General features: G+C 59.4%; 116 protein-coding genes, 2 tRNA genes and 1 pseudogene (1 of these 119 only partly in view). 34 read left to right on the top strand and 85 right to left on the bottom strand.

Features of this window, described 5'->3' with window-relative positions; all coding sequences use genetic code 11:
* Nucleotides 1-215 precede the first annotated feature (215 nt).
* Nucleotides 216-653 carry a hypothetical protein gene (locus AC1RT6_RS04660; protein WP_139372864.1) on the top strand — a complete coding sequence of 146 codons (438 nt, stop codon included), beginning with the start codon at nt 216-218 and terminating at the stop codon, nt 651-653.
* Between the two features lie 292 nt (nt 654-945).
* On the opposite strand, the gene AC1RT6_RS04665 is transcribed toward AC1RT6_RS04660, so the two are convergent.
* The gene (locus tag AC1RT6_RS04665; protein ID WP_244553465.1) at nt 946-1,365 is read right to left on the bottom strand and encodes a PRC-barrel domain-containing protein; all 420 of its coding nucleotides are present in this window, start codon (nt 1,363-1,365) and stop codon (nt 946-948) included.
* 364 nt (nt 1,366-1,729) lie between these two features.
* On the opposite strand from AC1RT6_RS04665, the gene AC1RT6_RS04670 reads away from it, so the two are divergent.
* A complete protein-coding gene (locus AC1RT6_RS04670; protein ID WP_079446531.1) occupies nt 1,730-1,996 on the top strand; it encodes a BolA/IbaG family iron-sulfur metabolism protein in 267 nt (88 codons plus the stop codon).
* A gap of 353 nt (nt 1,997-2,349) precedes the next feature.
* Here the strand turns inward: AC1RT6_RS04670 and AC1RT6_RS04675 are convergent, their stop codons facing one another.
* The 4 genes from AC1RT6_RS04675 to AC1RT6_RS04690 form a co-directional block, all read right to left on the bottom strand.
* Nucleotides 2,350-3,090, bottom strand: a complete 741-nt coding sequence (locus AC1RT6_RS04675; protein ID WP_079446530.1) for a carbonic anhydrase family protein — start codon at nt 3,088-3,090, stop codon at nt 2,350-2,352.
* A 38-nt stretch (nt 3,091-3,128) separates the two neighbouring features.
* Nucleotides 3,129-3,389 carry a hypothetical protein gene (locus AC1RT6_RS04680; RefSeq protein WP_079446529.1) on the bottom strand — a complete coding sequence of 87 codons (261 nt, stop codon included), beginning with the start codon at nt 3,387-3,389 and terminating at the stop codon, nt 3,129-3,131.
* A 321-nt stretch (nt 3,390-3,710) separates the two neighbouring features.
* Nucleotides 3,711-4,016, bottom strand: a complete 306-nt coding sequence (locus AC1RT6_RS04685; protein ID WP_079446577.1) for a hypothetical protein — start codon at nt 4,014-4,016, stop codon at nt 3,711-3,713.
* Nucleotides 4,017-4,514: 498 nt separating this feature from the next.
* Nucleotides 4,515-4,604: transfer RNA gene (locus AC1RT6_RS04690), tRNA-Ser, on the bottom strand.
* 353 nt (nt 4,605-4,957) lie between these two features.
* Here AC1RT6_RS04690 and AC1RT6_RS04695 point away from each other — a divergent pair.
* The 8 genes from AC1RT6_RS04695 to metG all read left to right on the top strand — a co-directional run bounded on the left by AC1RT6_RS04695 (nt 4,958) and on the right by metG (nt 12,483).
* A complete protein-coding gene (locus tag AC1RT6_RS04695) occupies nt 4,958-5,161 on the top strand; it encodes a cold-shock protein (RefSeq protein WP_079446424.1) in 204 nt (67 codons plus the stop codon).
* A 98-nt stretch (nt 5,162-5,259) separates the two neighbouring features.
* Complete coding sequence (gene hmuQ / locus AC1RT6_RS04700; protein WP_079446416.1) at nt 5,260-5,592, top strand: heme-degrading protein HmuQ; 333 nt, start codon at nt 5,260-5,262, stop codon at nt 5,590-5,592.
* A 352-nt stretch (nt 5,593-5,944) separates the two neighbouring features.
* Nucleotides 5,945-6,208 carry a PilZ domain-containing protein gene (locus tag AC1RT6_RS04705; protein ID WP_079446415.1) on the top strand — a complete coding sequence of 88 codons (264 nt, stop codon included), beginning with the start codon at nt 5,945-5,947 and terminating at the stop codon, nt 6,206-6,208.
* Between the two features lie 182 nt (nt 6,209-6,390).
* The gene (locus tag AC1RT6_RS04710) at nt 6,391-7,323 is read left to right on the top strand and encodes a septal ring lytic transglycosylase RlpA family protein (RefSeq protein WP_079446423.1); all 933 of its coding nucleotides are present in this window, start codon (nt 6,391-6,393) and stop codon (nt 7,321-7,323) included.
* A 124-nt stretch (nt 7,324-7,447) separates the two neighbouring features.
* Complete coding sequence (locus AC1RT6_RS04715) at nt 7,448-8,689, top strand: D-alanyl-D-alanine carboxypeptidase family protein (protein WP_079446414.1); 1,242 nt, start codon at nt 7,448-7,450, stop codon at nt 8,687-8,689.
* Nucleotides 8,689-9,363: a dTMP kinase gene (tmk, locus tag AC1RT6_RS04720; protein WP_079446413.1), complete on the top strand. Its 675-nt coding sequence runs from the start codon at nt 8,689-8,691 to the stop codon at nt 9,361-9,363. The genes AC1RT6_RS04715 and tmk overlap by 1 nt, the downstream gene beginning before the upstream one ends.
* Nucleotides 9,360-10,400: a DNA polymerase III subunit delta' gene (locus tag AC1RT6_RS04725; RefSeq protein WP_079446412.1), complete on the top strand. Its 1,041-nt coding sequence runs from the start codon at nt 9,360-9,362 to the stop codon at nt 10,398-10,400. Before tmk ends, AC1RT6_RS04725 begins: the two co-directional genes overlap by 4 nt.
* Before the next feature lie 52 nt (nt 10,401-10,452).
* Nucleotides 10,453-12,483, top strand: a complete 2,031-nt coding sequence (metG, locus tag AC1RT6_RS04730) for a methionine--tRNA ligase (protein ID WP_079446411.1) — start codon at nt 10,453-10,455, stop codon at nt 12,481-12,483.
* A gap of 237 nt (nt 12,484-12,720) precedes the next feature.
* Here the strand turns inward: metG and AC1RT6_RS04735 are convergent, their stop codons facing one another.
* Entirely contained in the window at nt 12,721-13,044 is a 324-nt protein-coding gene (locus AC1RT6_RS04735) for a hypothetical protein (RefSeq protein ID WP_139372856.1), read from the bottom strand.
* Nucleotides 13,045-13,506: 462 nt separating this feature from the next.
* Here AC1RT6_RS04735 and AC1RT6_RS04740 point away from each other — a divergent pair, with 462 nt between their 5' ends.
* From AC1RT6_RS04740 to AC1RT6_RS04755, 4 genes are all read left to right on the top strand, one after another.
* Entirely contained in the window at nt 13,507-14,946 is a 1,440-nt protein-coding gene (locus tag AC1RT6_RS04740; RefSeq protein ID WP_244553447.1) for a porin, read from the top strand.
* A gap of 628 nt (nt 14,947-15,574) precedes the next feature.
* The gene (locus AC1RT6_RS04745) at nt 15,575-15,847 is read left to right on the top strand and encodes a hypothetical protein (protein WP_079446408.1); all 273 of its coding nucleotides are present in this window, start codon (nt 15,575-15,577) and stop codon (nt 15,845-15,847) included.
* 414 nt (nt 15,848-16,261) lie between these two features.
* Nucleotides 16,262-17,053 (top strand): TatD family hydrolase, encoded by a 792-nt coding sequence (locus tag AC1RT6_RS04750; protein WP_079446407.1) that lies wholly within the window; start codon nt 16,262-16,264, stop codon nt 17,051-17,053.
* The gene (locus AC1RT6_RS04755) at nt 17,050-17,853 is read left to right on the top strand and encodes an MBL fold metallo-hydrolase (RefSeq protein WP_079446406.1); all 804 of its coding nucleotides are present in this window, start codon (nt 17,050-17,052) and stop codon (nt 17,851-17,853) included. Before AC1RT6_RS04750 ends, AC1RT6_RS04755 begins: the two co-directional genes overlap by 4 nt.
* Before the next feature lie 49 nt (nt 17,854-17,902).
* Here AC1RT6_RS04755 and AC1RT6_RS04760 read toward each other — a convergent pair whose 3' ends face one another.
* Both AC1RT6_RS04760 and AC1RT6_RS04765 read right to left on the bottom strand, forming a co-directional pair.
* Entirely contained in the window at nt 17,903-18,544 is a 642-nt protein-coding gene (locus AC1RT6_RS04760; protein WP_472789552.1) for a cation efflux transmembrane domain-containing protein, read from the bottom strand.
* A gap of 436 nt (nt 18,545-18,980) precedes the next feature.
* A complete protein-coding gene (locus AC1RT6_RS04765; RefSeq protein ID WP_079446404.1) occupies nt 18,981-19,628 on the bottom strand; it encodes a TetR/AcrR family transcriptional regulator in 648 nt (215 codons plus the stop codon).
* Nucleotides 19,629-20,020: 392 nt separating this feature from the next.
* Here AC1RT6_RS04765 and AC1RT6_RS04770 point away from each other — a divergent pair, with 392 nt between their 5' ends.
* The gene (locus AC1RT6_RS04770; RefSeq protein WP_079446403.1) at nt 20,021-20,365 is read left to right on the top strand and encodes a carboxymuconolactone decarboxylase family protein; all 345 of its coding nucleotides are present in this window, start codon (nt 20,021-20,023) and stop codon (nt 20,363-20,365) included.
* 145 nt (nt 20,366-20,510) lie between these two features.
* Here AC1RT6_RS04770 and queC read toward each other — a convergent pair whose 3' ends face one another.
* On the bottom strand, nt 20,511-21,227 hold the full coding sequence (gene queC, locus AC1RT6_RS04775; RefSeq protein WP_079446402.1) for a 7-cyano-7-deazaguanine synthase QueC: 717 nt from the start codon (nt 21,225-21,227) through the stop codon (nt 20,511-20,513).
* 134 nt (nt 21,228-21,361) lie between these two features.
* Here queC and mazG point away from each other — a divergent pair, with 134 nt between their 5' ends.
* The gene (mazG, locus tag AC1RT6_RS04780) at nt 21,362-22,210 is read left to right on the top strand and encodes a nucleoside triphosphate pyrophosphohydrolase (protein WP_079446401.1); all 849 of its coding nucleotides are present in this window, start codon (nt 21,362-21,364) and stop codon (nt 22,208-22,210) included.
* Nucleotides 22,211-22,282: 72 nt separating this feature from the next.
* Here mazG and AC1RT6_RS04785 read toward each other — a convergent pair whose 3' ends face one another.
* The 9 genes from AC1RT6_RS04785 to dusB all read right to left on the bottom strand — a co-directional run bounded on the left by AC1RT6_RS04785 (nt 22,283) and on the right by dusB (nt 34,171).
* Complete coding sequence (locus AC1RT6_RS04785) at nt 22,283-23,719, bottom strand: NAD-dependent succinate-semialdehyde dehydrogenase (RefSeq protein ID WP_079446400.1); 1,437 nt, start codon at nt 23,717-23,719, stop codon at nt 22,283-22,285.
* Nucleotides 23,720-23,920: 201 nt separating this feature from the next.
* Nucleotides 23,921-25,255 (bottom strand): GTPase HflX, encoded by a 1,335-nt coding sequence (gene hflX, locus AC1RT6_RS04790; protein ID WP_087881131.1) that lies wholly within the window; start codon nt 25,253-25,255, stop codon nt 23,921-23,923.
* A gap of 68 nt (nt 25,256-25,323) precedes the next feature.
* On the bottom strand, nt 25,324-25,572 hold the full coding sequence (gene hfq, locus AC1RT6_RS04795; RefSeq protein WP_079446421.1) for an RNA chaperone Hfq: 249 nt from the start codon (nt 25,570-25,572) through the stop codon (nt 25,324-25,326).
* A gap of 180 nt (nt 25,573-25,752) precedes the next feature.
* Nucleotides 25,753-26,610 (bottom strand): D-amino-acid transaminase, encoded by an 858-nt coding sequence (locus AC1RT6_RS04800; RefSeq protein WP_079446398.1) that lies wholly within the window; start codon nt 26,608-26,610, stop codon nt 25,753-25,755.
* A 22-nt stretch (nt 26,611-26,632) separates the two neighbouring features.
* Complete coding sequence (gene ntrX, locus AC1RT6_RS04805; protein WP_079446397.1) at nt 26,633-28,003, bottom strand: nitrogen assimilation response regulator NtrX; 1,371 nt, start codon at nt 28,001-28,003, stop codon at nt 26,633-26,635.
* A 17-nt stretch (nt 28,004-28,020) separates the two neighbouring features.
* Complete coding sequence (locus tag AC1RT6_RS04810; RefSeq protein WP_079446396.1) at nt 28,021-30,321, bottom strand: sensor histidine kinase NtrY-like; 2,301 nt, start codon at nt 30,319-30,321, stop codon at nt 28,021-28,023.
* A gap of 181 nt (nt 30,322-30,502) precedes the next feature.
* Nucleotides 30,503-31,942 carry a nitrogen regulation protein NR(I) gene (gene ntrC, locus AC1RT6_RS04815; protein WP_079446420.1) on the bottom strand — a complete coding sequence of 480 codons (1,440 nt, stop codon included), beginning with the start codon at nt 31,940-31,942 and terminating at the stop codon, nt 30,503-30,505.
* 7 nt (nt 31,943-31,949) lie between these two features.
* On the bottom strand, nt 31,950-33,125 hold the full coding sequence (locus AC1RT6_RS04820; protein ID WP_079446395.1) for a two-component system sensor histidine kinase NtrB: 1,176 nt from the start codon (nt 33,123-33,125) through the stop codon (nt 31,950-31,952).
* A complete protein-coding gene (gene dusB / locus AC1RT6_RS04825) occupies nt 33,122-34,171 on the bottom strand; it encodes a tRNA dihydrouridine synthase DusB (protein WP_079446394.1) in 1,050 nt (349 codons plus the stop codon). The genes AC1RT6_RS04820 and dusB overlap by 4 nt, the downstream gene beginning before the upstream one ends.
* A gap of 191 nt (nt 34,172-34,362) precedes the next feature.
* Between dusB and AC1RT6_RS04830 the strand changes: the two genes are divergently transcribed.
* Together AC1RT6_RS04830 and AC1RT6_RS04835 are read left to right on the top strand one after the other, a co-directional pair.
* The gene (locus tag AC1RT6_RS04830) at nt 34,363-35,559 is read left to right on the top strand and encodes a bifunctional 2-C-methyl-D-erythritol 4-phosphate cytidylyltransferase/2-C-methyl-D-erythritol 2,4-cyclodiphosphate synthase (protein ID WP_079446393.1); all 1,197 of its coding nucleotides are present in this window, start codon (nt 34,363-34,365) and stop codon (nt 35,557-35,559) included.
* Between the two features lies 1 nt (nt 35,560).
* Complete coding sequence (locus AC1RT6_RS04835; protein ID WP_079446392.1) at nt 35,561-36,187, top strand: CinA family protein; 627 nt, start codon at nt 35,561-35,563, stop codon at nt 36,185-36,187.
* A gap of 12 nt (nt 36,188-36,199) precedes the next feature.
* Here the strand turns inward: AC1RT6_RS04835 and AC1RT6_RS04840 are convergent, their stop codons facing one another.
* Both AC1RT6_RS04840 and lipA read right to left on the bottom strand, forming a co-directional pair.
* Nucleotides 36,200-36,667 carry a type II toxin-antitoxin system RatA family toxin gene (locus AC1RT6_RS04840; protein WP_079446391.1) on the bottom strand — a complete coding sequence of 156 codons (468 nt, stop codon included), beginning with the start codon at nt 36,665-36,667 and terminating at the stop codon, nt 36,200-36,202.
* Nucleotides 36,668-36,678: 11 nt separating this feature from the next.
* A complete protein-coding gene (lipA, locus tag AC1RT6_RS04845; protein WP_079446419.1) occupies nt 36,679-37,638 on the bottom strand; it encodes a lipoyl synthase in 960 nt (319 codons plus the stop codon).
* 126 nt (nt 37,639-37,764) lie between these two features.
* On the opposite strand from lipA, the gene AC1RT6_RS04850 reads away from it, so the two are divergent.
* Nucleotides 37,765-38,388 (top strand): DNA-3-methyladenine glycosylase, encoded by a 624-nt coding sequence (locus AC1RT6_RS04850; protein WP_079446390.1) that lies wholly within the window; start codon nt 37,765-37,767, stop codon nt 38,386-38,388.
* Here AC1RT6_RS04850 and AC1RT6_RS04855 read toward each other — a convergent pair.
* From AC1RT6_RS04855 to AC1RT6_RS04870, 4 genes are all read right to left on the bottom strand, one after another.
* Nucleotides 38,369-39,289: an MFS transporter gene (locus tag AC1RT6_RS04855; protein WP_472789546.1), complete on the bottom strand. Its 921-nt coding sequence runs from the start codon at nt 39,287-39,289 to the stop codon at nt 38,369-38,371. The two genes, AC1RT6_RS04850 and AC1RT6_RS04855, sit on opposite strands and share 20 nt — an antisense overlap.
* 243 nt (nt 39,290-39,532) lie before the next feature.
* Complete coding sequence (locus AC1RT6_RS04860; protein WP_472789544.1) at nt 39,533-42,391, bottom strand: valine--tRNA ligase; 2,859 nt, start codon at nt 42,389-42,391, stop codon at nt 39,533-39,535.
* Nucleotides 42,392-42,704: 313 nt separating this feature from the next.
* On the bottom strand, nt 42,705-43,361 hold the full coding sequence (locus AC1RT6_RS04865; protein ID WP_079446387.1) for a PopZ family protein: 657 nt from the start codon (nt 43,359-43,361) through the stop codon (nt 42,705-42,707).
* Between the two features lie 287 nt (nt 43,362-43,648).
* Entirely contained in the window at nt 43,649-45,058 is a 1,410-nt protein-coding gene (locus AC1RT6_RS04870; protein WP_079446386.1) for a TolC family outer membrane protein, read from the bottom strand.
* Between the two features lie 515 nt (nt 45,059-45,573).
* Here AC1RT6_RS04870 and rpmG point away from each other — a divergent pair.
* Nucleotides 45,574-45,741 (top strand): 50S ribosomal protein L33, encoded by a 168-nt coding sequence (gene rpmG, locus AC1RT6_RS04875; protein ID WP_007603295.1) that lies wholly within the window; start codon nt 45,574-45,576, stop codon nt 45,739-45,741.
* A 309-nt stretch (nt 45,742-46,050) separates the two neighbouring features.
* Here rpmG and AC1RT6_RS04880 read toward each other — a convergent pair whose 3' ends face one another.
* Both AC1RT6_RS04880 and AC1RT6_RS04885 read right to left on the bottom strand, forming a co-directional pair.
* On the bottom strand, nt 46,051-47,424 hold the full coding sequence (locus AC1RT6_RS04880) for a PleD family two-component system response regulator (protein ID WP_079446385.1): 1,374 nt from the start codon (nt 47,422-47,424) through the stop codon (nt 46,051-46,053).
* 10 nt (nt 47,425-47,434) lie between these two features.
* Nucleotides 47,435-47,800 carry a response regulator gene (locus AC1RT6_RS04885; RefSeq protein WP_011314701.1) on the bottom strand — a complete coding sequence of 122 codons (366 nt, stop codon included), beginning with the start codon at nt 47,798-47,800 and terminating at the stop codon, nt 47,435-47,437.
* A 228-nt stretch (nt 47,801-48,028) separates the two neighbouring features.
* On the opposite strand from AC1RT6_RS04885, the gene AC1RT6_RS04890 reads away from it, so the two are divergent.
* Nucleotides 48,029-48,331 carry a DUF3572 domain-containing protein gene (locus tag AC1RT6_RS04890; RefSeq protein WP_079446384.1) on the top strand — a complete coding sequence of 101 codons (303 nt, stop codon included), beginning with the start codon at nt 48,029-48,031 and terminating at the stop codon, nt 48,329-48,331.
* On the top strand, nt 48,328-49,620 hold the full coding sequence (locus tag AC1RT6_RS04895) for a DNA polymerase IV (RefSeq protein WP_079446383.1): 1,293 nt from the start codon (nt 48,328-48,330) through the stop codon (nt 49,618-49,620). The genes AC1RT6_RS04890 and AC1RT6_RS04895 overlap by 4 nt, the downstream gene beginning before the upstream one ends.
* 87 nt (nt 49,621-49,707) lie before the next feature.
* Here AC1RT6_RS04895 and AC1RT6_RS04900 read toward each other — a convergent pair whose 3' ends face one another.
* Nucleotides 49,708-50,595: a cell envelope integrity EipB family protein gene (locus AC1RT6_RS04900; protein WP_079446382.1), complete on the bottom strand. Its 888-nt coding sequence runs from the start codon at nt 50,593-50,595 to the stop codon at nt 49,708-49,710.
* Nucleotides 50,596-50,816: 221 nt separating this feature from the next.
* Here AC1RT6_RS04900 and AC1RT6_RS04905 point away from each other — a divergent pair, with 221 nt between their 5' ends.
* From AC1RT6_RS04905 to AC1RT6_RS04915, 3 genes are all read left to right on the top strand, one after another.
* On the top strand, nt 50,817-51,284 hold the full coding sequence (locus tag AC1RT6_RS04905) for a RidA family protein (RefSeq protein ID WP_079446381.1): 468 nt from the start codon (nt 50,817-50,819) through the stop codon (nt 51,282-51,284).
* Nucleotides 51,285-51,289: 5 nt separating this feature from the next.
* Nucleotides 51,290-52,042: a glycerophosphodiester phosphodiesterase family protein gene (locus tag AC1RT6_RS04910; RefSeq protein ID WP_079446380.1), complete on the top strand. Its 753-nt coding sequence runs from the start codon at nt 51,290-51,292 to the stop codon at nt 52,040-52,042.
* Nucleotides 52,043-52,199: 157 nt separating this feature from the next.
* Nucleotides 52,200-53,444 carry a GNAT family N-acetyltransferase gene (locus tag AC1RT6_RS04915; RefSeq protein ID WP_173815942.1) on the top strand — a complete coding sequence of 415 codons (1,245 nt, stop codon included), beginning with the start codon at nt 52,200-52,202 and terminating at the stop codon, nt 53,442-53,444.
* Nucleotides 53,445-53,511: 67 nt separating this feature from the next.
* On the opposite strand, the gene tsaA is transcribed toward AC1RT6_RS04915, so the two are convergent.
* From tsaA to rplM, 4 genes are all read right to left on the bottom strand, one after another.
* Nucleotides 53,512-54,003, bottom strand: coding sequence for a tRNA (N6-threonylcarbamoyladenosine(37)-N6)-methyltransferase TrmO (tsaA, locus tag AC1RT6_RS04920; RefSeq protein ID WP_079446378.1), 492 nt, complete (start codon nt 54,001-54,003; stop codon nt 53,512-53,514).
* A gap of 130 nt (nt 54,004-54,133) precedes the next feature.
* Nucleotides 54,134-55,147 carry a lytic transglycosylase domain-containing protein gene (locus tag AC1RT6_RS04925; RefSeq protein WP_079446377.1) on the bottom strand — a complete coding sequence of 338 codons (1,014 nt, stop codon included), beginning with the start codon at nt 55,145-55,147 and terminating at the stop codon, nt 54,134-54,136.
* 138 nt (nt 55,148-55,285) lie between these two features.
* Entirely contained in the window at nt 55,286-55,762 is a 477-nt protein-coding gene (gene rpsI, locus AC1RT6_RS04930; RefSeq protein ID WP_079446376.1) for a 30S ribosomal protein S9, read from the bottom strand.
* 2 nt (nt 55,763-55,764) lie between these two features.
* Entirely contained in the window at nt 55,765-56,229 is a 465-nt protein-coding gene (gene rplM / locus AC1RT6_RS04935; RefSeq protein ID WP_079446375.1) for a 50S ribosomal protein L13, read from the bottom strand.
* Between the two features lie 497 nt (nt 56,230-56,726).
* On the opposite strand from rplM, the gene AC1RT6_RS04940 reads away from it, so the two are divergent.
* A complete protein-coding gene (locus AC1RT6_RS04940; RefSeq protein WP_493029188.1) occupies nt 56,727-58,004 on the top strand; it encodes an O-acetylhomoserine aminocarboxypropyltransferase in 1,278 nt (425 codons plus the stop codon).
* 83 nt (nt 58,005-58,087) lie between these two features.
* Here the strand turns inward: AC1RT6_RS04940 and AC1RT6_RS04945 are convergent, their stop codons facing one another.
* Together AC1RT6_RS04945 and AC1RT6_RS04950 are read right to left on the bottom strand one after the other, a co-directional pair.
* On the bottom strand, nt 58,088-59,344 hold the full coding sequence (locus tag AC1RT6_RS04945) for an MFS transporter (RefSeq protein WP_079446373.1): 1,257 nt from the start codon (nt 59,342-59,344) through the stop codon (nt 58,088-58,090).
* Between the two features lie 287 nt (nt 59,345-59,631).
* Nucleotides 59,632-60,714 carry a COX15/CtaA family protein gene (locus AC1RT6_RS04950; protein ID WP_079446372.1) on the bottom strand — a complete coding sequence of 361 codons (1,083 nt, stop codon included), beginning with the start codon at nt 60,712-60,714 and terminating at the stop codon, nt 59,632-59,634.
* A gap of 96 nt (nt 60,715-60,810) precedes the next feature.
* On the opposite strand from AC1RT6_RS04950, the gene AC1RT6_RS04955 reads away from it, so the two are divergent.
* Nucleotides 60,811-61,017 carry a DUF2842 domain-containing protein gene (locus tag AC1RT6_RS04955; RefSeq protein ID WP_079446371.1) on the top strand — a complete coding sequence of 69 codons (207 nt, stop codon included), beginning with the start codon at nt 60,811-60,813 and terminating at the stop codon, nt 61,015-61,017.
* Nucleotides 61,018-61,210: 193 nt separating this feature from the next.
* Entirely contained in the window at nt 61,211-62,404 is a 1,194-nt protein-coding gene (locus AC1RT6_RS04960) for a GNAT family N-acetyltransferase (RefSeq protein ID WP_309774021.1), read from the top strand.
* A 22-nt stretch (nt 62,405-62,426) separates the two neighbouring features.
* Here AC1RT6_RS04960 and AC1RT6_RS04965 read toward each other — a convergent pair whose 3' ends face one another.
* Complete coding sequence (locus AC1RT6_RS04965) at nt 62,427-64,592, bottom strand: GumC family protein (RefSeq protein ID WP_079446369.1); 2,166 nt, start codon at nt 64,590-64,592, stop codon at nt 62,427-62,429.
* Between the two features lie 247 nt (nt 64,593-64,839).
* Here AC1RT6_RS04965 and AC1RT6_RS04970 point away from each other — a divergent pair, with 247 nt between their 5' ends.
* The 4 genes from AC1RT6_RS04970 to AC1RT6_RS04985 all read left to right on the top strand — a co-directional run bounded on the left by AC1RT6_RS04970 (nt 64,840) and on the right by AC1RT6_RS04985 (nt 69,531).
* Complete coding sequence (locus AC1RT6_RS04970; protein ID WP_079446368.1) at nt 64,840-65,454, top strand: polysaccharide biosynthesis/export family protein; 615 nt, start codon at nt 64,840-64,842, stop codon at nt 65,452-65,454.
* 3 nt (nt 65,455-65,457) lie between these two features.
* A complete protein-coding gene (locus AC1RT6_RS04975; RefSeq protein ID WP_493029191.1) occupies nt 65,458-66,591 on the top strand; it encodes a glycosyltransferase in 1,134 nt (377 codons plus the stop codon).
* Nucleotides 66,592-66,699: 108 nt separating this feature from the next.
* A complete protein-coding gene (locus AC1RT6_RS04980; RefSeq protein ID WP_079446366.1) occupies nt 66,700-68,232 on the top strand; it encodes an undecaprenyl-phosphate glucose phosphotransferase in 1,533 nt (510 codons plus the stop codon).
* Nucleotides 68,233-68,265: 33 nt separating this feature from the next.
* On the top strand, nt 68,266-69,531 hold the full coding sequence (locus AC1RT6_RS04985; RefSeq protein ID WP_079446365.1) for an O-antigen ligase family protein: 1,266 nt from the start codon (nt 68,266-68,268) through the stop codon (nt 69,529-69,531).
* Nucleotides 69,532-69,923: 392 nt separating this feature from the next.
* Here the strand turns inward: AC1RT6_RS04985 and AC1RT6_RS04990 are convergent, their stop codons facing one another.
* From AC1RT6_RS04990 to AC1RT6_RS05025, 8 genes are all read right to left on the bottom strand, one after another.
* On the bottom strand, nt 69,924-71,105 hold the full coding sequence (locus AC1RT6_RS04990) for a saccharopine dehydrogenase family protein (protein WP_079446418.1): 1,182 nt from the start codon (nt 71,103-71,105) through the stop codon (nt 69,924-69,926).
* A gap of 156 nt (nt 71,106-71,261) precedes the next feature.
* Nucleotides 71,262-71,339, bottom strand: a tRNA-Pro gene (locus AC1RT6_RS04995).
* Between the two features lie 81 nt (nt 71,340-71,420).
* The gene (locus tag AC1RT6_RS05000; protein ID WP_079446364.1) at nt 71,421-72,017 is read right to left on the bottom strand and encodes a MerR family transcriptional regulator; all 597 of its coding nucleotides are present in this window, start codon (nt 72,015-72,017) and stop codon (nt 71,421-71,423) included.
* Nucleotides 72,018-72,055: 38 nt separating this feature from the next.
* Complete coding sequence (locus AC1RT6_RS05005; RefSeq protein WP_079446363.1) at nt 72,056-72,376, bottom strand: integration host factor subunit alpha; 321 nt, start codon at nt 72,374-72,376, stop codon at nt 72,056-72,058.
* 128 nt (nt 72,377-72,504) lie between these two features.
* Nucleotides 72,505-73,482, bottom strand: a complete 978-nt coding sequence (locus tag AC1RT6_RS05010) for a beta-ketoacyl-ACP synthase III (protein WP_079446362.1) — start codon at nt 73,480-73,482, stop codon at nt 72,505-72,507.
* Nucleotides 73,479-74,540, bottom strand: a complete 1,062-nt coding sequence (gene plsX, locus AC1RT6_RS05015; RefSeq protein WP_079446361.1) for a phosphate acyltransferase PlsX — start codon at nt 74,538-74,540, stop codon at nt 73,479-73,481. Before plsX ends, AC1RT6_RS05010 begins: the two co-directional genes overlap by 4 nt.
* Nucleotides 74,541-74,782: 242 nt before the next feature.
* Nucleotides 74,783-75,346 (bottom strand): YceD family protein, encoded by a 564-nt coding sequence (locus AC1RT6_RS05020; RefSeq protein WP_244553446.1) that lies wholly within the window; start codon nt 75,344-75,346, stop codon nt 74,783-74,785.
* A gap of 34 nt (nt 75,347-75,380) precedes the next feature.
* Nucleotides 75,381-75,920, bottom strand: coding sequence for a ubiquinol-cytochrome C chaperone family protein (locus AC1RT6_RS05025; RefSeq protein WP_079446359.1), 540 nt, complete (start codon nt 75,918-75,920; stop codon nt 75,381-75,383).
* A gap of 105 nt (nt 75,921-76,025) precedes the next feature.
* Here AC1RT6_RS05025 and AC1RT6_RS05030 point away from each other — a divergent pair, with 105 nt between their 5' ends.
* Nucleotides 76,026-76,499 carry an outer membrane protein assembly factor BamE gene (locus AC1RT6_RS05030; RefSeq protein WP_079446358.1) on the top strand — a complete coding sequence of 158 codons (474 nt, stop codon included), beginning with the start codon at nt 76,026-76,028 and terminating at the stop codon, nt 76,497-76,499.
* Between the two features lie 45 nt (nt 76,500-76,544).
* On the opposite strand, the gene AC1RT6_RS05035 is transcribed toward AC1RT6_RS05030, so the two are convergent.
* From AC1RT6_RS05035 to AC1RT6_RS05245, 43 genes and pseudogenes are all read right to left on the bottom strand, one after another.
* On the bottom strand, nt 76,545-77,972 hold the full coding sequence (locus tag AC1RT6_RS05035; RefSeq protein WP_079446357.1) for a DUF1254 domain-containing protein: 1,428 nt from the start codon (nt 77,970-77,972) through the stop codon (nt 76,545-76,547).
* A 203-nt stretch (nt 77,973-78,175) separates the two neighbouring features.
* Nucleotides 78,176-79,708 carry an acyl-CoA carboxylase subunit beta gene (locus tag AC1RT6_RS05040; protein WP_079446356.1) on the bottom strand — a complete coding sequence of 511 codons (1,533 nt, stop codon included), beginning with the start codon at nt 79,706-79,708 and terminating at the stop codon, nt 78,176-78,178.
* Nucleotides 79,709-79,806: 98 nt separating this feature from the next.
* Nucleotides 79,807-80,076, bottom strand: coding sequence for an EscU/YscU/HrcU family type III secretion system export apparatus switch protein (locus tag AC1RT6_RS05045; RefSeq protein WP_079446355.1), 270 nt, complete (start codon nt 80,074-80,076; stop codon nt 79,807-79,809).
* Nucleotides 80,073-81,737, bottom strand: coding sequence for a flagellar hook-length control protein FliK (gene fliK / locus AC1RT6_RS05050; RefSeq protein ID WP_472789522.1), 1,665 nt, complete (start codon nt 81,735-81,737; stop codon nt 80,073-80,075). The genes AC1RT6_RS05045 and fliK overlap by 4 nt, the downstream gene beginning before the upstream one ends.
* Before the next feature lie 48 nt (nt 81,738-81,785).
* The gene (locus tag AC1RT6_RS05055) at nt 81,786-82,571 is read right to left on the bottom strand and encodes an ATP12 family chaperone protein (RefSeq protein ID WP_079446353.1); all 786 of its coding nucleotides are present in this window, start codon (nt 82,569-82,571) and stop codon (nt 81,786-81,788) included.
* 50 nt (nt 82,572-82,621) lie between these two features.
* Nucleotides 82,622-83,875: an RluA family pseudouridine synthase gene (locus AC1RT6_RS05060; RefSeq protein ID WP_472789520.1), complete on the bottom strand. Its 1,254-nt coding sequence runs from the start codon at nt 83,873-83,875 to the stop codon at nt 82,622-82,624.
* Between the two features lie 180 nt (nt 83,876-84,055).
* Nucleotides 84,056-84,793 (bottom strand): tetratricopeptide repeat protein, encoded by a 738-nt coding sequence (locus AC1RT6_RS05065; protein WP_079446351.1) that lies wholly within the window; start codon nt 84,791-84,793, stop codon nt 84,056-84,058.
* Between the two features lie 68 nt (nt 84,794-84,861).
* Entirely contained in the window at nt 84,862-86,193 is a 1,332-nt protein-coding gene (locus AC1RT6_RS05070; RefSeq protein ID WP_079446350.1) for a replication-associated recombination protein A, read from the bottom strand.
* The gene (locus tag AC1RT6_RS05075; protein WP_079446349.1) at nt 86,190-87,584 is read right to left on the bottom strand and encodes a DegQ family serine endoprotease; all 1,395 of its coding nucleotides are present in this window, start codon (nt 87,582-87,584) and stop codon (nt 86,190-86,192) included. Before AC1RT6_RS05075 ends, AC1RT6_RS05070 begins: the two co-directional genes overlap by 4 nt.
* 364 nt (nt 87,585-87,948) lie before the next feature.
* Entirely contained in the window at nt 87,949-88,362 is a 414-nt protein-coding gene (gene rplQ, locus AC1RT6_RS05080; RefSeq protein WP_079446348.1) for a 50S ribosomal protein L17, read from the bottom strand.
* A gap of 116 nt (nt 88,363-88,478) precedes the next feature.
* The gene (locus AC1RT6_RS05085; RefSeq protein ID WP_079446347.1) at nt 88,479-89,510 is read right to left on the bottom strand and encodes a DNA-directed RNA polymerase subunit alpha; all 1,032 of its coding nucleotides are present in this window, start codon (nt 89,508-89,510) and stop codon (nt 88,479-88,481) included.
* Between the two features lie 94 nt (nt 89,511-89,604).
* Nucleotides 89,605-89,994 carry a 30S ribosomal protein S11 gene (gene rpsK, locus AC1RT6_RS05090; protein WP_006021048.1) on the bottom strand — a complete coding sequence of 130 codons (390 nt, stop codon included), beginning with the start codon at nt 89,992-89,994 and terminating at the stop codon, nt 89,605-89,607.
* A gap of 108 nt (nt 89,995-90,102) precedes the next feature.
* Nucleotides 90,103-90,471, bottom strand: a complete 369-nt coding sequence (rpsM, locus tag AC1RT6_RS05095) for a 30S ribosomal protein S13 (RefSeq protein ID WP_079446346.1) — start codon at nt 90,469-90,471, stop codon at nt 90,103-90,105.
* A 353-nt stretch (nt 90,472-90,824) separates the two neighbouring features.
* Nucleotides 90,825-91,409 (bottom strand): annotated as a pseudogene (locus AC1RT6_RS05100) (adenylate kinase); the annotation flags it as partial.
* Nucleotides 91,410-91,746: 337 nt separating this feature from the next.
* Nucleotides 91,747-93,078: a preprotein translocase subunit SecY gene (gene secY, locus AC1RT6_RS05105; RefSeq protein WP_079446344.1), complete on the bottom strand. Its 1,332-nt coding sequence runs from the start codon at nt 93,076-93,078 to the stop codon at nt 91,747-91,749.
* Nucleotides 93,079-93,194: 116 nt separating this feature from the next.
* A complete protein-coding gene (rplO, locus tag AC1RT6_RS05110) occupies nt 93,195-93,680 on the bottom strand; it encodes a 50S ribosomal protein L15 (protein ID WP_079446343.1) in 486 nt (161 codons plus the stop codon).
* A 120-nt stretch (nt 93,681-93,800) separates the two neighbouring features.
* Nucleotides 93,801-93,995: a 50S ribosomal protein L30 gene (gene rpmD, locus AC1RT6_RS05115; protein WP_079446342.1), complete on the bottom strand. Its 195-nt coding sequence runs from the start codon at nt 93,993-93,995 to the stop codon at nt 93,801-93,803.
* Nucleotides 93,996-94,073: 78 nt separating this feature from the next.
* The gene (gene rpsE / locus AC1RT6_RS05120) at nt 94,074-94,649 is read right to left on the bottom strand and encodes a 30S ribosomal protein S5 (protein ID WP_079446341.1); all 576 of its coding nucleotides are present in this window, start codon (nt 94,647-94,649) and stop codon (nt 94,074-94,076) included.
* A 111-nt stretch (nt 94,650-94,760) separates the two neighbouring features.
* The gene (gene rplR, locus AC1RT6_RS05125; RefSeq protein WP_079446340.1) at nt 94,761-95,123 is read right to left on the bottom strand and encodes a 50S ribosomal protein L18; all 363 of its coding nucleotides are present in this window, start codon (nt 95,121-95,123) and stop codon (nt 94,761-94,763) included.
* An 11-nt stretch (nt 95,124-95,134) separates the two neighbouring features.
* Nucleotides 95,135-95,668, bottom strand: coding sequence for a 50S ribosomal protein L6 (gene rplF, locus AC1RT6_RS05130; protein ID WP_079446339.1), 534 nt, complete (start codon nt 95,666-95,668; stop codon nt 95,135-95,137).
* Between the two features lie 15 nt (nt 95,669-95,683).
* Nucleotides 95,684-96,082, bottom strand: coding sequence for a 30S ribosomal protein S8 (gene rpsH, locus AC1RT6_RS05135; protein WP_079446338.1), 399 nt, complete (start codon nt 96,080-96,082; stop codon nt 95,684-95,686).
* Nucleotides 96,083-96,095: 13 nt separating this feature from the next.
* The gene (rpsN, locus tag AC1RT6_RS05140; protein WP_079446337.1) at nt 96,096-96,401 is read right to left on the bottom strand and encodes a 30S ribosomal protein S14; all 306 of its coding nucleotides are present in this window, start codon (nt 96,399-96,401) and stop codon (nt 96,096-96,098) included.
* A 43-nt stretch (nt 96,402-96,444) separates the two neighbouring features.
* A complete protein-coding gene (gene rplE / locus AC1RT6_RS05145) occupies nt 96,445-97,002 on the bottom strand; it encodes a 50S ribosomal protein L5 (protein WP_079446336.1) in 558 nt (185 codons plus the stop codon).
* Entirely contained in the window at nt 96,995-97,309 is a 315-nt protein-coding gene (gene rplX, locus AC1RT6_RS05150; RefSeq protein WP_079446335.1) for a 50S ribosomal protein L24, read from the bottom strand. Before rplX ends, rplE begins: the two co-directional genes overlap by 8 nt.
* Entirely contained in the window at nt 97,309-97,677 is a 369-nt protein-coding gene (rplN, locus tag AC1RT6_RS05155) for a 50S ribosomal protein L14 (protein ID WP_009797128.1), read from the bottom strand. The genes rplX and rplN overlap by 1 nt, the downstream gene beginning before the upstream one ends.
* A gap of 39 nt (nt 97,678-97,716) precedes the next feature.
* Nucleotides 97,717-97,965, bottom strand: coding sequence for a 30S ribosomal protein S17 (gene rpsQ / locus AC1RT6_RS05160; RefSeq protein WP_009797129.1), 249 nt, complete (start codon nt 97,963-97,965; stop codon nt 97,717-97,719).
* Between the two features lie 10 nt (nt 97,966-97,975).
* A complete protein-coding gene (rpmC, locus tag AC1RT6_RS05165) occupies nt 97,976-98,182 on the bottom strand; it encodes a 50S ribosomal protein L29 (protein WP_079446334.1) in 207 nt (68 codons plus the stop codon).
* A 5-nt stretch (nt 98,183-98,187) separates the two neighbouring features.
* Nucleotides 98,188-98,601, bottom strand: coding sequence for a 50S ribosomal protein L16 (gene rplP, locus AC1RT6_RS05170; RefSeq protein WP_079446333.1), 414 nt, complete (start codon nt 98,599-98,601; stop codon nt 98,188-98,190).
* Nucleotides 98,602-98,628: 27 nt separating this feature from the next.
* Nucleotides 98,629-99,324 (bottom strand): 30S ribosomal protein S3, encoded by a 696-nt coding sequence (gene rpsC / locus AC1RT6_RS05175; protein WP_009797132.1) that lies wholly within the window; start codon nt 99,322-99,324, stop codon nt 98,629-98,631.
* A gap of 19 nt (nt 99,325-99,343) precedes the next feature.
* The gene (gene rplV, locus AC1RT6_RS05180) at nt 99,344-99,730 is read right to left on the bottom strand and encodes a 50S ribosomal protein L22 (protein WP_079446332.1); all 387 of its coding nucleotides are present in this window, start codon (nt 99,728-99,730) and stop codon (nt 99,344-99,346) included.
* A gap of 9 nt (nt 99,731-99,739) precedes the next feature.
* Nucleotides 99,740-100,018, bottom strand: coding sequence for a 30S ribosomal protein S19 (gene rpsS, locus AC1RT6_RS05185; protein WP_079446331.1), 279 nt, complete (start codon nt 100,016-100,018; stop codon nt 99,740-99,742).
* A gap of 15 nt (nt 100,019-100,033) precedes the next feature.
* The gene (gene rplB / locus AC1RT6_RS05190; RefSeq protein ID WP_079446330.1) at nt 100,034-100,867 is read right to left on the bottom strand and encodes a 50S ribosomal protein L2; all 834 of its coding nucleotides are present in this window, start codon (nt 100,865-100,867) and stop codon (nt 100,034-100,036) included.
* Between the two features lie 28 nt (nt 100,868-100,895).
* Nucleotides 100,896-101,192: a 50S ribosomal protein L23 gene (locus AC1RT6_RS05195; RefSeq protein WP_079446329.1), complete on the bottom strand. Its 297-nt coding sequence runs from the start codon at nt 101,190-101,192 to the stop codon at nt 100,896-100,898.
* A complete protein-coding gene (rplD, locus tag AC1RT6_RS05200) occupies nt 101,189-101,809 on the bottom strand; it encodes a 50S ribosomal protein L4 (protein ID WP_079446328.1) in 621 nt (206 codons plus the stop codon). The genes AC1RT6_RS05195 and rplD overlap by 4 nt, the downstream gene beginning before the upstream one ends.
* A 1-nt stretch (nt 101,810) precedes the next feature.
* Nucleotides 101,811-102,551 (bottom strand): 50S ribosomal protein L3, encoded by a 741-nt coding sequence (rplC, locus tag AC1RT6_RS05205; protein WP_079446327.1) that lies wholly within the window; start codon nt 102,549-102,551, stop codon nt 101,811-101,813.
* A gap of 103 nt (nt 102,552-102,654) precedes the next feature.
* Nucleotides 102,655-102,963 carry a 30S ribosomal protein S10 gene (rpsJ, locus tag AC1RT6_RS05210; RefSeq protein ID WP_002712302.1) on the bottom strand — a complete coding sequence of 103 codons (309 nt, stop codon included), beginning with the start codon at nt 102,961-102,963 and terminating at the stop codon, nt 102,655-102,657.
* A 102-nt stretch (nt 102,964-103,065) separates the two neighbouring features.
* On the bottom strand, nt 103,066-104,256 hold the full coding sequence (gene tuf, locus AC1RT6_RS05215) for an elongation factor Tu (RefSeq protein WP_425909092.1): 1,191 nt from the start codon (nt 104,254-104,256) through the stop codon (nt 103,066-103,068).
* 39 nt (nt 104,257-104,295) lie between these two features.
* Entirely contained in the window at nt 104,296-106,368 is a 2,073-nt protein-coding gene (fusA, locus tag AC1RT6_RS05220) for an elongation factor G (RefSeq protein WP_079446325.1), read from the bottom strand.
* Between the two features lie 32 nt (nt 106,369-106,400).
* Nucleotides 106,401-106,871, bottom strand: a complete 471-nt coding sequence (rpsG, locus tag AC1RT6_RS05225; protein ID WP_079446324.1) for a 30S ribosomal protein S7 — start codon at nt 106,869-106,871, stop codon at nt 106,401-106,403.
* 15 nt (nt 106,872-106,886) lie between these two features.
* Nucleotides 106,887-107,258, bottom strand: coding sequence for a 30S ribosomal protein S12 (gene rpsL, locus AC1RT6_RS05230; RefSeq protein ID WP_009797142.1), 372 nt, complete (start codon nt 107,256-107,258; stop codon nt 106,887-106,889).
* A 1,184-nt stretch (nt 107,259-108,442) separates the two neighbouring features.
* Nucleotides 108,443-108,688 (bottom strand): hypothetical protein, encoded by a 246-nt coding sequence (locus AC1RT6_RS05235; RefSeq protein WP_079446322.1) that lies wholly within the window; start codon nt 108,686-108,688, stop codon nt 108,443-108,445.
* Nucleotides 108,689-108,772: 84 nt separating this feature from the next.
* Nucleotides 108,773-109,483, bottom strand: a complete 711-nt coding sequence (locus AC1RT6_RS05240; protein WP_079446321.1) for a Crp/Fnr family transcriptional regulator — start codon at nt 109,481-109,483, stop codon at nt 108,773-108,775.
* Between the two features lie 155 nt (nt 109,484-109,638).
* Nucleotides 109,639-110,757 carry a GNAT family N-acetyltransferase gene (locus AC1RT6_RS05245; protein WP_472789506.1) on the bottom strand — a complete coding sequence of 373 codons (1,119 nt, stop codon included), beginning with the start codon at nt 110,755-110,757 and terminating at the stop codon, nt 109,639-109,641.
* 171 nt (nt 110,758-110,928) lie between these two features.
* On the opposite strand from AC1RT6_RS05245, the gene AC1RT6_RS05250 reads away from it, so the two are divergent.
* Nucleotides 110,929-111,803: the 5' portion of an FAD-dependent oxidoreductase gene (locus AC1RT6_RS05250; RefSeq protein WP_079446318.1), read on the top strand. It continues 322 nt past the right edge of the window; 875 of the gene's 1,197 nt are visible here — the first part of the coding sequence; it begins with the start codon at nt 110,929-110,931; the stop codon falls past the right edge of the window.

The raw sequence follows: 111,803 nt of genomic DNA on the forward strand, positions 1-111,803 counted from the left end.
ATGGAGCAAGCAAATAAATCTGGGACGGACGAGGTAGCCCCCGAATGCTGTTGCGCGAAACGCTCAACAGCGACCGTCGCCCAAGGTGACGGGCTATCCGCAAACGATTTGTTTCCACTGCCCTTGAACCCCTGGAGCGTTGTCACCGTCAGATGAGAAGTCTCACGTCGGTCAAGGACCGACGATCTGTCGTAAGTAGCCCCGGAGGAACGAAGATGATCAGACGTAGTCTCGTTACAGCAGCACTCTTGATTTTCGCCTCGGCCACCGCGCTGGCACAGCCCATGACCAAGCCGGACCCAGGGGCGACGATACGCTCCGAACCGCCGCCGACCTCCGCCGGACAAGCTGTCGGCAGTTGCAACAGCAAGGGAGACAAACCCAACAGCAATTTCAGTTGCGCCCGGCTCAAGGCGGCCTGCGAGGGTGCCGGCTATAAATATTCGCCGAGCAAGCCGGACGGTTCGTCAGGCGTCTGCACCAAACCATCACAGGCCGGCCAGCAGATGGGATTTGCCGCCGACATCGGTCCGCAGTCGGACGCTTTCTGCAACGATAAGGCCCTCTGCGCCAAGCTGAAAACGGGCTGCAATGCTAATGGCGGCACCTACAAGCGGGGCACCGGGCAGTCAGGCACCTGCACCCAGAAGTAAGGCCGGAGTATTCCGCGCTGAGCAATGACGGCCCCTGTACTTGAGTAGCCTGAATTCTCAGAACGAACTCGCAACGGAGACGTCATTTGTGCATCTCCGTTGCGTGGCGGGCGAAAGTGGCGCGTCGCGAGCGGGGAGCAGATGACAGAACCTCGCTCGTTGTGGAAAGGCACATGGAGCTCTGGTGCCGTATCAGGTCATTGCATCAGAGTTTGTAGAAGCCCTTCATTGGCTCATTGGGTGCGCGCAAAGGAGGGCTCCAAAACAAATGCTTTGGAGCCCTGATTGAGGCTTAGTACTTGAACTCAGGCATCGCCTTCAGGTTGTCTTTCGTCACGTTCAGGACGGCCCGGTCTGGATACCATTCTCTCTTAGTCTCAGACGTTTTTCCTGATGATGTCTTTCCTGCCTCGTTGGAAAACTTCAAGCTGTTCATGGCGACCAGTACATAGTGCTTTCCCATTCCCAGGAAGCCGCCAGCTTCGATAACGACGCCTTTCACCTGCCCTTGCTCAGTGATGATCACATCAGAAATCTCACCGATCTTGTCGTTAGCTTCATTGTAGACGTTCACACCTGACATCTTAGATGCGCTCCAGTCGCCGGCAGCTGCAATAGGAGCTGCGGCTTGCGAAGGCGTGTGCGCAGGTGTCTGGGCGAACGACGCAGTCGACATCACGAGAAGTGCAAGTGCAGTAGCGAATGTTTTCAAGGTGGCCTCCATTTGTAGACCTTGGAAACAGCGAACGTGCACATTCGTTCCAGGGGTCACTTATTACTGGTTGCGTCTACCGCATCGGGGAGAATTGAGCAGGACTGCGAAAGCCCAGCATACGCTCCGACCAGGCAGTGGCTGCGCCAACGTCCAGATTGGTACAGAGCCCGGCAAGCAGGAACCAAGCTCCTGTCATTGACGGGACGGAATTCTGCGACCAGCGGGGACAGTCGCCGGGAAGGCAGCGCGGTTGACGGGCAATTTATCGGGGGCTACGGACATCATCCGAGATAGATACGTCGTGAGAGCTCCAGAGTTTCATTGGCGCAGATCGCGACATTTGCCATATAAAAGGAGCACTATGTCATCCCACCCAACCGACTTTCAGGGTTCCGTCATCGACGCGGTGCGCGAGGCCATCGAGCAGCAGATTCAAAATTCACGGGCCACAGTCAACGGCGGCGGGGGACACTTCAGCATCGAAGTGACGTCGCCCGTGTTCGCCGGCATGAGCAAGCTCGAGAGCCAGCGGTTGGTATATAGCGCAATCGCCCACCTGATGCAGGGTGACATGCCGCCGGTGCACGCTGTCGACAGTCTGAAAACTCAAACGCCAGCTGCGTCTTGAGCCGGATTTCAAGCATGATCCGACCGTCGCGATCGTAGTTGAGCGGAAGATTCTGACCCTTCGCGGCACACGCGTGAAACTTCGCGCGAGCTGCCCGGAGGCGAGATCGAGTTCACAATGAAGCGGCTGCTCAGTACAAACCCGCCGGCGAGGGGGATCACCGGCGGGTCAGGGCAGAAGCGCGAACGGATGGCTAATCCGTCCGAAGAACCAATGCGGGGCGTGAGGTCAGAGTTCCACAAAAAAGCGTCGCCTCGCGCGCATGCGCCAGTAAGCATCCGGTTAAAATATTCCAGCAATCTTGAAATGTGATCGGTATCCTATCGAGCCGATCCGGTTTTCTGAGCCGGAGATCATGGAAGAAATTCCACCGCGCCAGTTTTGAGATTGTACATTGCTCCCGCAATCTTAATGGCGCCGCTGGATTCAAGACCGACGAGGACGGGACTTTGCTTCCGAATATTAGCGATGGTCATACCGACATTCGTCCGAGCGACAGCGTCCACGAAATCGTAATTTTTAGCGGACCGTTCACCCGTGTAAGACGTGGCTTGCACGGCTGGCTTGATCTTGGCGAGAAGTCCAGTCAGGTTTCCTAATTCGACGTTGTCGATGGCCCCTTTGATCGCGCCGCAGGATGTATGGCCCATCACAAGCACGACTTTAGCTCCAGCAACTTTGCAAGCGAATTCCAGGCTTCCAAGGATGTTGGCAGATTCTATGTTGCCGGCCACTCGAGCATTGAAGATATCGCCGATGCCGAGATCCATGATCACCTCGGCTGGCGCGCGCGAGTCGATACAGCTGAGCAGGGTTGCTTTTGGATATTGTCCCTCCGCGCTAGATTCCTGCTCTCGCAGGTAGTTGCGATCCTTCCTTTCGCCGCTGCGAAACCGAGCATTTCCATTCTTCATCGCTTCAATGATTTGTTGAGGCGTAAAGTTATCGCGCTGCTGCTGTGTCAGGGAAGCGGCAAAAGTATTTTTTGTCAGGAGCATACCACCACCGAGGGCGGTCGCCGCGCCAGCAAATTTGAGGAAGCCGCGGCGTCCCCAGCAATGACAGTCTTTGGAATGACCTAACGTCTCGTGCATCAAAATCTCCTGGTTCAGCGCGAACCTACGCAATTCATCTAGCCGGGGCCCATGATACCAACGGCGAGTTCCAGCCACACGACAAAGAATGTGGCTACGATCGCGAGGCCGCCGGCGATGCGATAGCGAGCGCGGTTTGTCAGGGCCGTCATCGCCTCGAAGGCGAGACACGCTGCGATCAGCATGCCGCCGAATATGACGAAATCAGCGGTATCCCACCTCACTTCATTGGTGATCTGCATGGCCGCGGCGGGCACCAGCAATACCACCGCGGCGACAAACCAAACCAGATGTCTCATTTGGGGTTCTTCGCCTTCAACCCGATCTCTACAAGGCGGCGGACGGCCTCGGAGCGGCCGGGTCGATCTTTCTGATGGGCCGCCCAAGCATCGACCTTCTCAACGAACTCGTCTGATAGCCGAAATGCGCGCGCCGGATTCTTGCCTGTAGCCGGCCGCCCCGGTCTGCATCGATTGGTGCTTATGGTCCAGAGTCATCTTAACAGCGTCACGGAGCGCCGCCGCCAGGCCGAAAGGACTAGCCACCGACTTACTAATCCATAAGACAAAAAAAGCCCGCCGGCTAACCCCGGCGGGCTTCCCTTGTCGCTAAATCTTCTACTAGCGGCGATAACCTCGGTGGTATCCGTAACCCCGGCGGTATCCGTAACCCCCGTGGTACCCGTAACCTCTGTGCGCGTAACCATAGCGGCGGACACCGCCACCATAGCCGTAGCCACGATATCCGTAGCCGTATCCTCGGTAGACGGGCGCCGTGCGGATACAACCGTTGGGGCCGCAAGCCACGACAACATTCTCGACGTTTGAAGCGGGAGAAAGTGGAGCGACCGGCATTGCAGATGCGCTTCCCGCCGCCGCAAGGCCGAAGAGTGCCGTCAATCCAACAATTGCAAATTTAAGCTTCATGGTCTCCTCCTGTGGCATTCCGATCTTCACACAAAGTAGGAGGTTTAATGTGAACCCGGGATGAGCAACCCGGCCTCACTTAAATCATAAACAGTGCGCTGGGGAGGAGCTCAGTCGCTAAAGCCCGCCGGTCTCGACCGGCGAGTTATCGATCGTCACTCTCAAACAGCGCATCAATGCGTGCGCATCGCGTCGTATGCGTGAGCAATGAATACGACGGCGCTGACCAAAAGCAGTGCGGCGACTGCGGCTTCCAACATGACGGCTTCCCATTATCGTTTTGGGGAGACGTAGCCGCTCAACGTTTCAGATAGACTTCATGAGACCAGGAAATTGGTTTCATTCCTAAGCCGGCAAGACGCTCGTTGGGTTTGACCAACCGGACCAATGTTTTCCCTTGGATGGATGTGCCGGCGTCGTCGGCATTCTTCTCAGTCCAAGTCACTTGTTATGTCATGAGAAGAAATACGACATAACAAATTGATTTTATTGATGATATGGCGGAAGGGGTGGGATTCGAACCCACGGTGGGCTTGCACCCACGCCGGTTTTCAAGACCGGTGCCTTAAACCACTCGGCCACCCTTCCAAACGGTTGACACTGTTTAGCTATCGTCGCGAGGCCGGTTGTCGAGAAAGGCCATTTGCTATTCAACGTCTCTGGTGCGCTTGTTTATGGCGGCACGTAACGCATCGTCAACCTGCGCCACGGCGTCGGCCTCCATATTCGGCAGGACGTGCGAATAAAATCCAGCGTGATCCCGACCCTTGCTATGGCCAAGCCGTCGCTGGCGATCTTCGGATCTGCCTCTTACAGCATACTGCAGGTCTCTTCGATGGCGCCGAGCAAAGAGACTCGCCGGCTTGAGCCGGCGGTTTTCCTTGCGGCCAGCGAAGCGAGCGCTCATGATAGCTCGATCGTTCCAAAAGGGAGTTGCGGCTGTGGCGACAGGTACAGTGAAGTGGTTCAATGCGACAAAGGGTTTCGGGTTTATTCAGCCCGACAGTGGCGGTAAGGACGTGTTTGTCCATATCTCAGCCGTGGAGAAAGCGGGCCTTAGCTCACTCAACGAGGGCGCCAAAGTGAGCTACGAGGAAGTAGCGAACAGGGGAAAGACCTCAGCAGAAAACCTGCGGGTAGGCTGATCTTCTTGCCCGCCGGCGCTCGCCGGCGGGTGATTTTTCGTCGAAGGGAACGCGTTCCACACTCCCGAGACCGGTACAAATTACCAGGAGACTTTCCGATGTTCATTGCCATGAATCGCTTCCAGGTCATCAAGGGAAATGAAAAGGCTTTTGAACAAATCTGGCTCTCGCGTGACACCTATCTAGGGAGTGTGCCTGGATTCGTTGAATTTCATCTTTTGCGTGGACCTGAAGCTGAGGATCACACGCTTTATGCCTCGCACACGATCTGGAAAAGCCGCGACTCTTTCTATGCATGGACCAAATCAGAGGCGTTCCGAGCCGCTCACGCGAACGCTGGCAGCAATAAGCCACTCTATCTGGGTCATCCTCAATTGGAGGGATTCGAAACGCTCCAGACCGTGACTGGTTCTACAACTCAAAATGAGTAACCCATTGGGAGTCACTCAGCGATTCGCGGTCGACTCTGCCGATTCCTTCAGCAGAAGGTCAGCTGCTTAATAGAAGATTTTGCGAAATATATTAAATTACCGATCTTGATTTTAAGCTGCTCCCCATATTCCTCCCTTACCACCCTAAGGCGCCGCTGAACTCTTATAGAGTGTCGCGACCCGCTTCCGCGAGGAGGGCACCTGGCGCGTCCTGCACGGGGATGAGTGCGGCCCGAACATGTCGGAATTTCTTGCGATTTGTGTTTTAGCCGGCCGCATAGAGCCATCCCGCACCTTCGGATGACGATCATATTGACGCTGTAAAACAGACACGCGTGCGGACGTACAGGCAATGAATGCACCAACAGAAGACCGCCGCAAACATCCGCGCGTCGAAATCGACGAGCCGGCTTACATTTCTACAAGCGGATTAAGCATGCGGTGCCGGCTGTTGAACGTATCTTCGCAAGGAGCCGCCATCGAGGTCCCAAATCCGGCCCTTGTCCCGTCGCGTTTCCAGCTGATGACCGAAAAGGATCGGGTGATTCGATTCTGCCGGGTCATCTGGATCAAGCAGGACCGGATCGGAATTACTTTCGATCCGCCAACTGCCTAGGCGGGCTCCGGCGTCCGAGTCGCGACCTTGATTGACCACCCGTTTCGCTTCTGAAGGGCTCACCCCATTTCCGCCTTGTTTGCTCTGCGATATGTTCACGGCTTGGTATGGTTATGGACCATATCGTGCTGACCGGCGCGGTGAAGTGGGGCAGTCTGCCGGGGACCGGGTCTTGGGGACGGATGAGGAAACCAAATTCAGATCGAATTGGGCATGCTGCATGCGCTGTGGCCGTCGCGGGCGCGTGCCTGATGCTGGCCAATTGCGGTTCATCAAACAACCTCAGCCGGATCGATCCTAAGTATGGAGTTTCGAGCAGCCCTCGGGTGATCGCCTCTGGCGAGGCGGTGCCAAAAGGCGGCGGCACTTACCGGGTCGGCAAGCCCTATACAGTCGCCGGGCGCATTTACGTTCCCGAGGAAAACACCAAATATCGCGCCGAAGGGCTTGCTTCCTGGTATGGCGATAACTTCCATGGCCGTCTGACAGCCAACGGCGAGGTTTTTGACATGGCCTCGCTGTCTGCTGCGCATCCAACCCTTCCCTTACCGTGTTATGTCCGGGTGACAAACCTGGGCAACAGCAAATCCCTGGTGGTCCGCGTCAACGATCGCGGGCCGTATCACGGTAACCGGCTGATCGATGTCTCGAACAAGGCCGCCGAGTTGCTGGAGTTCAAGCAAAATGGTGTCGCCTCGGTGCGGGTCGAATACGTCGGACGCGCGCCGCTTGAAGGTTCTGATGATCGGCAATTGATGGCGACCCTGCGAACGGGTGTGCCCGCACCGTCGCCGTCCACCGTCAGGATCGCCTCGGCGCGGCCGTTTGTCCCCGAACTCGCGCCGTCAGAACGCTCAATCGGTGGCGATGTCACGACTCCGCGAGGCCGCTCTCATACGCCCGACCATACCTCGATGGACGTCGCATCGATCAACGCCGATTCCGAGATGTCTGCGTCCGGCCGCACCCCGGCGCGTCGGCAGGCCATGGAAGGACCGCGGGAGGTTTCATACGGCGAGGGCAACGTTGCAGGCCATGTCCGCCCCGTCACCGCTTATGCGCCGGTGGACCAGCGCGGACCGAGCGAGCTACTCTCGGGCCGAGGGCTCTATTAAGGGTCGCGCACCTACCGGGAAAGCTTGAAATCTGCTTTGATTTTGTCCGGCCGCGCCATAGGCGCGGCGCCATGTTGTTTGCGACCATCCCAACTGATAAAAGGATCTACTTCGGAATCGCACCATGACAACCAGATCTTCCACGCCCGACAGACGCGGGGGATTCGCCTGGCGCGGTCTGGTGGCCGCCGCCGTCCTCACGATCGGCCTCGACGGAATCGTGCTGGCTGCCAACAATAGCGTTCAGGGTGCCAAGAAGGAAGAAATCTACGAGACCAGCGCCCCGACCGCAATTTTGATCGAAGCAAAAAGCGGCAGCGTTCTTTTCGAAAAAAACGCAGACGAACTACGTGCACCGTCCAGCATGATGAAGCTGATGACGGTTGAAGTCGTGTTCAACGCCATCACGAAAGGCGAGATCAAGCTCACAGACGAGTACGTCATCAGCGAAAACACCTGGCGCAAGGGCGGGGCGCCTTCCGGCGGATCGACCATGTTCGCCGCGATCAACAGCCGCGTCGCAGTCGACGATCTTCTGCACGGGGCAATCATCCAGAGCGGCAATGACTCCTGCATGGCGCTTGCGGAGGGTATCGCCGGCAGCGAAAGCGCCTTCACAGAAAAGATGATGGCCCGAGCGCGGGAATTGGGCATGACCCGCTCCACCTTCGCGAATTCCAACGGTCTTCCACATCCCGACAACAAGATGACCGTTCGAGAGCTTGCGGCACTCGCGCGCCACATCATTTTGACCTACCCGGATTTTTACAAGCTGTTCGGCGAACGTGAATTCACCTGGAACAAAATTCGTCAGTTGAACCGCAACGCGCTTCTGACTGCGATGGACGGAGCCGACGGGCTCAAGACCGGCTACACCAAGGAGGGTGGATACGGCATGGTCGGCTCGGTGGTCCAAAACGGCACCCGGCTGATCGTTGTCGTGAACGGCCTCGAAAGCGCCGACGACCGAGCGGCCGCCGCCAAGAAGCTGCTGGAATGGGGTTTTCGAAATTTCGAAATCCGGACCCTGTTTGCTGCGGACCAGCCGGTCGGCTACGCCAAGGTATTTGGCGGTGATAGCGGCTCCGTTCAGGTCGCCACGTCAGACCCGGTTCAAATCATGGTTCAGAAGAACGGCAGCGACAAACTGCTCGCGCGCATCGTCTATACCGGGCCGGTCCGTGCGCCGGTTGCGCCGGAGCAGCCGATCGGGGTCATCAAGGTATGGCGAGGCAAGGAAGTGGCGGTCGAGATGCCGGTTCATGCCACGAAAGCCGTCGGTGTCGGCTCGACCATGCGCCGCGCGTTGGATGGAGCGATCGAGCTTGTCATTGGGATGGTGCGCTCGGGCGCCGCGAAACTCTAATGGCCGACGCCACGCCCAAAGCCGACCCGCCGCGCGGACGTTTTATTACCTTCGAAGGCGGCGAGGGGTCCGGAAAATCCACGCAGATCAAGATTCTCGTCGAACGTCTTCAGGCGGCCAAGCTGCATGCCATCGTCACGCGAGAGCCCGGAGGATCGCCGGGCGCCGAAATCATTCGACACCTCGTCCTGTCGGGCGTGGGCAAACTGCTCGGCGCTGACGCTGAAACCCTGCTGTTTGCGGCGGCGCGCGATGACCATGTTCGCACCGTCATCAGGCCTGCGCTGGAGCAGGGCATATGGGTGCTCTGCGATCGGTTTGCCGATTCGACCCGCGCCTATCAGGGTCAGCTGGGACACGTGCTACCCGGCGTGCTGAACGCGATGGAGCGGGTAACCATCGGCGATCTCAAGCCTGACTTGACGGTGATCCTCGATGTCCCCGTTGAGGTAGGTTTGCAGCGCGCAGCCGCTCGCCGTGGCAGCGGCGCGCCGGATCGCTTTGAGGCGGAGGACCTTGCTTTTCACCGGAAACTCCGTGACGCCTATCGCGAGATCGCAGCGAGCGACCCGCAACGCTGCGTGGTGATCGATGCCGACGCCGACGTCAATACCGTCGCCGCGCGAGTGTGGACGGCACTGCGCGACCGCGTGCTAACGGCGGACACCGCATGATAGCGCGCTCAGCCACCGCGGAAATGCCGGTCCCGCATCCGCGCGAAACCACCGTGCTTTTCGGTCACAGCGAGGCGGAGCGGACGTTGCTCAATGCCTATCGCGGGGGCCGTATCCCGCACGCCTGGCTGATCGGTGGCGCGCCGGGGATCGGCAAGGCGACGCTCGCCTACCGGATGGCGCGATTTGTGCTGGCGCACGGCGATCCCAGCATGTCCGATGTGCAATCAGCGGAAACGCTCAAACTGGACTCGATGCATCCGGTGGCGCGCCGCATCGCGGCCGATACGCATGGCGGGCTCCTGACGCTGGAACGAACGCCCAACGAAAAGGGCGTTATGCGCACGGTCATCAGCGTCGAGCAGACCCGGGAGACGATCGCTTTCTTCGGCTCGACCGCCACCGGGGATGGGTGGAGGGTGTGCATCGTCGATACTGTCGACGAACTCAACCCCAATGCCGCCAATGCGCTACTCAAGGTGCTCGAAGAACCGCCGCACCGGTCGCTGTTTTTCTTAATAAGCAATGCTCCGGCGCGGGTATTGGCGACGATGCAATCGCGCTGTCGCAAGCTGATGCTGCGCCCGTTGGCAGCAGACGATGTGATCCGCGCGGCCGCGGAAGCAGCGCAGATCGCGCCCGACGATACGTCCTTGCAGGAAATCGCCTACGCGACCGAAGGAAGCGTCGCGCGGGCGCTGGCGCTCCTGGGAGGCGGCGCGCTGAAGCTCCATCAACGGACGACGGCGTTGTTGAACAGCCTTCCGCAAATCGACCCGGGCGAACTCCATGCGCTCGGCGACGCCATCAGCGGCAGCGATCGCGCCTCGCTTGGCGCTTTCGTCGACAGCGTGGACCGCTGGATTGGCGAGCGACTCCACACCAGCGATGCGAACGCCGATCTTCCTCGTCTTGCACGGCTCGCGGAGGTATGGGAAAAGATCAACAACGCCGCGCGCGAGACAGAGACCTATAATCTCGAGCGAAAACCCCTGGTTTTTTCGGTGTTCGGGCTTCTCGCAGAAGCTACCCGATAAGCACTCGGCTCCTGACCGTTCTTTTTCCTGCCTGACCGATAAGGATTTTGTTGTGGCTCCCGCTAAGAAGAAACTGGCCAAGAAAGCCCGCGTGAAGGCGCACAAGTCGCGTCCCGCCGCCACTGGCCGTAACCCGACGAAGGCGCGCAGCAAGAAGGCGACTCGAAAGACCACCAAACGCAAGAAGACGAGCGCGAAGGCGACAACGAAAGCGCGCGCGCCGAAGACGGCTAAAAAGGCGGTAAAGAAGAAGACAGTCAAGAAAACGATCAGGAAGACCGCCCGGAAAACCGCAAGGAAAGCGGTTAAAAAGCAGCCGGCGACAAGAACCCCGAAAAAGGTCGCGACCAAGAAGACAGCGTCAAAAAAGGCGACGCCGAAGAAAGCCGCACCGAAGAAAGCGACGCCAGAAAAGGCCGCGCCGAAGCGATCCGTCACCACGCGTCCGGTGAAAAAGACAACGCCGCGATCGCCGAGCAAGGTTGGCGCCAAGGTCGATACGACCGCTGCATCGCTCCCCTGCAGCACGGCATCATCGCACACCAAAACGTTCTATATCACCACGGCGATCGTTTATCCGAACGGCGCGCCGCACATCGGCCACGCATACGAGGCCATTGCCACCGATGCGCTCGCGCGTTTCCAAAGGTTGGATGGTAAGGATGTGTTCTTCCTCACCGGGACCGACGAGCACGGCCAGAAAATGGTGCAGACCGCGCAGCGGGAAAACATATCGGCCCTTGAACTCGCCACGCGAAACGCCGAACTGCTTCGTAAATTGGATGAGACGCTGAACATTTCGTTCGATCGGTTCATTCGCACTTCAGAACCCGCGCACCATAGCTCGGTCCAGGAAATCTGGAGGCGCATGGCAGCGAATGGCGATATCTACCTGTCGAGCTACGCCGGCTGGTATTCGGTACGCGACGAAGCCTATTACGCGGAGGACGAGACGCTCGTCGGCGACGACAATGTGCGGCGCGGACCGCAGGGTACGCCGGTCGAGTGGGTGGAGGAAAAAAGCTATTTCTTCAAGCTGTCGGCCTATCAGGACAGGCTGCTTGCGCTGTACGAAAGCCAGCCTGACTTCATAGGTCCGGATTCTCGCCGCAACGAAGTGGTCAGCTTCGTGAAAGGCGGCCTGAAGGATTTGTCGATCTCGCGCACCAACTTCGACTGGGGCATCAAGGTGCCCGACGATCCCGAGCATGTCATGTACGTCTGGGTCGATGCGCTGACCAATTACATCACAGGCGTCGGTTTTCCAGACGAGAACGACCGCAACTGGCACTATTGGCCGGCCGACGTGCACATTATCGGCAAGGACATCATCCGCTTTCACGCCGTCTACTGGCCTGCTTTTCTGATGTCTGCGGGCATTCCCTTGCAGAAGCGGGTCTATGCTCATGGCTTCCTATTCAACCGCGGTGAGAAGATGTCGAAGTCGGTCGGCAATGTCGTCGATCCATTCAGTCTCGCCGCGCAATACGGCGTCGATCAGGTGCGCTATTTCTTCCTGCGCGAGGTGCCGTTCGGGCAGGACGGCAGTTACAATCACGAGGCGATCGTGGCGCGCATCAATGCCGACCTCGCCAATGACTTCGGCAACCTCGCGCAGCGCTCGCTGTCGATGATCGCCAAGCAGCACGGCGGCGTTCTGCCGGAGCCCGGAGACTTCAGCGACGCCGATAAGGCGATCCTCGCGCAGGCGGACGGCATGATCGCAATCACGCGCGAGGCGATGAATACGCAGCAGATTCACCAGGCGCTTAATGCAATCTGGACCGTCGTCGCCGAAGCCAACCGCTATTTTGCGGGCGAGGCGCCCTGGGTCTTGGCCAAAACCGATCCGGCGCGGCAAAGGACGGTGTTGTATGTCACCGCCGAGGTGGTGCGCCAGATCGCGATTCTGGCCCAGCCTGCGATGCCTGTCGCCTGCGCAAAGTTGCTCGATATATTAGGTATCCCGCAAGGCGAACGAAGTTTCGCGATGCTTGGTGGTCAAATCCGGATCAAACCGGGCACGGCTTTACCTGCACCGGTGCCGGTGTTTCCGCGCTATGTCGAACCGTCCGCAGCCTGAACGGTTTACGCTTATGCTGGTCGACAGTCAGCATGATGGCTATTGCACCCGAAGCCTGGACTTGTGGGTGCAATGAGACGGTTGCTAGTCAGGATGTCGCGTGATGGCGAATCACACCGTTTCATCCTTCGACATGAAGTGTGCGTACCGATGGACTAACGCTTCCGGCCTGATTTCTGATCATCTTAGCTCTTTGCGGCTACGATGAACCAGAAATCCTCGCTTCGGAGGGGCCCCTCAATCTATCCAGGGTAACCGGTCGTTATAAGTCGTAGCCGCCAAAGGGCGCGAACAAAAGGTGCCGCTACAGGCGTAGCTGTTCCGAATGCCGTCATCATAGGCCATGGTTGGGTTGCGATAAGCGGAACAGCCCCACCTGTCGCAGCGATAACCATAGGCCCCGGTGCGCCAGCCGACCCCACGCACTTCGATGGTGTTTTTAGAACTCATCGATTTCAACGTCGCCGATTGTGTGGGCATCGGCCCGGCCTGGGCGCTCATGCCAAACATAGCGATGGTTGCAGCAAAAACAGCGGTGCGAAGAGAACTCGAAGACTTCATCCTCAATCTCCCGTGCATGTGGCGGCGCATTGGCGCGGCCGGCGCCGGCTAATGAGGGCCGACGGTTCCAGGCCATGCTGATCCTGAAAATAAATCTGTACTATGTGCCATTTTGTCGCAAAACCGTCATCTTAGGCTCCCGTTACAAAACTGTCATTTTAGGTTCACATTGGTCAGCCTTATCCGATTATTGCCGCCGCAGATTTGGCTCGCCTACCGAAAACCCTCTAATCGGATGGACCAGCCGGCACTCTCTCCAGATTGATTTGGTGACGTCCTGCAACTATCCCGATGCGAAAGTGTGGGATTGGAGTGACACATTCGCCTTCTTTCTGATCCCTCGCTCTGAGGGTTTGCCATGTAACAAGGGTGTCACATGCGACTGGAATAAAGCCCGCGTTTCAGCGAGTTCCAAAGAAAGGGAGCTCGAAATGGGGGGCAGAATTGATAACGATAAAGGGATTGAGCGCAGCAATATGCAGCGTTGGCTTAACGCTCGGAGCTTCCATTTTTGCCCCGGCCGACGCCCAACAATTGGACCTGTACGTCGATACGGTTACCAAGCAGGTTTATACGGCGCCCGGTAAAAACCGGGTGAAAATGGGTACCTTTCAGCAGGTGCAGAAAGAACCAGGCCAGCAAACAAAGAAGAAGAATTCAGGTCAGCCGGCACCAAAAGATTCAAGTCAGCAGGCACAGAGAGAACCGGGGCCAAGCTTCGTCCACGAACCGCTGCCTGTAAAAGCCAAGGACGAACACTGGTACGACAGAATTCACATGCGAGGCTATACGCAAATCCGCACCGGTAGCACCGTGAGTGGAGACAATAAAGAAGTCGTCTACTGGCCTGATAAATCGGTCGGCGATAACACGAATTTCTTGATCAGGCGGGCACGTCTGATTTTCTACGGTGATGTGACCGATAATCTCTATCTGTATTTCCAGCCTGATTTTGCCAGTACGCCGTCTGGATCCACCACAGGCAATTTCGGGCAGTTAAGGGATGCCTACGCCGATATCTCCTTCGATGACAAAAAGGAATTCCGTGTCAGGCTCGGGCAATCAAAAATCCCTTTCAGTTTTGAGAACATGCAATCCAGCCAAAATCGTCTTACACTTGATCGTGCTGACGGTATCAACACGTGCTGTCGGGATGAGCGTGACATCGGCGCATTCTTCTATTGGGCCCCAGCTGAAATACGCGAGCGGTTCAGAGACCTGGTGGCGAACAATCTGAAGGGATCGGGCGACTACGGCGTGTTCGCCTTCGGCGTCTACAATGGACAGGGCGCCAACCGCGTCGAGTTAAATAACGACATGCATATGGTGGCCCGCGTCACCTACCCCTATCAATTCAGCAACGGTCAAATTTTTGAAGCAGGCGTAGAGGGTTTGCACGGGCGCTTCGTTACATCGAACGGCCCTATAAGCATCGTTACACCGAACGGCCCTGTAAACATTACTCCGGTCATGGTCGCGCCCGCGCAAGGATTTGTCGATGAGCGTGTCGCGGTGCATGCTGTCCTTTATCCGCAGCCCTTCGGGTTGCAGGCAGAATGGAATTGGGGACGGGGACCTCAGTTAAACGCCGCTCAGAGGTTGATTACGGACTCCTCGCTCAACGGTGGCTATGTCCAGGCCACATACAAATACGATGCTGGAGCTTGGGGAATCATGTTCCCGTTCGTCAAATGGCAATACTACGAGGGCGGTCAGAAATTCGAGCGCAACGCCCCGAGAAACCTCGTCAATGATTTGGAGTTTGGCGTTGAATGGCAAGTCACCAAAGCAATTGAGCTCACAGCTGAGTATCACATGATGAATCGTACCGACGTTCTGAATGCCCCTTACAACCAATTCAGGGCCGATGTCGTGAGAGTCCAGGTCCAGTGGAATTACTGATACTCTCAAAGCTTCTCATCTCGTTCGTCCGCTCGGCCGCGATCTGCCGCCGAGCGGATCAGCGTTTGCCGGACGAACGGACCTGAAGACTGCGACCCGCCGGCAGAGTCCACTGGCGGGTTCCGCATGGAGGAAGGCTCGGGAGCCCGTCGGGTCAGGCCGGAAAGACGGTTGTAGAAAGACTAATCCATTCCTGCGTGAAATCTGGCCGTCAGGAATCATAAGCAGGTCACTGCTTGGACGCTAGGGCCTCCAACTCCTTTATGCCAGCCGCTCCTAACTTGCCCGGCGCAATTGCAGCGCCGGGCTTTTTCTTTTGGGGCGAGACCGTGAGGCGATAGGCGACGAAAACTTCGGCATCACTGAATGACTCTAGCAGCTCACTACAGATCGGGCAGCGGAAATCCCAGCCTTGATTGGGCAACGATACCAGCTCTAGTCGTCCGAAGGCGGCTCCGCACTTGGTGCAAAAGACATCGGCTTGTCTCAAGGTACCCCTTTGTATGCCCGTCATGAATCAGAGGTAAACTGTCCCTATACTAGCGGGAAATCTTTGGCGTTATCCCGCTCGCCAAACGCCGGCCCGCACTTAATGTCCCGCGGGGCTTCACGCATCTAGGGTGATGAAATGAACCGGTTGCAAATGTTCGTTGAGCATAGTGTGACTGGCGGCTACAGGTCGAAACGCGCTGCATATGCGTTTGACCCCGAGAACCTGCCGCCGCCTGGCGAAAATCTGGAGTGGAAAGCGGTGTCCTCGTTTAACGCCGCTGACGAGATAATGCGGGACTCCGGTTTAAAAGACATCTTCATACTCGCGGTCGATAAGGGTTGCGCCATCGTAGAGGAAAGGGTCGAGCTCGCGCTTAACTTCGAGAATAGTCGTCAGCGGTGCAGATGACCAAAGGCATCCAGCCATTCTGACCTCTGTTCCGTCCACTCACGGCGCCGGGTCATAACCGAGTGGACGGCCTCGATCACGGGCCTCTTGGCCGGGTATGAACCAAAGTCCAAAGCCGAACGGCTGATCGAGGAGGGGCTGTTCCTTCTCCAGCACAAAAGGGCCGCACGCGACGTCGCCCGTTACCGGGCTCGCCTTTGGTAACGCTATCTACAGAATGAAATGACGATCTCGGCAGGATTCGAACCTGCAATCCGCGGAGTAGAAATCCGTTTCTCGCGCGGAATAAACGATGCAGCCCTTGACCTCGCGGCCTGTTGAAGGCACCTGTTGGCTGACTGGCGTTGTAGCCCCGTTTGTAGCCCGGCCAGAATCCCAACTGTCTCATGCCGTCTCCCGAGGGATCTGCCTGAAATGCTTGTCGACAGTCACTGCCATCTCGATTTTCCCGATTTCGCCGATGATCTCGACGGAATTGTTTCGCGCGCGGAAGCGGCGGGAGTTCGCCGCATGGTGACGATTTCGACGCGGGTGAGGGAGCAAGCGAAGCTGATCGCAATCGCGGAGCGGTTTCCGAATGTCTATTGCTCGGTCGGCACCCATCCGCATCATGCCGACGAAGAGGACGGCATTTCTATCGACGAACTCATCGCGCTAACACAACATCCAAAGGTCGTCGCGCTGGGGGAGGCGGGACTTGACTATTTCTACGAGCACGGCTCGCATGAGGCGCAGGCACGGGGATTCCGCACTCACATCGCCGCCGCGCGCGCGACCGGATTACCTCTGGTGATCCACACCCGCGAGGCGGACGAAAATTGCGGTCACATCCTCGAGGAGGAAATGACGAAGGGTGCGTTTCGAGCGGTGCTGCATTGTTACACTGGTGGCCGAGAGCTCGCAATGAAGGCGGTCGCGCTTGGATTGTATATCGGCTTCACTGGAATTTTGACCTTCAAGAAATCCGATGCGTTGCGAGCGCTCGCTGCGGAGTTGCCGGACGAGCGCATTCTCGTCGAGACTGATGCACCGTATCTTGCGCCTGGCAAGTTTCGCGGCAAACGCAACGAACCTTCTTATGTTGTGGAGACTGCGAAAGTTCTGGCAGAGGCGCGCGGCGTTTCGCTCGACAAAATTTCGCGACAGACCACCGAGAATTTTTTTCGGTTATTCTCCAAGGTGCCACACCCGGACGCAGCCGCATGACGCTGACGCTGACCATTCTCGGCTGCGGTTCGTCCGCCGGCGTGCCGCGTCCGGCATTGGGCTGGGGTGCCTGCGATCCCGCCAATCCGAAGAACCGTCGTCGCCGCTGTTCGCTGATGATGGAGCGCGCATCGAAGCAGGGGACAACGCGCGTCCTGATCGACACCTCGCCCGACCTGCGCGAGCAATTGATCGATGCCAATGTCGATCATATCGATGCGGTGTTTCTGACGCACGAACACGCCGACCAGACTCACGGAATCGATGACCTGCGCTCCGTCGTACTGCATCAGCGCCGCCGGATTCCGGTCTATCTTAATCAATCGACGTCCAAGGATATCCTGTCACGTTTTTCATACTGCTTCGTATCGCCCGAAGGCAGCGGCTATCCGCCGATCCTGGACAGCCATTCCATCGAGGCGGGCGAAAGCCAAACGATTGACGGCAAGGGTGGCGCGCTCACTCTATCGGCCTTTCTTGTGCAGCATGGCAATATCCCGGCGCTGGGCTATCGGATCGGCAACGCTGCCTATACGCCTGACGTGCATGATATTCCGCATGAAAGTTGGCAGGCGCTGGAAAACCTCAATCTGTGGATTATCGACGGCCTGCGCTACGCGCAGCATCCCAGTCATTTCAGCGTCGCGGATGCGTTGTCGTGGATCGACCGCTTCAAGCCCAGGCGTGCCGTGATCACCAACATGCACTCTGATCTGGATTATGAAGTCCTGCGGCGCGAGCTTCCAGAAAATGTCGCACCGGCCTACGACGGGATGCAGCTAGCGATCGATCCGGCCTGATGGATCGATCGGCTGAGATCTGGGACGCCAACCAATTCTGCTGAGGTGTCTACTCGGCTGCGGCCGTGCGGCCGATGCGCAATTCGGCCGCCGCCTGCCGGATCACAACTGCCGCGCCCTGCAACGCCAGCCCGGCCATGATCGAGGCCACGACAACGTCAGGCCAGCCAGCACCCGTTCCGAACACACCCAAGGCGGCCAGTAGCACGGCCAGATTTCCCACCACGTCATTTCGGGTACAAATCCAGGCTGAGCGCATATTGGCGTCACCAGCCTTGTAAGCCCACAGAAGCCCGAACGACGCCGTATTAGCTGCAAGCGCCGCGAAGCCGACCGTACCCATCGTGAACGCGCTGGGCAGCGTTCCGTGGGTCGCGTGCCAGATAACCGTTCCGACAACCCACAGCCCGAATACGCCCATGGTGACGCCCTTGGCGAGCGCAGCCGTGGCCCGATAGCGAAGTGCCATGCCGACCACGAATAAGCTTACGCCGTAGTTTGCGGCGTCGCCTAGGAAGTCCAGCGCGTCGGCCTGAAGCGATGCCGAGCCAGCCGCAAGGCCTGCCGCGACCTCGACAACAAACATGGCCGCATTGATGATGAGCACAGCCCACAGCACGCGCCTATGGGCAGCATTCTGCTTTGGCGTGCTATTCAAATTCAGCGGCGGCGCGCAACATTTATCAGCCATCTATTTGTTTTCCTTGCGCCTTCACCACGGCCATGAACGCCTTTTGTCAAGCTAAGTATCGCCCAGGAATATTCCATAATATACCTTATGCGAATTATACGACGGGCGACACACGCCTGCGTTTGCGTTTGCGTTTGATTTGTCACTGATGCTTGGGCTGATCTGGTCATTGGGTCTCCCCCTGCTTTTCCTCGACTAAATCCGTCGTGGCTCCCGTTTACGCAGACGCCCACCTGTTCCGCCGGCACCGCGCCATGTCGTATCGGTGCAGCGACATGCCGCAGGCCAATCAGGCTTGCGACTCCAAACCCTACGTCAGACCCAGACCTTGGCCGCACGTGGGTTCGCGCCAAACTTAAGCCGATGCCGAACCAGGTCATGGCTTATGGTTCAGCCGCCACTCAAACTCGCATCAAATCCGCAATCTGGTTGCAGTTTAATGAGTCGGTGAACTGTCACGGATCAGCGAAATCGCCATCAAGCGCGCTCGTTGAATCGCACCCGACTTAGGCCTAAACGCCGCAGTGACCAAACTGCCATCATAGAGGATGGAAAGTTGTTCAGCAATTTCCTTTGCTGGTTTGATCCCCGCGGAGGTAAGCATCCGTACGAACGCATCGCGCACGGCGACTTTGTGAATCCGAACCCAGCGAGGCGCGGGCAAATTTCGACCATGCTGCTCAATTGCGGCAACAACAAATGCGCAACCTCGGAAGGTCGATTTCGACGCGGCTTCCAACAGCAAGTCAAATACATCGCTGATTTTTGATTCTAACGACGTAGCCTGGATTTCTATGCTCCGCAGCCGTTCGAGAGAGGCTTTATGACGCGATTCAAGGCAAGCCTCTACGAGATCGTCTTTGCTTGGAAAGGCTGAATAGAATGAGGCTTTTGCGACACCAGCCTGATCAATCAGCTTATTGATTCCTGTTTCGTGAATTCCTTCGCTAAAGAAAAGATCGTTAGCCGTCGCGAGAACGCGCTCTCTAACACCAAGGGTTCGACGCTTTGATCTGTCGAAATGCGATCTGCCGCGGATCGCGCGAGGTGAGATTTCTGCTTTCTTACTATATCTTGTTCCCATCCGTTTATTATCGCTCCGTAATTAAGACGCCAAAGGCGAGACCTCCGCTCAAACGCCGGCGAGACTCGTCAATCGTCGTCGGACAATCGCGCGCTATGATCTATACCCGACAGATCAACGGTGACGCATACATTGCAAATCATTACTGCGCCCCGGCCAATAACTACCCCTCTTCTGTGCACCAGGCGTCCACCACCTTGTAGCCACTGAATCACGCGCAGAAACGCGGTTGACAGTAGCCGATGATTCGTTAGCATGAACAGACTTGTCTGTCTAACTTTGAAGACATTCGCACCTTGAGGAAACGAGGAGTGTGAGGAGAACCAACCTTTAAGGAGGTCTCCGTTGCCCTCGGAGAGCAGCATCAAACACTAACGAACGGGAGATAGCGTATGCTTGATTGGGCTAATGTCAGGAGCAAGTTGTCGTCACGTGTCGGTGAACTACGCAAACTTTCGCCTGACACCGTGGATGCCTATCGAATGGCCGGTGGCGCAGGTGCCAAGACCGGACATCTTGATGAAAAAACGCGCGAGCTCATTTCGCTTGCTGTCGCGGTAACGACGCGCTGTGACGGCTGCATCGCCGTTCACTCTGCGAAGGCGGTAAAAGAAGGCGCAACGCGCGAGGAGATCGCCGAGGCGCTCGGTGTTGCTGTCGCAATGAACACCGGAGCCGCTGTCGTCTTTTCCGCAAGAGTTCTCGACGCATTGGATTCGGTCGAAGGCGCGCGATAAGTCGCGCTCTCCATTGGTTTCGCGCCGTGCGCGAATGCAACTCTTCCGGCTCGGAGCTGATCGAAAGCAACTTCGAGTCGGTTTGGCGGGTGGGTCGGCCGCCGTTCTCATGCCGACCGTTTCAGTTCGGCATCGCCGGCTGTAGTTAAACGGAGCGCGCCACGTATTCGCGCCAACCTTTCGCGCGCAACCCGCATGCCGGGCAATCGCCACAGCCATAGCCCCACTCATGCCGCGCGCCGCGCTCACCAAGATAACAGGTATGTGAGTGTTCGCGAATCAGATCGACCAACCCGGCTCCGCCGAGTTCATGCGCAAGCGACCAGGTTGCGGCCTTGTCGAGCCGCATCAGCGGCGTATGCAGTTCGAACTGTCTGGCCATTCCAAGATTGAGAGCGATCCGCAAGGCTCTGATGGTTTCATCTCGACAATCGGGATAGCCGGAATAATCGGTCTCGCACATACCGCCGACGATATCCGTCACGCCGCGCCTGTAGGCCAATGCGGCGGCGAAGGTCAGGAACACCAGATTGCGGCCCGGCACGAATGTGTTGGGCAATCCACCCTCGCCCATTTCGATCGCGACGTTCCGGGTCAACGCCGTATCGGAGATCTCCGCCAGCGTCGGGATGGCAAGCGTATGACTCTCGCCGAGTTTATCCGCCCAATCCGGGCGCAGCGATTTCAGCCCCGCGAGCAGCTTGTCGCGACAGTCAAGTTCGATGGCATGGCGCTGGCCGTAGTCGAACCCCAGCGTTTCGACGCGCGCGAAACGTTGAAGCGCCCAGGCAAGGCACGTGGCGGAGTCCTGTCCACCGGAAAACAGAACCAGTGCGGTTCGAGAGGCTGGTTCGTCGATCATGGCGATGCCAATAGCATCCCTCGGTACCCCACGCCAATCGGCGGAGATTGCTTGGCCGGCTGCCTGCTTTTTGCTGGGATAAGGGTGCGGCTTCCGGCATAGAGAACGCGAAAGTCCTTCGAACCGGTGAACCGATGACCCCTTCCCGCGATATCTCACGCCTGATCGAAATCATGGAGCAATTGAGAACGCCCGGCACCGGCTGCCCGTGGGATCTTGAGCAGACGTTTGCGAGCATTGCGCCCTACACGGTCGAAGAATCCTACGAGGTCGCGGACGCGATCGCGCGCAACGATCTGATCGATCTCTGCGACGAGCTTGGTGACCTGCTGTTGCAAGTTGTCTTTCATGCGCGCATGGCCGAAGAGCAGGACGCCTTTTCATTCGGGGATGTGGTCGAAGCGATTACGCGCAAAATGATCCGACGACACCCGCATGTATTTCCCGACGGCTCAGGATACATTGCGTCATCGGACGTGAAAGGAACCTGGGAACGCATCAAGGCGGAGGAAAAAGCCGAACGTGCTGCACGTAAGCCGATGAAGGAAGCGCCGGCCTCAAGCCTGCTCACGGGCATCAAGGCCGGACAGCCTGCGTTGGCGCGCGCAATAGCCCTGCAGCAAAAGGCCTCGACCGTTGGGTTCGACTGGAACGATCCCCGTGCCGTGCTCGACAAGATCCGCGAGGAAGCGGACGAGATCGAAGCGGCGTTGGATCATGGCGACAAGTCCGATATCGCGTCTGAGACCGGCGATCTCATGTTCGCGCTGGTCAACCTCGCACGTCATGTCGATGCCGACCCTGAAATGGCGCTGCGTGGAGCCAATGCGAAATTCGAGCGGAGGTTCGCTTACATCGAACAGGCGCTCGTTGCGAGAAATCGTTCTCTTGAGGAAGCGACGCTCAAGGAAATGGACGCGCTTTGGAACGAAGCGAAAGAGCGTGAGAAAGAGGGATCTTTCCGGATTCCTATATCGTCCTGAGACCTTCGCCGCTTGCGTTTTTGCCCGCACCGCCCCACGCCACAGCAGAAGGCATCGGTCGCGGGACTGCCCTTACACACCGGTCTGACTAATGAACTTGGTGATAAGATAGGAGTCCATCGCCTCCGTTCCACCTTCCGAGCCGTAGCCGGAATCCTTGACGCCTCCGAAGGGATTTTCCGGCAGAGCCAGAGCGACATTGTTGATTCCGACCATGCCGCTCTCAATTGCAGCACCAATGGCAGTTGCTGTCCTGGTCGAACTGGTGAACGCATAGGACGCGAGGCCATATGGCAGCCGATTCGCTTCCTCAGCGGCCTCGTCGAAACTCGAGAACGGCGAAATCAGCGCCAGCGGACCGAACGGCTCCTCGTTCATGGCGCGGGCGTCCTTCGGCACATCAGTGATTACGGTCGGTTCGAAAAAATAGCCCTTGTTGCCGACACGATGACCGCCTGCCGCAAGCTTGCCGCCCTTCCCGACCGCATCTTGAACAAGGCCTTCCACTGCAGAAACGCGGCGCGAATTGGCGAGCGGTCCCATGTTTGATTCAGGGTCAAGCCCGTTGCCAACCTTGATCGCCTTGGCAGCTTCCGTGAACCTGCCGACAAAATCCTTATACACCTTGTCCTGCACAAGAAGGCGCGTCGGCGCAGTGCAGACCTGGCCGGCGTTGCGGAATTTGGCGCCCGAGATGATCTTGACCACGCTTGCAATGTCGGCATCGTCGAACACGATGGCCGGCGCGTGACCGCCAAGTTCCATGGTCGCGCGCTTCATATGCAGTCCGGCGAGCGCTGCGAGTTGCTTGCCTACCGCTGTCGAGCCTGTGAAAGATATTTTCCTGATGATCGGATGCGGGATCAGATACTCGGAGATTTCGGCAGGCACGCCGAATACGAGATTGATCACGCCATCGGGCACTCCCGCATCGACGAACGCGCGGAGCAGCTCGGCGGGAGACGCCGGCGCTTCTTCAGGCGCCTTGACGATGATCGAGCAGCCGGCGGAAAGCGCAGCCGACAACTTGCGGCAGACCTGATAGATCGGAAAATTCCATGGTGTGAAAGCCGCCACCGGACCAACCGGTTCCTTGATCGCAATCTGATAGATACCCGGCCCGCGCGCCGGAATGACGCGGCCATACGTCCGTCGAGACTCTTCTGCAAACCATTCGATGACGTCCGCCGCAACCAGCGTCTCGATTCTGGCTTCAGCAAGAATTTTGCCGTGCTCCATGGTCATCAGTGTTGCGATGCTGTCGACCCGCTCCCGCATCAAGGCTGCCGCCTTACGCATGATCTTGGCGCGCTCGAACGGCGCGACCGCTCGCCAGATCTTAAATCCTTTGTCGGCAGCGGCGAGCGCCTCGTCGAGGTCGGCACGGTTGGCATGAGCGACCGTTCCGATCTGCTCTTCGGTAGCGGGGTTGAAAACGGCGATAGTCTTGCCGGAGACGCTGGAGCGCCACCTCCCGTCGATCAGCAGCGATGTGTTCTGATAGCTCAAGGAGATCTCCTGCGGCTTTCGTGAAATTGGTGGAGCATGGAATAGTCCGCAGCTTTGCTGGTCAAGACCGATCCTGCGCGACCCTGCTTTGCGAAAAGGAATCCGGTGACGCAGCTCACAGAGTCGCGATTCAACTGCGTTGAATCAAACTCTGCTTTATTCTCTTTCAACTGAGCGGTTTCCACTTTTCGGGGCTATGCTCTAAAGCGGGCGTGGTACCGCGCCATATTTGTTGACGAGTATGTCTCGTTTTGTCTCATCGACCCTGACGGTCATATCGTAATGGCCGTCGCGCAGTTCCTTGGCGAGCACTTCGGAGTTTCGATGCAGCCAACTGATCGCCGCGCCATTCGAGGCATCGACCGAAAGGTCCAGCGTGGTTCGGGTTGCCGCAAGTTGATCCTCGATCGCCGCGAGCAGCGGCTCGACCCCCTCGCCAGTTTCGGCAGAGACGAGAAAACATGGCACATCCGTCGAGCGCCGTGCAGCTATATTTTCCAGATCTTTGCGCTGATCCGCATCGAAGCGATCGATCTTGTTCCAGACCTCGAGAACGCGCGTCGTCCCTCCGGGATCGATGCCAAGTTGATGCAGCACCGTTTCGACGTCGTGCTGCTGCGCCTCGGTATCCTCGTGCGAAATGTCACGAACATGAAGGAGAATGTCGGCCTCTATCACCTCCTCCAGCGTCGCGCGAAACGCAGCGACGAGCTGAGTTGGCAAATTGGAAATGAATCCAACGGTGTCCGATAGCATTGCCTTTGCACCGTGAGGTAACACAAGCGAGCGCAGCGTGGGATCGAGCGTCGCGAACAGCATGTCCGCTGCCTGAACATCGGCGCGCGTCAATCGATTGAACAGCGTCGATTTGCCGGCATTTGTATACCCGACGAGCGCGACCACGCGATATGGCACGCGTTGCCGCCCGGCGCGATGCAGCCGTCGCGTCGCCTGTACCTTTTTGAGTTCGCTTTCCAGTCGCGTGATGCGATCGCCGATCAGACGACGGTCGGCCTCGATCTGTGTTTCGCCGGGTCCGCCCATGAAGCCGAAGCCACCGCGCTGCCGTTCAAGATGGGTCCAGGAGCGCACCAGACGGCTACGCTGATAGTTGAGATGGGCGAGCTCAACCTGAAGCGCACCCTCTTTTGTCTTGGCGCGGCGCCCGAAGATTTCGAGAATCAAGCCCGTCCGATCCAAAACCTTTGTGCCCCAGGCTTTTTCCAGATTGCGCTGTTGAATGGGTGACAACGCACAATCCATCACCACGAGACTCGCTTCATCGGCGACGATCAAGCCCTTCAACTCTTCGACCTTGCCCTTGCCGAGATATGTGGCAGGCCTGATCTGGCTGACCGGAGCGACTATCGCTTGAACCACATGGAGGTCGATCGCCCTCGCGAGGCCGGCGGCTTCATCCAGCCGCGCGTCGGTATTGCGCAGGGTGCGTCCTGTCCGGGGCGTCTCGGCATCGCCGCCCCGCGCCCGCACATAGGGACCGATGACGATCGCTCGTCCGGTCGGCTTGTTCTGCATCGACCCCGACGGGTCGATGCTCCCCTCTAATTGTCGGGTTTCCAATCAGGAAACTTTCAAATGCATGCTCAAAGCGGAGCGTCCTCGCCACCCTCAAACAACTGAATCGGAGCACCCGGCATGATGGTCGAAATCGCGTGTTTATAGACCAGTTGCGAATGGCCATCGCGTCTAAGGAGCAGACAGAAATTATCGAACCAAGTAACAATTCCCTGTAGTTTGACTCCGTTCACCAGAAAGATCGTCAGGGGCGTTTTCGTCTTGCGAACGTGGTTGAGGAAAGTGTCCTGTAGGTTTTGTGCGCGCTCTATCGCCATTTTTGTTATCCGCAGTTTAGCTTTGTTTTTTGAGCCGGAAACAACCCTCCCGGAGCGTCCCATGGCCGCCGGCTCCCTCTGAGTTCCTCCTCATGGATCCGGCATCCTGGATTAGAGGGCAGAGCATGATGTTACGCAAGCCAGTTCGGGCCATAGGTTCGCCCGGATTTACAAAAACCATCAGGAAAATGCTGAAAAGCGGTGGAATTCTTCCCGAAGCTGCCTTGTGATACCGCCCGGCTGACCATTTCCCACCACCCGACCGTCGATCGCGACGACAGGCATGACGATCTGAGAGGCCGAAGTTACAAAGGCCTCCGCCGCCTCGCGCGCTTCCGCAGGTGTGAACGGGCGTTCTTCCAGCCTGATCTGAAGAGCCCCCATGACTTCCACGAGCACGGCCCGCGTGATGCCTGCGAGAATGCCACGGTCCACTGACCGGGTGACAGCGCGCCCGTCCTTCGTCACGATCCAGGCGTTGCTCGACGCACCTTCGGTAACGAATCCATCGCTGTCGACATACCACGCCTCATAAGCCCCCTTCTCGCGCGCTTCCTGCTTCGCCAGCACATTAGGCAGCAGCGACACCGACTTGATATCCACCCGCGGCCAACGATTTTCCGCCAGCGTGATCACCTTGATGCCGGTAGCGGCGGTTTGCTGCTTTTTTTCGTAATCGAGCGCACGGGCTGTGACGACGACGCTCGGTTTCACAGAGCTTGGCGGAAATGCATGATCACGCCGAGCGACACCACGAGTCACCTGCAGATACACTATCCCGTACGTCACGCGATTCCGCCGCACCACCTCTCGCATAATGATCGCGAGCGCCGTGATCGGCATCGGTTCGTCGATCTGCAACTCGCGCAGCGACCGCTGCAAGCGGACCATGTGCCGGGGAAAATCAACCAGCCTCGCGCCGCGCACTTCGCAGACCTCATAAACGCCGTCGGCAAACTGATAGCCGCGATCCTCGACATTGACGCAAGCATCGCGCAGATCGCAATATCGGCCGTTGACATAAGCAGTTCGCGACATGCGGCGAGTTCGCTTCAGGGTTCTAGTTGACGCCGAGCGCCTTGAGTTTGCGATGCAACGCCGAGCGCTCCATGCCGACAAACTCCGCGGTCCGAGAAATATTATTGGAGAAACGGCTGATCTGAGCGATCAGATAGTCGCGCTCGAAAACCTCGCGAGCCTCGCGCAGCGGCAAGCCCATGATGTGCTCACCATTGACGCCTGACGGCATTGCCGGAACCATGGAGCCCACATCCTGCGGCAACATATCCGCGGTGATGATAACCTCGGGACCTCCGCCGGCCAGGATCATCACGCGCTCGACGTTGTTTCGGAGCTGCCGAACATTGCCGGGCCAGACATGAGATTGCAGCACCGCCATCGCGTCATCGCCGATCTTTCGCTTCGGTAGCCCGCTTGCGGCAGAGATATGATCCATGAAAAATTCAATCAGCTCGGGAATGTCCTCGCGGCGTTCGGACAGTGCCGGAACGCGGATCGGCACCACTGATAACCGATGGTAGAGATCTTCACGGAACCGGCCTGCGGCAATCTCCTCCTCCAGATTGCGCGCTGTCGACGAGATGATGCGCACATCCACCTTGATCTTGGTCGTGCCACCAAAGCGTTGAAATGTCTGATCGACCAGAACCCGCATGATCTTGTTCTGAGTCTCGCGCGGCATATCGCCGATCTCGTCGATGAACAGCGTTCCGCCATGCGCTTCTTCCAGCGCGCCGGCCTTGCGGGGCTGTTGGCCGTCGGTCTGCTCGACGCCGAACAGTTCGGACTCCATGCGCTCCGGTGTAATCGCCGCAGCGTTAATGACGACAAACGGTCCTTCAGCACGGCTCGACTGATTGTGAAGCGTTCGCGCTGCCAGTTCCTTACCGGATCCGGACGGGCCGACGATCATGATGCGGCTGTTGGCTTTCGCCGCGCGCTCGATGGTTTGCCGAAGTTGATTCACGCATGGCGAACGTCCGACCAGCGAGCTTGCCGCTGGCGCAAGCTGCTTCAGTTCACGCACCTCGCGCTTTAGACGTGACGTTTCGAGGGCACGCGTCGCCACTAGAATCAGACGATCGGATTTGAAAGGCTTTTCAATGAAGTCATAGGCGCCGCGTTTGATGGCCGCGACTGCCGTTTCGATGTTGCCATGACCGGAGATCATGACCACCGGCATATCGGGACTGTCCTGCTTGATCATTTCGAGCAGTTGCAGCCCGTCAAGCTTACTGCCTTGCAACCAGATATCGAGAAACACCATGTGCGGACGGCGGTTTGAAACCTCCGCAAGTGCTTCATCGCTGTTACGCGCTGTTCGGGTCGTGAAACCCTCGTCTTCCAGGATACCTGCAACGAGGTCGCGAATGTCCGCCTCGTCGTCAACAATGAGAATGTCGTGTGCCATAAATTGGATCCGCCTCGTCAGTCGCCGGTAGCGACCTCAGTCTTTGTTTTTTCTTCGGTCACGTTATCGCCGTTAGTCGCTCCATCCTTGCTAATGGTTCCAACATTCGCCTGCCCTGCTACTGCAAACCGCAACCGCATCCAGGCTCCCCGCGCCTCCGGTTTTATCGCAGAAGCGTCGTTGAGTTCGAGCTTGCCGCCATGGTCTTGCAAGACGCGCCCTACAATCGCTAGACCAAGGCCGGTGCCCTTTTCGCGTGTCGTTACGTAAGGCTCCAGCAGCCGCGCGCGCGCAACTTTCGGTAAGCCAACACCATTGTCGATCACGTCAATGACGATGTCGTCTTCTTCCCGCGCCGCGATAACATCGATCCGGCCTTTTCCGAGTATCTCCGGCGGCACGGCTTCGATGGCTTCGGCTGCGTTCTTGATGATATTGGTCAGCGCCTGCGAGATCAGCCGCCGATCAAACTGCGCGCGCATCGGTTCATGCTTGATGTCGGCTTCGATATCGATCTCGGGATATCCGACACGCATCAGGAAAACTGTCTGGCGGACCGTATCAGCGACATCCTCTCCTTCCATCACAGGCTTCGGCATTCGCGCGAAACGCGAAAACTCATCGACCATCCGCCTGATATCCTCGACCTGACGCACGATCGTATCGGTGCACTGCTCGAAGATTGTCTTATCCTGGGTAATCGCCTTGCCGAATTTGCGGCGAATGCGCTCGGCCGACAGTTGGATCGGCGTCAACGGGTTCTTGATTTCATGAGCGATTCGTCGCGCCACGTCGCCCCAGGCAGACGTGCGCTGCGCGGTCACCAGCTCCGTGATATCGTCCAAAGTAATGATGTAGCTGTCACGTGATTGACTGGTTTGCTCGGCACTGACGCGCACCGAGATGTTACGCTCGCTGCCGTCTCGATTGAGCGTGAGCTGGCCCTGCACCAGCCGTTGCGTTCCTTCCCTCGCCGTCTGCATGAGTTCGCTCAGCTCGGGTACTACCTCGGACAACGGATGCCCCAGAGTTTCCGATTCGGAATGGCCGATCAGCTTCTCCGCCGACCGGTTCAGGATGCGGATGGTATTGGCGCCGTCGACGCCGATGATGCCGGCGCTGGCCGACGACAATACCGCCTCGATGAAACGCCGCCGGCTGTCGATCAAGCCGCTCGCGCTAACGAGTTCGTCGCGCTGAGTTCGCAACTCGGCCGTCATCTTGTTGAAGGTTTCACCGAGCTGCGCGAGGTCTCCTTCGGATTTCAGAACGGGTACCTGAACGTTCAGGTCGCCGGTGGACACGATGTTGGCTGCGTTCATCAGACGCCGGACGGGCGCGACGAACCGGTCGGCGAAGTTCAGGCCAAGCAATACCGACGCCATCAGAATGGTCAGCGCAATGACGGCAAACATCAGCGCGAGCGCCACCTGGATGCCGAGGCGCCGAGCCTCGATCGTGGCGTATACGGCAAGGCTTGATTCGGTCTGTTTCAATTGCGCGACGACGTAGGGGTCGAGCAGTCTTGCGACATAAAGAAAAGTGTCCTGGAAAGCGCTCAGGCGAATGACGGCGGCGACATAGTTTGCCTCTGGAATTAACGCGATCTGCGGATCGTCCTCGTTGACATTCTTGAGAAAGTCGGGGTTCGGTGTGTTGTAGGCCAGCTTGATGCCGGTTTGCGCCGATACAAGCATGTGGCCTTCTTTATCAATCAGCATCGCACCCCGAAGGTTGCGGGCATTGGCGCTCGAGGTCAGGAGCTGGAGAAATGTCTTGCGGTCCTGGTCGTATAACGGCCGCGCGTTAGAGATGTCATTGGCCATGCCGAGAATGTCGCCCCGAATCAGTTGGGCGTGTTCGTTCGCATAGGCGTGTGCGACGATCCGCGAGTTCTCAATGACCTCCTTGATCGGTCCTGAAAACAGACGGTCGAGTCCGCGATCGATCGTGATGCTGGCAACGACCGAGACCACGACCGCCGGCAGCACGGCAATGACCGAGAACAGACCGACCACCTGAACATGCAGCTTCGCGGCGGCGCGACCGCGGCGGCGTGCTTGCACGACACGCCAGACTTCGCGAGCGATAATGCCAACGAGCAGAAGGATGATGCCCGCGTCTATCAGCAGAAACGTGATAACGACTCGGTGGGTCGGCTCGATCGGCGTGAGACGAACCAAGACCACAAACGTCAGGAATGCCGATAGCAACGCCAAGCCGATCGCGACTGGCGCCAATAGCCGGCGCATGGTCCAGCCGCGCGACTCGGCGAGTGTCGGATCGTGTGATGGAACCGGCGTGTCTGCTGTGGTCATTCGCGAGAAGGTTGAGTGTTGGGGCTGGCGTCGGTCAAACCAGCGAACTGATGCAATCGTACAACAATGTTGCACAATTGGGACATTTCCGCGGCGCAAACATCGGGCGCGAACCGGCAAAACAACTGGAATCGTCAATCAAACGTGAGCAGTGGAAAACTGACTGGATAGCCCCCCGCTTCTATCCTGCGGACCGGTAGACTTGGATGTCCAGATCGCGAATTTTTTTGCGGAGCGTGTTGCGGTTCAAACCTAGAAGGTCGGCTGCCCGGATCTGGTTGCCATGGGTAGCCGTCAGCGCGGCGGTGAGAAGCGGAACCTCAATCTCCCTGAGAACACGGTGGTACAAGCCCGGCGGGGGGAGTCCATTCGGGAAGCTGGCGAAAAGCGATGACAGGTGCATTTCAACGGCGCCACTGAGACCGTTGATATTATGTCCGCCGGTTCCGGAGGCCACCGCAGGTGATGCAAGTTCGCAATCGATCACCGGGCCGGTGATGATATCTTGCGGGTAGAGCGCCGCAAGCCTGCGCGCCAGGTTTTCCAGCTCGCGGACGTTGCCGGGCCAGCGGTGCCGCTTCAAGCGCTCGAGCGCAAGCGTGTCTAGTTTCTTGGGCGGCAGCCCATCCCTTTCAGCGAGGACAAAGAAGTGCCGGATAAGATCCGGCAGATCCTCGATGCGTTCGCGGAGCGGCGGCAAGCGCAGCGGTACCACGTTAAGGCGGAAAAAAAGATCCTCGCGAAATAGCCCCTGCTGGATCAGGATACGGAGATCCTTGTTGGTTGCCGCAACGATGCGGACATCCGTCTTGATGGCGGTCCTTCCCCCGACGGTGCAATATTCACCCTGCTGAAGCACGCGGAGCAGACGTGTCTGCGCCTCCATCGGCATATCGCCGATTTCATCGAGGAAGAGGGTCCCTCCTTCTGCCTGCTCGAAACGGCCTGACGCGCGAGCGTTTGCACCTGTGAACGCGCCGCGTTCGTGGCCGAACAATTCCGACTCGATAAGGTCGCGGGGAATTGCCGCCATATTCACGGCTACGAAGGGACCGTTGCGACGCTTGCCGTAGTCGTGAAGCGCGCGCGCGACCAGTTCCTTGCCGGTGCCGGACTCGCCGGAGATCATCACGGTCAGGTCGGTCTGCATCAGCCGCGCCAGCACGCGGTAGATTTCCTGCATGGCGGGGGATCGACCGATCAACGGAAGGGAATCGCATTCGTTCTCGTCGCTGCCGGTGGCCGCGCGCTCCTTGGGCTCAGCGAGCGCGCGGCCCACGATTGCGATGAGCTCCTTGAGATCGAACGGTTTGGGGAGATATTCATATGCACCGCGCTCGGAAGCGCGGACCGCCGTCATGAAAGTGTTCTGCGCGCTCATCACAATGACCGGCAAGTTCGGCCTGATTTTCTTGATGCGCGGCAGCAGGTCGAAAGCGTTCTCGTCCGGCATCACCACGTCAGTGATGACGATATCTCCTTCGCCCTGGCTGACCCATCGCCACAGCGTTGCGGCATTGCCCGTCAGGCGCACATCATATCCAGCACGCGACAAAGCCTGATTGAGCACCGTGCGGATGGCTCCATCGTCATCGGCGATAAGTATGTTGGCTGGAGGCATTTTGTCCTCATACTGGATGGCGTGCGGCGCGTGACGACATTCCGGATGCGGTAACGTCATTGCCAAGCTGGTCTACTGGACTGGAATCGAACATCGGTAGCAGGATCCGGAAGGTGGTCTTGCGCGGCTGCGACTCGCACTCGACGATGCCACCGTGGTCCCCAACGATCTTGGCGACCAGCGCGAGGCCGAGCCCGCTCCCGGTCTGCTTGGTGGTTACGAATGGATCGAACAGGTTTGGCAGCAAATCCTCCGCTACGCCGGGACCATTGTCCTTGACGCAAAATTCCAGCGGCAGCGAAACCCGCGCTTTCTTGCCCGGGAGGGAAAGGTGCAAGCCGGGGCGGAATGCGGTCGTGAACTGGATTTCCCCCTCTTCTCCGAGATCAGAAACAGCTTCCGCAGCATTTTTGACAAGGTTCAGAAAGATCTGAACCAGCTGATCCCGGTCGGCGAGGACCGGCGGAAGCGACGGATCGTAATCCTCGATGAATCTCACCTTTCGCGCGAAGCCTGACTGCGCAAGCCGTTTAACATGATCGAGGACAGCGTGAATGTTGACGGGCCCCCACCTCATTGGCCGCTCGTCGCCGAATACCTCCATGCGATCAACCAGCGTGACAATGCGGTCCGCCTCATCGCAGATCAGGCGGGTCAGCATTCGGTCGTCCGGCGTCGCCCCCTGCTCGAGAAGCTGCGCCGCGCCGCGAATGCCGGAGAGCGGGTTCTTGATCTCGTGCGCAAGCATGGCCGCAAGCGCAATCACCGAGCGCGCCGCGCTACGATGGGTCAGCTGCCGATCCATCTTGTCAGCGATGGTGCGCTTTTGGATCATCACCACCACATGAGCGGGCCGTTCCGTGAGGGGCGCGACATGCAGGTCGACCTGACGATCCCGGCCGATCCTCGGCGTGCCGAGATCGACCTTGAACTCGTTTACAGGCGCACCGCTCTCGCGAACCTGATCGATCAGGGCCAGAAGCGGGCTGCCGAAGGGGATAAGCTGCTTCAGCGGCTCGCGTTGCAGGAACTGCTTCGACATCTCGAAGAAGGACTCTGCCGCGATGTTGGCGTCGACGATCCGACCGTCGGGCGCGACCAGCAGCACGGGGTTCGGCAGTGCGTTGAGAATAGCCTCGCCATCGCTGGGCGCGACGCGCGGGCGCTGTGCGATCGAACTCATGCCGCAGCCCTCCACGCGAAGTCCTCGAACGCATCCACCAGTGATCGCTGTACGCAGGCCGGATCATCAGCCTTCAGAATTTTCCCCCGCCACGTCTTCAAGATCGGTGTTGGTACAGCACGAAGCGCTGCCGCCGTATCGAGCGCCCAGCCGAGATGTTTTCGCGCATGACGAAGCCCTATGCGCAGGCCATAGTGCAGGAGCAGGTCGTCATAGAGCGTGCGGATATACGCCAACTGGTCCGCGAGCGGAGGATGCGGTTCTTCGATACCGGTTTCGAGCTGCCGCCCAATCTGACCAGGCATCCAGGGTCGGCCCTGCGCACCGCGCCCCACCATGACAGCATCGGCCCCCGACGCCTCCAACGCAGCGACGGCTGCATCGAACGACGTGATGTCGCCGTTGACGACGACGGGAATGCGGACCGCTTCTTTCACCGCTCGCACGGCCTGCCAATCGGCGTGCCCCTTGTAGAACTGGCAACGCGTACGGCCGTGAACCGTAATCATGTGCACGCCAGCGGATTCGGCGCGCTGCGCCAGCGAAGGCGCATTGAGCGAGCCATCGTCCCATCCGAGGCGCATTTTGAGTGTGACCGGTACTTTCACCGCACCGACCGTCGCCTCGATCAGATCGAGGGCATGATCGAGATCGCGCATCAGCGCCGAACCCGACTGACCGCCTGTCACGTGGCGAGCGGGACAACCCATGTTGATATCGATGATGTCGGCGCCGGCCGCCTCGGCGATCCGGGCGCCTTCCGCCATCCAGCCTATCTCACAGCCGGCAAGCTGAACGACGTGCGGTCCGTGACCGGTGGCTTCACAGCGGAGCACGGACATGGGCCGCCCCCGGACGAGATCGTCGCTGGCAGTCATCTCGGAAACAACGAGCCCTGCCCCCAGCGCTTCGGTAAGGCGCCGGAAGGGCCGGTCCGTGATTCCCGACATCGGCGCGAGAAGAACGCGGTTACAGATGGAAATACCTCCAACCGCGAATGGCTTGAGCCCTGATGACGGAGCAGGACCGGTCGGGCTCGTGCTCATGGTCCAACTACTCCGTCGTAGCCTTCTGACCGAAAATCAGCTTATTTATTAGGCAAAATAGATGCATGCCTATACAATAGCCAGTTTCCGGTATCTTGCAACTGCTGCAACGATTAATTCGCCACCTGCAGTTTTGCTACCTTCATGGTAAGGGCTTGCTCAAACAACCTGATTCCTTCACAGCGAGTCCAATGCTCACCTCAAAACGAACTGCCGCCATCATCGTTGCCGCTGGCCGGGGCCTGCGCGCTGGTGCTGGAGGCCCTAAACAATACCGGACAATTGGCGGACGAACCGTGATTTCGCGGGCGATGGAGGCGTTCTGCCAGCACCCCGATGTATTTGCCGTTCAGCCGGTGCTCAATCCCGATGACCTTTCCATGTTCAATCAGGCCGTCGCCGGATTCCGCTATCGCGAGCCGGCGAATGGCGGGGCCACCCGCCAAGCCTCCGTTCGCGCAGGCCTCGAGGCATTGGCAGCCGACGCACCGGACATCGTGCTGATCCATGATGCCGCCCGCCCGTTCGTAACACCGGCACTGATCACGCGCGCAATCGACGCCGCGGATAAAGCCGGCGCAGCGGTGCCCGCTATTCCCGTTACCGACACCATCAAACAGGTTGATGCATCCGGCGCGGTCAACGCGACCCCCGACCGTGCAAAGCTGCGGATCGCGCAGACGCCGCAGGCATTTCATTTCGATATGATTCTCGATGCGCATCGCCGGGCGGCGCGCGAGGGCCGCGACGATTTTACCGACGACGCCGCGCTCGCCGAGTGGGTAGGATTGACGGTTGCGACATTTGAGGGCGATGCTGCAAACATGAAACTAACGACTCCCGAAGATTTCGTGCGCGAGGAAGCGCGCCTCGCGGCATCGCTCGGCGACATCAGGACTGGCACCGGCTATGACGTGCACGCCTTCGGCGACGGCGATCACCTCATGCTGTGTGGTCTGAAGGTTCCGCACAATCGCGGTTTCCTGGCGCACTCCGATGGCGATGTCGGGTTGCACGCGCTCGTCGATGCCATTCTCGGAGCGCTCGCGGACGGCGACATTGGTTCGCATTTCCCTCCCAGCGATCCTCAGTGGAAGGGTGCGGCTTCCGATAAATTTCTGAAGTACGCTATCGACAAAGTTACCGCGCGCGGCGGCCGCATCGCCAATCTCGAAGTCACCATGATATGCCAACAGCCGAAGATCGGACCTCTGCGCGACCAGATGCGCGCTCGCATCTCGGACATCACTGGGGTCGCCATCTCGCGTATTGCTGTCAAGGCGACGACCAGCGAACGGCTCGGCTTCACCGGGCGTGAGGAAGGAATCGCGGCGACCGCCAGCGCCACTGTCCGCCTGCCGTGGAACGACAAGGGCTGGGGCACCTGACATGAGCGGCAGCGACACACGCGCCCTGTCGCGTTCGCTGCTCGACCTTTGCCGGATGCGCAAGCTTACCATCGCAACGGCCGAATCCTGCACCGGCGGACTGGTCGTCGGGGCACTGACCGAGATTCCCGGCTCCTCGGACGTCATCGATCGCGGTTTCGTCACCTATTCCAATGACGCCAAGCGCGCGATGCTTGGCGTTAAATCCATCACGCTCGACAGTTTTGGCGCTGTCAGCAAGGAAACCGCGACCGCAATGGCAGTTGGCGCGCTGGAACGCGCCGGCACCGATCTGGCCGTCGCCATCACCGGGATCGCCGGTCCCGGCGGCGCGACACCCGGCAAGCCCGTGGGCCTTGTTCATTTCGCGGCCGCAGCGCGTGACGGCCGCCTGATCCATCGCGAATTTCGCTTTGGTGCCATCGGCCGGAGTTCAGTACGGCAACGTTCGGTTGTCGAAGCCCTGCGGATGCTGATGGAATTAGCGCGCGGCCCGAAGCCGCCTGCGAAAGCCCGCCGCGAAAGCGTTAGCCGATCACGACCGCGAGCAGCGCGTACGCCGGCGCGTCGCACTTCCGAGCGGCGGCGCACCACAGGACCGGTGAAACCTTCTCCAAAGAAAACCTAAGACCGTATCGCGTCAACTCACCACCTTCGGCGAACCGTAGACAGCGTCTGCTCGTTTCTCGAATGCCGCTGCAAAGCGTTGGAATGCGGTGTCGAACATCGCGCCCATCAACATTGCCAGCATCCGGCTTTTGAACTCATACGTGATGAAAAACCCGACATCGCAGCCTTGATCCGGTTTCGGCTCAAAGGTCCAGCGATTTTCCATGTGGCTGAACGGCCCGCGCAGATATTCGACGAAAATTTTGAGGTTCGGCCTATCCAGCGTCACCCTGCTCGTAAAGGTCTCGCGCACGAGCTTGAACGACACGGTCATATCGGCGACCACGACCTCCTTACCGTCGGCCGCGGTGGTACGCTGACGCACCTTCAGCGACTGGCATAGCGGCACAAATTCCGGATAACGTTCGACGTCCGCCACCAGATCGAACATCTCGTTCGCGCTGTGACGAACGCGGCGTTTGCTTGAAAACAACGGCATCGTTGTAGCGCTTACCGCAATAACTTCGCGCGCGCGGCCCGCAGCTTTGCAAAATCCTCGCCCGCATGATGCGACGAGCGAGTCAGCGGACTCGCCGACACCATCAGAAAGCCCTTGGTGTAGGCGACGGTCTCATAATTCGAAAACTCCTCTGGCGTGACATAGCGCATCACGGCGTGATGCTTGCGGGTCGGCTGCAGATACTGTCCGATGGTGAGAAAGTCGACATCGGCCGACCGCAGATCGTCCATCACCTGCAAGACTTCATGACGCTCCTCGCCAAGCCCAACCATGATGCCTGACTTGGTGAAGATCGCCGGATCGATCTCCTTCACTCGCTGCAGCAGGCGGATCGAGTGAAAATAGCGCGCACCGGGCCGAACGGCGAGATAGCGCGACGGCACGGTTTCGAGATTGTGGTTGAAGACGTCGGGCTTCGCCGCCACGACCCTTTCCAGCGCCCCCTTCTTGCGGAGGAAATCCGGCGTCAGGATTTCGACGGTCGTGGTCGGGCAACGCTCGCGTATCGCGTGAATTGTCTCGGCAAAATGCCCTGCCCCGCCGTCGTCGAGATCGTCGCGATCAACAGATGTGACGACAACGTGGGCCAGACCAAGTTTGCGCGTCGCCTCGGCCACATATTCGGGCTCCGAAGCCTGCAACGCGACCGGCATACCCGTCTTGACGTTGCAGAAGGCGCAGGCGCGGGTGCAGGTGTCGCCCATGATCATGAAGGTGGCGTGCTTCTTGTCCCAGCACTCGCCGATGTTCGGGCAGCCGGCCTCTTCGCACACCGTGACGAGACCGTTCTCCTTGACGATTCGGCGCGTGTCCGAATAGCCGCGCGTGTTCGGCGCGCGCACACGGATCCAGTCCGGCTTCGGTGGCGACAGCGCGTCGGGCCGGTTGACCTTTTCCGGGTGCCGCGGCCGGACGGGGTCGGCGGAAACCGTATCGAGGATGACGACCATGGAATGATCCGGTTGTGCAGGAGACTTTAGGTAATCTGCGCGACGCAGGGCTGCAACCCGCTTCGCCAGATCAGTCAGATATGTAACATATCCCATTATGACCCGACCGCCCGCCTGCCTTGGAAAATGACCCCAAATCCCTCCCCATCCGACAGTCTGACGCCGCCTGCTCTCGGCAAGCCGATCAAACGCGGGTTTTTCAGTCGCAGCGTGCATGACGTAGCACCCGACCTGATCGGCGCGACCCTGCTGGTCGAAGGCATCGGGGGCATCATCGTCGAGGTGGAAGCCTATCACCACACCGAGCCAGCCGCGCATTCCCATCGAGGACCGACGCCGCGGAACATGGTGATGTTCGGCCCGCCTGGATTTGCCTATGTCTATCGCTCTTACGGCATCCACTGGTGCGTGAACTTCGTCTGCGAAATGGATGGCTCTGCCGCCGCGGTTCTGATCCGCGCGCTACAACCTACCCACGGCATTCCGGCGATGCGAACCCGGCGCGGGCTGCATGACGAGCGCCTCTTATGTTCGGGGCCAGGCAAATTATGCCAGGCGCTCGGCATATCGATCGCGCATAACGCGCTGCCGCTCGATGCGCCGCCGATTGCGGTCTTTCAGCGCACGGACGAGGTTGACGTCGTCGCCGGCGTGCGCATCGGCATTACCAAAGCCGCCGACCTGCCATGGCGATACGGACTGAAAGAATCGAAATTCCTTAGCAAGCCGTTCAAGAACGCTGGGTTCTGAAATCAATCCCCAGTGGCAGCACGATCATCGGTACGACGGCAAGACCGATCGGCACGAACGCAAAGGCGGCATTGCCGGTGATATCCCAGACCATCCCGCCGACGATGGAGACCAGCATGGCGATCCCGTAACCGATGGTGAACATTCCGGCCGAGTTGTGAGGCACGTCATCGGGAGCGACCAGCAGAACCGGTAACGTCAACACAAGAGTCAGACCCACGGCGCAGGTGAAGCCCACCAGCGCCGCCGAGCCAACGATCACCCAGAGACTTGTACTCGTCGCGACGCCGAGAACAGAAAGCAGGCCGAGCACGCCGCAAAGAATGAGCGGCCATCTTTTCCGCTCCAGGCGACTCGCCATCAGCATAAGGAGGGCCGACCCCGGCAACTGCCCGAGGTTAAGCGCCGATAGCGCAGGCCCAATCAACTCAGTATGACCAGTTTGCAGCAGCAGGCCCGGCAGAAACGCGTTAGTGCAGAAATAGAGCTGGTTGTTTGCGCTGGCGACGAGGCCGACTTTCCAGAGCAGCGGATCTCGCCAGTCCGGCATCCAGCGGCTGTGCTGAGCGGATGTATGTTCGCCGTCCGGCCGCGCAACGAAGATGATTAGTGCGATCACTGCCGCCGCGATCGACCAGAGTTCGAGACTCCCGCGCCACCCACCACCCAGCAAGAGCACGGCGACCGCTGCGAGCACGACCGGAAAGATTTCGCCGCATAGCAAACCGTTGGTGTAGACGGCTGTGGCAAAGCCAATCCTGCGAGGGACCCATTGCCGCACCAGCGGTGGAAACGCCGGTTGCATCACAGCGACGCCCGCCGCCATCAATGCTGTCGCCGCGAACAGAGTCATTGCGCCGACGGCAAAACCGCGTAGCGCCGATCCGACCGCTGCAATCATGAGGCCGACTACCAGCGCCCTGACAGCGCCAACGCGCTGCGATCAGCAGCGATCCGGGTACCGCGACAAGCGCGAACAAACTCACCGGAATGGCATTGAGAATCCCGACCTCTGTTCCTGACAGTGCAAGATCGGAAATGATAAGCGCCAGTACCGGCGGCACGGCAAGGATCGTGAGCCGCAACCCTACGCCCCCAAGCCATAGCAGACTCAAAGGGCGCAGTGATGACGGCCGAGCAGCACTCACTCAGCGGCCTTCAAACGCTCCAAAGCCTCGACAAATTTTGCCTTGCGTGCGACTGCGGCTTCCCGCTTTTCTTTTTCGTCCTCGACGATTTCTTCGGGCGCGTTCGCAACGAAATTCTGATCTGCAAGCTTGGATCCCACGCGATCGATGTCGGCGTCAGCCTTGGCGATTTCCTTCTCTAAACGCGCGCGCTGGGCGGCGACGTCGACGATGCCTTTTAACGGCAGCGCGGCAACTTCGCCGCGGATCAGCAATTGCACGGCGCCTGCCGGTGCCCGGTCTGCGAATGAGATGTCCGCAAGCCGGGACATCCGCTTGATGACATCACTCCAGCGCTGCGCCCGCACCCTGCTTTCGGCGGATGCGCCTGCGAGCACCAGCGGCGCCAGGGTTGCAGGTGGAATGTTCATCTCCGCACGGACCGAGCGAATGGCTGTGACGAGATCGACCACCCAACCGATCTCGGCTTCGGCAGCATCGTCGCGGAAATAGGGCTCCAACAGATCGGTCACCGGCTCTGGTCCAGCGAAGGGATCGGCGGCCGCGATCAGCGTCCGCCGCTTGAGGGTGAGATCTACCTTGTTTGGCCACTCCGTCAGGGTCAGCAATTGCTTCCGCGCCGAAGTTACCGTCCATAACTCCTCTGTGATGAACGGCATGAACGGATGTAAAAGCTTCAAAATTTCATCGCGGGCCCAAGCGACCATCGCGCGGGTCTCAGACTTGGCGGGGCCATCCTCGCCCAAAATTACAGGCTTTGCGAGTTCAAGATACCAATCGCAGTAGACGTTCCAGACAAAGCGGTAGATCGTGCCGGCGGCGTCATTGAAACGAGAGGATTCAATGGCCTCGGTGACCTCGCACGTCGCGCGCGCAGTCTCATGGACAATCCATCGATTGAGCGTTTCAGTTGCGGCGGCCGGATCGAACTGCGCAGGAACGACACAATCGTTCATCTCCGCGAATCGGCACGCGTTCCAAAGCTTGGTCGCGAAATTGCGATAGCCTTCGACCCTCTGCGGAGACAACTTGATATCGCGGCCCTGCACCGCCATTGCGGCGAGCGTGAAGCGCAGCGCATCCGCGCCGTATTTATCGACCAGATGCAGAGGATCAATGACGTTGCCCTTCGACTTCGACATCTTGGCGCCCTTCTCGTCGCGAACGAGCGCGTGAATGTAAACGGTCGCAAACGGGGCCTCCTTCATGAAATAGATGCCCATCATCATCATTCGGGCAATCCAGAAGAAGATGATATCGAACCCGGTGACGAGCACGCTGGTCGGATAGTAACGTTTCAACTCCGGCGTCTCATCGGGCCAGCCGAGCGTCGAGAACGGCCACAACGCCGAAGAAAACCAGGTGTCGAGCACGTCTTCGTCTCGCGTAATGAAGCCATCACGCTTTGCCGGATCGCTCGCCATTTCGGCGCCTTGCTCGACGGTGATGACACCTTGCTCAACGTAAAAGCCGAGCGCATGGCCGATCGCTTCTTCCTCCGTCTCTGCGACAAACACCTTGCCGTCCGGACCATACCAGGCCGGAATCTGATGACCCCACCAGAGCTGCCTCGAAATACACCAGGGCTGGATGTTCTCCATCCACTCGAAGTAGGTCTTCTCCCAGTTCTTCGGCACGAATGTTGTTTCGCCCGAACGAACGGCGGACATCGCGGGCCGCGCCAGTTCCTTGGCGTCAACGTACCATTGGTCAGTCAGATACGGTTCGATGACGGTGCCGGAGCGGTCACCGTGTGGTACTGTGTGCACATGAGGCTCGATCTTGTCGAGAAAACCGAACTCTTCGAGACGCGCCACGATCGCCTTGCGCGCGGCGAAACGATCCAAGCCGTCGAATTCTTCAGCCAGAATCAACGCGCCAGCCGGAAGGCCGCGCAGAAAATCCTCGTTGTTGGATAGCGTCAGCCGGCCTTCGCGATCGAGCACACTGATTTGCGGCAGGCGGTGGCGCTTTCCGACCTCGAAGTCATTAAAATCGTGGGCCGGAGTAATTTTGACGGCGCCCGTGCCCTTCGCCGGATCGGCGTAGTCGTCGCCGATGACCGGAATGATCCTGCCGACCAAAGGCAGCACGACGTTGCAATCGATCAAGTGTTCGAGCTTCTCATTGTCCGGATGCACGGCGACGGCAGTATCGCCCAACATCGTCTCCGGCCGTGTGGTGGCGACGACGACATAGGTTGAAGGATCACTCGGATCAAAGTTCTTACCCTCGACCGGATAGCGCAGATGCCACAGGCTACCCTTCACCTCGACCTGGTTCACCTCGAGATCGGAGATCGCGGTGAGAAGTTTCGGATCCCAATTAACCAGCCGCTTATCCTTGTAGATCAAGCCGGCGCGATGCAGTTCGACAAAAACCTTGGCAACCGCGCGTGACAGCCCTTCATCCATGGTGAAACGCTCACGCGACCAATCGCAGGACGCACCGAGCCGTTTCAACTGGTTTACGATAACGCCGCCACTCTCGGCCTTCCACTGCCAAACCCGCTCGAGAAACCTGGCGCGGCCCATGTCGCGGCGGCCGGGCTCCTTCCGTTCCGCCAACTGCCGCTCCACCACCATCTGAGTCGCGATGCCGGCGTGATCGGTGCCTGGCTGCCATAAAACGTCGCGGCCACGCATCCGCTCGAAGCGACACAGCACGTCCTGTAAGGTGTTGTTCAGCGCGTGCCCCATGTGCAACGAGCCGGTGACGTTCGGCGGCGGAATGACGATCGTGAACGGCTCAGCCTCGCGGCGTTCAGGCTGGCCGGCTTTGAATGCACCGGCCTCTTCCCAAACGCGGGACATTCGATTTTCAATATCAGAGGGCTGGTAGGTTTTTTCGATCATGGCAATGCAATCACCGTCGGGGCGTTTCAGGTCAATTCACGGAATATATCCTCTGACCGCTAAAAGCCCTCCAGGGCGTATCAAGTCAACAAGATCGCCGAATAAACCGGCCTCAGCGCGTATTCCGCAAAAGTGGATACCGGTTTTGCGATCGGAATACGCGCGAGTTATTGATTGAGAGCATTTTCTTACGGCTAACCGGATTCCACTTAGCCGGAAAATGCTCTGGAGCGCAGATGTGAGCTCAAGGACGTCAGGAGGGCGGGACTTTCCCCGCTCCAATGGCCGCGGCTTTCCCGGCTACGGGAATGGATTACGGACGACCGCGCGAGACCCGCTCGATTTCAGCCTTGACGATGCGTTCCACCAGCCCCGGCAGGTTGTCATCGAGCCAGGACTTCAGCATCGGGCGCAGCATCTCCTTGACGAGGTCCTCAAGGGTGCGGGCGTTATTCGTCAGCACCGTACTGGCAAGCGAGCTGAAGGCCGTTTCGACGGCGGAAACCGTCGAATGCGACAGAATTTCCGCTGCTGCGGCATTTAGACTGGACGGTCGAGCCACGGTGGCTGGATCCGGCGGCATAGCCGGAACCTGCGCAATCTCGGCGAACTCCAAATCGTCCTGAGGCTCGATCTTCTGAAAAGCGGCTTGCGTTGCATTCGGCATGGCCATCTCATCCGTCAGTTCAAACACCTCCTCAGCCTGGGCGGGCCGGACTTCCTCCTCGGCGGTTGCGACGTCGAAGTTCGCAAGCATCGCGTCAATATCGTCTTGGCTGTTGGCGCCGTCAGCGTTTGCGGAAGGTGCCGGCTTAGGGACCGAACTGACAGATCCAGGTTTTGCTACAGCTGCGTCAGCAACGACGGTCTTTCCAGCCGCCGCGGGCTTCTCATCGTCCGCTATAATGCGGCGGATCGACGCCAGAATCTCCTCCATAGAGGGCTCTTGGACCTTTGCAGGCTGCGTCATGTCCAACTCCACATCTGTCACGATCCTGGCCAGCGCATTGGCCTCAAGCGAAAAAGGATTTTTCCGGCTCCAGATGCGGCCGCCGATTTCGATCGCAACCGGATTTGTTCCCCGAGAAAGCGTTGTGAACCGGTGACAATATCAATTCTCCGCGCGAACTTCCGCGGCAAGACCGATAGATAAACGCCGACTATCGCCCGAATCGCTTCATGCCCTTGCGTCAAGGTATGGCATGGCAACAACTGATTGCAAGCAACGGACTGTGAACGCGGCCGCCGTCGGCGCGATCACTGTCCATCCGGCGTACGCATACCCACCCAACTGTCGCGAACCTGATGGTAGTGGACACTCGGATCGTACACCGTGGTGTTTAGCTTAAGCACCTGCGGCGACAGCCGACCAACGGCATTCAAAACCGCATAAGAGGCAACCACGCGATCGTGTTGAGCAGTCACCAGCGCAACGCGCGCGCTGACGAGCGTCTGTTGCGCGACCAACACGTCGAACGTGGTCCGTTGCCCGGCCTTGGCCTCTTCGCGGATGCCGTTGACCGCAATCTCGGATGCCTCAACCTGTGCCTGCGCCGACTTCACCTGCAATTTGGTCGCGACGAGCTGGCCCCACGCCTGCACTACGCTGGCGCGTGCCTGGGTGCGGACCAACTCGAGGGTGAGACGTTGTTGCGCCAGCGTTTCCTTGGACTGGCGGATCAGCGAATATTCAGCGCCACCCTGATAGATCGGCACCGATACCTGTGCGATCGCAGATGCTAGGAGCTGTTTCGGCACCGTGAGCTGCTGGTTTTGGCCCTGTTGCACATTGGCCTGAAGGATCACGCTCGGGAACAGCGCCCCCTCCGCAACCTTGACCAGCAAGTGACTGACGTCGATGCCATACATCGCTGCGGTCACATTGGGATTTTGGATAAGGCCGAGATCCACGGCACCTGCGAGCGTTGGAGGCAGGAAGCGATCGACCGGCGACCCCGGTGCCAATTGCCCCGGTTCGTTGCCGATGATGCGCTGAAAATTCGCGCGCGTGGTCGTGAGGGTGGATTCAGCGGCCATAAGCTGGGTGCGACCGGAGGCGAGTTGCGCTTCCGATTGCGCCACGTCGGTGCGGGTCACCTCGCCGACATTAAAACGATCACGCGTCTGCTTCAGCGTCTCCTCAAGCACGCGGACATTGCTGCGCTGAACTTCCACAATGGCGGAATCCCGCAGATAGTCCATATAGATGGTTGCGGCAGCGAGTAGTACGGTCTGCTCGAGAACCCTTAATCCCTCGCGCGCGGCCGAAACCTGTCCTTCCGCAGCACGGGTTCTATTTGCAGTCTGGAAACCGTCGAATAGCGTCTGTGAAGCCGTGGCGCCGACAGCGAATGGTGTCTGATTACCCTTGATCCTCCCCAGTACATTTCCCTGACCCGGCAGACCTTGGCTAAAGGTAATGTCGGTATGTTGAAAGCCGCCGCTCGTGGTTACGGCGACTTTGGGCCGATAGCCCGACAGGGCTTGGGGCACGCTCTCATCGGTAACGCGAACCGAGGCGCGCTGAGCGTTGAGTTGAGGATTGCTCTGATAGGCTCGCACTAGTGCGGACTCGATGGTATCCGCGAAAACCCGTGTCGCCACCCCCGGCCACACGGTCGCAAGAGCCAACACAGCAGCTCCGGCCACCAGTCTCACACCACCCATCCGCGAAGTTCCATTCTTCATCTTATCAGACGTTAAGGCGGAGCCTCCACGCCGGATCATCCCCTCAAGTCGCTTGTCCCCGTGCGAAACATATTCGTCGTCGGGGTACTAAGGAAACCCCTTTGGGGCCGTTTCAGCGGAAACTCTACGTCTGGGGCGTTGGAGCCACACTTGACACTTCCGATTATCTTGAAGAGCCGAACCAGCCGCAGTTGAAGCTCATATCTTCAATTCTCCTGCCTTTCATAGAATTAAATGAACAAAATCCGAGAAATACACAAAAACTGACAATACCTATGACACCGATTGAAGAGCTTAAATGTAATGGACTCACGCAGGACGGCTTTGAAAACCGTAACACCTGCCCTCGGGGAGCGAGTGTGCCCGTCGTGGACTGATTTTTACGTTACCAGCCTCGAAATCCTTGACTTTCGATGTTTCGAGTCTAGTTTGCCGGCCAAATGCAGGCCTGATGCGGGCCGGCTTTTCCGTTTCCCGACATCAAGGGTTTGCACATGGCCAAGGCGGTCACCATCAAGGTCAAGCTGGTTTCCAGTGCTGACACAGGCTTCTATTACGTAGCTAAAAAGAATTCGCGCACCATGACCGACAAGCTGGTCAAGAAAAAATACGATCCGGTCGCGCGCAAACACGTCGAATTCCGCGAAGCCAAGATCAAGTGACGATCACGTAAGATCGCTTCATCGGCGGTGAATTGAGCGGAGCTTTCGGGCTCCGTTTTGCATTGGCTTGATGCCACCTTCGGCGTCACGGCTGGCGTTGCTGCCACCGGGGCTCAGCCGAGCGCCACGCCCCCGCCCATACGCTCGTCACCTTCAAAAAGGGCGCCGCGCACATCGTGCCTCGTCACCGTCGCGCGGGTCGCGACCGATGGCCAAGACGCATTTCATAGTGCCGGAGAAGAAAGCTGCGACCGATCGTTGGTTCGACGATGCACCACACGCGGGATCAAAATCGCATTGATATAATGACTACGCCGCCTCCGCCACGACGCGGTTTCGGCCGTCATGCTTGGCGCGGTAAAGCGCGACATCGGCGCGCTTGAGAACGTCAGAGACAGGCTCCCCCTTCCGCTCCAGGGTTGATAGTCCGATTGAGATGGTCACCTTGATCCGCTTCATCCCCTTGTGGACGGAAAACGGTTCGCCAGCAATCGCGCGGCGCAGACGTTCGGCCACCATGCTCGCGACATGCAGATCGGCCTCCGGCATCACGACCACGAACTCCTCTCCGCCGTAACGGCAGGCGAGATCGATGCCTCGAATGGTTTTGCGGATTCGCAGCGCGAACTCTCGCAGAACATCGTCACCGGCATCATGACCGTAGCTATCATTGATCGACTTGAAGTAATCTATATCGAGCATCATGAGCGCTAATGACTTGCCCCGCAGCGAGGCCTGCTCGGCCAGCGTCGCCAGATGGCTTTCCATGTAACGTCGGTTGTGCAGCCCGGTCAGTCCGTCCGTGACAGCCATTTCGATCGAACTCTGCATGCTGTCACGCAGGTGACCGGTGTAGCGGCGGCGGCGAACTTGCGTGCGCGCGCGGGCAAGTAACTCATTCTTGTCGATCGGCCGCATCAAATAATCATTGATGCCAATCTCAAGACCACGCAGCAATCGTCCGTTGCCGTCGGCATCAGCAACAGCCAGAATCGGAACGTGTCGCGTCCGCTCCAGCGAGCGCGCTTGACTGCACAACCGCAAACCGTCGAAATTTTCCAGCCCGAGCGAGACGATAAGGAGATCGTAATTGCTTTCTGCGGCACGAAACAGCGCTTCGGAGGGTTCGGTTTCAATATCAACGGTGTGTTCGGCGCTCAGCATCGATGCCAACCGCTCGTACGACGAGGGGCGGTCGTCGACCAACAGGATACGCCCGCCCTTCCCGCTATCACCAACCGCCTCACGCTCCGGCGCCTGCACGCCGATTTCGAGCGAGGTCACGGCCCTCATGCGCAGTTCGTCGGTCATCATCTTCAGGCGCGTCAACGAACGGACCCTTGCGGTCAAAATCACATCCGATACCGGCTTTGTCAGGAAGTCATCGGCGCCGGCTTCGAGGCCGCGCACGCGGTCGGACGGACTGTCCAACGCCGTCACCATCACCACCGGAATAAAATGGGTTGCGGGGTTTGCCTTCAGCCGACGGCAGACCTCAAAACCGTCCATGTCAGGCATCATCACGTCGAGGAGAATGATGTCGTACTCGGCACGGGCGCAGGTCTCCAGTGCTTGCGCGCCATTAGAAGCGGTTATGACGTCGAAATATTCCGCCGACAATCGTGCTTCAAGGAGCCGGACGTTGGCGGGGATGTCGTCGACGACCAGAACACGCGCAGACACTCTTATCTCCTCAACCCACGAACCGGCGGACGGTCTCGATGAACTTGCCAACCGAAATCGGCTTCGACAGGTAAGCCTCGCAGCCGCCCTCGCGGATACGTTCCTCGTCGCCTTTCATTGCAAATGCTGTCACAGCAACAACGGGGATCGCGCGCAGTTCAGGATCGTCTTTGATCCAGCGCGTGACATCGAGACCGGACACCTGCGGCAACTGAATATCCATGAGGACCAGATCGGGACGAAGTTTGCGAACCAGATCGAGCGCCTCGAAACCGTTGCTGGTCCCGGACGTGTGGTAACCATGAGCCTCCAACAGATCGCGAAAGAGCTTCATGTTAAGCTCGTTGTCTTCCACAATCAGGACCGTCTTGGCCACCCTGGCCCTCCAGTCGACTCGGTGCTCATCCACGCTGGTGAGCGAAAACATGCCGGCACAGCAATACTTATCCGCTAACTGGAGTTAGATTTGCACTAGAATTCGCTCTAAGCTGTTAAGACGTAAGACGATCTTTATGCGAGCGGATTAGCACTTGTTTGAAGGTTTCGGGACTCGGTCATGCTGGTTCCAAAGTAGAATTGATAGGTTACGGAAAGGCAAACGGTCGTGACGACAAAGCGTGTGCAAAACCCGCGCGAAGCAGCTGAATTGGTAGCAATTCAGGCCCTTTCGTTTGTCGCGGCCGACGCCGAAATTTTAGGCCGATTTCTAGCCGAGACCGGAATTGGTCCTCAAACTCTGCGCAGCTCTGCCTCCGATCCGCACTTCCTCACCGGCGTGCTCGATTTCATGCTGCGCGATGACGCAACCGTGGAGGCATTTTCGGAGTTTTCCGGACATCATCCCACCACTATCGCAGCCGCCCGGCTGGCGCTCAGCGAATCCTTTCAGAAACGCGACGTCCCGTGACCGCAGGTCCGTCGGATGGTCCCTTATGCTTTTGCCGCGATTGTCTTGATGACCTCAGCTTTACGGCGCCCCGTTGCAGCGCGTGTGGCTCACCCCGGCTGGTGCGACATCGGACGCTACCGGCACTGGCCCTCGCCCACATCGATTGCGACGCGTTCTACGCAACGGTCGAAAAGCGGGACAACCCGGCCTTAGCAGACAAACCCGTAATCGTAGGCGGTGGTCGGCGCGGCGTGGTTCTGGCCGCCTGCTATACTGCTCGGACGTATGGCGTGCATTCTGCAATGCCGATGTTCAAGGCCCTTGCGCTTTGCCCCTTTGCGACCGTGGTTCCGCCCGACATGGCGAAGTATGTGCGGGTCGGTCGTGAGGTGCGCACCACCATGCAGGCGCTGACGCCGCTGGTAGAGCCGCTGTCGATCGACGAAGCCTTTCTCGACCTGAGCGGCACCCGGCGTGTTCACGGCATGATTCCAGCCAAGGTGCTGGCGAAATTTGCAACTGACGTCGAGCGCGAACTCGGCATCACGGTATCGGTCGGACTGTCGTGCAATAAGTTCCTCGCTAAGATCGCCTCTGACCTCGATAAGCCCCGCGGATTCACGGCGCTCGATCAGGACGAAGCGTGCATTATGCTCGCGGACAAACCTGTAAGTTTCATGTTCGGCGTCGGTCCGGCCACCCAGGAGCGTCTGTCGGAACGCGGCTTTCGGACAATCGGCGATCTGCAGCGTGCCAACGAAATGGAAATGATGAAGCAGTTTCCGGCCGAGGGTCGCCAATTGTGGCGGCTGGCACGGGGCATCGACGACCGGCGGGTGATCGCAGATCGCGGCGCCAAGACCATCTCGAGCGAAACAACGTTCGAGTCCAACATCCGCGATTTCGCCACGCTCGAACGGTTCCTCTGGCGGCTGTCGGAGAAGGTCTCCTCGCGACTGAAGGCAAGTGAGCTAGCGGGATCGACCATCACGCTGAAACTCAAGACCGCCGATTTCCGGCAACGGACCCGTTCGCAATCAATCCCCGTTTCGACGCAGCTTGCGGTAAAGATTTTCGCAATGTGCCGAGAAATGCTGACGAAGGAAATCGATGGCACAGCTTTCCGCCTGATGGGAATAGGCGTCAGCGCGCTCCGGGCGGAATCGCAAGCTAACGTGGCCGATATGCTGGATCTTCGCTCAGCTCATGCTGAGCGGGCAATGGATGACCTTCGCAAGAAGTTCGGGAGCGCGGCCGTAATCCGCGGCCTGGCCTATGAAGGACCCGAAAAACCACGTCAGCAATAAGACAACGTCAGTAAAAGACTGGCTCATATTCCCAAAATACCCGGAAGCCATCGTTCGGGAGCATCCGTGAATATCTTTTGCCTGACATCACTTGCAGGGCCTGGCACTCCTGACATCGCTGACGTCGAATTTATCCATCGTCCCGGAAATCACGAAATCATTGTAGTCGAGCACCAACGCCCGCGACACGCCATCCTCGAACAGCTCGAAAGACATGGAGTAATTCGGGATCTGTTCACCGCCGGTACGTGCAGCGTCGCGTTCGTAGTAGCTGACAGTGACGGGCCATCGCGTCAGGGTCTTCATCTGACTATGGGTGGTCGATGGATCGGGCGACGATCTCGTCGCTTCCCCCCGTATGGGCTTTCCGATAACCGAAAAAGTGTTGTAGACTTTCTCACCGTTGTCGGCTCCGTCATACACGGTTAGCTCGAGCATCGACTTTCCTTCTTTTGCAGCCGCGATGATCCGCTGGATCTGTTCGGTCGGAAACACCGCCTTGCCGTCGACGGTGAACGTTTTGGTCGACGGCCGTTTCAGTTTCACGGTAATCTTGTCACCGGTGCGCTCAGCGACTCCGTCAACCTCGCTCTGATCGTCATCGTTCATGCGAGTCATGATCTTGAAACGGTAAGTCCTTCCCTCCGCGTCCTCCCAGCTCGTGGACTGCATATCGCTCAGCGTGGTTTTACCTTCGCCGTTGTCCATTTCTGAAACTTGCCTGAAATCAGACGTATAGCCCTCGCAAGTGCTTCCGGAAAACTTGTAAAGGATTCGTCCGCGGGCGCTGTCCAGGGACGTGCTGCCACGAGACTTCGCCAGGCTCAAATTATACAGAGCCTGGTGGGATAAAAACGGAACGCCGGCAGCGGCGTGCGCGGCATCACCAGATGTCGGCAGGAAGGCAGCGGCTACGGTCGCCGCCAGAAACCCTGACCAAAGCCACAAGGCGGAGCGATGGAAATGATGGCGCATATCGTCTCTCGATGGACCAAATCCGACCATAGTCACCGCTCCATTGCGCTGCAACTGGGGAGGTACGGCCGCACACTGCGATTTTGCGGCCTATCCCGAAAGTTTGATCGCCCGTCAGATACTTGCCCGAACTCGGCATTGGCTTGCATGTCGTACGACGATAGGCGAGATAGGCTCCTCAACGGATTTTGAGTGGAACATCCATTACTGGGGGGTCTGACATGGCGGGAGTGATTGAGCAGAAGTTGGCCGCGCAGGGCATCACCCTGCATGAACCAGCATCGCCCGTGGCGAATTACGTCGGCTTTGTCCGTACCGGTAACCTGCTGTTCGTATCCGGACAGCTCTGCCTCGATTCCGACGGCAACTTGATCGCGAAGGGCAAGCTGGGCGCAGGCGTTACCGTTGAAGAAGGCAACGCCGCTGCGCGCGGCTGCGCCCTCAATCTGCTGGCGCAAGTCAAAGCCGCGCTCGGCGATCTCGATAAGGTTGTCCGCGTCGTCAGACTGGGCGGCTTCGTCAACTCCGCTCCCGATTTTCTCGATGGACCCAAGGTGTTGAATGGCGCATCGGATCTGATGGTTGCAGCGTTTGGCGACAAGGGCCGCCATTCACGCAGCACCGTCGGCGTCGCCTCCCTTCCCGCAGATGCGGCGGTCGAAATCGAAGGTCTGTTCGAAGTCGCCTGACTCTGATGCGCGCACCCGACTGGCTGACAGCACGCCCGATCGCCCACCGCGGCCTGCATGACCATGCGCGTGGCATCGTGGAGAACATGCCTGAGGCGATCCGGGCGGCCATCGCCGGAAACTTCAGCATCGAGGTGGATATCCAGCTTACCGCCGACGGCGAGGCCATGGTCCACCATGACGATGAACTTGGCCGACTGACCGAGGGATCGGGAGCCTTGCAGACCCAGACCGTGGCCGAACTCAAGCGGGTCGTTTTCAAGCACACGTCAGAAAGAATGATGTCGCTCGCGGAACTCTGCGCGATGGTCGGCGGCCATGTGCCGCTGGTGATCGAGGTCAAAAGTCATTTCGATAGCAGCACGCGGCTGGTGCGACGCATGGCGGAGGTGCTGTCCGGCTATGACGGGCCGGCAGCCGGTATGTCTTTCGACCCGGATCAGGTCATGGCGATGCGCGAATTGATGCCGTCGCGCCCGCGCGGTATCGTCGCCGAACGCCATTACACGAAGACCGACTGGCCGAAGACTACCTCGCTCCAGCGCGCCGCGATGACCCATCTGCGTCATGCCTTTCGCACCCAACCGCATTTTGTGGCTTACAACGTGAACGAACTTCCAGCTCTGGCACCTTGGATTGCAAGAAACATTTTCAGATGTCCCTTGCTGACGTGGACGGTGCGCACTGCGGAACAGCGCGCTCGTGCCGCAAGACACGCCGATCAGATGATCTTCGAGGGTTTCCACCCGAACACATGATCCGGCGACCCTTGTTCTCGTCTACATCGCGTCCAACCTCTGATGTCGTGTGATGGAATCAAAGGTGTCTCCATAGGTTTGATTTGACAAATTTTTTCGCGATAATCCGGCGTCTGCTTCTTCGCTCGGAAACACTATAGGACCAGTTCAACCCCTGATGTCGTCATCCGAAATATCGCTCGCAGCCGTTGGATCCGTCAGCGAAATTCCGGCTGGCGACTGGGATGCTTGCGCCAATCCGGCGGTCGCTCCTAGCGGAGCGCCCGGCGGTGCGATCTCAGCGCCACCTCAAAATTCATTTTCAAGTTCAAAAGAAACATACAATCCATTTGTTTCGCATGCCTTTTTCTTAGCTCTTGAAGAATCCAACTCGGCTTGCTCCCGAACCGGTTGGGGGCCGCGCCATTTGATTGCGCGCCAAAATGGAGCAATCGTAGGTCTCGTTCCCTGCTATTTGAAGTCACACTCGCAGGGTGAATATGTCTTCGATCACGGCTGGGCAAATGCCTACGAAAGCGCCGGGGGGCGCTATTATCCCAAGCTTCTGGCTTCGGTTCCGTTTACGCCGGCTACCGGTCCGCGGCTTCTGATCTGCCCCGGCAGCGACCAAGCGGCCGTCTGCGCCGCGCTGGCCGGTGGCCTCGTCGGCTTGTGTGACGCGACCCGCACGTCGTCGGTCCACGTCACTTTTGCCCGCAAGGAAGAATGGACGTTCCTCGCAGAGAACGGATTCCTCCAGCGTACCGACCAGCAGTTTCATTGGCAGAATAACGGCTATTCCAGTTTCGAGGATTTCCTCGCCAGCCTCAACTCGCGACACCGCAAGGCGATCCGCCGTGAACGTCGCGATGCGCTGGCCAACGGCATCACCATCCACGTCCTCACCGGCAGCGATCTCACAGAGGAAATCTGGGACGCTTTCTTTCAATTCTATATGGAAACGGGATCGCGCAAGTGGGGCCGGCCCTATTTGACCCGGCCGTTCTACTCCCTGATCGGGGAAAACATGGGCCGGGATATCGCTCTGATCATGGCCCGGCGTAACGGCCGCTGGATCGCGGGCGCCATCAACTTCATCGGCTCGGACACGCTGTTTGGACGACACTGGGGCGCCATCGAGCATCATCCTTTTCTGCATTTCGAGGTCTGTTATTATCAGGCGATCGATTTTGCCATCCATCGTCGCTTGAAAACCGTAGAGGCTGGCGCTCAAGGCGAGCATAAGATCGCGCGCGGTTATCTTCCGCAGACCACCTACTCGGCGCACTATATTGCCGATCCGGGGCTGCGCCGCGCGGTGGGTGACTACCTCAATCGCGAACGTCAGTATGTCGCCGCAGCGGCCAGCGAACTTACGGAGGCCGGCCCATTTCGCAAGACCGGCGACGATGGCATCTCATGACCTCCTGAGCACAGGCATCGGGAAGTCATGACAAGCTCTGATCCCGGCGTGCGGGAGAACTGAACCGTCAGCCGGTTTCGAAATCGCCATCCTGCGGCGGAGCAATCGGCGTGAATTGGCAGCGGTTCGGCTTGATGTCGATCAGCGGCGTTTCGTCGAGACAATCCAGTCCGCGCACCAGCACGGTTGATCCCTCGATACCGACCAGCTTGACCAGCGACGTTCCCAGCGGATTGGGACGCACCGGGGATCGTAACGAAAACGTACCGTGGGTTGCGCCACTGCTTTTTGGGGTCTGTAGCACGATGTCGCGGCGCGACAGGTGCAGCCAGTAAATCACCTCGATGCTCTCGTACTTCTCGAGCCCCTGCAATGCAGGCTTCCAGGGATCAAAAATCTCGAGACGGCAAACCGGGCCGTCTTCACGCCCTTGACGCGGGGTCTTCAGACGGGATGTCCACGGCGTACGAATACGGCCAATGAACACCAGGCCGGCGTCCGTCGGCGGCGGTAGCTCGACGACGACCTCTCCTGCCCTGACTTCGCTTTCTCGCACCATCGCCGTTAGCTCCTCGCATCCCTGATATCACGATCCCGATCGTTATTCACCGCCAAGTATAACCAATCTCGCCCTGATGACGCAGGGGGCGCGTGCCGAACGGCGTCGCGCACCGCCGTGGATGCCGGGTTTAACCTTTCACGTGCGGGTTTCGCAGCACGAGGCAGGCGCCGCCAGCACGCCGAATCTGTTTGCATAGACCATCGGCTTCCGGGCGGGTATCGGCCCCGATCCGCACCTGATAGAATGTCCGGGTACCGCGGCTGCGCCATATCGAACCCAAAAGACTCGGATCGCGGTCGCCGATCACGGCGCCAAGCCGCCGGATGGCTCGTGCGTACATGGCCATGGCGCGGACGCGGCTGAAGCCGGCTGCGAGTTGTACGCCCCATAACTTGTCGGCACCGAGCTTCACATGCTGTTCAAGCTCCGAAACGAAAGGATTGGGCGCGCGCGTCAACAACGCCATCAACTCACGGCAACTCGTCGTCGATGGCTGCGCTGGTAGCGTGCCGCTCCTACCGGCGGCAGCCCAGTCCTCAACCGGCGATCCCGTGATCGCGACAACGTAGTTGCGCGTCTCCGCCGGCATGCCCCCCTTGCCGTCAAGCCAGTCCTGCACCCGGCGCGGTCCGGCATTATAGGCTGCGGCCGCCAATCCCAGATTGCCGAACTGCCCGCGCAACTCGTTCAGGTATTCGGCTGATTTCGGCAGAGCCTGTACCGGATCGAACGGATCGAGCAGCCGTCGCTCATTTGCCGTCCCCGGCATAAACTGCGCAATGCCCTGGGCGTGCTGACCGCTGCGCGTCAACGGTCCCACCGCGTCGGGCTGAAACCGGCTTTCTTGCCAGATCACGCGCGCGAAAAATTCCAGCGGCAAGCTCTCGGCCTTCGCCGCCGACTCGACCATCAGACAGATCGATTCGCGCGTGTCTTGATCTGCCTTATCGGTCTTGTCGGTTTTGTCTTGATTTGTCTTGTCGGCCTTGACGGCAGGTCCGGGATCAGCCGCTGTCTCCGCGCCGACCTGCGCTAGGGCACTTGGCACCAGCAGCGTGATGGCGAATGCGCATCGCGCGAGAACCAGCAGACGTGGAACCACGCCGATTCTCTTCCCAGACGGCGACGAAGCCAGCTTCATCCCGCAAGCATAACAGGCTTCTTGAGGAGCCCGATATACCCTCTCCGGCCCCGGAAGGGATCATCGCGTTGGATTCCGAGAACCGGCATTCGCTGCCACCAAGCAGCAGCGAATGCCATGAACGATCCAATTGCGCCTTTAGCGTTTCGAGAACTGGAATGAGCGGCGGGCTTTCGCCTTGCCGTACTTCTTGCGCTCAACCACGCGGGAATCGCGGGTCAGGAAGCCACCCTTCTTGAGTACGCTACGCAATTCGGGCTCGAAGTTTGTCAATGCCTTGGACAAACCGTGACGGACAGCTCCCGCTTGACCAGACAGGCCGCCGCCGGCGACGGTGCAGACCACGTCATATTGACCGGCGCGCGCGGCGGCAACAAGCGGCTGCTGAATCATCATTCGCAGCACAGGACGCGCGAAGTAAATGTCGACCTCTCGGGCGTTGACGAGAATTTTTCCGGCGCCCGGCTTGATCCAGACGCGGGCAACCGCGTCCTTGCGCTTGCCGGTGGCGTAAGCACGGCCGTACTTATCGACTTTCTTGGTGTGCTTCGGCGCTTCCGACTCGGCCGACTTCAGCGACGACAACTGATCGAGAGACTGCATGGTATCGGACATAATTATGCGGCCCTCTTGTTCTTGCGGTTCATTGCGCCGATATCGACGACTTCCGGCTGCTGGGCCTCATGCGGATGCTCCGCGCCGGCGTAGACACGGAGATTGCCAAGCTGCACGCGTCCCAGCGGTCCACGCGGGATCATACGTTCAATGGCCTTCTCGATGACGCGCTCCGGGAAGCGACCCTCGAGGATCGACTTCGCAGTGCGCTGCTTGATGCCGCCAATATATCCGGTGTGATTGTAATAGACCTTGTTGTCACGCTTGCGGCCGGTGAGAACCACCTTGGCGGCATTGATGATGATGACATTGTCGCCGCAATCGACATGCGGCGTATAGATCGGCAGATGCTTACCACGCAGCCGCATCGCAACGAGTGTGGCGAGCCGTCCGACCACCAGTCCGCTGGCGTCGATCAGCACCCATTTCTTCGTCACTTCGGCGGGCTTAGCCGAGAACGTTTTCATGTGAGAGATCCGTGAAAAGAAACCTCGGCGCCCACGCACCGAACCATTGGGATTCTAGAGAAGCGACCATCTCTAGTCAACGCCCCTAATAAGGTATTTCTATATAATAATCATATACTTATGAAAACGGTTCTATATTACCTGTGAAATTTCCAAGTGTTCGGAAGAGAATAGGTAGATGTCGCATGTGGTTGGATCGGGCGACGTGCCAGAATAGCGTTCCCTTCCCGACCACTAGCTTGCCGAGTTGGAGCTAACGCAAAACCTCATGATCTGTTCTGGACCACCAGATGAGTCACGATGCCTCCGACGACAGCATATCCGCGGGACTTTCAACAAGGAGCGGCTCGGCGTGAGCACGTGATTTTGGTTTAAAGCATCGCGGCCACCGTCGCGACGCGCGGAAAAAGCCGACGCTTGAGGCAGCGCCTTGACGGCGACCCGCGATCCCATCAGCATCCACCGTGTCACATTCGACCGAGTACACAGGACACGAGATGACCGATCGCATCCCAGGCTTTGCAACGCTTGCTGTCCATGCCGGCGCTCAGCCTGATCCGACCACCGGCGCACGCGCGACGCCGATCTATCAGACCACCTCGTTCGTGTTCAACGATGCCGAGCACGCGGCCTCGCTGTTCGGATTGCAGGCATTCGGCAACATCTATACCCGCATCGGCAATCCGACCAACGCAGTGCTGGAAGAGCGAGTCGCCGCGCTCGAAGGCGGCACTGCAGCGCTCGCGGTAGCCTCGGGACACGCCGCGCAGGTCATCACGCTTCAGCAACTCATGAAGCCCGGTGATGAGGTCATCGCGGCGCGCAAGCTCTATGGCGGGACGATCAATCAGTTCACGCATGCATTCAAGAGCTTTGGCTGGAACGTGGCGTGGGCCGATCCGGACGACGTCGAGACTTTTGAACAAGCGGTCACGCCGCGAACACGGGCGATCTTCATCGAATCCATCGCCAATCCGCGGGGCTCAATCACCGATATCGAAGCCGTCGCCACCGTGGCACGCAAGGCCGGTGTCCCCCTGATCGTCGACAATACGATGGCGAGCCCATACCTGATCCGGCCGATCGAACACGGCGCCGATATCGTGGTTCATTCGCTCACAAAATTCCTCGGCGGCCATGGCAACTCGCTTGGCGGCATCATCGTCGATGCAGGTACATTCGACTGGTCGAAGGACAACAGGTTTCCAATGCTGAGCGAACCGCGTCCGGAGTATCATGGAATCCGGATACAGGAGACATTCGGAAATTTCGCATTCGCGATTGCTTGCCGTGCGCTTGGCCTGCGCGATCTCGGCTCGGCGCTTTCGCCGTTTAATGCATTCATGATCCTGACGGGTATCGAAACGCTGCCGTTACGGATGCAGAAACATTGCGAGAATACGCAGGCGATCGCTGAATGGCTGGCCGTCCACCCTGCGGTCGCGGCCGTCAACTACGCTGGATTGCCCGGCGACAAGTACAATACCCTTGCCCGCAAGTATTCGCCCAAGGGAGCGGGCGCGGTCTTCACGTTCAGCCTGAAAGGCGGATACGACGCCGGCGTCAATCTGGTATCGAAACTCAAGCTGTTCTCGCACCTTGCCAATATCGGCGATACCCGATCGCTTGTTATCCATCCGTCATCGACCACGCACAGCCAACTCGACGATGCGGCTAAGACCAAAGCCGGTGCCGGACCCGATGTCGTTCGCCTGTCAATCGGCATCGAGGACAAAGAAGATCTGATGGCCGACCTCGATCAGGCCATGGCGTGAAGAAGTGCATATGGTCGTCTGCTGCCCAACCTGAGCTCCGATTCAACTGCGTTGTATCAAACTCTGTTCTTTGGGATCAGGCTTTAACGCGATAAGTCCGTTGCCGCAGATCGTGACTTTTCTCCCATGACCGGCGCCTGCCGGACTTCGGTCAGATAATTGAGGGTCAGCGACACCCAGATGATGCCGTAGAGCAGCATGAAGCAGCTCGAATTGATGCCGAGCCAGTCCAGGATCGCACCGAACGTGATCGGCAGCAGGAAACCGCCGAGGCCGCCCGCCATGCCGACAATGCCGGACACCGCGCCCATGCTGTCGGGAAAGTCGTCGCCGATATATTTGAACGTCGAAGCCATGCCGCAGGCAAAGGCGATGCCGAGCGTGAAGAGAAGCATCGTGAAGAACCACGACGGCAGAGCGATGCTGAAACTCAGGGGATCGCGGATCGTGTGCACGATCAGGTCGGTCTTGGGATAGGACAGCAGGAACAGGCAGACCCAGGCAACCCACAGCACCCACCACGTCACATTATGAGCGCCGAAACGGTCCGACAACCAACCGCCGAGGGCGCGGAAGGCGCCGCCGGGGAGCGAGAAGCAGGCGGCGAGAAGCGAGGCCTGCGCGATGGTGAAGCCATACTCCGTCTTGAAATATTGCGGCATCCAGATCGACAGCGCGGTGAAGCCGCCGAAGACGATCGAGTAGTACTGGCAGTATTTCCAAACCCGCGGATTGCGCAGCACGGACAACTGCTGCCACATCGATGCGACTGGACCGCCAACGCCAGGATCAGGCTTGGACAACACCCAGAACAAAAGCGCCGTGACCAGCAGCGCGACTGCATAGACCTTGGGAACCATCTGCCACCCATAGGCATCGATCAGCCACGGCGCGACGAACATGTTGAGCGCCGCGCCGATTGTTCCTGCACCGAAGAAGCCCATCGCGAAACCGCGGCTCTCTTTAGGAAAGAAGCGCGCGACGTAAGGTGTGCCGACCGAAAATGAAGCGCCGACGAGACCGAGCGCCAATCCGAGCAGCAAAAAATGCCAAAGCGCGGTCGCATAGGCGGACAGCCAAAGCGGGATCGCGCAGGCAATCAGCAACAGCAGCATGATGATCCGTCCGCCGAAGCGGTCGGTCCAGATGCCCAATGGCAAACGAAATATCGCACCGGTGAGGACGGGTGTCGCCGTGAGGAGACCGAACTCGGTCGAACCAAGCCCAAGCTGCGCGCGGATCGGGATGCCGATCACGCCGAACATCATCCAGACAGCGAAGCAGACGGTGAAGGCCCAGGTGCTGATGAGCAGGACCGACAGATTGCCAGATCTCGCCATGATTGACCCCAATTCAGACCCGCCAACGACCGGGAGAGAATTTTGCGGTTTCCGCGTTATCGATGCTGACTATGACTCCGACATCATGATGCAAATTCGCGAATCCGCATAGCGCCAGATATTCGGCTTTGTGTCAGGTTGAGGTTAAGGTGACGATTTTAATCAATCGTAGCCGCTTCAGCATAGCCCGGAGTCATGCGGCCTCAAACTCGCGAGCAGCCGACTTGCGATCTCGTACGGACCAAAACAGAAAACCAGGTCGCGCGGAATGCCCACCAGGACCGGTCTTATCCCGCCGCCACGCGCAGTCGTTGCCCTTCCAGCGCCGTGTTACCGGCCATCAACCGTTCCGCCTGAACAACCGCGAGCGTGAGGACGAGGATCGCAACCCCCTGATGCACCAGCGCGAGCGGGATCGGAACCTCGTGCAGGAGGGTCAGGATACCAAGCGTCGCCTGTAGCGTCATTGCTGCGGCGAGCCAAAGCGCACCGCGAACGACGGCGGAACTTGCCCGCGACACGAGCGCATCAATCAGATGAAAAACAGCAATCGCAAACAGCGTATACGCCATCATGCGATGCTCGAACTGCACCGTGAGCGTATTGTCGAACAGATTGCGCCACCACGGTTGTTCGAAAAACAGCCGCGCGGAGGACGGAATGAACGATCCGTCGATGTCGGGCCAGGTGTTGAAGACCTTGCCGGCGCGCAATCCGGCAACCAGCGCTCCGAAATAGAGCTGCACAAAAACGAGCACCAGCAGTATGCCGCTGGTCACGCGCAACCGCATCGGCGACAGCAACGTTGGACGATCCGACAATCGCCGCACGGTCCAGACGATGGCCGCGAAAATCAGCAGAGCCAGCACCAGATGGGTCGCGAGACGGTACTGTGAAACCTCGATGCGCTTGGTGAGGCCGGACGCGACCATCCACCAGCCGACCGCGCCCTGAAGTCCGCCAAGACCGAAAATGATCCAGAGCCGCCGCTTAAGATCCGACGGCAGCGCGCCGCGCCACATGAACCAGAGAAACGGCAACAGGAACGCGATACCTATAAAGCGTCCCAGCAGACGATGGCTCCACTCCCACCAGAAGATCGTCTTGAACTGATCGAGCGTCATGCCCGCGTTCATCTCGCTATACTGCGGTATCTGCTTGTAGCCCTCGAAGGCCTGGGCCCATTCCTCTTGCGAGAGTGGAGGCAGCGTGCCGGTCACGGGCTTCCATTCGACGATCGAGAGACCGGATTCAGTCAGCCGCGTCGCGCCTCCGACCAACACCATCGCGGCAATCAGCAGCGCTATGAACACAAGCCACCCGCGCACGGCGCGCAGATGGAATTCCTTTTTTGCGATCGGACGGGTCATCAAAAAAGCCACAGTTGAAGGTATTTTTCGTGCCCTTTATAGTCCACCGCAGCCCCGGCGCAAGCCTCGTCCCGGTCACGAGTTGCACTTTAAGGTATGCGGATACGCACCCGGAAATTCCTCGGCACGATCGCTTTGCTCGTGCTGGTCGTCGTCTGGTCGCTGCTGGGCATGGCGGTTGCGCAAATGCCGTGGCTCGCGGCATCCGGTCTCTACCAGGCGATCTTCTATGTTGTCGCCGGACTCGGCTGGGTCTTGCCGGCTATGCCTATCGTGAGTTGGATGGCGAAACCCGACGCGTGAAGCGTCTCACGGTCACCTCCCCGGCGGCGAGCGCAAGCCCACAGTCCGGGTCTTCGATCCATCGCCTTCGACGCGAATGCCTACGGGAACCCCTTCTCGCCGCTCGCATATGGCCATTACTCTTTGTTGACATCTTTTATGCGAAAGTCCGCCCAGACCAAAAGCTAACAAAAAATTGATAACAGGCTCAGCAATGACCATGGCGGCTCTGATCGAAAGTCCGACCGCGAAGTCACAGCCACGATCAGGCGAACGGCGTATCGCGCATCTCGAAATCCTCCAGGATCTACGCGAAGCCGAGCCGATCTGGCGCAATCTCGAGGTGTCGCAGTTTTCGACGCCCTATCAGCGATTCGACTTCCTGTCTGCCTGGCAGCGACACGTCGGAACCGACAAGCAACTTCCACCCAGCATTATCGTCGCCTTCGACGCTCAGCGACAACCACTCCTGCTGCTCCCGCTCGTATTGGGCACGGAAAGTGGCGTTCGTGTCGCACGGTTCATGGGCGGCAAGCACACGACTTTCAACATGGCGCTCTGGCAGCAGGATTTCGCGGCCTCCGCCACGCGTGCGGATCTCGACGCGCTGGTTCGAGGAATCGGCGAGCTTCCAATCAGAATCGACGTGCTGGCATTCACGCGGCAGCCGCGGCACTGGCGCGACCTGCAAAATCCAATGGCGCTCTTGCCGAGCCAGCCCTCTGCCAACGGCTGTCCGTTGATGATATTTTCGCCGGGAGCGCCGCCGTCGGCGCGCATCAGCAACTCATTTCGACGTCGGCTCAAAGGCAAGGAACGCAAGCTCGAAACACTGCCCGGCTATCGCTATTGTATGGCGTCGACGGACACCGAGATTAAGCGGATTTGTGATGCGTTCTTCGCAATCAAGCCGCTGCGAATGGCCGCGCAGAAGCTTCCGAACGTGTTCGCCGAGACGGGCGTCGAGAGTTTCCTACGCGCGGCTTGCCTGACACCGCTGACGGATGGCGGGCGCGCCATCGAGGTCCATGGCCTCGAATGCGATGCCGAGGTGATCGCGATCTTCGCTGGCGTCGCGGACGGACACCGCTTCTCGATGATGTTCAACACCTACACCATGTCGGAAAGCGCCCGCTACAGTCCCGGCCTGATCCTGATGCGCGATATCATCGATCATTATGCTGGGCGCGGCTACACCTCGCTCGACCTCGGAATCGGATCGGACGACTACAAGCGCCTGTTCTGCAAAAGCGACGAGCCAATCTTCGACAGCTACCTGCCGCTCACCACACGGGGCAGAATGGCTGCCATTGGCATGTCTTCACTGGCCCGTGCCAAACGCTTCGTGAAGCAGACGCCGGCGCTGAAGCGGTCGGCCGAGATGTTGCGCGGGATAATGCATCGCTGACACCCCCCCGCGCGGCGACCGATCAAGCCGCCTCGCGAGGGCCGAGCTGAGTGTCCGAGCGTAGTGATGCCGGATCAAGCATCGTCACTGTCGTAAAGCCGATAGCCTTGAGTTGGCTACTCATCCGCATCCGCGCATCCGCGTTCATCGACGGGTCGGGAACGACGATCGCGCGCGCCTGCTCCGTCAGGAGTTTCGCCGGGAGGTCAGTTGCAGTGCCCGCGACGAGCAGCACGTGATCGTAGACGCCCAACAGAGCATCGAGCGCAATTGCAAGGCGCGGCGATTGCAGCAGCGAGCGATCGGCATCAGAACGCCCGGCGCCGACAAGATGGAGCGGCGAGAGCCGGTCGCGGGTGATCACCTGTCCGAAAGACGTCTCACCCAGCATCAGGTCAGCCAACCCAGGCGCCGCCGGATCGACCGAAGTCGCCGTCAACGCCGACGATGACGGAGAAAGGTCGACCAGGACTACCTTGGCACTATTGGTCAACAGGCGCGCGAGCGCGAGCGCCGCGAGCATGATGCTCTCGTTCTCGCCGGTACCCATAACCGTGATTCTGTGCGCCGCTTCGCCTGCCGCTCGCAGGTCATTCGCGAGATGATCGATCTCTGCCAGGTCCGCTGCCGGCGCGGGATCAACGCGGAACTCGCGTATCCTCGGCGCAGCAGGCAACGCTAGGCCGGAGTTAACTGCTGCCAGGTTTCGCGGCGAAGTGATGCGCAGCAGCTCGCCGGTCGCGATAGTGCCCGCGGCCAGCATCAGGGTCGCCAGCGTGGCGATCAAGACGATTGGCAGCTTCTTCGGGTAAGCCGGCGTGTTCGAGACGATGGCCCGCGAAATAACGCGGCCATCGGACGGTGCCGTATCAATGTTTTCTCGCGTGGTAGCTTCGCGGTATTTTGCGAGATACGATTCCAGCAGGTCACGCTGCGCCTTGGCTTCGCGCTCCAGCGCACGCAGCTTGACATCGTCCCCGTTGGAAGACGTCGCCAGCTTCTTCAACTGATCGAGACTAGTGTTGAGACTCTCGACCCGGCCGCTGGCAATGCGGGCGTCGTTTTCCAGCGACCGCGAGATCTTGTCCGCCTCCTCGCGCAACTGACGATCGAGATCCGCAAGCTGGGCCTTCAATTCCCTGATCCGCGGATGCCGGTCGAGCAGGGTCGACGACTGCTCCGCCAGTTGTGCGCGCAGCGTCACGCGCTGTTCCGAAAGGCGGCGGATCAGTTCCGAATTGAGAACTTCCGAGGCTTCGATCGATTTGCCGGTCTGAAGCATCCCGCGGATCAGTCGCGATTTCGATTCCGCGTCAGACTTCAGCGCACGCGCGTTGTTCAGTTGGGTATTGATTTCACCCAGTTGCTGGTTCGACAGCGAAGTGTTGTTGGTGCCGATGAAAAGGCTGGATTTAGACCGGAATTCCTCCACCCGCGACTCGGCGTCGGCGACCTTCTTGCGCAAATTGTCGATTTCTCCGGACAACCATTGACCTGCAGCCTTCGCCTGCTCCTGACGCGCGTTCAGTTGCAAGACGAGATATCCGTCCGCGATGGAATTCGCGATGCGGGCTGCGAGCTCCGGATCATGCGATTGGAATTCAATGACGATCACGCGGGATTTATCGACGGCGTAGGCGGTCAGTCGGTCGTAGTAGGATTCCAGCACGCGCTCTTCCGGTGTCATCCGAAGCGGGTCGCGGCCAATTCCGAACAGCGCAAGCAGCGACTTGATCGGCGACACGCCGCGCAACACCGGATCGAATTCCGGATTCTCCGCGAGCTTGTTCTTTTTGATGACCTCGCGGGCAAGATCGCGTGACAGCACCAGTTGCACCTGGCTGGCGACGGCTTCCGGATCGAGCGCGTTGCGCTCTTCGTTACGCTCCCCGGTCGGGCGTAAAAAAACGTTCTCGCGCCCATCGATCAGGATGCGGGCTTCGGACTTGTATCTGGGTGTGATCAGATTGACGATAAGAAGCGAAAGCGCGAAGGCGAGAAGCGTTGGGATGATGATCAAGCGCTTTTTGCGCAGCAGCACCCGCCAGATCGAGCGCAGATCGAGGTCACCGGACTCCGGATTCGGCACGGTTTCGGACGCCGCCGGACCTGACGAAGATATCGCCCCGGATTTAGTCTCCAGATCCGACATCGTGTTCTTGACAGCACGCCAGAACGCAAACCGCATTGCTTACTCCCGCTGGACGCTTAGAGCGCTTTCGGGTGAATCTGACACTCGCCCACTGAACCGGAGGCAAATGTTGGAGCCTTGAATAGGACCACTCAGCCGAACGGGACGATTACAGTCGATTATAGTTTCTGCCGAGTTAACCACGCCTGCCAAGCGGGTTCCACCGGGTGCGTCGCGACGTCTTCGATTACGATTTATTAACCACAAAAGCCTTTAGTGGATTTGGATATTTCATGGATGCCCGATGCGAAACGTGTGCGCCGTCACTCTGTGCCTGCTGACCGCGCTGGCGTTGTCGGGATGCATGCGGCAGCCGACGGCGATGGTCCGTCCGCACAACGCTCTCGATGCGCTGGCCTATGGAGGGCGGATGGCGTCGCCGCCGCCGGTTGTGCACGATCCCGCCTACCGGCTCGATGCCGGCGACCGGCTGCGCATCGTGGTCTACGGCCAGGAGGGCCTCACCAACACCTATCTGGTCGGTGCCGGCGGCAGCATCACCATGCCGCTGATCGGCGCCGTCACCGCGCGCGGCCGCACGCCGGCTGAACTGTCCGCCGCCATCGCCGCGCGGCTGCGCAACGGCTACATCCGCCAGCCTTACGTCGCCGCCGAGGTCGAGGCCTACCGGCCGTTCTTCATTCTTGGCGAGGTGGCGGCTCCCGGCCAGTATCCGTTCGTGCCGAATATGACGGTCGAAAGCGCCGTCGCCATCGCCGGCGGCTTTTCCCCCCGCGCCAGACGCGACCTCGTCATCGTCACCCACACCGATGCCCGCGGAACCGTCCGCATCAGCGTCCCCCCCGCTACGCCGCTCAGCCCCGGCGACACCGTCCTCGTCGACGAACGCTGGTTCTGAGGCATGACGGAGCCACCTGATCGACCGCTCCGCATTCTTCATGCCGTTCGCGCGCCGGTGGGCGGGATCATTCGGCATATTCTCGATGTCGCAAACGGACAGGCCGATCGCGGACATCTCGTCGGCATCGTCGCCGACAGCCTCACCGGCGGCGAGCGCGCAGCTGCAGCTTTCGCAGAGATCGCCCCGCGAATGAAACTCGGTATCCACCGTATTCCGATCCGCCGGAACCCGCATCCTAGCGACCTGTTTGCGTGGACGCAGTTCGCCGCGCTGGTGCGGAAGTTGAAGCCGAATGTCCTCCACGGACACGGCGCCAAGGCCGGCGCCTTCGTGCGGCTTAAGGGCTCATCGAAAGGCACAATCCGCGTCTACACACCGCACGGCGGATCCCTGCACTTCCCGTCGACGACCATGAAGGGAATGTTTTACAGCCGCCTCGAACGCGCGCTGATGAACCGCACCGACCTGTTTCTGTTCGAGAGCGCATTCGCGCGGAATACCTATCAGCGGATCGTCGGCATCCCGGCCGGACTGGTGAAATGCGTCTTCAACGGCGTAACGTCCGGCGAATTTGATCCCGTTATGCTAGCCGACGATGCGACCGATATTGTCTATGTCGGCGAGTTCAGACATATCAAGGGTGCGGACCTACTGATCGACGCGGTGGCGCGTTTGCGGGACAGCGGTAGACGCCTCACGCTCACGCTTGCAGGCGACGGCGAGGAAACAGGAGCGCTGAAAGCCCAGGTCGAGCGCCTCAATCTTGGGGAAACGGTCCGCTTCATTGGACACGTCAAGGCTCGCTACGGATTCTCGAAAGGCCGATTGCTGATCGTGCCGTCGCGCGGCGACTCCATGCCATACGTCGTGATCGAAGCAGCGGCAGCAGGCATTCCCATGATCGCGGCGAACGTCGGCGGCATCCCGGAAATTTTCGACTCGTACACCGACGCACTATTCGCCCCCGGCGTCGTCACTGCCTTGGCGGATGCCATAGAGGCCGCATTGAATGACCCTGCGGCCGCCGCCGCGCGCGCAATATCGTTGCGCGAGCACATCCTCATGCATTTCTCACAGAATGCGATGGTCGAGGGCGTTATGGCAGGTTACCGTGAGACGTTTGCGAGACGTTAACCATTTCTGAAATGCCGGGAGTTGCGCGAAACCAAATCTTCCCGATTTAGTCCTTAAGTCGCTCTGAAAACGCTTGCTGCATGTGCGGCGTGATGTGGACTTGAGGACATGGACCTTTTCAACGCTCGCTCGAGGACCGATTCAGCAGCGAGCAGCGGCTTTGGAATACCTGTGGAGCGTCGGCGACGGCTGTCACCGGCGGCGCTTGCCGTCACCAATCAAAAGGTACGGCCGGCCTATTCACCCGTCATCATCACCGGCATCGTTCGTGCCGCAGATTTCTTGCTGCTGAGCCTGATCGGCATCGCGCTTTACCTCGGATACGTAGCTCGCATCGACGGTTTTAGCTGGAGCTTCATCGCATCAATCCTCGCCATGTCCGCCACCGCGGTCGTGTGTTTCCAGGCTGCGGACATCTACGACATCCAGGTTTTTCGTAGCCAGTTGCGGCAGATAACGCGGATGAGTTCATCTTGGGCGTTCGTTTTCCTGTTGTTCATTTGCGCCTCGTTCTTCGTCAAGCTCGGCGATTCCGTCTCGCGGCTCTGGCTGGTCGCATTTTTCCTTGCTGGTCTCGCCGGCCTCATTGCCGGGCGGCTTCTGCTGCGCACCATGATCCGCCGCTGGGCACGCGACGGCCGACTGGAACGCCGCACCGTTATCATCGGCGCGGACATGAACGGAGAAAATCTGATCAACGCGTTGCGAGCGCAGGAAGACTCCGACATCGAGATTCTGGGCGTGTTCGATGACCGTAACGACTCGCGCGCGCTCGACACCTGTGCCGGTAGTCCCAAGCTCGGCAAGGTCGACGACGTGCTTGAATTCGCGCGGCGTACCCGGCTTGATCTCGTGCTGTTCGCGCTCCCGATCTCGGCGGAAACGCGGATCCTCGCGATGTTGAAGAAGCTGTGGGTGCTTCCGGTTGATATCAGATTATCAGCGCATACAAACCAACTGCGCTTTCGCCCCCGCGCCTATTCCTTTCTCGGCGCGATTCCGATGCTTGACGTCTTCGAAGCCCCGATCACCGACTGGGATATGGTGATGAAATGGCTGTTCGATAGGCTCATCGGTGGTTTCATTTTGCTACTCACCTCGCCAGTGATGGTGCTGGTCGCGCTCGCGATCAAGCTGGATAGTCCCGGCCCTGTGCTCTTTCGTCAGAAACGCTTCGGCTTCAACAACGAGAGAATCGAAGTCCTCAAATTCCGCTCGTTGTTTCACGATCAGGCCGATCCCATGGCTACGAAGGTCGTGACCAAGAACGACAGTCGCGTCACCCGGGTCGGACGATTCATCCGCAAAACCAGCCTGGACGAATTACCGCAACTCTTCAACGTCGTCTTCAAGGGCAACCTCTCCCTTGTTGGACCACGTCCCCATGCCGTACAGGGCAAATTACAGACGCGGCTGTTCGATGAGGCCGTTGACGGCTATTTCGCGCGTCACCGCGTGAAGCCGGGAATCACGGGATGGGCGCAGATCAATGGCTGGCGCGGCGAGATCGACAACGAGGAAAAGATCCAGAAGCGTGTCGAGTTTGACCTCTATTACATCGAGAACTGGTCGGTGCTGCTCGATCTTTATATCCTGTTCAAGACGCCGCTGGCGCTGTTGAAATCCGAAAACGCTTATTGATCCGGCCTGGCACGTTGAGTTTGCGAAAGTGTAATGGCGTATCCTGCAGCAGTTGACAGTTGGCTCCGGTCATCGACGCAAGCACCTGGCGTTGCCGCGCTCCAACGCGCGCTGTTGTGGGCAGTGGGAGCTGGCGGCGCGATCGTTTACATCGAACCCAGCCCCTACGAGTTTGCGACTCTGGCGGCAATGGTCGTGTTCTTCGCAACCGGCCTACGAATGCGGCTCGCCTTCGTTCCCCTGCTCATGCTGCTCTTTCTCATCAATATCGGCTACACGATCTGCGCCATACACCTGATGGACAAGACTCCGATCGTGAATTGGATCATGACATCGTGGTACATGGCGGTGACGGTCATTTTCTTCGCGCTGGTTTTCTCGGAAGATACAGAGGCGCGGCTTGACCTGATGCGGCGTGGCCTGATCGTCGGCGCGGTTATTGCGTCGGTAGCTGGTGTCGCGGGCTATTTTCATCTGGTGCCAGGCGAACATGACGTGCTGACCCTTTATGGTCGCGCGCGAGGTACCTTTAAGGATCCGAACGTGCTGTCCGCGTTCCTGATCTTGCCAGCATTGTTCGTGCTGCAAAGCGTCGTCTCGGATCGGTTCGGAAAGGCTGCTCGCAGCGCGATTGCGCTCGGGATCATGAGTCTTGCGTTGCTGTTGGCCTTTTCACGCGCTGCCTGGGGCCAGTTCGTGCTCACGTCGGCTGTGATGCTGGTCCTGATGTTCCTGACCAGCCCATCAAGAAAACAGCGGTCGCGGCTGGTTGTGACCGCGGTGATCGCAGCCGCTGCGATTGCACTGCTGCTGGCAATTCTGCTGTCCCTCGATTCGGTCGAAAGCCTGTTCAAGCAACGTGCGAGTTTCGACCAGAGCTACGACGAGGGTCGTTTTGGCCGCTTCGGCCGGCACATTCTGGGCTTCCAGATGGCGCTGGACCTACCGCTCGGAATCGGCCCGCTGCAGTTCACGCGGTTCTTTCCGGAAGACACTCACAACTCGTATCTGAACGCTTTCATGTCGGGCGGGTGGATTTCCGGAATTTGCTATCCGGTGCTGATCTTCATCACCGTCATCCTGGGCTTTCGATATATTTTCGTGCGAGTTCCCTGGCAACGCACTTATCTTGCCGTCTTCACGGCATTTCTGGGAACTGTCGGCGAGAGCTTCGTGATCGACACCGATCATTGGCGCCATTTCTGGCTGATGCTCGGCATGATGTGGGGCATGTTCGCGGCAACCCACCAGTACATGGCCAGTGACCGGCAGCCTTCCCTTCGACAGGCGCTGCAATAAGGCTCACCGGGGCCGTACGATCGGAAATCTCCGACACGGGTCTTGGGTTTTGCCGGCCGCTTCGCTCCCGTCCGGCCTAGCCACTACATAAAATGCGGTGTTATCCTTGGTCAGGTAACGTCACACTGGAGGTAATCGGCGCAAACGAAGCCTGCTTTCCTTGCCGCGCAGGCGGGTGTTGAGGACGCGCTGGTTTGAAAACCTGATTCAGACGCCACCGGAAACCCTGACGCGGTCATCTTGGTGTTGGTCGGAAAAGGCTGGGGTGTTCGCTTGCTGACTTAAACTGCTTCTATATGTTCGCGAGCAGGACTCTTTGCTGGTTTGCGGTTTGACGCTCTGCACTCACTGAATTTGTGGCTCGTAACTTCCCGAGCCTGGGCGATGTGAGGTTACGGCTCGATCGCGAACGTCAGCCCCGCGTGGTCGACGAGCCGTTTAATCAAGGCCTCCTTCATCGCAGCGCCCGGCGTCCAGAAGCCACCGGCGACGTCCGCTGCGTCGCTTCGCAGACAGATTGCGCATTCCGCGATCATCTTGGAAGTCGATCCGTAGCCGGGATCGCGATCACCGGTCACGACCGCCTTCAATTGCCGCCCGTCGGAGCCGATGCCGAAGAAGAGAAGATCGAAATGGCCGTTCTCGCGCTCTTCCTTCGATGGTCCCTCGCCCGGTTTGGGGCCACCCTGCGCGCCGAGTTTGTTGTTGGCGGCGATGATGGCTTTTGCGGTCGCCTCGCCGGTCTCCTTCGGCCCTGCGATCACCATTTCGTCATAGACGAAATCCCTGCCGTACGGGAACCCGAGCAGGAAATTCGACCGATGCACATTGCGGGTGTTGATGTTGGCCATCACGAACGGCGCCACCCACACCCCCAGATCCTCATCGAACAACGGCTTGTTACCCGGCGGCTGCTTCGGCCCCTCAAACCCCGGCGTCAGCACGAAAGGATCGCGCAGTTTCGGCAACAGACTTGGATCGTTGGCAGCCGCGGCGAAGATCGCCTTCATGCTCGCGGCGGTGCCGCCGGAAAACGTGCCCTTCATCTTACGTACGCGGCCCTTGACGCGGGCGACGCTCGATCCGAACCTCTGCTTTGCAGCCTGCTGAAGAAAGAACACGCCGAGTTCGAACGGCAGCGAATCGTACCCGCAGGAGAACACGATCCGCGCACCGCTCCTGCGCGCCTCCGCCTCGTGCGCGTCGATCATCTGCCGCATCCAGATCGGCTCGCCGCAGAGGTCAAGATAGTCTGTGCCGCTCGCCGCGCAGGCGGCGACGAGACCGGAACCGTAGAGCTGATAAGGTCCGACCGTACTCAGCACCGAGGCCGTCCGGCCAGCCATGGTCCTGAGTGACGCGGGGTTTTCGGCGTCCGCGGCGATCAGCGGGAGATCGCGGGGGGCGCCGATGGCTTCGCGTACCGACGCCAGCTTGTCGAGGTCGCGTCCCGCGATGGCCCACTTCAGATCGCCACCGCCATATTTGGCAGCAAGGTATTCCGCGACGAGCCGGCCGGTGAACCCGCTTGCGCCGTAGACAATGATATCGAACTCCGCTGACGACGATGTCATGGCCTTCCCGAAAATGTCCTGCTTAAAGCATGATTCTGAAGGGTGAAAACCGGATTCGGCTAAGATCATGCTCGATATAGCGGTTCGAACGAAAGCCTGTCTTCAAGTGTAATCCGAGGACGATGCCGCTTCGCGTGAAGAAAACGCTATAAATGGTGGTCGGAGCGAGAGGATTTGAACCTCCGACCCCTAGTCTCCCAGACTAGTGCGCTAACCGGGCTGCGCTACGCTCCGTGCCGTTACGGCCACGTTTCCATTATAGCGTTTTCAAGCGAAGTGATACGGGGTCTTATAAAGAAAATGCGTCAACAAAAGCTACGGCTCACCCTCGCTGAGTGCGTCGTCCAATAGTTGCCTGCAGGCAACAAGTTCAGCCAACACATCCTTTAGTTTCGCAAGCTCGATCGCGGTGGCGCCCACGCCCGGAATCGCCCCACTGTCGGGACCGGACCAGAGCACGTCGTCGAGATCGTGCCGTAGCGGCTTATGCACACCCGGCTCTCGCGCGCGAGACGAACTGTCGTCGACATCCTCGTCGTCGTCTGCGTCCTCGGTCTCGTAGCCGGACTCGTCCTCCTCATCGACTGCGCCGAGAGTGTTGCGGATATCGTCCTCGATCGCGCCGAAAGCCGCGGCAGACGACCCCTCGGTCAGGCTCTGCACTGATTTGATGCCGTGCTCTTTCAGAATCCTTTGCACGCCGCGGATGGTGTAACCCTCGCTGTACAACAGATGGCGAATGCCGCGAAGCAGATCGACATCGTCCGGACGATAGTAGCGCCGGCCGCCACTGCGCTTCATCGGCTTGATCTGCGAGAACCGGGTTTCCCAGAACCGCAGGACATGCTGGGGGATATCGAGATCGTCGGCGACCTCGCTAATCGTCCGAAAAGCATCCGGTGCCTTGTTCAAAGGCTCGCTCCTCTGCCAATCGTGCGCCGAACGCCGGTTTAGTCGGTTTTGGCGCCGGCGCCGTTGCTGTTGATCCGCTGCTTCAGAATAGCCGACGGCTTGAAGACCATCACGCGACGCGGAGAGATCGGCACCTCGGTGCCGGTCTTGGGATTGCGGCCGATACGCTGGCCTTTCTTGCGCACCATGAACGATCCAAAGGATGACAACTTCACCGTCTCGCCCTTCTCCAGGCAGTCGGTGATCTCCTTGAGAACGAGTTCGACAAACGCAGACGACTCGGTGCGCGACAGTCCTACTTTTTTGTAGACTGCTTCGCAGAGGTCGACGCGCGTGACTGTTTTTCCGGTTTCGGTCATCGCCTGCCCCAAGCTCCCGGCGAACAATTTGTAACTGAAATTAAGAGTTTAACGGCCCAGGGTCAACCTATCACATGATGCTTTCGCATGATAGATGACAGCATTGGGCGACGGCTTTGATTCAAGTCTTACCATCGCACGAGGGCCGAGCCCCAGGTAAAGCCTCCGCCCATCGCCTCGAGCAAGACCAGATCGCCGCTTTTGATGCGTCCGTCTGCGACCGCGACCGACAATGCCAGCGGAATAGATGCAGCGGAGGTGTTGCCGTGGCGATCGACGGTCAGGACGACTTTTTCCGGCGCGATATGCAGCTTATGAGCTGACGCATCGATGATTCGCTTGTTGGCCTGATGTGGAACGAACCAGTTGATGTCGTCCGCGCTCGTGCCGGACGCATTGAATGCATCGACAATGACGTCTGTAATCATGCCGACGGCATGCTTGAATACCTCACGGCCCTCCATCCGCAGATAGCCCACGGTCCGGGTCGAGGATGGTCCGCCATCGACATAAAGTTTTGATTGATGACGGCCGTCCGAGCGCAGATGTGTCGTCAGAATACCGCGATCCGAGGGCTTGCCCGGCTGCTCCTGAGCTTCCAGCACGACCGCGCCGGCCCCGTCGCCGAACAGAACGCAGGTCCCGCGATCGGTCCAATCCAGAATTCGCGAGAAAGTTTCCGCGCCAATCACCAGCGCGCGCTTGAACGCGCCAGAACGAAGGAAATTGTCGGCGGTGGCCAACGCAAACACGAACCCGGAACAGACGGCCTGAAGATCGAAGGCGGCACCGTGAGTAATGCCAAGCCCGTTCTGAACCGCGACCGCCGTCGCCGGAAACGTATGGTCCGGCGTCGACGTCGCCAGCACGATCAGGTCAATCGACTGCGCATCGATGCCGGCATGAGCCAGCGCAGCATTCGCCGCATGGATGGCGAGATGTGACGTGAACTCCCCTTCCGCGGCAATGTGGCGCTCTCGAATACCGGTCCGCTGGACGATCCACTCGTCCGAGGTATCAACCTTGGTGGCCAGTTCAGCATTGGTCAGCACCCTTTGCGGCAGATAGGAGCCGCAGCCGAGCACGACCGAACGTATCGCAGTCAAGAGATAGCCTCCTGCACTGCCGACGCCGAAGCAAGGGTGTGGCCGTGGCGGTTGAGCGTTTGATTGATCTTGGTCAGGAGATCGTAACGAACCATCTCATAGCCAACGTCGACCGCGTAAGCAAAACCCTCGGCGTCGGTTCCACCATGACTCTTGACCACGATTCCGTTAAGTCCGAGGAATACGCCGCCATTGGATCTGTTCGGATCCAGCTTTTCCTTGAGCGCCTTGAACGCGCCCCGGGCCAGAAGATAGCCGAGCTTTGAAGCCCATGTTCGCGACAGAGCCGCCCGCAGGAATTCGCTGATCTGCCGCGCCGTTCCTTCGGCAGCCTTCAGCGCGATATTGCCGCTGAAACCCTCCGTCACGATAACGTCCGCCGCCCCCTTGCCGATCCCGTCGCCTTCAACAAAGCCGATGAATTCGAGCTGCGGCAGTTCCATTGCCCGCAGCAGTTCCGCAGCTTCCCGAATCTCCTCCCCGCCCTTAATTTCCTCGACGCCGATATTGAGGAGGCCGACCGTCGGCCGCTCCAGGTCGAATAGAACACGCGCCATGGCGCTGCCCATGATCGCAAGCGTCGTCAGATGGTGCGCATCGCCTCCGATCGTGGCGCCGAGATCAAGCACCACGGAATCGCCGCGCATGGTTGGCCATGTCGCCGCGATCGCGGGGCGATCGATGCCGGGCAGCGTCCGCAGATTGAATCGCGCCATCGCCATCAACGCGCCAGTATTGCCGGCGGACACCGCAACGTCGGCCTCGCCTTTCTTCACCGCATCGATCGCGAGCCACATCGACGAAGTCTTGCGGCCGCGACGCAGCGCCTGGCTCGGCTTTTCGTGCATGCCGACGGCGACATCGGTGTGGATGACCCGGGATATCGCCCTCACCGCAGGGTACGCAGCGAGTTGCGCTTCGATCAGAGCGTTGTCGCCGTAAAGCAGAAACTCGGTGTCGGCATGACGGTTCAGGAAAATCGCAGCGCCCGGAATGACCACCGATGCGCCGATGTCGCCCCCCATGGCGTCAAGCGCGATTCGAACCTTTTTCGGCATGGAAGTCCCGGAAACCCTGATCTTTTGAAGTCTTGAGACGCGCGGCCAAACACGGACGGCAGTGCGCGGTGCTTTATCCGGCGCGGTCGCGACAATAACGTGTCCCCGCCTCGATACAATATCCGAACCCCCCGATTCCTGTAGTTTTGCAAGTTAAAACGAGACATCAGGAATTAAATAAAACTACTTATTTTCAATGCTGTTGCTTTGATTTTCCATAAATTACATCCAGAATTCCGTCCTTAATCGCGCGCCGGTTTCTTCTTGCCGGGCGGGCTCGGATCGATTTTCAGCTTCTTCAGAGCAGCGAAGGGATGATCCTCAGGATCCGCCGCGCTCGCAGGCGCGACGAAAACGGCATCGGATTTCCGCGGATACGGATCGATTCCCAGAAACAAGACGTCGGTCGCGAGGCGCCCGAGATCAATGACACCATTGATAATGGGTTCGGGGGAATCCGGAATCTCCCTGATATCGTCGTCATCATTGACGGGCGCGGCGAACTCGCGAACCTGACTTTCCGGCACAAAGATGAGGTCGACCTCCTCGACGATATCGTTCTCAATCGGATCGAGCGACACCACGCAGGTCTGTCCGACACGCGCCGATACCCTGCCCTGCACATGTACGCTGTCGTCGCGCCCCGGAGTCAGATCGAACGATGCCCGGGCAAACTCGATGTCGCGCAAGCCAGCAGTCTTCGCCAATGCCATACGCACATTCTGATCGGCCTCGATATCACGATGAAGGCCGGTTTCCGGAATCTGCGCAACCGCGATCCGCGAGCTCCAGGGATTTGGAGCCATATCCGACCTGTCCTTAGCGATCATGCCTGCTCTTTCATTTCCGTTGTGCGAGGTCCGGAAATTGCAAGTCTCCCGTCGACGTCGCGTAATCACCACAAGCGAGCGCGGCGATCGCGTCCGCCGTATAGGCGGCAAGCCGTCGCGCGCTTTCGATGTTTCCGCCACTATAGATATTCTTGTCGAGCGCCAGCGCCAGCAGCTCGGGGCCCTCGGCCAGGGCTCGATCGTAGGCGGCCGAGCGACCATAAAAGGCTTCTCCGAAGGCTTGCATGCGCTTCGGAACGCTTAGATCGCCAACGCCCATCTCGCGCAGGTTGGCGTCCATGTCACTGCAGAAATGATCGAACAGGGCCTGCCGAAGAGCCTCGTCAGGCCCCGACCTCAGTTGCCGAAGGACCATCCACAAATGCAGCAGAACCAGATCGAAGCGGCCATTCACGGAGTCCGGGACTCCATACGCCTGATAAAACAAGGGCTCTCGCGCTTGCGCCACGATCGTGCCATAGATCGCTTCAATGGTGCGCCGCGACGGCGCGGGGAACTGTTTTTTGAAGCGATTGAACGGCCAGCGCATGTGGGTACCGAAAGACTGCCCGCAGGGGGTCCGTTGTTGCAATCAGGGACCGTTGCCGGGTACGTCAACCGCGCGCGCGATGCAAGAGGATGAGGTCGTCCCGGAATGACAGTGTCAGTCCCGAAGAAAGCACCCGGATACGCCGCGACGCGACGCCCTCGTCTGCGCGCGACGCTCGCCGCCACGCTGGTGTGCGCGGTCATGGCCGGCTGCACCGGCGAAACCTTTCAGAAGGGCTATATCCTCCCCCCCGGCGCGCTCGAGCAAATCCAGATCGGCGCAAGCCAGGATCAGGTGCTGATCGTAATGGGAACCCCATCCACGGTCGCGACGCTGAACGGCGAGGTGTTTTATTACATCTCGCAGCGCGCCGAGCGGAAGGTCGCCTTCATGCAGCAGAGCGTCATCGATCAGCGTGTGATCGCGATCTATTTCGACAAGAACCGCCAGGTGACCCGGCTCGCCAATTACGGCCTGAAGGACGGCAAGATCTTCGACTTCATCAGCCGCACCACGCCAACATCGGGCCAGGAAATCAGCTACCTCGCGCCGCTGTTTAAGCTGCTGAGCGCGAAGTAGCGCATCCTTAATTAATTCGGACCACGTCCGCTCCAGTATCTGCCGTCACCGCCGGCCCATGATGTCACCATCCACCGACTTGATGGTCGGCGGATTCCATACGCCGGTCAACGCCTCCGATTTCGGCGCATAGAGACGCATGGTGAGGTTGAACGGGCCTTTAGGCGCAGGCAGCCAGTTGGCTTCGTGATCGCTGCCGGGATTTGCGTTCTGGATGTAGAGCGTCAGCGACCCGTCGGCGTCGCGCTTGAACGGCATCCAGCTGCTCACCGCAAAACGATTAACCGGATTCGCAACCTGGAATCCTTCGTTATCGTACAGGGTGACTGACCAGAATGCGTCGACCGGCGGCACCGCGTCTTTGGCGAAGTGGATGGTGTACTTGTTTGCACCGTCGAGCGGCTTGCCGTTTTCATCGCCAACGCTGAGCGGATAGATCGCATCTTCCGGCAGATTGGCACCAAGTCCAGCCTGAGCCACGATTGCACGCTTCAGATAATAAGTCCCGTAGACACCCATCGTATCAGTATTCATGGACCAGTGGTTTGCTACGCGCGCCAATGTCGGGAGCTTCCATGCCATCAGCTTTAGACCCTGTGTCGGCGCGTCTTCGATGGCTTTGCGTGTGGTTGCATCAACTTTGGTAATATCGAAGCTCTTGCCCGGTTCGAGGCCGATCCGCTTCATGCGCGCGATGATCGGTTCATCGGTGATGTGCGGCGGGTTGGCTTTGAGCAGTTCGGCTGCATACGCAAAGAACTTATCGCCCGCCATCGTATCAACCTGCGCCTTCGGCGGAGTCTTGACATCGACGCTGGGGTCGATGGTTTGCGTAACGGCGACCGGGGGTTTGCCCCATCCCGACAGCGGCGTGATCTTGTAGCCCTTCTGCACTTCGTGGACTGAAGCATAGTCGGCGGGACCATCCGTCCTGGTGCGACCGATTATCCAGACATGGGGCGTCGGCGCATTGATGCGCGTGACACCCTCCGGCACGCTTCCATTCCAGCCCGGAGGCGCAACCAGGAAATTGGCCGCCTTGGTGCCTGTCGTGCGCGATCCTGGCGACGCAAACACATCGGTCCACATGTCGAGCATCGGCAGCAGGTAGTAACGGCCACCGGTATCCGGAACCGAAACGATCATGGGCTCGCTGGTCAGGTCCAGCCAGGCGCTCGAGTACAACGTGTCAAAGTTGGGTCGCACCACTGCCCTCATATCCGCAGTGGGGTAGGCCTGGATATTATCGAAAGTGTTGGGAGGACCGCCGATACTTCCGGTCTTCGGATCGGAATTGTTGAGCTGCTTGCGCGTCACGTCCATCGTCACGAGCGGATAGAAGTAGACATACGCCTCCGTAGCGATAGCGTGTGCCTCGTCCGCGGAAATCGATTGGGCAGCGCTCGGGGTCAATGTCGAGACCATGAGAGTTAAACCCGACAATACCGCAGCAAGCGACGATAGACACTTCATGGAGCTCCTCCTCAATATCCCAGGACGGCGACGGATGGCGTGGCCAGACAATCAGCGACTACAGCGTTTTGATTGATCTGGATCAAAGAAGTCCGCTATGGGTCATTTTCGACGGTATCGGCGAGGGTTGTGGAATGGTTGACGTCCGCTTTGCCCTGAAAGCAACCAGGCCGGCGTTAGGCGGAAGCGTTGAGCGAGATTATTCACAACGGAATATTGTCATGCTTCTTCATGGGCGCGTCGACGTGCTTGTCACGCAGCATCGCCAGCGCGCGAGCGATGCGCTTGCGGGTCGAGTGCGGCATGATGACGTCGTCGATGTAGCCTCGCTCGGCGGCGATAAACGGCGACAGGAATCGATCCTCGTACTCCTTCGTGCGCGCGGCGATCTTCTCCGCGTCGCCGATATCGCCGCGGAAGATGATCTCAACCGCGCCCTTGGCGCCCATCACCGCGATCTGAGCGGTCGGCCAGGCGTAGTTCACGTCGGCGCCGATCTCTTTTGATGCCATCACGTCGAACGCGCCGCCGTAGGCCTTTCGCGTGATGACTGTGACGAGCGGCACCGTACATTGCGAATAGGCGAACAAGAGCTTCGCGCCGTGCTTGATCAGCCCGCCGTATTCCTGCGCGGTGCCCGGCAAAAAGCCCGGCACGTCCACGAAGGTCACAATCGGAATATTGAAGGCATCGCAAAAGCGAACAAAGCGCGCGGCCTTGCGTGACGCATCCGAGTCGAGCACGCCGGCCAGCACCATCGGCTGGTTGGCGACGAAGCCCACCGTGCGCCCGGCAATGCGGCCGAAGCCGGTGACAATGTTTTTCGCGAACGTTTCCGCGATCTCGAAGAAGTCGCCCTCGTCCACGACCTTCAGGATCAGTTCCTTGATATCGTAAGGCTTGTTGGGATTGTCCGGCACCAGCGTATTGAGCGAGTCGTCGGTGCGCTCGATATCATCGAAACTCGGCCATTCCGGAACACCGTCGGTGTTGTTGCTCGGCAGGAAATCGATCAGGCGCCGCATCTGCAAGATCGCCTCGACATCGTTTTCGAACGCGCCATCGGCAATCGACGACTTGGTGGCATGCACGCTGGCGCCGCCGAGTTCTTCCGCGGACACCACCTCATTGGTGACTGTCTTCACCACATCGGGGCCAGTAACGAACATGTAGCTCGTGTTCTTCACCATGAAGATGAAGTCGGTCATGGCAGGCGAATAGACATCGCCGCCCGCGCACGGCCCCATGATGACGCTGATCTGCGGGATCACTCCCGAGGCCTGCACATTGCGGCGAAAGACATAGGAGTAACCGGCCAGCGCTGCGACGCCCTCCTGAATGCGCGCGCCACCAGCATCATAAAGACCGATGATCGGTGCCTTGGCCTTCAATGCCATGTCCTGGATTTTCGTGATCTTCAGCGCATGCGTCTCCGACAGCGAGCCGCCGAATACGGTGAAGTCTTTCGCGAACATGAAAATCTTGCGGCCATTGATGGTGCCCCATCCGGTCACCACGCCGTCGCCCGGCACTTTCGATTTCTCCATGCCGAATTCGATCGAACGATGCTCGACGAACATGTCGAATTCTTCGAACGAGTCTTTGTCGAGCAAAATCTCGATGCGCTCACGAGCCGTCAGCTTACCGCGCTTGTGCTGGGCTTCGATGCGCTTCTCGCCACCGCCACGCTTTGCGGCCATCCGCCGGGCGTCGAGCGTTTGGAGGATGTCTTTCATAGCCCTGCCTGGGTCTGGTTCAGTAAACTTGGATTAGACCCTAACTGCCGTTTTTAAGGCTGTCACCAACAGCGCGGCGCGGAGGCGCCCACCACCTATCACGGCGCGCGCGCCGACATCCGCAGCACGAACACCAATACCTCCGCAACAGCCTTATACAATTCGGCTGGAATCTCGTCGCCGAGTTCGACATGCGACAGCGCGCCGGCCAGCACTTCGTTTTCCTCGATCGGGATGTCGTTCTCCTTGGCCACCTCGATGATCTTCGTGCCGAGCGTTCCCCTGCCCTTGGCGACCACACGCGGCGCGCCGCTGCCTTTGTCATAGTGGAGGGCGATGGCGACTTGATCCTTGATCTCCACACTCATAGGGCGCGATCCAGAAAGTGGCCGGCCGGCGCGGGCTTCGGCTGCGGCGGCGCTCCCTCGCGGATGATGATATCTCCCGGCTGCAATTCTGCGCCGCTTAATGCCTGAGTGAGTTGCGAGGCGCCGGCGCGCAACCGGCTCGCGGTGGAAGGACGCTCGGCCCAGAGCCGCACCGTCGTGGTTTCCCCGGCCAGCGACACCAGCGCGTGAACCGGCCCTGCGGGTTCAACGTCGACTGAAAATCGTGCGCGCCAGACCCGCGTCGCTGTTTCTGTATTGTGACCGGCGGCGTCGCGCGAAACCTCAAACTGCGCAATGGCCGTGCCGGTTGCGACAGCAAATGGAATCTCGAAATTCCAGCGCGGCGTGGTCTGATCGAGCCGCGCTCCCGCGGTATCGACGCGATCCGGAAGCGAGGCGATCTGCAACAACACCTGACGGGAAATCGCAGCATCAGTATCATCAAGCAGTCGTCGCGCGATCTCTTCCGACGATGCAGCCGATGACAATCCCGGCAACGCGACGGGCTGCGCGGTTGGCAATGCGCCGCCAAAGGGCGGCGACGGCATGCTGGTACGCACGACAAAGACATGGTTCTCAGTGGGGCCGTTCGCTGGCCCATTCCTGAACGGCTGCGTAGCGGCCGCCGGATCGCCGTCGGGTCCGAGGGCCGCGCCGGGATCGTTGCTGATCCCTCGATTCTGAAGTACCTCCTGCAGAACGTTCAGGGCTGCACCCGCCGTGGCGGCGCGAAGCCCTGCATCCGATACTCGGGAAAATAATGTCTGGTTCGCAGGCGTATCCGGATCATCGGTTACAGCCAGGCGCGCCTGCGGCAGATACACATCCTGTGCGTCGATATCCGGCGACAGCGGCGGCGCGCTCGATGCCATCGGCGAAGCTGCCTGCTGCGCTTGTTGAGATCCTGCGCCCACGGCGGGCGGCGCACCGCGAGACATGTCCCCGACCGAGATCGAAAGCGCCTCACGGAGCACAAGCAGTGCAGCCTTCATATCGGGTAGCGTATTGGCCGAGGCGGCAGGCTGCCCCGTCTTCAAGCCGGCCGCCAGCGAGGCTTCGAGAAAAAGGCCGGAGTTACGGAACGCGGTCTTGATATCGCTCCCCGTAAGACCCGGATCGAGACCAGGCCGCAAAGTGAGCAGCCGGTCCAGAACCTGTCGCACGTTAGGGGGCAGACTGCCAGAGCCGGCGGCTGCCAGCAGGTTGGCGTAGAGCGGCGAAAGGCTGCCTTGCCGCGCCGCCGCCGCTTGCGCCGCGGACGATACCGAGAGAGCTTCCAGCGCCGTCAGGAGGGGAGCCGGAGGAGCCTTGGCGCTTATCGTTGCAGCCGCAGCATCCGGCGTCAGTGTCAACGCATCCGCCGGTCCGGCAGCATGCGTACCCGATGAGCCCTGATCCACAACCGCAAGCCGAAGCCCTTGCGCGGTCTGCGAGACCGCTAACCGCAGGGTCTGGCCGACTTGAAGCGGAATTTCCGACAGCACCTCGATCGCCAGATCGGCGATGGCAATACGGACGAGATTGTTGGCAAGGATTCCCTGGACCTTTACGTCAATCACCCTGCCGGGCTGCAGCACGGCTTCGTTTGCTGCGCCTTGCGCCGCAATGACCGGGAAAATCGGGTTGATCGAGATCGCCATGAAGCCTCGTTTTACCCGTCAGGCTAACTTCTGTGTCTAAACCTCTCCTTAACCGATTGGTCCAGCCCGCGCCCGAAGGACGGCAGCCGCGGCCCGGAAATCGACCAAACGCGACGCCCTCTGGACGGCCGCCTCCTCATCGACCCCCCATTGCTCGCTGTTCCAGTCCTCATCGACGTGGGCGGCGGCCCAGACCTCGTCCGCATCCAGCCGCCCGGCCATTAAAGCGAGAGCGAGCAGCACGGAGCCGGTCAACGTCGTCACGATATGCAGCGCCCCAACCACCCAAGGGTCTGACGGTAGCGCCTTGCGCGCGGCTGCGACCGCCTGAGCCGGTTGATGGACATGCACGATGCCTTCGGTCAGGATGAAACGCGCTTCCAATGTTTCGGCGGCCCAGAAAAGCACGCGGTCCCAATGTGCGGTTTCGCGAGCCACCAGCGCGTCGGGATGGCCGGCGCGATAGAACAGGAGGTCCGTTTCGAGATACTTGGCAATATCCTCAACCACTGCGTCGACACGACCGGTTACGCCGTCGATGATGCTGTTGGCGAGCCGCGTTAGCGGCATGGTCATGGGGTTGATGACGTCCCGTTGCGCCTCCCATTCCGCGGCCATGGTCTCGGCAATCTCGCGTGCAGGCGCCGCCAGCACGTTACGTGACGGCGTGCGAACCGGCCTGTCGTCGAGCAGGACGGCGAACCCTTCCGGCGTCTCCCTCACGCTCGCGGAGGTATAGAAACGGTTGCGGTGCCCGGCTCGCGCAGAGTTGCGTATCGATTCTTCCGGGTTGAGCGACGAGGAGCCAAGATCTTCGTCAAACAATTCACGCATGGAATACTCTCATATCGCCCTGAGGTCGGCCCCGACGCAACGGCACGGACCTACTCCTCCGGCGCGTGCTCGATCGGATCGAACCGGTCGGCTTCAAGACCGAGCAGATTCCAGGATTGCAACATGTGTGGCGGCAGCGGCGCCGTAACGTCTATGACGCCGCCCCGCGGATGCGGAATCACGATGCGGCGCGCCAGCAGGTGCAGCCGTTTCTGAAGACCTCCAGGCAATTGCCAGTTTTCCTTGTTGAAATACTTTGGATCGCCGACGATGGCGTGATTGATATGCGCCATGTGCGCGCGGAGTTGATGGGTCCGGCCCGTGACAGGCTTCAGCGACACCCAGGCGAGCTTCTGCGCCGAGGTTTCCACCACCGCGTAGTAGGTCACCGCATGGCTCGCGCCCTCGTCGCCATGCGAGGCGACCCGCATGATCGACTCCTCCTCATTCTCTTCCTTGGCAAGATAGGTCGAGATACGGCCCTGCTTCGGCTTTGGTACGCCCGCGACCAGAGCCCAGTAAATCTTGCGCGCTGAACGCTGGCGGAACGCGCCGGTCAGCGCCGTGGCCGCGAAACGCGTCTTGGCCACCAGCAGACAGCCGGCCGTCTCACGATCCAGCCGGTGCACGAGGCGCGGTCGCTGCCCTTTTGCGTCGCGCATCGTTTCCAGCATCCCGTCGATGTGCCGCGACAGGCCGGATCCGCCCTGCACCGCAAGCCCGGCCGCCTTGTTCAGCACCATGACGTCCGCATCTTCGAACAGCACCATCTTCTGCAATTCGTCGCGTGTCTTTGCCTCGGCCTCGGACAGATGAGCCGTGGTCTTCGGCGTGTCGAGCTTGAGCGGAGGGATGCGGACCTTGTCGCCTTCGCCTATGCGATCCTTGCTGTCGGCGCGCTTGCCGTTCACGCGCAACTCGCCTTTGCGGACAATGCGCTGAATGTGGGAGAATGACAGACCGGGAAAGCGTGCTTCAAGAAAGCGGTCGACGCGCATGTTGGCTTCATCGGCCGTCACCGCGACAGTCTGGACCTTTGTCGGCAGAAGCGCTGGTTCGGGTTTAGTCGGCTTTTCGGCGAAACATGCAGTGTCGGCCGGCGTACCTGCGCGCTGCGGCCTGCCCGGCCGAGTCCCCTGCCACCGCTCGCCCGATGATCGCTCAGCGACGCCACGACCTTTCCGGCTCGTCCCTTTTTCTGGACGAGCAACTTTGGCCGAATCGCTCCTGGCCGAAGCGCCTTTAACGCGTTCGCTCCCGCGACCGCCGGACTTCGCTAACGGTCGCCTGACTCGCCGGCTCATTAGTTCCTCTGGAGTTTAGTTCTTCTGCCTCGACTCAACTTTAAGCCTTAGTCATATTCGTCTGATCGAGCACGATCTTCGAAAACGGCTCCACTTTTCAAATTACACTCTGTTCACCCACAAGTGTGGGTAGCGCAGAAGCCCGGCAGCGTCACGGTGAAATCGCGAAGCATCCGATCGCTATGGGCAAGCCCCCTGCCTCTTCAGTAACACGAGGTCGATCATCGCCCCGCGCGAAAGCTTGAGTTTGTTGGCTTCGCCTGCGGCCGCACATGCGCCCGCGGCGTCGTCCGTCTGCAACCGCGCAAGTCCAAGGCTGACCCATCCATCGGCGAATTCCGGCGCGTCGCGCACGCCTTCCTCCAGGATCGTTTTTGCCTCGGCCGGACGCTTGGCCTTCAACAGCAAGCGCCCGTAATCAGCTTTCAGCGTTCGCCGCGGCTTCGGTTGTCGCAACGCAATCTTGAACAGCTCTTCGGCGTATTCGAGATCGCCGAAGCGCGCCGCCGTGATCACCGCAAAGCCTTGGTAGATCTCGCTCCGCTCAGGGGCAAGCAGCCAAGCCTGATTGAATCGTTTTGCCGCTTCTGACAGGTCACCGCGATCGATATGAGCCCAGCCCCGCTCAATAGCTGCAGCGGAAACCGCCTCGCGCGAACCCATCTCATCCGACGCCGCCAGAAAGTCGGCATCGGTCTTTTGCTGTTCGGGAGTTTTCTCCGAGAAACCATAGAACGGCTGTTCGTCAATCCGCGCCGAGAACGTCTTCTTCGTCACCGTCACGCCCGGCGCAACTTCGACCATCTCGGCGCGCGCCGCGTTCGTGATGCCAAGCAGCACCAGTGCCAACAGCCATCGGGTAATATGTCTTCGCATCGCCTGCACCTGTTTACGCCTCGCACCTTGTCGGAGCGTCATAAGCCACTCCGCTTTTTGAAACAGCCTTACGACCGTGGATCGACAGCGTGTTGACGTCGATGAAGTCGTCACGACGAGCGCTCCCGGCGCAGTTTCGCCCAGTAGTCCATGCGCTTGCGGATTTCGCGCTCGAACCCCCGATCCGGCGGATCATAGAAAGTCCGGCGGCCGAGCATCTCCGGGAAGTAATCCTGTCCGGAAAACGCATCGGGCATGTCGTGATCGTATTGGTAGCCGCCGCCGTAACCTTCGGATTTCATCAGACCGGTCGGCGCGTTGAGGATGTGCTTCGGCGGCAAGAGAGAGCCGGCGTCCTTCGCGACGCGCATCGCCGCGCCGAACGCTTTGTAGGCGGCGTTGGACTTCGGCGCGGTGGCCAGATAGATCACCGCCTGCGCGATCGCGAGTTCGCCTTCCGGTGAGCCGAGAAAATCATAGGCATCCTTGGCCGCGTTGCAGATCACCAGCGCCTGCGGATCCGCCAGCCCGATATCCTCGACTGCCATTCGCACCACGCGGCGCGCGAGAAATAACGGGTCCTCGCCGGCCTCGAGCATCCGCGCCAGATAGTACAGCGCCGCATCGGGATCGGAGCCGCGCACCGACTTGTGCAAGGCAGAAATCAAGTTGTAGTGGCCGTCGGCGGATTTGTCGTAGATCGGCGCGCGGCGCTGCAGCACGCCCTGCAACTGCTCGGCATTGAAGACCTCGCCCTCGCGCGCCGACCGCCAGACCTCCTCGACCAGCGTCAGCGCCGCGCGGCCGTCGCCGTCGGCCATGCGCACCAGCGCCGAGCGCGCCTCAGCATCGAGCGGCAACGGCTTGCCCTCGACCTGTTCGGCGCGAGCGAACAATTTCTCGATCGCCTCCCAGTCGAGCGAACGGAACACAAGCACGCGAGCCCGCGACAACAACGCCGCGTTCAGTTCGAACGATGGGTTCTCAGTGGTCGCACCGACCAAAATGACGGTTCCGTCCTCCATGACAGGCAGAAACGAATCCTGTTGCGCGCGATTGAAACGATGAACCTCATCGACGAACAGGAGCGTTCCCGTCCCCGACTCGCGGCGCGCGCGGGCGGCATCGAACGCCTTCTTCAGATCGGCGACACCGGAGAACACCGCCGACAGTTGCTCGAAATGCAGCGCGGTCGCATTCGCCAGCAGCCGCGCCACTGTCGTCTTGCCGGTCCCCGGCGGTCCCCAGAAGATGAGCGAGCCTAGCGTGCGGGTTTCCAGCATCCGGGTCAGCGCGCCGTCCAATCCAAGAATGTGATCCTGCCCGACCACGTCCGACAGCGTCTGCGGTCGCAGCTTGTCCGGCAGTGGATGCGGCGCATCACGTTCCAGACCCGCCGCGGAGAACAGGCTGTTGGAGGCGCGCTGGCGGTTCGGGCTCATCCGCCTAGCATGACTTGAATCTGCTGGCCTCCACGCATCAGCGTGATACGCCAGAGCCGCCTCGCTTCGCGAACGGCCTGTTCGAGATCGGCCGTCTTAACGATCTTCTTGTTGTTGACCGCGAGGATGATGTCGCCTTTCCTGAAGCCGACATTCGCGGCCATTCCATTGTCCGCCAATGCGATGACCACGACCCCTTCGGCACCGTAATCGAGATGAAGTTCGTCGGCCAGCGCCGGCGAGATATTCGCAACCTTGGCGCCTTGAAATGGTGATGGCGCGGTGATCGCCAACTCGTCGCGACCGGTGTCCGGCGCCGCCTCGAGCGGAACGGTAAGCTTGATCGGCCTCCCATTGCGTTGGACTTCCAATTGCGATGTGCCGCCGAGCGGACGCGTCGCAAACCGATAGTCAAACGCATTGGGGTCCTCGACAGGCTGTCCGTCGATCAAGACGATCAGGTCGGATAGTTTGAGACCGGCACGCGCCGCCGGACTTCCAACCGCAACGCTGGCCACCAGCGCACCGGCCGGCGCCTTGAGGCCGATGGTTTCGGCAATCTCCGGGGTTATCGTTTGCAGCCGCGCTCCGAGCCAGGGCCGCTGCACCGCCTTGCCACCATTCTTGGCGGATGCCACGACAACCCGCACCATGTTTGCCGGAATGGCGAAGCCGATGCCCTGCGACCCTCCGGAGCGCGAGAAAATTGCGGTGTTGATACCTGCGAGACGACCCGTGATGTCAACCAGCGCCCCACCCGAGTTTCCCGGATTGATCGCCGCATCGGTCTGGATGAAGAACTGATAGTCTGTAATTCCCACCTGCGTGCGCGCCAACGCCGAAACAATGCCGTGCGTCACAGTCTGCCCGACGCCGAATGGGTTCCCAATCGCCATGACGAGGTCTCCGACCTGCAACTCATCCGAATTCGCGAAATCGAGCGTCGGGAACTTCTCATGCACATCCTTCAGCCGCAGGACCGCAAGGTCGGTCCGCGTGTCCTTGAGCACGATCTCGGCCTCGAACTCGCGCTTGTCCGGCAGCGCGATCTTGACCTGGTCGGCACCCTCAATCACGTGATTGTTTGTCACGACAAGGCCGGACGGATCGACCATCACGCCTGAGCCGAGCGAGCGCTGCATCTGTTCCGGCTGCCCGCCCGGAACGCCAAAGAACCGGCGGAAGACCGGATCCTCGAGCAATGGATGGCGATGCTGGATCACCTTGGCGGCATAGACATTGACGACAGCCGGCGTCACCCGCTGCACGATCGGTGCATAGGAAAGCCGCAATTCGGCCTGGGAGGCCGGAACGTGGCGGTCCTGAGCATGACCAGGCGCCGGCATCGTCAGAGCGAGGAATAGCGGGGCGAACAGGCGGAACGACGTCATGAATTCACTCCCGGGGTCAGGACCGCAGATATAGGCTTCGCTAACCTTCAAGAGAAGCAAAAGACGCTTTTTTCACGTCCGCGACGTCGCGCGGATGCCAAGACAGAACGCCATGTCATCGTCTGCACGCACATGATCGTCGCGACAGCACAACCACACACATCGCGAGTCCATCACAGACGCCGCGAAGTGCCGCACAAATCGGAACCACCTGCCGCATCCCCGTAATGGAAGCCTTTTAGCGTGCGCACCTACGCGAACCGGTGTCCACTTCGCTCGAAACGCTCTCTAGGGCAGGCTCGAACCAACAAAAAAGCGGCGCCCCACGATGCGCCGCCTTTCTAAGTTTTAAAAGAGGTCGAGCTTACGCGGCTTCCGAAGCTTCCTGCACCGGCCCGGAATCCTGGCCCTTGGCATCGACGTCGCGATCGACGAACTCGATCACTGCCATCGGCGCGTTATCGCCGTATCGGAAGCCGGCCTTGATAATGCGGGTATACCCACCATGACGGTCCTTGTAGCGCGGCGCCAACACGTCGAACAGCTTCTTCACCTGATCGACGTCGCGCATCTCGCTGATCGCCTGACGGCGCTTGTCGAGGCCACCCTTCTTGCCGAGGGTCACCAGTTTTTCGACGATCGGACGTAGTTCTTTTGCCTTCGGCAGCGTGGTGACAATCTGCTCATGCTTGATAAGCGCCGCCGCCATATTGGCAAACATTGCCTTGCGATGCTCCGCGGTGCGATTGAGCTTCCGGTGAACCTTACCATGACGCATTGATGTGATCCTCAGTCTTGTCCGGTTGCGACTGCTCGGCGGTCGCGCTGCTCAGGTGGGCTGCCTGCGTTCGCCCTATTTTGGGTTTCTCTCCCCCACTCCGGGGAAGAGATCACTCAGTAATGGTCCTCGAAGCGTTTTGCCAGCTCATCTATATTTTCCGGCGGCCAGCCCGGCACTTCCATGCCGAGATGCAGACCCATCTGGGCCAGCACTTCCTTGATCTCATTCAGCGACTTGCGCCCGAAATTCGGGGTGCGCAGCATCTCCGCTTCCGACTTCTGCACCAGATCGCCGATGTAAACGATGTTGTCGTTCTTCAAGCAATTTGCGGAACGTACCGACAGCTCCAGTTCATCCACTTTCTTGAGGAAGGCAGGATTGAACGCCAGATCCGGAATGATCTCGGTGGCGACTTCCTTGCGCGGCTCCTCGAAGTTGACGAAGACATTGAGTTGATCTTGCAGAATACGCGCGGCGAAGGCCACGGCATCCTCGGGCGTCACCCCGCCATTCGTTTCGATGGTCATGGTCAGTTTGTCGTAGTCGAGAATCTGACCCTCGCGAGTGTTTTCGACCTTGTAGGATACCTTGCGCACCGGCGAATACAGGCTATCAACCGGTATCAGTCCGATCGGCGCATCCTCGGGCCGATTACGCTCGGCGGCAACATAACCCTTGCCGGAGGCAACCGTGAATTCCATGCGAATCTCGGCGCCATCGTCGAGGGTGCAGATCTGAAGGTCGGGATTAAGCACCACGATGTCGCCGACGGTCTGGATGTCACCTGCGGTGACGCTGCCGGGACCTTGCTTCTTCACGACCATGCGCTTGGGGCCTTCCCCCTGCATCTTGATCGCGATGTCCTTGATATTCAGCACGATGTCGGTGACGTCCTCGCGAACGCCCGCGATCGAGGAGAATTCGTGTAGAACGCCATCGATGTGTACCGACTGCACCGCGGCGCCTTGCAGCGAGGACAGCAGGATTCGGCGTAGCGCGTTACCGAGTGTCTGGCCAAAACCGCGCTCAAGCGGCTCGGCAATCAGGGTTGCAAAGCGCGAGGGATCGCTGCCGGGAACGACCTGCAGCTTGTTCGGCCGAATGAGCTCTTGCCAATTTTTCTGGATCGTCACTGTTTCACCCATGCCATCAACATCGCTGGCGTTGGAGGACGCGGATCAATCCGCGCAAAGATAAAAACCTCGAATTGGCGGAACAACAAACCGCCGCTGTCGAATATCAAACGCGCCGGCGCTTGCGCGGACGGCAACCGTTATGAGGAATCGTGGTCACATCGCGGATCGAGGTAACGGTGAAGCCCGCAGCCTGCAGCGCGCGCAGCGCCGATTCGCGACCCGAACCCGGACCAGCTACCTCGACCTCAAGGGTGCGCATGCCGTGCTCCTGCGCCTTCTTGGAAACATCTTCCGCCGCCACCTGCGCCGCGTAAGGGGTCGACTTGCGTGATCCCTTAAAACCCATCGTCCCGGCCGATGACCAGGCGATCGTATTGCCCTGCGCATCGGTGATGGTGATGGTGGTGTTGTTGAACGACGAATTGACATGCGCGATGCCGGACGCGATGTTCTTGCGCTCGCGGCGGCGAACGCGTGTAGCTTCCTTACCCATTGTCAGCCTTTCCTGTGATCTCAACGCCGCCGTAATGCCAGCGGCTCCACCGACGATGCGAATAGCGATCAGAATCTATTCGCTGTTCGCAATTTCCTATCCGCGCTCTTACTTTTTCTTGCCGGCAATCGACTTGGCCGGCCCCTTGCGGGTACGCGCGTTAGTATGGGTGCGCTGACCGCGCACCGGCAGTCCGCGACGATGACGCAAGCCGCGATAACAACCGAGATCCATCAGCCGCTTGATGTTGATGCCGACCTCACGGCGAAGATCGCCTTCGACGAGATAGTCGCGATCGATGACTTCCCGAATCTGAAGTACTTCCTGATCGGTCAGTTGCGAGACCCGGCGATCGACCGGAATCTTGACCTTCTCGACGATCTCGGCGGCATTCTTCTGACCAATGCCATGGATGTATTGAAGCGCGATGACGACGCGCTTGTTGGTTGGGATATTCACGCCGGCAATACGGGCCACAGACTTCTCTCCTGTTGCCGACTCGCGGTGAGCCGGCCTTTCCTTCGATATTTCAGGCGGGTATCCTCAAACACAAACACGACGCCTGACCCTCAGTTATCTTAGGGTCCGGCATCGTCTGAAACGATCCGCTGGATGCTTGTTTATTAAGGACTTGGTGGCATTTCGTCAACCGTCCCGCCACTTTTGCTCGCTCTTTCGTGACTTTTGAGCCGCCAATTTTTGCTCACCTCACCGTGCTCGTTCCCCATTCCCAAGGGCCCGCCTGGGACCATCATTTACTGGTTTTTCTCGCCTTTAGGTCGATTCTGGCCCGCTTACCACCGGCGGATGCCGAACTTTGACATCGGAACTCCCGACCGTCTCAGGACGCGGCGAATATCCCGCGTGACGTCATCGATAGCCATCATGCCGTCAACCGTCAGCAGCTTGCCGCGCTCCGAATAGTAGCGAATGAGCGGCTCGGTCAGCCCGCGGTAGCTGACCAGCCGCTTCGAGAGCACCTCCGGCCTATCATCGGCCCGCACCTGTTCCCCCCGCGCCGTCATTTCCGCGACACGGCTTTCAACGCGCTGCAGTAGCGCACTTTCGTCGACGCGAAGCTCAACCACGGCATCGAGTGCGAGATTTTTGGATTGGAGCAGACGATCCAGTGCCTCGGCCTGTGGGACGGTGCGCGGAAAGCCGTCGAGGATGAATCCCGTCTTCGCGTCCGCCTGTTCCAGCCGGTCGGAAATGATGCCGATGACGACATCGTCCGGGACCAGCCCCCCGCTCGCCATGATGTCCTTGGCCTTGAGGCCGACCGGCGTACCGGCGGCGACGGCGGCGCGCAGCATGTCGCCCGTAGAAAGCTGAATGATTCCGTAGTGATGAACCAGACGTTGCGCCTGCGTTCCTTTTCCCGCCCCCGGCGGCCCGAGAAGAATCAGTCTCATAAAGAATTGCCCCATCGCCGGGTGAACGGGCAGCCGCGCACCTGCGCTTCGATATCGGGCACACCGCAAAATACGACCTGCGCCCTTCCGGCAACTAATACGGCACCCCGGAGCAAGCGATCAATGCCTCGGACAAGAATAGCAGGAGGCAGATATGTCGCGGCGATCGTATGCGACCCCAAACGAAGAACGCCGGGGCACGAAAGCGATACGCTTGGCGGATCTGACACGCATTCCGCAAAAGTGGATACCATCATCGCAAGCAGAACACGCGCAGGTTATTGACTGAAAGCATTTCTTCTCACTGACCGATTCCGATGAGCAAGAACGCTTCACGTCATCGACGGCGGCCTCTCAACTTGGATTTTTTTATCAGGCCTTCATATTGGTGGGCCAGCAGATATCCCTGCACCTGCGACACTGTATCCATCGTGACGCTGACCACGATCAGAAGCGACGTACCGCCGAAATAGAAAGGTACCGCTGCGTAAGAAATCAAAATCTCGGGAATCAGGCAGACAACCGCGAGATAAACCGCCCCTGGCACCGTGATGCGCGAGAGCACGTAGTCGATATACTCGGCGGTCCGCTCGCCTGGCCTGATGCCCGGAATGAAGCCGCCATGCTTTTTGAGATTATCGGCTGTCTCGGTCGGATTGAAGACGATCGCGGTGTAGAAGAAGGTGAAGAACACGATCAAGGCGATGTACAGGACCAGAAACATCGGCCGGCCGTGACCGAGTTGGGTATTGATCCACTGGAACCATTCCGGTCCGCTACCCGCGTTGAAGTTCGCGACCGTCGTCGGCAACAGCAGCAGTGACGAAGCGAAAATCGGCGGGATCACACCGGAGGTATTGAGCTTCAGCGGCAGATGGGAAGACTGCCCATCAAACATCTTATTGCCGACCTGACGCTTCGGATACTGGATCAGCAACCTGCGCTGGGCGCGCTCCATGAACACAATGAAGGCAATCACCGCGACGACCATGATCAGAACGATCAGGATGATCCCTGTGGACAGCGCGCCTTGCCGGCCGAGTTCGAGCATGTTGGCGAGCGCGGACGGCAGCTCGGCGACGATACCGGCCATGATGATGAGGGAAATGCCGTTGCCGATGCCTCGCGACGTGATCTGCTCGCCGAGCCACATCAGAAACATGGTGCCGCCGGTCAATGTGATCGCGGTGGAGAGCAGGAAAAACATGCCGGGATTGGTGACGACGTTGCCTGCGCCCTGGAGACCGACGGCAATGCCGTAGGACTGGAAGAACGCCAGCACCACCGTAAGATAACGAGTGTATTGATTGATAATCTTGCGGCCAGCTTCGCCCTCCTTCTTGAGAGCCTCGAGCTTAGGCGATACCGAGGTCAACAGTTGCAGGATGATCGAGGCCGAAATGTACGGCATGATGTTCAAGGCGAAAATCGCCATGCGGTCGATACCACCGCCGGAGAACATATTGAACATCCCGAGGATGCCGCCGGCCTGGGAATTGAACACCTTTTGCCAGACCGTCGGGTCGATGCCCGGTAGCGGGATGTAGGTACCCAGCCGATAGACGAGCAACGCGCCGAGCGTGAACCAGATGCGCTTCTTCAGCTCGTCGGCTTTCGCAAACGCCGAGAAGTTTAGGTTAGCCGCCAGTTGTTCCGCTGCTGAGACCATATTCAGCCTTCTCCCGCACCAATGGTGCCGTCACGCTCCGCCAGAACGGGCCAGCCGGCAGACGCCAAACCTCTCATGGTTCCTGTCGTGCGCCAAAGCGGGCGATGACGCAGACGTTAGGCTGCCTCACCTTCGTCCTTCTTCGGCGCAAGGATTTTCACTGTGCCGCCGGCCTTCTCGACCGCCGTGATCGCGGACTTCGAGGCGCCGTGAACCTCGATAGTCAGTTTCGCCTTGATCTCGCCTCGGCCAAGCAGGCGGACGCCACCCTTGGCGCGACGCACCACGCCGGATTTCACCAGCGACTCGGCGTTAACGGTCTCCTTGGCATTGATCGACCCGGCATCAATTGCGGCCTGGAGCCGGTCAAGATTGATTTCGGCAAATTCCACCCGGAAGATATTGTTGAAGCCGCGCTTCGGCAACCGCCGGTGCAGCGGCATCTGGCCTCCCTCGAAGCCTTTGATGCGCACACCCGAGCGCGCCGTCTGTCCCTTGCCGCCACGGCCGCCGGTCTTGCCCTTTCCGGAGCCGATACCCCGGCCGATCCGCATGCGCTTCTTGCGCGAGCCTGCGTTGTCGGCGATATCGCAAAGTTTCATGGTCGCGTCCTCATCGTGTTCGTCGTGCCAGGATCGTCCCGGCCTTCCACGTCTTTTGCCGAACCCGGCGCACTCCAAGCCGTGGACCCCCGGCACAGGCCGGGCATAAATAGCAAATTATTACGTCTCGTCGATTACACGGACGATGTGTCGAACCTTCTCGATCATGCCGCGAATTTCAGGCGTATCCTGCAACTCCGCGGTCCGACCGATCTTGTTGAGCTTAAGCCCGACCAATGTCGAGCGTTGTGAGTGGTGGCGGCGGATTGCGCTGCCGGTCTGCTCGACCTTGATTGTCTTTGCGGCCTTAGCCATCGTCGTCACTCCAAATCCTGTCTTGCCCGGCGGTCGGATTGGGCAGGTGGCAACCGCCGGCCCCAGCCCGGACTCCGCTTATTCGGCAACAGCCTCCGCATCACCGCCCACACGGCGCGATTGCAGCGTGGAAACCTTGATATTGCGGCGGGCGGAAACCGAGCGCGGTGAATCCTGATGCTTCAGCGCGTCGAACGTCGCGCGAATCATATTGTAGGGATTGGACGAGCCAATCGACTTCGCCACCACGTCCTGGATGCCGAGCGTCTCAAACACCGCGCGCATCGGGCCGCCGGCGATGATGCCGGTGCCGGCTGGTGCTGCGCGCAGATAAACGCGGCCTGCGCCGTGGCGGCCTGCGATGTCGTGATGCAGCGTCCGGCCCTCGCGCAGCGCCACGCGCGTCAGATTGCGCTTTGCCGACTCCGTCGCCTTGCGGATTGCCTCCGGAACTTCGCGCGCCTTGCCGTGACCGAAGCCAACCCGGCCCTTCTGGTCGCCGATCACGACCAACGCCGCGAAACCGAAGCGCTTGCCGCCCTTGACGACCTTCGCCACACGATTGATGTGGACAAGCTTGTCAACGAACTCGCTGTCGCGCTCCTCGCGATCTCTGCTCCGTTCGCGTCCGCCGCGTTCGCGTTCACCTGCCATGGTGTTTTTCCGATCCTTGTGAGGCTTCGCCCCTGTCCTATTCGTTCGATATCAATTTCAAGACACGCATTCTTGTTGCAAAACCGGATCCCGCTTTTGCAGAATACGCGCTTAGAAGCTCAAACCGCTTTCGCGAGCGGCATCGGCCAGCGCCTTGACGCGACCGTGATAGAGATAGCCGCCGCGATCGAAGACCACTTCCTTGACGCCGTTCTTCACCGCCCGCTCCGCCAACAGTTTGCCAACCGCTTTGGCCGCTTCGATATTGGCGCCCGTGTTGCCCGTACCGCGCATCACCTTTTCGAGCGAGGACGCCGAGGCCAGCGTCTCGCCCTTCAGGTCGTCAATGACTTGGGCATATATGTGCTTCGACGAGCGGAACACCGACAGCCGCGGTCTGCCATTTGCGGTGCGACGCAACGACAGCCTCACGCGTTGCTTGCGCCGGGCATTCGTAATCTTCAGTTTCGACATGACCGGCTCCGTTACTTCTTCTTTCCTTCCTTGCGGAAGATCGTTTCGTTGGCGTACTTCACGCCCTTGCCCTTGTAAGGCTCCGGCGGACGATAGCCACGGATTTCGGCCGCGACCTGACCAACGCGCTGCGCGTCATTACCCGTGATCGTGATTTCAGTCGGCTTCGGCACAGCAATCGTAATCCCCTCGGGGACCGCGTAATTGACATCGTGGCTATAGCCGAGCGCGAGCTGCAATGACTTGCCTTGCAACGCGGCGCGATAGCCGACGCCGACGATCTCGAGCTTCTTCTCGAATCCCTTCGTGACGCCGTCGACAAGATTTGCGACTTGCGCGCGCGCTGTACCATACAGCGCCTGCGCCCGCTTGGTCTCGTATCGCGGCGCGACCTTTACCGCGCCATCCTCGAGCTTCACCTCGACATCGTCATGGACGACGAACTGAAGCTGGCCTTTCGGCCCCTTCATCTTGACGGTCTGCCCTTCGACGGTCGCAGTGACACCGGATGGCACCGTGACTGGCCTCTTGCCGATGCGTGACATGGCTTAATTCCTTCCTCAGAACACCGTGAAGAGAACTTCGCCGCCCACATTCGCGTCACGCGCGTCGTGGTCGGCCATGATTCCCTTCGGCGTCGACAGCACCGAAATCCCCAGCCCGTTGTTGACGCGCGGTAGATTTTTCACGGAGGCGTAAACACGCCGCCCCGGCTTGGAGACCCGCTCGATCTCGCGGATCACGGGTTCGCCGTCGAAATACTTCAACTCGATCTCAAGCTCGCTGCGGCCCGAGGAATGCTCGACGCTGGCGTAGCCGCGGATATAGCCCTCGCTCTTGAGGACTTCGAGCACGTTAGCTCGCATCTTGGAGCCCGGGGTCGAAACCTTGGGCTTGTTGCGCATCTGCGCATTGCGGATGCGGGTGATGAGATCGCTGATCGGATCGTGCGTGGACATCTGGCGACCCTCCTTACCAGCTCGACTTCACGAGGCCGGGAACCAGGCCTCTGGAGCCAAGCTCGCGCAGCGCGATGCGACTCAGCTTGTTCTTGCGGTAGTTCGAACGGGGACGTCCGGTCAGTTCGCAGCGGTTGCGGATACGCGTCGCCGACGAATTGCGCGGCATTTCGGCAAGCTTCAGAGTGGCTGCGAACCGTTCCTCCATCGGCTTGGTCTTGTCGGAGATGATGGCCTTCAGCCGCGCGCGCTTCGCAGCCGCGTTCCCAGCCATCCGCCTGCGCCGGTTGTTCTTCTCGATCGAACTCTTCTTTGCCATGCTTGGCTCCTTGCCTTTCCGCGTCTGAGCGCTTCTCAGCGTCTCACTGCCGGAACGGAAAATTGAATGCAGTCAGCAGCGCCCGAGCCTCGTCATCCGTCTGCGCCGTCGTGCAGACCGTGACGTCCATGCCCCAGCTCTCCCCGACCTTGTCGAAGTCGATTTCGGGGAAAATGATGTGTTCCTTGATGCCGAGCGAATAATTGCCGCGACCGTCGAAGCTCTTCGGATTGAGACCGCGGAAGTCGCGCACGCGCGGCAGCGCGACGTTTACCAGGCGGTCGATGAACTCGTACATCTTCGCCTTGCGCAGCGTCACCTTGCAGCCGATCGGCTGGTTTTCACGCAGCTTGTAGGTCGCGATTGCGACACGCGAATAGGTCACGACCGCCTTCTGGCCGGCGATCAGCGCCAGGTCACCAGCCGCCGTCTCGGCCTTTTTGCGGTCGTTCACGGCCTCGCCGATTCCCATATTGAGAACCACCTTGTCGAGACGCGGCACCTGCATGACATTGACGTAGCCGAACTCCTCGGTGAGTCTGGCGCGGATGCTCTTGTCATATTCCGCGCGCAGGCGCGGCACGTAAGCTGTTTCAGCCATCGATCTCCGCTCCCGAACGCTTGGCGACACGCACCTTGGTGCCGTCTGCCTGAATCTTGAAACCGACGCGGGTCGGCTTTCCGTCCTTGCCGACGATCGCGATGTTTGACAGGTGGACCGGCGACTCCTTCGAAATGATGCCGCCCTCCTGGTTCTGGCTCTGCTTCTGGTGGCGCTTCACCATGTTAACGCCGCGCACCAGCGCCCTGCCCTCCGCGGGGCGCACCTCGAACACCTCGCCGGTGCGACCCTTGTCGCGGCCCGACAATACGATAACCTTGTCGCCCTTCCGGATCTTGGCAGCCATCACAGCACCTCCGGCGCCAGCGATATGATTTTCATGTGGTTCTTGGCACGTAGCTCGCGCGGCACCGGCCCAAAAATGCGGGTGCCGACAGGCTCGGACTGGTTGTTGATCAGAACGGCCGCATTGCGGTCAAAACGGATCACCGAACCGTCCGCGCGGCGGATATCCTTGGATACCCGCACCACCACCGCCTTCATGACGTCGCCCTTCTTCACCTTCCCGCGCGGGATGGCTTCCTTGATCGACACGACGATGATGTCGCCCACCGTTGCATAGCGGCGCTTGGAGCCTCCAAGCACTTTGATGCACATGACACGGCGTGCGCCTGAATTATCGGCCACGTCGAGGTTGGTCTGCATCTGAATCATTGATGCACCTTGTCCTCTTTCTGATGCGCAAAATCGCGCTTAAGCAGTTTTCTTCTGTTCGCCCCGAACCACGGTCCAGCGCTTCAATTTCGAGATCGGCTTGCTTTCCTCGATCCACACCATGTCACCCGGCTTGAACTCATTGTTCTCGTCGTGCGCGTGATAGTTTTTCGAGCGGCGAATGGTCTTCTTGTAGATCGGATGGGTAAAGCGGCGATCGACACGCACCACAACCGTCTTGGCTTGCTTGTCGCTGACGACCACGCCCTGCAGCGTACGTTTTGGCATCTCGGACCCCTTATTTCTTCGCGTCGCGCTTTTGCGCGGCGATGGTCTTGATCCGTGCAATATCGCGGCGGGCTTCACGCAACCGCGAAGTGTTCTCAAGCTGTCCGGTGGCTCGCTGGAAGCGCAGATTGAACCGCTCCTTCTTCAGATTGGCGACGGCGTCGTCCATCTGGTCGGGGGTCATCGCGCGGATGTCAGCGGTCTTCATTCCTGCCATGTCGGTTACTCCGCGATGCGCGCGACGAAGCGCGTTTTGATCGGCAGCTTGGCGGCGGCGAGAGTCAGTGCTTCCTTGGCGGTCTGCGCGGCCACGCCATCGATCTCGAAAAGAACCCGGCCCGGCTTGACCCGTACCACCCACAATTCCGGCGCGCCCTTGCCTGAGCCCATGCGGACCTCGGCAGGCTTCTTCGATACGGGCACGTCCGGAAAAACGCGGATCCAAACGCGTCCCGCGCGCTTCATGTGGCGCGTCAGCGCTCGCCGCGCGGCTTCGATCTGGCGCGCCGTGATGCGCTCGGGCGCCATTGCCTTCAGGCCGAACTGGCCGAACGCAAGTGTCGCGCCCGACGACGCGACGCCGTGGATGCGGCCCTTGTGTGCCTTCCGGAACTTGGTCTTCTTCGGTTGCATCATGGCTTACGCCCTCAAACCTTCTCTCGTTCAAGCCGCGTCGCGGCGCGGACGGCTGTCGTCGCCGGCCAGGCGCTTGTCCTGAGCCATCGGATCGTGCTCGAGGATCTCGCCCTTGAATATCCAGACCTTGACGCCGCAGGTGCCGAACGTCGTGAACGCGGTAGCAACGCCGTAGTCCACATCAGCGCGCAGCGTGTGCAGCGGCACACGGCCTTCGCGATACCACTCCATGCGGGCGATTTCGGCGCCGCCGAGACGGCCCGAGCAATTGATCCGAATGCCTTCGGCGCCGAGACGCATCGCCGACTGCACGGCGCGCTTCATCGCGCGGCGGAATGCGACGCGACGCTCAAGCTGCTGCGCGATCGATTCGGCGACCAGCGTGGCATCGAGTTCCGGCTTGCGAATTTCGACGATGTTGAGGACCACGTCGGACGAGGTGATGTCAGCAACCCTTTTGCGAAGCTTATCGATATCGGCGCCCTTCTTTCCGATCACGACACCGGGGCGCGCCGAATGGATCGTCACGCGGCACTTTTTATGCGGACGCTCGATCACGATGCGGGCAACGGCCGCCTGCTTGAGTTCCTTGTGCAGGAGTTCGCGGATCTTGACATCCTCGTGCAGCAGCCTGCCGTACTCGCTCTTGCCGGCATACCAACGGGAATCCCAGGTCCGGTTGATACCCAGACGCAGCCCGATTGGATTGATCTTCTGACCCATCGTTTTCTCCCGCGCCTCTTTAAGCGCTCGCCTCGGCCTCGACCTGACGCACCACGATTGTCAGTTGCGAGAACGGTTTATAGATACGGCCCGAACGGCCACGGCCGCGCGGCGCGAAACGCTTCATCACCATGCCGTTGCCGACAAACGCCTCCGATACGATCAACTCGTCGACGTCGAGGTCGTGGTTGTTCTCCGCATTGGCGATCGCCGATTCCAGACACTTCTTTACGTCGACCGCGATCCGCTTGCGCGAAAACTGCAGGTCCGCGAGCGCCGCGGACGCCTTGCGGCCCCGGATCAGTTGCGCAACCAGGTTGAGCTTCTGCGGGCTCACCCGAAGCATCCGGGCGATCGCCTTGGCCTCGTTTTCCGGGAGGCTCCGTTCGCGCTTTGGTTTGCTCATGACTTAACCTCAAGCCCTCTTGGCTTTCTTGTCGCCCGAGTGGCCATGGAACGTACGAGTCGGCGAAAACTCACCGAACTTGTGACCGACCATCTCCTCGTTGACCGACACCGGCACGTGCTTCTGACCGTTGTAGACGCCGAACACCAAACCGACGAATTGCGGCAGAATGGTCGAACGGCGGCTCCAGATCTTGATGACGTCATGACGGCCGCTCGCCCGCGCGACATCTGCCTTCTTGAGCAGGGAGCCTTCAACAAACGGGCCTTTCCAGACTGAACGAACCATGTCCGGCTTTCCTTACTACTTCTTCCGCTTGTGGCGGCTGATGAGAATGAACTTGTTGGTCGACTTGTTTGAACGGGTCTTCTTGCCTTTGGTCGGCTTGCCCCACGGCGTCACGGGATGACGGCCACCGGAGGTACGGCCTTCGCCGCCGCCATGCGGATGGTCGATTGGGTTCATGACCACGCCGCGGTTATGCGGACGGCGACCCATCCAGCGGGTGCGGCCCGCCTTGCCGATCGAGGTGTTCATATGATCCGGATTCGATACCGCGCCGATGGCGCCGCGGCAGCGGCCGTGCACCAGACGCTGCTCGCCCGAATTCAGACGCAGGATGACATAGTCCTGATCGCGGCCGACGATCTGAGCATAGGTGCCAGCGGAACGTGCAAGCTGACCACCTTTGCCGATCTTCATCTCGACATTGTGGACGATCGTGCCGACAGGCATGTTGCCGAGCGGCATGACATTACCCGGCTTGACGTCAACATAATTCCCCGCGACGACGGTGTCGCCGACAGCCAGACGCTGCGGCGCAAGGATATAAGCCTGCTCGCCGTCCTGATACTTGATCAGCGCGATGAACGCAGTGCGGTTCGGATCATACTCGAGCCGCTCGACGACCGCCGGCACGTCCGTCTTGCCGCGCTTGAAATCGACGTTGCGATAGGCCTGCTTGTGGCCGCCGCCGCGGAACCGAACGGTGATGCGCCCAGTATTGTTGCGGCCGCCCTTGCCGCGCTTGCCCTCGGTCAGCGTCTTGACCGGCTTGCCCTTGTAAAGGGCCGAGCGATCGACCATCACCAACTGGCGCTGGCCCGGCGTCGTGGGATTGTATGTCTTAAGTGCCATAATCTATCGCCTTAAAGCCGTTTCCGCCTCAGAGTCCGGTAGTGACGTCAATGCGGTGGCCCTCTTCGAGGGTCACAACCGCGCGCTTGACATCCGACTGCGAGCCTAAGTTGCCGCGGAAGACCTTTACCTTGCCCTTGCGCACCAGCGTATTCACGCTCTTGACCTTGACGTCGAACAGTTTCTCGACCGCTTCCTTGATCTGCGGCTTGGACGCCTTGCGCGCCACCTTGAACACCACCTTGTTGTACTCGGAGGCCATCGTCGCCTTTTCGGTAATGACCGGAGCGACGATCACGTCGTAATGCTTCGCATCGATTGTCATTTGAAGCGCGCCTCCAACGCATCAACCGCCGCCTTGGTCAACACCAGCTTCTGGCGGCGCAGAATGTCGTAGACATTGATGCCCTGGATCGGCAGCACGTCGATGTTCGGAATATTGCGCACAGCGGTTGCGAACCCGGCATGAACCTGCGCGCCGTCAACGATCAGCGCACTGGTCAGACCGAGGCCGGAAAAGTGACCCATCAGAGCCTTGGTCTTGGCGTCCTTCAATTCGACGCTGTCGATGACAATCAAACCGCCGTCCTTGGCCTTCGCCGATAGAGCATGGCGCAGCGCCAGCGCGCGCACCTTCTTGGGCAGATCATGCGCATGACTACGAACGACCGGCCCGAACGCGCGGCCGCCGCCGCGGAACTGGGGCGCGCGGGCTGAACCGTGACGGGCGTTGCCGGTGCCCTTCTGCTTGAACAGCTTCTTGCCGGTACGCCAGATTTCCGCACGTCCCTTGGTCTTGCGGGTGCCCGCCTGACGCTTGGCGAGCTGCCAGTTCACGCAACGCTGAATCAGATCCTTGCGCGGCTCGAGCCCGAAGATGCCGTCCGATAGTTGAACCGAACCCGCAGCCTTGCCTTCGAGGGTGGTAATGTTCAGTTCCATGTTATGCCCCCTCCTTCTCGGCCGGGACATCCGCCGTGACTTTGTCGTCCGCAGCCTGCGCGCCGCCTGCAACCTTGAACTTGCCTGGTTGCGGCGCTTCCTTGGGCAACGGCTTCTTCACCGCGTCGCGCACCGCGATCCAGCCGCCCTTGGAGCCCGGAACGGCGCCCTCGACCAGGATCAGGCCGCGCTCGACGTCGGTCTTCACCACGCGCAAATTCAACGTTGTGATGCGGTCAACACCCATGTGACCGGGCATCTTCTTGTTCTTGAAGGTCTTGCCCGGATCCTGACGTCCGCCAGTCGAACCGATCGAACGATGCGAGACCGAAACACCGTGCGTAGCGCGCAGACCACCGAAGTTCCAGCGCTTCATGCCGCCGGCGAACCCTTTACCGACCGAGGTTCCGGTGACATCGACGAACTGGCCGACCACGAAATGGTCCGCCTGGATTTCCGCGCCGACCGGAATCAGCGCATCTTCGGACACACGGAATTCCGCAACCTTGCGCTTCGGCTCGACCTTGGCGACCGCGAACTGTCCGCGCTCCGACTTCGGCAGGTAGACCGTCTTGCGCACGCCCGACCCGAGCTGCAACGCAACGTAGCCATTCTTCTCGCCGGTCCGGTGTCCCAACACCTGACAATTGCTCAGCTTCAGCACGGTCACAGGGATATGCTCGCCGGCCTCTGTGAAGACCCGCGTCATCCCGACCTTTTGTGCGATCACTCCGGAGCGCATCGTCGTGCTTCCTGTTCTTTCTGTCCGCTAATGTGCGAACTGTTCCTAAACTTCGTTTCGACTTCCGCGTGCCCTGATCCGAAAAAACGGCGGGCTGCCGAGTTCAGAGCTTGATCTCGACGTCGACGCCTGCAGCCAGATCGAGCTTCATCAAGGCATCGACAGTCTGAGGAGTTGGATCGACGATATCGAGAAGGCGCTTGTGCGTCCGCATTTCGAACTGCTCGCGGCTTTTCTTATCGACGTGCGGCGAACGGTTGACCGTAAACTTCTCGATTCGCGTCGGCAGCGGGATCGGTCCACGGACCTGCGCACCGGTGCGTTTCGCGGTATTTACGATCTCGCGGGTCGACGTATCGAGAATCCGATGGTCGAACGCCTTGAGACGGATGCGGATATTCTGGCCGTTCATTGCCGTGTCTCTCTTTGAAAAGCGAATAGTGAGTAGTGAGTAGCGAATAGCGAAATAGAAGATGTTCTATTCGCCACTCGCTATTCGCAATTCTCTCGTTCCTTACTCGATGATGCTGGCCACGACGCCTGCTCCGACGGTACGTCCGCCCTCGCGGATGGCGAAGCGCAGCTTCTCCTCCATCGCGATCGGCACGATCAGGTGCACTTCCATCGCGATGTTGTCGCCCGGCATCACCATCTCGGTGCCGGCCGGAAGATGCACAACACCCGTCACGTCGGTGGTGCGGAAATAAAACTGCGGACGGTAGTTGGTGAAGAACGGCGTGTGGCGACCGCCCTCCTCCTTGGTCAGGATATAGGCTTCGGCCTTGAACTTGGTGTGCGGCTTCACCGAACCCGGCTTGCACAGAACCTGGCCGCGCTCCACGTCCTCGCGCTTGGTGCCGCGCAACAACGCCCCGATGTTGTCGCCCGCCTGCCCCTGGTCCAGAAGCTTGCGGAACATCTCCACACCCGTCACCGTCGTCTTCTGCGTCTCGCGGATGCCGACAATCTCGATTTCCTCGCCGACCTTGACAACCCCGCGCTCCACCCGGCCCGTCACAACCGTGCCGCGTCCCGAAATCGAGAACACGTCCTCAACCGGCATCAGGAACGGCTGATCAATCGGTCGCTCCGGCTGCGGAATGTAGGCGTCGACATTCTTCATCAGTTCCAGAATCGCGTCATGACCAAGCTTCTGGTCCGAGTTCTCAAGCGCCGCCAGCGCCGAGCCCTTCACGATCGGAATGTCGTCGCCCGGAAATTCGTACTTCGACAAAAGCTCCCGCACTTCCATCTCAACCAGCTCGAGCAGCTCCGGATCGTCAACCATGTCGCACTTGTTCAAAAACACAACCAGCGCCGGAACGCCGACCTGGCGCGCCAGAAGAATGTGCTCGCGGGTCTGCGGCATCGGGCCGTCCGCCGCCGAAACAACCAGGATCGCGCCGTCCATCTGCGCCGCACCCGTGATCATGTTCTTCACGTAGTCCGCATGGCCAGGACAGTCGACATGCGCATAGTGACGGTTCGCCGTCTCGTACTCCACATGCGCCGTCGAAATCGTGATGCCGCGCGCCTTCTCTTCCGGAGCCTTGTCAATCTGGTCGTACGCCGTGAACGTCGCCCCGCCCGTCTCCGCCAGAACCTTCGTAATCGCAGCCGTCAATGACGTCTTGCCATGATCAACATGACCAATCGTCCCAATGTTGCAATGCGGCTTGTTACGTTCAAATTTCGCTTTGGCCATTTGACTCTCCGTTCAGTCGTTGACTGTCGCCAGCGACAATCAGGCAAACTTTTTCTGGACTTCTGCCGACACATTCGCCGGCGCTTCAGCGTAATGATCGAACTGCATGGTAAAGGTGGCGCGCCCCTGGCTCATCGAGCGCAGGTTATTCACGTAACCGAACATGTTCATGAGCGGCACCATCGCGTTGATGACGTTAGCGTTGCCGCGCATGTCCTGACCCTGGATCTGGCCGCGTCGCGAGTTGAGATCGCCGATGACCGATCCGGTATAGTCTTCAGGCGTCACTACCTCGACCTTCATGATCGGCTCGAGCAGCACCGACTTGCCCTTCTGCAGCGCCTCGCGGAAACAGGCGCGGGTCGCGATTTCGAACGCCAGTGCCGACGAGTCGACGTCATGGTATTTGCCGTCGATGAGTTGCACCTTGACATCGACCACCGGGAAGCCCGCAACCACGCCGGAGCCGAGCACGCTCTCGATGCCCTTCTCAACGCCGGGAATGTATTCCTTGGGCACCGCGCCGCCGACGATCTTCGACTCGAACTCGTAACCTTTGCCAGGCTCGCTCGGCTCGACAATGATCGTAACAGCCGCGAACTGACCGGTGCCGCCGGTCTGTTTCTTGTGGGTGTAGCTGTGCTCGACACGCTTAGTGACCCGCTCGCGGAACGCCACCTGCGGCGCGCCGATGTTGGCATCGACCTTGTAGGTGCGCTTGAGGATATCAACCTTGATGTCGAGATGGAGCTCGCCCATGCCCTTGAGGATGGTTTGGCCGGACTCCTGATCGGTGGAGACACGAAATGACGGATCTTCCGCCGCGAGTTTCGCCAGCGCGACACCGAGCTTTTCCTGGTCAGCCTTGGACTTCGGCTCGATCGCAATCTCGATGACCGGATCAGGGAACTCCATCTTTTCAAGGATCACGGGATGAGCTGAATCGCACAGCGTGTCACCGGTGCGCGCTTCCTTCAGGCCGGCCAGCGCGACGATGTCGCCGGCATAGGCTTCCTTGATGTCCTCGCGATTGTTCGCATGCATCAGCAGCATCCGGCCGATGCGCTCCTTCTTCTCGCGCGTTGAGTTGATCACGCCTGTGCCGCTCTGAAGAATGCCGGAGTAGATGCGGCAGAACGTGATGGTGCCGACGAACGGGTCGTCCATGATCTTGAACGCCAACAGCGACATCGGCTCCTTGTCGTCGGCGTGACGAACGACCTCGTTGCCCTTGTCGTCGGTGCCCTTGATGGCGGGCACGTCGAGCGGTGACGGCAAGTAAGCGACCACGGCGTCAAGAAGCGGCTGCACACCCTTGTTCTTGAACGCCGTACCGCACAGGACGGGATAGAACGCGCCGGTGATGACGGCCTTACGGATCAGCCCCTTCAGGGTAGCTTCATCCGGCTCGGTGCCATCGAGGTAGGCGGCCATGGCGTCATCATCGAGCTCGACGGCGGCTTCCACCAGCTTCTCGCGATATTCCTTGGCCTTGTCTGCAAGATCTGCGGGGATCTCGGCGATGTCGTACATCGCACCAAGCGCTTCGTTGTTCCAGACCAGCGCCTTCATGCGGACGAGGTCGATCATTCCCTTGAAGTTGTTCTCCGAGCCGATCGGAAGCTGCAACGCCACCGGGCGCGCGCCGAGCCGATCGACGATGTCGGCCAGACACTTGTAGAAGTCGGCGCCGGTCTTATCCATCTTGTTACAGAAGACGATGCGCGGCACCTTGTACTTGTCGCCCTGACGCCAAACCGTTTCGGTCTGCGGCTCAACACCCTGGTTGCTATCGAGCACGCATACGGCGCCGTCGAGCACCCGCAAACTACGCTCTACCTCGATAGTGAAGTCGACGTGGCCGGGGGTATCGATGATGTTCAGACGTTTGCCGTCCCAGAATGCGGTGGTCGCGGCCGACGTAATGGTAATGCCGCGCTCCTGCTCCTGCGCCATCCAGTCCATCGTCGCGGCACCTTCGTGCACTTCGCCGATCTTGTGGCTCTTGCCGGTGTAATAAAGGATGCGCTCGGTCGTGGTGGTCTTGCCGGCGTCGATATGCGCCATGATACCGAAATTACGGTAATCCTCGATAGCATGTTGGCGGGGCATGGAGCTGTCCTTAAATTCCTGTTGCGTCGCCGTTACCAGCGATAGTGCGAGAACGCACGGTTGGCTTCCGCCATCTTGTGCACGTCCTCCCGCTTCTTGACCGCGCTGCCCCGGTTGTTCGACGCATCGAGCAGTTCGGCCGAGAGCCGCTCCGTCATCGTCTTTTCGTTGCGCCCCCGCGCAGCCGTAATCAGCCAACGAATACCGAGCGCCTGACGGCGGGTCGAACGAACCTCCACCGGCACCTGATAGGTGGCACCGCCGACGCGACGCGACCGCACTTCGATGGTCGGCATGACATTTTCGAGCGCTTGTTCGAACACGGTCAGCGGACCTTGTTTGGTCTTGACCTCGATCAGATCGAGCGCGCCGTAGACGATGCTTTCGGCGACCGACTTTTTCCCGGCATACATAATCGAGTTCATGAACTTCGTAATAACGACGTTTCCGAACTTCGGGTCGGGGAGCACTTCACGCTTTTCGGCAGAATGGCGACGCGACATCGTTTCTGTTCCCGCTTATTTCGGACGCTTCGCGCCGTACTTCGAACGACGCTGCTTGCGGTTCTTGACGCCCTGGGTGTCGAGGACGCCGCGGAGGATGTGATAGCGCACGCCCGGCAAGTCCTTCACGCGGCCGCCACGGATCATGACCACGGAATGTTCCTGAAGGTTGTGCCCTTCACCTGGGATATAACCGATGACCTCGAAGCCATTGGTCAAGCGCACCTTAGCGACCTTGCGCAGCGCCGAATTGGGCTTCTTCGGAGTCGTGGTGTAAACACGCGTGCACACGCCACGCTTTTGCGGCGATTGTTGCAACGCAGGCACCTTCTTGCGCGACTTCTGTATGACGCGCGGACTTGCGATCAGTTGGTTGATCGTCGGCATCGTTCGCCTTCACCCTTATATTTACGCGAAACCCCGATCGGCTTCGCACTTCGTCCGGAGCTACCGCTCACCCGCTCGCGATGCATGAATGGTTTCACGCAAAACGAAATCGCGCCAACCGTTCACTGCTGAACGGGAAGCGCTTCGACGCCACAGAGGACCGCGACCAACGCCAACCGGAACGAACCGGTCGGCCTTCACCGAGGTCATGCATCCGAAATCAATCTCGAGAGATCTTGCTCAAGAGAATGACCATCGTCCTGGCATTGCCTAGCTATTTCGGCAGCGTCTGAGCAGCATTCGTCGAGGTTGGTGCCCGTCTCTATCAATCAAACCAGATAGAAAGGGTGGTCCGTTCCGACGTTAGTGGAGCTCACCGCCTGCCGTTAAGTGCGCGGGTTTTATCCACGGCGAGTCATCAAGTCAAGGCTGAAACGCCATAACAAAAGCACTTCTGACCGTTTCGTACCACCTTCCGCCTCACCCGGTTTCGGCAGGACCGTCGGCACGCCGATGGCCGGATATCGTTCGTAACAATGGCCTTTTCGTCGCGACAGGCCCCCCACCATCGGACGCTCCAGCTTGCTCCAGAAAGGGACACCACCGAATCCGGCTCCTGCCCGATTTCTCGCCGAGCAGTATCCCCAATCGCGCGTCGAATCAAAATGCCGCCCTAGCCCTGCGAATCTTCTGTCGATTTTGACAGGACCGCCACGAAACGGAACCACTCAAATTGAGCTAGGATCTGCAGACTCGCAGACCGAACTGGTCCTGACAGACGCCCCTGCGACGGCTGGAATTCGTTATCGCGGGATGTCCGCCGGCGGGTGAAGTCGAATGAGTCGTCGCTAGGGGATGACCGCACGTCACGCGCAGAAGATAAGCTGAGCAACAGGCGCCGCTTCTCAAGCGCGTCAGCGACCGCAGGTTACCCGATCAAGGCAAGCGAACGCGACGCTTACCACTTCAAAATGATTAACGCGTCTGGGAATGACGAGCCCAAGCTGCTGAGGCTGTAGCGCACGAAGCACTGGAAACCAGAAACGCCTGAATGGAGCTTGAGATACGGTTTTTTTAACCGCAGCTGCCTGCAGCGGGGCCAACACAACGGGGGCCTCCGCGGCAGAAAGCGACGATGACATGTGAACCGCAATGGCGGCTCACATCATCTATTTGACTTTGACCTAGTGGCCGTGACCGTGGCCGTTCTTCGCTTCGCGATGAGCCAGCTCGCTCAGCAGCTTCTGAGCCAGAAGATCCTGCCCTACCTGATCGACGGGAAACGTGGTGGCGTTACCAAGATGGCCAATGGTGGCGCTTTTGGCACCCAGATCTCCCGAACCGGCATGGATCACCTTGCCATCCGAAGTGTATGAACCGTCGATCTGCTTACCCAGAGATTCATCGTAAAAAGAGATGTGTCGCGGCATCGGTGCACTCCTCCATTATTGGATTTCTTTGTGTACTGATGGAAACAGCGACCGTATAGCCAACTAGTTTACATAGTCGGGATTTTATTTGGTGAAAGAACCAGGCAGTAGCCTGTCGTACTCGCGCCGGACCGCGCGATAGCATTCGCAGGATGTGCGCTCCAATAGTCTACGGTCCAGTATGGTAATGATGCCGCGGCTATATGTGAGAACCTGCAATTGCTGAAACTTTCTTAGCTCAGCATTAACGGCCACGCGGCTGACCACGAGCATTTCGGCCAGGAATTGTTGCGTAAGTCGAAGTTCGTCACCATCGACGCGATCGTGAGACTTCAACAGCCATCGTGCGCAGCGCTGAAGAAGCGTATGACTGGCGTTGCACGCAACGGACTGCATCACCTGTGCAAGGAACGCTCGTGAGTAGGCGTTGAGCTTGCGCCGAAATACTGGCAGACGCGCTTGCAACTCCTGAAATTCCCGAAACGAAATCCGGATGCTGTCGCCGGAAACCTGGACGACGGCGCGATGCATGGATTGATCATCGCCCATGATGGCTCCGACGTTGATCATCCCCTCCCGTCCCGTGGTCGACGTCTCAGCTGTCCTGTCGGTCTTGAGCGGAGCGAGGTTGGAGATGATCGCAGTTTCGGGAAAGTACACATAATCGAATGGGCCGCGTGGTTCGTATAGCACGCAACCAAGCGGAAGTTGGACAAACTCACACAGCTTCTGAATTTCGATCCATTCCGTGTCCGGTATGCTCGCCAGAAGGCTGTTCTTTGGTCCGTGCACCATTGTCTCACGATCACCGGTTCTTGCGGCAGATCAAACCGGCGGCCGCAGTTTGGTTCTTTGCGCAACCAAAGGCAAGCCACGCCGGATTGACGACCTCGAAATACGGCATCGCTCCTCGGCTGCACTTTCGAAGTAAGCCGAAGGCGATACGTCACTTATTTAGTCGCTTTCGGGTTGGCCGGCGTCGACCAACTCCGAACTTCGTCGCGAAGCCGACGGAGTTGCCCGTAGCCCCGTTGGCGAATGGCTTCCAGCAAAAACGTCGGCGATCGACCCGGCCCAACATCGACCAGCAGATCGACCATCTTTCGGCGGCCCGCCCAGAGCTGAGCCATAAAGCTCCGTTCGTAGGAACAGGAATCGATCGCTTCGATCCCCGCGGAGGAGAACAGGTCGTCCGTGATCTTGTCGATCAGCAACACGCCGGGTGAGTATTTCGCGTAGTCATGACTGAAGGCCGTTTTCCAAGTATAGGCCGTAGCGCCGCAATACATCAGCACCTGCGCGGCGATAGCCTGCCGATCAACACGAAGCAAAGCAACCGAAGCATTGCCCCGTTCGGCGAGCGCGGCGATCATCTGCCTGGCGAAGGCTGCATCCGCGGACTTGCATAACAAAGCCGTGCCGCGCGCTCCTTTCCAGCTTGCGGCTTCCAGCTTCAGAAACGTCTCGAACGCCTCTCTAGTATCCGCGGCGCGGAGATTGACGATATCGACACTGCCTACGGCGGAAAGGCGGTTCCAATCCTGCCGCAGCTTCTTCCGGGTCGAGCCTGACCGTTTCACGCCAATATCAGGAGTCGCGTGAGGCCGCGCATTCTCAGACAGTCTGAGGTAGGCACAGCCCTGTTCCGTCAACGCATCAACAAGCGTTTCGAAGCTCCGGGCCTCGGCATCGAGCGATTTCAGAATGATCACCTTGGGCAGTGAGCGACTGTCACGGATCGCCGATAAAAAGCTTGGAATGACATCTCGGACGAAAGCAGGATCCACGACCGGACTGGAAAGAAAAGCGTAGTTGTAGGGCAATGCTTCAAGCACCGCGGGCCATAGCCGCGAAATTCTGCGAACCTGAAAGGCCCATACGCCAACCAGCTTCTTGAGTCCGGTACTGTCGTCCCACGCCAGCAGAACATGGACGCTCGCAAACCCGCTCTCGTTTGCGGCCATCAGGGCAGCCGGATTCATGAACACATTGGATGACGCCCGCCGAACGAGATCGTCCCAGGGCGCCGCAAGGTCCAGTGTTGGTGAACAAATGTTTACTGAAATCATCAGACGCCTCGGATCATCCTCGGCGACCCACCCGGCCCGCGATACTGGTCCTCCCCCGTTGCTTTTCAGTTAAATTGTATCGAGACGGTCGCCCTTCGATCCTTTGACGCTTTCAAGATTTTATTTGCCTTTGCGGCGCAATAATAACCCTTCCGGAACGAGGACCAATCCATGCGCTATACGGATGTTGCGATCGTTGGCGGCGGACTGGCCGGCTCGACCACCGCCGCGATGCTGGGCCGTGCAGGCATCCCTGCGATCATGATTGATCCACATTTGACGTATCCGCCCGACCTACGCTGCGAAAAGCTCGGCGGCACTCAACTTCCACGACTACGCAGGACAGGGCTTGAGGAAGAAATACTGCGGGCGACGACCATTGATGGCGAGATCTGGGAGGCGCGGTTCGGTTTTGTGGTGGCGAAAAAGCCAAGCGACCAGCACGGCGTGATGTACGACACTCTCGTCAATGCCATGCGTGCACAAATCTCGCCCAACGTCGAGATCCTAAACACGAAAGTCGTCGAGGTCGCCACGAGCGACGAACGCCAGCGCCTGGTGCTGGCCGATGGAGAAATAATTTCTGCGCGCCTGATCGTGCTTGCGAACGGTCTTAGCGTCAGCCTGCGTCATCTGCTCGGCCTCAGGCGCCGCGTCATCAGCGAATGTCATTCCGTGACGCTCGGCTTCAACGTCGTGCCAGTCGATCTATCGGCGTTTCCCTTCCCGGCCCTGACATACTGGCCGAAACGCTCTGGCGCACGGATGGCCTATCTCTCCCTGTTTCCGATCGGCAATACCATGCGGGCCAACATGATGGTCTATCGGCCAATCGACGACATCTGGTTTCGCGAATTCCGCAACAACCCCGAGGCGACGATGCGCGCGGTCATGCCCCGCCTCGACCGTATGACCGGAGGTTTCAAAGTTAGCGGACCGATCAAGATCAGACCGGCAGATTTGTATGTTACGGAAAATCATCGGCAGGCCGGGGTCGCTCTCGTCGGCGACGCTTTCGCGACCTCGTGCCCGGCCGCAGGCACCGG

The sequence above is a fragment of the Nitrobacter sp. MLSD-S21 genome (genome assembly GCF_058809865.1).

What these genes read in the sequence shown, in the direction of transcription:
- AC1RT6_RS04660 (WP_139372864.1), top strand. Translation starts at nt 216, where the DNA reads ATGATCAGACGTAGTCTCGTTACAGCAGCACTCTTGATTTTCGCCTCG.
- AC1RT6_RS04670 (WP_079446531.1), top strand. Translation starts at nt 1,730, where the DNA reads ATGTCATCCCACCCAACCGACTTTCAGGGTTCCGTCATCGACGCGGTG.
- AC1RT6_RS04675 (WP_079446530.1), bottom strand. Translation starts at nt 3,090, where the DNA reads ATGCACGAGACGTTAGGTCATTCCAAAGACTGTCATTGCTGGGGACGC.
- AC1RT6_RS04680 (WP_079446529.1), bottom strand. Translation starts at nt 3,389, where the DNA reads ATGAGACATCTGGTTTGGTTTGTCGCCGCGGTGGTATTGCTGGTGCCC.
- AC1RT6_RS04685 (WP_079446577.1), bottom strand. Translation starts at nt 4,016, where the DNA reads ATGAAGCTTAAATTTGCAATTGTTGGATTGACGGCACTCTTCGGCCTT.
- hmuQ (WP_079446416.1), top strand. Translation starts at nt 5,260, where the DNA reads ATGTTCATTGCCATGAATCGCTTCCAGGTCATCAAGGGAAATGAAAAG.
- AC1RT6_RS04705 (WP_079446415.1), top strand. Translation starts at nt 5,945, where the DNA reads ATGAATGCACCAACAGAAGACCGCCGCAAACATCCGCGCGTCGAAATC.
- AC1RT6_RS04710 (WP_079446423.1), top strand. Translation starts at nt 6,391, where the DNA reads ATGAGGAAACCAAATTCAGATCGAATTGGGCATGCTGCATGCGCTGTG.
- AC1RT6_RS04715 (WP_079446414.1), top strand. Translation starts at nt 7,448, where the DNA reads ATGACAACCAGATCTTCCACGCCCGACAGACGCGGGGGATTCGCCTGG.
- tmk (WP_079446413.1), top strand. Translation starts at nt 8,689, where the DNA reads ATGGCCGACGCCACGCCCAAAGCCGACCCGCCGCGCGGACGTTTTATT.
- AC1RT6_RS04725 (WP_079446412.1), top strand. Translation starts at nt 9,360, where the DNA reads ATGATAGCGCGCTCAGCCACCGCGGAAATGCCGGTCCCGCATCCGCGC.
- AC1RT6_RS04735 (WP_139372856.1), bottom strand. Translation starts at nt 13,044, where the DNA reads ATGAAGTCTTCGAGTTCTCTTCGCACCGCTGTTTTTGCTGCAACCATC.
- AC1RT6_RS04745 (WP_079446408.1), top strand. Translation starts at nt 15,575, where the DNA reads ATGAACCGGTTGCAAATGTTCGTTGAGCATAGTGTGACTGGCGGCTAC.
- AC1RT6_RS04750 (WP_079446407.1), top strand. Translation starts at nt 16,262, where the DNA reads ATGCTTGTCGACAGTCACTGCCATCTCGATTTTCCCGATTTCGCCGAT.
- AC1RT6_RS04755 (WP_079446406.1), top strand. Translation starts at nt 17,050, where the DNA reads ATGACGCTGACGCTGACCATTCTCGGCTGCGGTTCGTCCGCCGGCGTG.
- AC1RT6_RS04760 (WP_472789552.1), bottom strand. Translation starts at nt 18,544, where the DNA reads ATGGCTGATAAATGTTGCGCGCCGCCGCTGAATTTGAATAGCACGCCA.
- AC1RT6_RS04765 (WP_079446404.1), bottom strand. Translation starts at nt 19,628, where the DNA reads ATGGGAACAAGATATAGTAAGAAAGCAGAAATCTCACCTCGCGCGATC.
- AC1RT6_RS04770 (WP_079446403.1), top strand. Translation starts at nt 20,021, where the DNA reads ATGCTTGATTGGGCTAATGTCAGGAGCAAGTTGTCGTCACGTGTCGGT.
- queC (WP_079446402.1), bottom strand. Translation starts at nt 21,227, where the DNA reads ATGATCGACGAACCAGCCTCTCGAACCGCACTGGTTCTGTTTTCCGGT.
- mazG (WP_079446401.1), top strand. Translation starts at nt 21,362, where the DNA reads ATGACCCCTTCCCGCGATATCTCACGCCTGATCGAAATCATGGAGCAA.
- hflX (WP_087881131.1), bottom strand. Translation starts at nt 25,255, where the DNA reads ATGCAGAACAAGCCGACCGGACGAGCGATCGTCATCGGTCCCTATGTG.
- hfq (WP_079446421.1), bottom strand. Translation starts at nt 25,572, where the DNA reads ATGGCGATAGAGCGCGCACAAAACCTACAGGACACTTTCCTCAACCAC.
- AC1RT6_RS04800 (WP_079446398.1), bottom strand. Translation starts at nt 26,610, where the DNA reads ATGTCGCGAACTGCTTATGTCAACGGCCGATATTGCGATCTGCGCGAT.
- ntrX (WP_079446397.1), bottom strand. Translation starts at nt 28,003, where the DNA reads ATGGCACACGACATTCTCATTGTTGACGACGAGGCGGACATTCGCGAC.
- AC1RT6_RS04810 (WP_079446396.1), bottom strand. Translation starts at nt 30,321, where the DNA reads ATGACCACAGCAGACACGCCGGTTCCATCACACGATCCGACACTCGCC.
- ntrC (WP_079446420.1), bottom strand. Translation starts at nt 31,942, where the DNA reads ATGCCTCCAGCCAACATACTTATCGCCGATGACGATGGAGCCATCCGC.
- AC1RT6_RS04820 (WP_079446395.1), bottom strand. Translation starts at nt 33,125, where the DNA reads ATGAGTTCGATCGCACAGCGCCCGCGCGTCGCGCCCAGCGATGGCGAG.
- dusB (WP_079446394.1), bottom strand. Translation starts at nt 34,171, where the DNA reads ATGAGCACGAGCCCGACCGGTCCTGCTCCGTCATCAGGGCTCAAGCCA.
- AC1RT6_RS04830 (WP_079446393.1), top strand. Translation starts at nt 34,363, where the DNA reads ATGCTCACCTCAAAACGAACTGCCGCCATCATCGTTGCCGCTGGCCGG.
- AC1RT6_RS04835 (WP_079446392.1), top strand. Translation starts at nt 35,561, where the DNA reads ATGAGCGGCAGCGACACACGCGCCCTGTCGCGTTCGCTGCTCGACCTT.
- AC1RT6_RS04840 (WP_079446391.1), bottom strand. Translation starts at nt 36,667, where the DNA reads ATGCCGTTGTTTTCAAGCAAACGCCGCGTTCGTCACAGCGCGAACGAG.
- lipA (WP_079446419.1), bottom strand. Translation starts at nt 37,638, where the DNA reads ATGGTCGTCATCCTCGATACGGTTTCCGCCGACCCCGTCCGGCCGCGG.
- AC1RT6_RS04850 (WP_079446390.1), top strand. Translation starts at nt 37,765, where the DNA reads ATGACCCCAAATCCCTCCCCATCCGACAGTCTGACGCCGCCTGCTCTC.
- AC1RT6_RS04855 (WP_472789546.1), bottom strand. Translation starts at nt 39,289, where the DNA reads ATGATTGCAGCGGTCGGATCGGCGCTACGCGGTTTTGCCGTCGGCGCA.
- AC1RT6_RS04860 (WP_472789544.1), bottom strand. Translation starts at nt 42,391, where the DNA reads ATGATCGAAAAAACCTACCAGCCCTCTGATATTGAAAATCGAATGTCC.
- AC1RT6_RS04865 (WP_079446387.1), bottom strand. Translation starts at nt 43,361, where the DNA reads ATGACGCAGCCTGCAAAGGTCCAAGAGCCCTCTATGGAGGAGATTCTG.
- AC1RT6_RS04870 (WP_079446386.1), bottom strand. Translation starts at nt 45,058, where the DNA reads ATGGGTGGTGTGAGACTGGTGGCCGGAGCTGCTGTGTTGGCTCTTGCG.
- rpmG (WP_007603295.1), top strand. Translation starts at nt 45,574, where the DNA reads ATGGCCAAGGCGGTCACCATCAAGGTCAAGCTGGTTTCCAGTGCTGAC.
- AC1RT6_RS04900 (WP_079446382.1), bottom strand. Translation starts at nt 50,595, where the DNA reads ATGCGCCATCATTTCCATCGCTCCGCCTTGTGGCTTTGGTCAGGGTTT.
- AC1RT6_RS04905 (WP_079446381.1), top strand. Translation starts at nt 50,817, where the DNA reads ATGGCGGGAGTGATTGAGCAGAAGTTGGCCGCGCAGGGCATCACCCTG.
- AC1RT6_RS04910 (WP_079446380.1), top strand. Translation starts at nt 51,290, where the DNA reads ATGCGCGCACCCGACTGGCTGACAGCACGCCCGATCGCCCACCGCGGC.
- AC1RT6_RS04915 (WP_173815942.1), top strand. Translation starts at nt 52,200, where the DNA reads ATGTCGTCATCCGAAATATCGCTCGCAGCCGTTGGATCCGTCAGCGAA.
- tsaA (WP_079446378.1), bottom strand. Translation starts at nt 54,003, where the DNA reads ATGGTGCGAGAAAGCGAAGTCAGGGCAGGAGAGGTCGTCGTCGAGCTA.
- AC1RT6_RS04925 (WP_079446377.1), bottom strand. Translation starts at nt 55,147, where the DNA reads ATGAAGCTGGCTTCGTCGCCGTCTGGGAAGAGAATCGGCGTGGTTCCA.
- rpsI (WP_079446376.1), bottom strand. Translation starts at nt 55,762, where the DNA reads ATGTCCGATACCATGCAGTCTCTCGATCAGTTGTCGTCGCTGAAGTCG.
- rplM (WP_079446375.1), bottom strand. Translation starts at nt 56,229, where the DNA reads ATGAAAACGTTCTCGGCTAAGCCCGCCGAAGTGACGAAGAAATGGGTG.
- AC1RT6_RS04940 (WP_493029188.1), top strand. Translation starts at nt 56,727, where the DNA reads ATGACCGATCGCATCCCAGGCTTTGCAACGCTTGCTGTCCATGCCGGC.
- AC1RT6_RS04945 (WP_079446373.1), bottom strand. Translation starts at nt 59,344, where the DNA reads ATGGCGAGATCTGGCAATCTGTCGGTCCTGCTCATCAGCACCTGGGCC.
- AC1RT6_RS04950 (WP_079446372.1), bottom strand. Translation starts at nt 60,714, where the DNA reads ATGACCCGTCCGATCGCAAAAAAGGAATTCCATCTGCGCGCCGTGCGC.
- AC1RT6_RS04955 (WP_079446371.1), top strand. Translation starts at nt 60,811, where the DNA reads ATGCGGATACGCACCCGGAAATTCCTCGGCACGATCGCTTTGCTCGTG.
- AC1RT6_RS04960 (WP_309774021.1), top strand. Translation starts at nt 61,211, where the DNA reads ATGACCATGGCGGCTCTGATCGAAAGTCCGACCGCGAAGTCACAGCCA.
- AC1RT6_RS04965 (WP_079446369.1), bottom strand. Translation starts at nt 64,592, where the DNA reads ATGCGGTTTGCGTTCTGGCGTGCTGTCAAGAACACGATGTCGGATCTG.
- AC1RT6_RS04970 (WP_079446368.1), top strand. Translation starts at nt 64,840, where the DNA reads ATGCGAAACGTGTGCGCCGTCACTCTGTGCCTGCTGACCGCGCTGGCG.
- AC1RT6_RS04975 (WP_493029191.1), top strand. Translation starts at nt 65,458, where the DNA reads ATGACGGAGCCACCTGATCGACCGCTCCGCATTCTTCATGCCGTTCGC.
- AC1RT6_RS04980 (WP_079446366.1), top strand. Translation starts at nt 66,700, where the DNA reads ATGGACCTTTTCAACGCTCGCTCGAGGACCGATTCAGCAGCGAGCAGC.
- AC1RT6_RS04985 (WP_079446365.1), top strand. Translation starts at nt 68,266, where the DNA reads ATGGCGTATCCTGCAGCAGTTGACAGTTGGCTCCGGTCATCGACGCAA.
- AC1RT6_RS04990 (WP_079446418.1), bottom strand. Translation starts at nt 71,105, where the DNA reads ATGACATCGTCGTCAGCGGAGTTCGATATCATTGTCTACGGCGCAAGC.
- AC1RT6_RS05005 (WP_079446363.1), bottom strand. Translation starts at nt 72,376, where the DNA reads ATGACCGAAACCGGAAAAACAGTCACGCGCGTCGACCTCTGCGAAGCA.
- plsX (WP_079446361.1), bottom strand. Translation starts at nt 74,540, where the DNA reads ATGCCGAAAAAGGTTCGAATCGCGCTTGACGCCATGGGGGGCGACATC.
- AC1RT6_RS05020 (WP_244553446.1), bottom strand. Translation starts at nt 75,346, where the DNA reads ATGGCTCCAAATCCCTGGAGCTCGCGGATCGCGGTTGCGCAGATTCCG.
- AC1RT6_RS05025 (WP_079446359.1), bottom strand. Translation starts at nt 75,920, where the DNA reads ATGCGCTGGCCGTTCAATCGCTTCAAAAAACAGTTCCCCGCGCCGTCG.
- AC1RT6_RS05030 (WP_079446358.1), top strand. Translation starts at nt 76,026, where the DNA reads ATGACAGTGTCAGTCCCGAAGAAAGCACCCGGATACGCCGCGACGCGA.
- AC1RT6_RS05035 (WP_079446357.1), bottom strand. Translation starts at nt 77,972, where the DNA reads ATGAAGTGTCTATCGTCGCTTGCTGCGGTATTGTCGGGTTTAACTCTC.
- AC1RT6_RS05040 (WP_079446356.1), bottom strand. Translation starts at nt 79,708, where the DNA reads ATGAAAGACATCCTCCAAACGCTCGACGCCCGGCGGATGGCCGCAAAG.
- AC1RT6_RS05045 (WP_079446355.1), bottom strand. Translation starts at nt 80,076, where the DNA reads ATGAGTGTGGAGATCAAGGATCAAGTCGCCATCGCCCTCCACTATGAC.
- fliK (WP_472789522.1), bottom strand. Translation starts at nt 81,737, where the DNA reads ATGGCGATCTCGATCAACCCGATTTTCCCGGTCATTGCGGCGCAAGGC.
- AC1RT6_RS05055 (WP_079446353.1), bottom strand. Translation starts at nt 82,571, where the DNA reads ATGCGTGAATTGTTTGACGAAGATCTTGGCTCCTCGTCGCTCAACCCG.
- AC1RT6_RS05060 (WP_472789520.1), bottom strand. Translation starts at nt 83,875, where the DNA reads ATGAGCCGGCGAGTCAGGCGACCGTTAGCGAAGTCCGGCGGTCGCGGG.
- AC1RT6_RS05065 (WP_079446351.1), bottom strand. Translation starts at nt 84,793, where the DNA reads ATGACGCTCCGACAAGGTGCGAGGCGTAAACAGGTGCAGGCGATGCGA.
- AC1RT6_RS05070 (WP_079446350.1), bottom strand. Translation starts at nt 86,193, where the DNA reads ATGAGCCCGAACCGCCAGCGCGCCTCCAACAGCCTGTTCTCCGCGGCG.
- AC1RT6_RS05075 (WP_079446349.1), bottom strand. Translation starts at nt 87,584, where the DNA reads ATGACGTCGTTCCGCCTGTTCGCCCCGCTATTCCTCGCTCTGACGATG.
- rplQ (WP_079446348.1), bottom strand. Translation starts at nt 88,362, where the DNA reads ATGCGTCATGGTAAGGTTCACCGGAAGCTCAATCGCACCGCGGAGCAT.
- AC1RT6_RS05085 (WP_079446347.1), bottom strand. Translation starts at nt 89,510, where the DNA reads ATGGGTGAAACAGTGACGATCCAGAAAAATTGGCAAGAGCTCATTCGG.
- rpsK (WP_006021048.1), bottom strand. Translation starts at nt 89,994, where the DNA reads ATGGGTAAGGAAGCTACACGCGTTCGCCGCCGCGAGCGCAAGAACATC.
- secY (WP_079446344.1), bottom strand. Translation starts at nt 93,078, where the DNA reads ATGGTCTCAGCAGCGGAACAACTGGCGGCTAACCTAAACTTCTCGGCG.
- rplO (WP_079446343.1), bottom strand. Translation starts at nt 93,680, where the DNA reads ATGAAACTTTGCGATATCGCCGACAACGCAGGCTCGCGCAAGAAGCGC.
- rpmD (WP_079446342.1), bottom strand. Translation starts at nt 93,995, where the DNA reads ATGGCTAAGGCCGCAAAGACAATCAAGGTCGAGCAGACCGGCAGCGCA.
- rpsE (WP_079446341.1), bottom strand. Translation starts at nt 94,649, where the DNA reads ATGGCAGGTGAACGCGAACGCGGCGGACGCGAACGGAGCAGAGATCGC.
- rplR (WP_079446340.1), bottom strand. Translation starts at nt 95,123, where the DNA reads ATGTCGAAACTGAAGATTACGAATGCCCGGCGCAAGCAACGCGTGAGG.
- rplF (WP_079446339.1), bottom strand. Translation starts at nt 95,668, where the DNA reads ATGTCACGCATCGGCAAGAGGCCAGTCACGGTGCCATCCGGTGTCACT.
- rpsH (WP_079446338.1), bottom strand. Translation starts at nt 96,082, where the DNA reads ATGTCCACGCACGATCCGATCAGCGATCTCATCACCCGCATCCGCAAT.
- rpsN (WP_079446337.1), bottom strand. Translation starts at nt 96,401, where the DNA reads ATGGCAAAGAAGAGTTCGATCGAGAAGAACAACCGGCGCAGGCGGATG.
- rplE (WP_079446336.1), bottom strand. Translation starts at nt 97,002, where the DNA reads ATGGCTGAAACAGCTTACGTGCCGCGCCTGCGCGCGGAATATGACAAG.
- rplX (WP_079446335.1), bottom strand. Translation starts at nt 97,309, where the DNA reads ATGGCTGCCAAGATCCGGAAGGGCGACAAGGTTATCGTATTGTCGGGC.
- rplN (WP_009797128.1), bottom strand. Translation starts at nt 97,677, where the DNA reads ATGATTCAGATGCAGACCAACCTCGACGTGGCCGATAATTCAGGCGCA.
- rpsQ (WP_009797129.1), bottom strand. Translation starts at nt 97,965, where the DNA reads ATGCCAAAACGTACGCTGCAGGGCGTGGTCGTCAGCGACAAGCAAGCC.
- rpmC (WP_079446334.1), bottom strand. Translation starts at nt 98,182, where the DNA reads ATGGCAGGAATGAAGACCGCTGACATCCGCGCGATGACCCCCGACCAG.
- rplP (WP_079446333.1), bottom strand. Translation starts at nt 98,601, where the DNA reads ATGATGCAACCGAAGAAGACCAAGTTCCGGAAGGCACACAAGGGCCGC.
- rpsC (WP_009797132.1), bottom strand. Translation starts at nt 99,324, where the DNA reads ATGGGTCAGAAGATCAATCCAATCGGGCTGCGTCTGGGTATCAACCGG.
- rplV (WP_079446332.1), bottom strand. Translation starts at nt 99,730, where the DNA reads ATGAGCAAACCAAAGCGCGAACGGAGCCTCCCGGAAAACGAGGCCAAG.
- rpsS (WP_079446331.1), bottom strand. Translation starts at nt 100,018, where the DNA reads ATGGTTCGTTCAGTCTGGAAAGGCCCGTTTGTTGAAGGCTCCCTGCTC.
- rplB (WP_079446330.1), bottom strand. Translation starts at nt 100,867, where the DNA reads ATGGCACTTAAGACATACAATCCCACGACGCCGGGCCAGCGCCAGTTG.
- AC1RT6_RS05195 (WP_079446329.1), bottom strand. Translation starts at nt 101,192, where the DNA reads ATGACAATCGATGCGAAGCATTACGACGTGATCGTCGCTCCGGTCATT.
- rplD (WP_079446328.1), bottom strand. Translation starts at nt 101,809, where the DNA reads ATGGAACTGAACATTACCACCCTCGAAGGCAAGGCTGCGGGTTCGGTT.
- rplC (WP_079446327.1), bottom strand. Translation starts at nt 102,551, where the DNA reads ATGCGCTCCGGAGTGATCGCACAAAAGGTCGGGATGACGCGGGTCTTC.
- rpsJ (WP_002712302.1), bottom strand. Translation starts at nt 102,963, where the DNA reads ATGAACGGCCAGAATATCCGCATCCGTCTCAAGGCGTTCGACCATCGG.
- tuf (WP_425909092.1), bottom strand. Translation starts at nt 104,256, where the DNA reads ATGGCCAAAGCGAAATTTGAACGTAACAAGCCGCATTGCAACATTGGG.
- fusA (WP_079446325.1), bottom strand. Translation starts at nt 106,368, where the DNA reads ATGCCCCGCCAACATGCTATCGAGGATTACCGTAATTTCGGTATCATG.
- rpsG (WP_079446324.1), bottom strand. Translation starts at nt 106,871, where the DNA reads ATGTCGCGTCGCCATTCTGCCGAAAAGCGTGAAGTGCTCCCCGACCCG.
- rpsL (WP_009797142.1), bottom strand. Translation starts at nt 107,258, where the DNA reads ATGCCGACGATCAACCAACTGATCGCAAGTCCGCGCGTCATACAGAAG.
- AC1RT6_RS05235 (WP_079446322.1), bottom strand. Translation starts at nt 108,688, where the DNA reads ATGCCGCGACACATCTCTTTTTACGATGAATCTCTGGGTAAGCAGATC.
- AC1RT6_RS05240 (WP_079446321.1), bottom strand. Translation starts at nt 109,483, where the DNA reads ATGGTGCACGGACCAAAGAACAGCCTTCTGGCGAGCATACCGGACACG.
- AC1RT6_RS05245 (WP_472789506.1), bottom strand. Translation starts at nt 110,757, where the DNA reads ATGATTTCAGTAAACATTTGTTCACCAACACTGGACCTTGCGGCGCCC.